The sequence below is a fragment of the Micrococcus sp. HOU01 genome (assembly GCF_035609305.1).
GTDB classification, from domain to species: Bacteria; Actinomycetota; Actinomycetes; order Actinomycetales; family Micrococcaceae; genus Micrococcus; species Micrococcus luteus.
Genome location: NZ_CP141211.1, coordinates 2,326,892 through 2,440,393, shown reverse-complemented (window position 1 = coordinate 2,440,393; position 113,502 = coordinate 2,326,892). Strand labels below are relative to the sequence as shown.

Sequence of the window (113,502 nt, the reverse complement as noted above, 5' to 3'; positions counted from 1 at the left end):
CCCGCCACCCTAGGCGGGGTCGGACAGGGCCCGGCCCCGAGCATCCCGTCTCGCCCCCCGGTGGCCCTGTGACGCGGCCTACACGTGTGGGATACTGACGGCACGCCGCATGCCCCGCGCGGGAGAGCGTCGGCGCGCGTCCTGCCCCGGCCGGCCGCGTGAGCAGGCCGCCGAAGGAGCAAACCCTCCCCGGGAATCTCTCAGGCATCCGTACCGCGTGGGGTCAGGCGCTCTGGAAAGCGTCTCACTCCGCCGCGCCCGCGTCCGGACCGAGACCACCGACGGTGCAAGCCGCCCACCCGGGCGTCGGAAACTCTCAGGTCCATGACAGAGCGGGGAGGAGCAGACCCACGCCGTGACCACGGCAGGATCCCCCGGAGGTACCCCGTGACCAGCCCCCAGACCACCGAGAGCACGACCGCGCTGCCCCACGAGCGCGTCGAGCCCAAGGACACCGCCTCGGCCCCCTTCGTGGCCCGCCACATCGGCCCGCGCCCCGCGGACGTCGAGCACATGCTGCAGACCCTGGGTTACGACTCGCTCGAGGCCCTCGTGGACACCGCCGTCCCCGCCGGCATCCGCCAGCCGAAGCCCCTCGAGCTGCCCGCCCCGCTGACCGAGTCCGCGGTCCTGGAGCAGCTGCGCGAGATCGCCGGCCGCAACGTCATGAAGACCCAGATGATCGGGCAGGGCTTCTCGGACACCGTCACCCCGGGCGTCATCCTCCGCAAGGTGCTGGAGAACCCGGCCTGGTACACGGCCTACACGCCGTACCAGCCGGAGATCTCCCAGGGCCGCCTCGAAGCCCTCCTGAACTACCAGACGATGGTCCAGGACCTCACCGGCCTGGACATCGCCAACGCCTCTCTGCTGGACGAGGCCTCCGCCGCCGCCGAGGCCGTGCTCCTCATGCACCGCGCCAACCGCCGCAGGACCGACGGCGTCACCCTCCTCGACGCGGACCTCTTCCCGCAGACCCTCTCCGTGGTGCGCCTGCGCGCCGAGGCCGTGGGCATCGACGTGCGCGTGGCCGACCTCTCCGCAGGCATCCCGGAGGACGTCCGCGCCGAGGTCGAGGAGAAGGGCCTGTGCGGCGTCGTGCTGCAGCAGCCCGGCGACTCCGGCCGCATCCACGACCACGCCGCCGTCATCGCGCAGGCCAAGGAGGCCGGCGCCCTCGTGACCGTCGCCGCGGACATCCTCTCCCTCGCCCTGATCACCCCGCCCGGGGAGCAGGGCGCGGACATCGCCGTCGGCTCCACGCAGCGCTTCGGCGTGCCCCTGTTCTTCGGCGGCCCCCACGCCGCCTACATGGCCGTGAAGGAGGGCCTGCAGCGCAGCATGCCGGGCCGCCTCGTGGGCGTCTCCCACGACGACGCCGGCAAGCCCGCCTACCGCCTCGCCCTCCAGACGCGCGAACAGCACATCCGGCGCGAGAAGGCCACCTCCAACATCTGCACCGCCCAGGCGCTGCTCGCGATCGTCGCCTCGATGTACGCCGTCTACCACGGCCCCCAGGGCATCGCCCGCATCGCCCGCCACGCCCACGCCCAGGCCGTCCGCCTGGCGGAGGCGCTGCGGGCCGGCGGCGTCGAGGTCGCCGAGGAGCACTTCTTCGACACGATCACCGTCCGCGTGCCCGGCCGGGCCGAGCAGGTCCTGCAGGCCGCCGAGGAGAACGGCGTGAACCTGCGCCTGGTGGACGCGGACACCCTGCGGATCGCAGCCGATGAGACCACCGTCGACGCCGACCTCGTGGCCGTCCTGACGGCGTTCGGCCTGGACGCGGGCTCCCTGCCGGCCTCCGCGCACGAGGGCGCCGTGGCCACCCCGGCCGTGCCGGAGTCGCTGCGCCGCTCCTCCGCGTTCATGACGCACCCGGTGTTCAACACCCACCACTCGGAGACGAAGATGCTGCGCTACCTGCGCCGCCTCTCCGGCTACGACCTGGCGCTGGACCGCACCATGATCCCGCTGGGCTCGTGCACCATGAAGCTCAATGCCACCGCGGAGATGGAGGCCATCTCCTGGCCCGAGTTCTGCTCCATCCACCCGTTCGCGCCCGACCACCAGACCGAGGGCTGGCGGTTCCTGATCGCGGACCTCGAGGCCAAGCTCGCCGAGATCACCGGCTACGCGGGCGTCTCGGTGGCCCCGAACGCCGGCTCGCAGGGCGAGTTCGCGGGCCTGTGGGCCATCCGCCAGTACCACCTGGCCCGCGGTGAGGGTGAGCGGGACATCTGCCTGATCCCGGCCTCCGCCCACGGCACCAACGCGGCCTCGGCCGTGCTGGCGGGGCTGAAGGTCGTCGTCGTCGCCACCGCCGACGACGGCACGATCGACGCCGCCGACCTGGACGCCAAGATCGCGGCGAACGAGGGCCGCATCGCGGCCATCATGATCACCTACCCCTCCACGCACGGCGTCTACGACGCCGACGTCAAGGAGGTCTGCGCCACGGTGCACGCCGCGGGCGGCCAGGTGTACATCGACGGCGCCAACCTCAACGCGCTCGTGGGCCTGGCCCAGCCGGGCGAGTTCGGCGGAGACGTCTCCCACCTGAACCTGCACAAGACGTTCTGCATCCCGCACGGCGGCGGGGGCCCGGGCGTGGGCCCCGTGGCGGTGGGCGAGCACCTCGTGCCGTACCTGCCCTCCCGCGAGGCCCTGATGACCGCGGCCCCGCACGGCTCGGCCGGCGTGCTGCCCATCTCCTGGGCCTACATCCACCTGATGGGCGCCGAGGGCCTGCGCTCCGCCACCGCGCACGCGCTGCTGGGCGCCAACTACATCTCCCGCCGCCTCGCGCCCCTCTACCCGACGCTGTACACGGGCAACGACGGCCTCGTGGCGCACGAGTGCATCCTCGACCTGCGCGAGCTCACGGCCCGCACGGGCGTGACCGCCGAGGACGTGTGCAAGCGCCTCATCGACTACGGGTTCCACGCCCCCACCCTGGCGTTCCCCGTGGCCGGCACGCTCATGGTGGAGCCCACCGAGTCCGAGGACCTCGAGGAGATCGAGCGGTTCATCGAGGCCATGGAGGCCATCCACGCCGAGATCACCGCCGTCACCCCGGAGACCGTGGCGGACTCCGTCCTGCGTCGCGCCCCGCACACCCTCAACGTCCTGATGGCCGACGAGTGGGATCGCCCCTACTCGCGCGCCCAGGCGGGCACGCCGGTGCCGAGCCTGCGTCTGGACAAGTACCTGCCGCCGGTGGGCCGCATCGACGGCGCCTACGGCGATCGCAACCTCGTGTGCTCGTGCCCGCCGCCCGAGGCGTTCGAGGGCGCCGTGGCCGACACCGCCGACGAGGACTGAGAGGATCACCCCCATGAGCGATTCGACGCGCAACTCCCCGCTGCACCCGGTCCACGAGGCCGCGGGCGCCACGTTCACGGACTTCGGCGGCTGGAACATGCCCCTGAAGTACGGCTCCGAGCTGGCCGAGCACAAGGCCGTGCGCACCTCCGCCGGCCTGTTCGACCTCTCCCACATGGGCGAGATCCGGGTCACCGGCCCGGAGGCCGGGGCCATGCTGGACCACGCCCTCTCGAGCGTGCTCTCCACGTTGAAGCCCGGCCGCGCCAAGTACGCCCTGTGCCTGACGGACGCCGGCACCATCCTCGACGACACGATCGTCTACCGGATGGACGACGGCGAGGCCGGCTCCGAGCCCGACTACCTGGTGGTGCCCAACGCTGGCAACATCGCCGCGGTCCACACCGCGCTGAACCAGCGGGCCTCGGGCTGGGACGCCGTCGTCGAGGACGAGTCCTCGACCACCGCCCTCGTGGCCGTGCAGGGCCCGCAGGCCGAGAGGATCCTCGCCCGGGCCATGCCGGAGGCCGCGGCGCAGCTGGCCGAGCTGAAGTACTACGGCCACCTGACCCTGACCGTGCCCACGGACGCCGGTGACGTCATCGCCGTCGTCGCCCGCACCGGCTACACCGGTGAGGACGGCTTCGAGCTGTTCCTGCCCGCCGCCTCCACCGCCGAGGCCGGCGACCGCGGCTCCGCCGTGTGGAACACGATGCTCTCGGCCGCGGACGAGGCGGGCGTGGAGCTGACGCTGTGCGGGCTCGCCTCGCGGGACTCGCTGCGCCTCGAGGCGGGCATGCCGCTCTACGGCAACGAGCTGGACACCGGGCACCAGCCGCACGCCTCTGGCGTCGGCTTCGCGGTGCCCGCGAGCAAGGAGGCCGACTTCGTCGGACGATCCGCGCTGGTCGGCAGGGACGACGTCGAGGAGGTCCTCGTGGGGCTGCAGGGCGCGGGTCGGCGTGCCGCCCGGCACGGTTACGCCGTGCTGGACGAGTCCGGCGAGCGGGTGGGCGAGGTGACCTCGGGCGCCCCCAGCCCGACCCTCGGACACCCCATCGCCCTGGCCCGTGTCCGCCGCGACGTGGCCGCCGAGGGCACGTCCCTGCAGGTGGACCTGCGCGGCCGCGGCGAGCCGTTCACCGTGGTGGCCACGCCGTTCTACCGCCGGGAGCGCTGAGCCCGACGCAGCCGTCCCTCGGCCCGCCGCTCGGCGGTCCCGGGGCCCTTCGCTAGACTCGGGCTCCGGGCCGTCGTCGCGGCCCCCCGTCCCGCCGTCCACCTGCAGGAAGTCCGCATGACTCACGTCGCCGCCCGTGCCCGGGTCCCCCTGAAGGGGCTGCTGGTCTTCCTCGCCGTCGCCGCCGTCCTGCTCCTGCTGGGCATCGTCACCGTCCTCCGCGGCGTGGCCGCCGACGCCGCCCGCGTGGACATCGTCACCGTGCTGGACGGCAACACCGTGGTGGTGAACCAAGGCGGCACCGAGCGGACCGTGGTCCTCGCCGGCGTCACGAGCGCGGGCCGCAACCCCGAGGGCCTCAAGGTCGGCCCCAACCTCTGCATGGGGGAGGAGTCCTACGCCTGGCTGCGTGATCGGCTCCCGCAGGGGGCGACCGCGAGCATGACCACCTCGGACGAGGGCGCGCCCGAGGGGATGGAGAGCGCGGTCATCTCGATCGGCGGCGGCACCGTCAACGTGGCCATGGCGGAGGCCGGCATGGCCGCCCCCACGGAGGTCGCCGTCGGCAAGCGCCTGGCGGAGGAGATCGCCCAGGCCAATCAGGAGGCCGTGGGTCGCGGCGTGGGGCTCTACGACATCGAGGAGCCCTGCACGTACCAGAACCGGCTCTACGAGGCCCAGTTCGCCCTGGAGCAGATCCCGGAGGACGCGGAGGCGTCCCTGACGAAGATCGACGAGCGAGCGGTGGAGTACGCGGCCGGCCTGGACCAGGTGCGCCTGGTGCAGCAGGAGATCCGGGCCCTCGACCCGGAGAACGGCACGTTCGCCGACCTCGCCTACGGGCCGGCCAAGGAGTCGCTCCTGGCCGAGGCGGACCCGGTGGTGGAGCACGGGATGCAAGTCCTGAAGGACCTCAACACGCGGCGCAACGAGATCGCGGCCCGTGGCTGACCCCGCCGCGCTCAGTCCAGGGCGAGGGTGACGAGCCCGAGCTGGGCCGCCCGGATGATCAGCTGGACGCGGTCGCGGACCTCCAGCTTGGCCATGATCCGCGTGAGGTTGGCCTTGACCGTGGACTCGGAGACGAAGAGGTTCGCGGCGATCTCCGGGTTCGACTGACCCCTGGCCAGCAGCCGCAGCACGCCCAGCTCCCGCTCGGTGAGGTCGGAGCCGTCGGGGCTGCCGGGCTGCACCGAGGTGGGGCCCACCGTCGGCCGGTCCCGCTCGATCGAGGCGAGCAGCTTGGTCGCCACGGCGGGGGAGAGCACGGACTCGCCGCGATGGACGGCCTGAATGGCGCCCAGGATGGCCGGCGGCTCCGCGTCCTTGAGGAGGTAGCCGCCCGCTCCGGCGCGCAGGGCCGGCACGAGGTAGTCCTCGGACGTGAACGTGGTGATCGCCAGGACCCGGATCGCGGGGTGGGTGTCCTTGATCCGGCGTGTGGCCTCCACCCCGTCCATCAGGGGCATCTGCATGTCCATCAGGACCACGTCCGGCTCGATGGCGGCGCACGCCTCCACGGCTTCGACGCCGTTGGCGACCACACCCACGCAGGTCATGCCGGGGGCAGAGTCGACGAGCACGCGGAGCGCGCCGCTCATGAGCGGCTGGTCGTCGGCGATCAGGATGCGCAGCTCTTCGGACACGCAGGTCAGCGTAACCGGTGCTGTGGCGCATGCCACCTTGTCGGCGTCGGGGCGAGGCCGGGGTGCCCGCCGGCCGTCATCTGCGCCATGCCGCGGCGCGGCCTGTGCGCGGCGTGCACCATTTGTGACGGGCGTCATACATACTGGGGCCATGAAGACTCGCGCTCTCCTCGCTTCCGCTCTCCTTCTCGCCTCCACCCTCGTCGGCGCTCCGGCCGCCGCCGCCTCGGCGGCCTCGGCCGAGGACGACGTCGTCACGACCCTGGGCCTCGGCAAAGGCACTGCGGAGTGGACGTGCCGCCACTTCGGCATCTGGTGCGACTGACCCCGGGGCGGTCCGCCCCCGATGCCTGATTCGAGCCCATCGACCCCCTCCGTCCGGAGCGGCGCGCCCTCCCGGGCGCGCCGCTCTTCGGCGTGGCGTCAGGCGCGCAGCCTGCGGTGGCGCGCGTTCTGGGCCGCGGCGCCGCTGAGCCGCGTCTATCTCGCCTTCGGGTCGGCGTTCCTGCTCGCCTCGACCGCGTCCGACATCGGTCTGTTCGGCCCGGGCCACGGCGTCATCCCGGTCCTGGACGGGATCGCCATCGCGTCGGTGACCAGCGCCTTCCTCGCCCAGTGGTGGCGCAGCACGGTGGGCTTCGCCCTGCTCCTGCCCGGGGCCGTCGCGACCGTCGTCGGCGGTTCCGAGGTGCTCTTCGCCGTCGTCGCGCCCGTGGTCCTCGGGGCCGTCGCGGCGACCGCCCGTTCCTGGGGGTTCGTCGTCACGGCCGCCGTCCTGGCGCTGACCTGGGGCGTCGCCCAGCCGTTCGCGGTGGGTCAGGCGAACGCGACGTGGTTCATCCTGCTGCTCATGTCCATGGGCCTCGGCGGCGGACTCTTCATCCGCGAGAGCCTGGCCCGGCGGGAGCGGGATCGCCGCCGGGTGTTCGAGGCGGAGGAGCGGGCCCGGCTGGCCGCCGAGGCCGAGCGTCGCTCCCTGGCCCGCGATCTGCACGACGTGGTCGCGCACAACCTCACGATCATCTCGATGCAGGCCCGGACGGCACGCTACCTCGGCACTCCGGAGGCGGCTCAGGGCGTGCTGGACGTGGTGGGCGACTCCGCGAAGGACGCGCTGCGGGACCTGCGGCGCATGCTCTCCATCCTCCAGGAGGACGGGATCGTGGACCCGAGCGGTGAGCCGGGCGCCGCGGGGGGCGCGGACGGGGCGACGTCCGCGGATCCGGTGCTGTCCGTGGCCCAACTGGCCGAGGAGCTGCGCAGTCTCGGAATGACGGTGGAGACGGACGTCCGCTGCGACCAGAACGCGATGCCGATCTCCGTGCGCTCCACCCTGCACCGGGTGCTCCAGGAGGCCACCACGAACGTCGCCAAGCACGCCGGCGAGGGCGCGCGCGTGTGCATCGAACTCCGCGACGCGGGGCCGGACGTGGTGCTCGAGGTGGAGAACACCGTCACCGAGCGGTCCGGCCCGCCGCAGTGGAACTCCTCCGGTGTGGGCCTGAACTCCATGCGGGATCGCGTGGCCACCTTCGGCGGCACGATCGAGGCCGGGCCGGGGGGCTGGGGGTGGCGGGTGCGCGCGGTGCTCCCCAGGTCCGTCTGACGAGGCCGACGCCGTCGCAGCGGCGGACCAGACCCATGTGACCTGCATCACATCAGGGCCCGAAAGTCTGCACCTTCCGCCACTGTCGGGGGCGCCGTCGTCCCTCCTAGAGTGGGTCATGCCCCATTGAGACGGTGCACAGTGCGAATCACGAGCCGGGATACATGCCTGAGGGGATGCGGGCCCCGGACGCGGTTCCGAGAAGGACGATGGCCATCCGGCCATCGTCCTTTTCGTTGTCGGGCGTGCTCAGGCCGGCTCGGCGGGCGACGGCTCCGGGGTGACCGTGCGGACGAGGGGACGGGCCGCCGTCCGGCCCAGGGCCATGAGCACGGCGGCCGGGAAGCCGATCACCGGGATGAGCATCGGCAGGATGCCCGCAGCGCCCTGCGTGAGCACCACCAGGCCGTAGAGCATGCCGATCAGCGCGTACGCCAGCACGTGGACCCACTGGTTGAGCACGTGCCGGAACGCCCAGTTCACGAGCAGGCACAGCGGCAGCCCCACCACCAGCCCGGCGACCCCGACCACCGTCAGCAGCGGTGTCAGGCTGCCGAAGGCCTGCAGCCCCGGGACCACGGCCAGGATCGCCACCACGGCGGCCATCACGAGGTTGGGCAGCAGCCAGGCCACGAGGAACCCGTTCAGTCCCATGCGCAGCTGCGGGCGGGGGCCGGAACGGGCCGCGCGGCGACGGGCACGGGCGGCGGACGCGACCGGGGCGGGGGTGGTCATGGCGGGAACTCTCCGGGAGGGGGATCGACGACGTCGGGCGGGTCCCCACTGTAGTGGGCCGGGCTGGACGGGCCCCGGGAGAGTTCCCGGTCAGGCGCGCCGGTCGCCGTCCACGTGGAAGGTCAGGTCCTCGACGCCGGGGAAGGACTCGATCTCCTGGAACGCGTCCCAGGCGTCGCTGTCCGCCTCGGCGTCCGCGGGCAGGGTCACCGTCAGGGCGCCGATCTCCCCGTCGATCACCTGCAGGCGCAGCTCGAGTTCGTGTCCTCCGGCGGAGCCGGAGGCGAAGCGGCCGCGGACGGGCCAGACGCAGTCGTTCGGCACCGCGCGACGGATGTCATCGTCGGTCTGGACGACGAGCGGCACCCAGTCCGGGACCTCGCCGGCTTCACGGATGGCCTCGGCCACCGAGGTGACGGTGCGCGCGTGCGGCAGCTGGGAGCGCAGCGCCTCAGCCCCGGGCAGGTCCCGGCCCTCGGCCAGCGCCGGGTCGAGCAGGGTCTCGAGCAGCACGCGCACCTCGACCGGCAGCTCGGCGGTGGCCTCCGGCTCGACCTCGTCGACCGGGTCCTCGTCCAGGCCGGCGGGTCCGGTGACGGCGAGTTCGACGGCGTCGCGGCGGGTCCGGCGGGCGTCCTCGTTGGCCAGCAGCATCGCCAGGGAGGCCGCTGCGGCCAGCGCGACGCGCGGGGCGGGGACGCCGACCCGCTGGAGCCCGCGCACCACGGCGCCGTCGATCCGGTCGTTCAGGCCGGTGGCACGCAGCGCGACCGCCGCGACCGCGCCGCCGACGGCCAGTCCGCCGAGCCCGCGCAGGGCACGCGCGGCGGGGGAGGGGGCCACCTCGCCGTCGGCGATCGCGGCGGTGTGGAGGGCGCCGGCGGTCTCGGCCGCGAGGAACGTGCCGCTGACGGCGGCCTCGAGCTCTGCGAGGGCCCGGCGCTCGCGCCCTCGGCGGGCGTGCGGATCCAACAGGGTGAGCCCGCCGACCGCGGCCGCCGCCGCCAGCCCGTAGAGCCGGCCGCCCGGGGCGAGGGCGCGCTGGCGCAGCGCGGGGACGACGGCCTCCGCGTCGTCGACGGGAACGGACGACGCCGAGTGGTGGACCTCGCCGGGGGCGGAAGGGGCGGGGGAGGGGAGCTTCATGCCCCCAGTGTGGCGCACCGCCCGGCTCAGGACGAGTCAGCGGCCCACGTGCGCGCTCAGGCGGAGCGCAGGCCGCCCTGCCACAGGGCGGCGAACGGCGTGCGGCCCTCCACCGCCTGCGCGATGCCGGCTCCCACGAACTCCTTGGCGCGGCGCGCGGCCTCGAGCGTGGTGGCGCCCTTGGCCAGCTCGGCGGTGACGGCCGCGGCGAGCGAGCAGCCCGCACCGGAGACGCCGGACTGGCCGATCTTCGGGGCGGAGAGCACCTCCACGGTGTCCCCGTCCACGAACACGTCCACGGCGTCCGGGCCGGGCAGGTGCATCCCGCCCTTGGCCAGCACGGCCGCGCCGGAGATCTCGTGGATGCGCCGAGCGGCCGCCGTCAGGTCCTCGACCGAGCGCACGGTCATGCCGGAGAGCTGCTCCGTCTCGAAGTGGTTCGGGGTGGTGAACGTGGCCAGCGGCAGCAGCTCGGCCTTGAGCGCCTGGTCCGTGTCCAGGGCGTGGCCCGGCTCCTGGCCCTTGCAGATGAGCACGGGGTCCAGGACCACGTGGTCCCACGCGGCGCGGCGCAGGGCCGCGGCCGAGGTGCGGATGACCTCCGGGGAGCCCTGCATGCCCAGCTTCACGGTGCGCAGCCGCTCCGGGTAGTCACCCTGGATGGCGTCGAGCTGCTGCTGGAGGATCTCGGTGGGCACGGGGAAGAAGCGGTGGTTCCAGTCGTCCTCCGGGTCGAAGGAGACGATGCAGGTCAGCGCCACGATGCCGAAGACGCCGAGTTCCTGGAACGTCTTGAGGTCGGCCTGGGCGCCGGCGCCGCCGGTGGCCTCGGACCCGGCGATGGTCAGGGCGAGCGCGGGGGCGGAGGCGGAGTGCTGGGGGGAGTGAGCGGTCTGGGGCATGCGCCCATGGTAGGACCGACCCCGGACGGGAAGCGCCCGACGGCCGGCGGTGTTCACCGGGGAACGAGGGTCCTCGGACCCGGAGCGTCCGCCCGGGCGCCCCGAGCGACCCGCGAAGGACGGGGACGGACGTGCTCGAGTTCCTCACCGGCACGGGCCTGGCCACCTCGGCCGGCGGCATCGTGTTCGCCTCCGGCGTCGGCGCCGAGGACGTCTCGGCGGCCGGCCTCGTCGCGGCCGCGCTGTTCCTGCCGGTGCTGGTCGCCGTGCTGGTGGTCGCCGTCGTCGTGGGCCTGTGGCTGCTGGCCCGGCGGTTCCGCGCGCGGCGGACGCGAGGCCGTGCCGCGGCCGTGCCGGGTGGACCAGAATGGACGGCATGATCCTCATCAACCTGAAGTTCACCGTCCAGCCCGAGCGTGCCGACGAGTGGATGGACGCCGTCGCGAAGTACACCGCGGACGTGCGCTCCGAGCCCGGCAACCTGTTCTTCGAGTGGTACCGCCCGGTGGAAGGCGGCCCGAACGAGTACTTCCTGCTCGAGGGGTTCACGGACGAGGGTGCGCAGGCCCACGTCGCGTCCCCGCACTTCCAGGAGGGCCTGGACGCGATGCGCCCGCTGCTGGCGAGCACGCCCCAGATCATCTCCGAGCAGGTCGGTGCGGAGGGCTTCGGCCCGATGGGCGAGCTGCAGATCGACTGAGCCCGCCCCCGGCCGGAGGAGGCGACGGCGCCCGCGTCACGAGCGTGACGCAGGGCGCCGTCTCTGTATCCGGGGTCACACCCTGGCTACGGTGAGCGCATGAGCGCCGAGCAGAACAGCACCCAGACCCCCGGCCACCGCACCGCCCACGTCCCTGCCGGCCAGGATCTCGGCCACCGCTGGTCCACCCGCGAGGCCGATCACGACGATCCGGCCGACCGCCGCGCCGTCCGCCAGATCGCCGAGCTCGCCTTCGCGTCCACGGCCGAGGCCGACCTCGTCGAGGCGCTCGCCGGCGGCGCGGAGGGCTGGCTGCCCCAGTACTCCCTCGTGGCCATGACCGCCGCGATCCCCGGCACGGACCTGCAGTCGGACCCGATGGGCTACGGCACCCTGGTCCGGGCCCACATCGACCACGCCGAGGTGATCGCCCTCGCCCCGCACGGCGTCCTGCCCGAGCACCAGGGCGAGGGCGCCGGCACCGCGCTCGTCAACGCCCTGCTCCAGAAGGCCCAGGCCGACGGCGAGGAGGTCGTGGTGGTCTACGGCTGGCCCGAGTACTACGCGAAGTTCGGCTTCCACCGGGCCTCCGAGCACGGCGTGCACGCGGCCTTCGCGCGTCAACCCGAGGCGCTGCAGATCCTCACGCTCCAGGACGGCGCGGAGGTGCCGGCCGGCGAGTTCCGCTACCCGCCCGCGTTCGGGGCGGAGAACGCGCAGGTCGCCGGCCGCTGAGGGCGGGGCGTCAGCCCACGAGTCGGCGCACGGCGGCGAGCGTTCGTTCGGCCTCGGCCGGCTCGGCCGTGAGCCGCGCGATGACCTCCGCGAGGTCCGCGCGCAGGCCGGCCTCGGCGTCGTCGGCCGGGGCGTGGAGCCACGCCCGCAGGGCGCGGTTGTGGACGGCCACCACGGCCGCCGCCAGCCCGACGGCGACCCCGCCGCGCGCGGGCGTGTCCGGCAGGGCCGTGGCGAGCCAGCCGGAGAACAGCTCCGTGTAGCGGTGCGAGGTGAGCAGCTCGCGCGTGCGCAGCGCCTGGGAGCCGCGCAGCAGGCGGGAGCGCGCCCGGGCCCGGTCCGGATCGGCGGTGTGATGCCGGAAGACCTGGAGGACCGCCTCCTCCAGGGCCTCCCGCACGCCGAGGGAGGTGCCGCGCAGGAAGTCGTCCAGGCGGGCGAGCAGCGCCGCGTGGTCGGCGAAGACCACCTCCTCCTTCCCGCCGAGGTGGCGGAAGAAGCTGGCCCGGCTCATGCCGGCCTGGCGGGCGAGCTGGTCGGCCGTGACGGCGTCGTAGCCCTCGCGGTCCAGCAGGTGGATCAGGGCGGTGAGGGTGTCCTCGGCGGGCGTCGTCATGCGGGCCATGGTGCCACGGGCGCGGAGAGGAGGTGAGACTGCGTCTGATTCTGTGAGATGGCGTGTCAGTTGGTGTAGGGTGATGGCGGACACACCCATCTCTCCGACCCCGCCCGGGAGGCCACCATGACCGAGACCCTGCCCACCGTCGAGCCCGAGTACGACGTCGCCACGCCGCTGGACACCGACTTCTACCTCGCGCTCGCGGACGTCTCCGACGCCGAGAAGGATGTGTGGCGTCGGGCCCGCGCCTTCGCGCTCGAGCCGGACGTGCTGCCCCGGATCCGGGAGGCGTGGGACCGCCACGAGTACCCGCTGGACCTCGTGGCCCGCCTGGGGCAGGCCGACCTGCTGCGCGACGGCGTCCCCGTGGACGGGCTGCCCGACGTCTCCCGCGTTGCAGCGGGCCTGGCCATGATGGAGCTCTCGCGCCTGGACGGCTCGATCGCCACGATGACGGGCGTGCAGGGCGGTCTGGCCATGCGCTCGATCCAGCTGTGCGGCAGCGAGGAGCAGCGTGCCGAGCACCTGCCGGCCATGGCGCGCGGCGAGCTCTACGGCGCCTTCGCGCTCACGGAGCCGACCCACGGCTCCGACTCCGTCTCGCTGGAGACCCGCGCCGAGCGCGTCGACGGCGGCTGGCGGCTGCACGGGCACAAGAAGTGGATCGGCAACGGGGCCGCCGGCGGCGTGACCGTGGTGTGGGCGCGCAGCGCCGAGGACGAGAAGGTCCGCGGGTTCATCGTGCGCCAGGAGTCCGAGGGCTACACGGCCGAGGTCATCAAGGGCAAGGTCGCGCTGCGGGCCATCGACCAGGCCCACATCACCCTCGACGGCGTCTTCGTGCCCGACGCCGACGTCCTGCCCGAGGCCCGCTCCTTCAAGGACACCTCCCGCGTCCTCTTCGCCACGCGCGTGGGCGTCGCGTGGTCCGCCCTCGGGAAGGCCGTGGGCTGCTACGAGGCGGCGGTGCAGTACGCGGGGCAGCGCATCCAGTTCGGCCGGCCGCTGGCCGCCGCCCAGAGCGTGCAGACCCGCCTGGCCGAGATGCTCTCCCAGCTCACCCAGGTGCAGCTGCTCGTGCTGCGTGCGACCCGGCTCGAGGACGAGGGCCGGCTCACCGGGCCGATGGCGTCCCTGGCCAAGTACTCGGCGACGCGCGCCGCGCGGTCCATCGCCGCGAACGCGCGCGACCTGCTCGGTGGCAACGGCATCCTCATCCAGAACGAGGTGGCCCGCCACTTCGCGGACATCGAGGCGATCCACACCTACGAGGGCACCGAGACCGTGCAGGGGCTGATCATCGGCCGCGAGATCACGGGGGTCGGTGCGTTCGTGTGAGATGACGCGAGCGGGGGCGGCGGCGTGAGCCAGAGATTTCTGCTGGTACGCACGCCCCCCTGCCGCCGATTCGTCTGGCTCGGCGGCCGATTCGTCTGGCTCACGCAGGCAGAGGGAGCCGCAGGTGGGCGGCGAGGTCGCGCAGCAGGGCGTCGAGGCCGCGCTGGGTGACGACGCTGGCGGTCACGCGCAGCACGATCCACCCCTCGGCCTGCATCCGGCGGTCGCGCTCGATGTCGCGGCGCCACTGCTGCGGGTCCGTTCGGTGATGATCGCCCTCGTACTGCACGCAGACGCGGGCCTCCCGCCACACCAGGTCCGGCCGGACGGTGGACCCGTCGCTCAGCACCAGCAGCGGATTCACCTCCGGCTCCGGCACACCCGCGTCGGTCAGCGCCAGTCGGAGGAGCGTCTCGGCCCTCGAATCCGCGCCGTTCCTGAGCAGCGGCAGGGCCGCTCGCAGGGTCCGCGTCCCTCGCCTCCCGCGCACCCGCAGCACCTCCGCCTCCAGATCACGCACGGTGCACCGCGGATGCTCGCCGGGACGACGCCGGCCCGCCGGGCCGTCAGCCCGTTGCAGCAGGCTGTCCCCGGCGGCGACGACGTCGGCCAACGGCAGACCCAGCTGCGCCAGCGCCGCCCAGGTGGCGGCCGGCGTCGTGAGTCGCACCCGGGCACGCACCAGCACGGGGTCCTGCGGGTGCAGTTCATGCCCGACGACGCCGCTGCGGCGCGGCGCCCCGCCCTCGGCCCGCGTGCGCCCCAGATGGATGGGGCCGCGCTCCCACTGCCGCGGCAGCCACATCTCCCAGAGGCGAGCGGCGGTGGCGTGGGTGGCCGCGGTGCCGGGGTTCGTCCGCTGGAGGGCGCGGACGACGTCGGCCAGTGAGGGCTGACCCCCGGCGGTGTGCCGCAGCCCGTGGTGCGGGGCGTCGAACCGGGGGCCGCGCAGCTGCGAGGCCGTCAGACCGGCCTGCAGCCCCGCGGCGACCGGGAAGACGGGGCTGAGGGCGGCGTCGTGGTGCGGAGGAGGGGCGACCATGCCGCCAGCCTCCCCTTCCACCAGCGGACCCGGCGCCGCGACCGCGAGGGCCGTGGAGGGCGAGCTGCGCCCGCGGCCCTGTGCAGGAGCCGCTGAATCGTCTGGCTCACGTCTTCCACGCGTCCGAGCGGCGCCGAGCCAGACGAATCGGTCGTGACAGCCCCCTCAGAACAGCAGAAACGTCTGGCTCGCGCCCGTCGCAGCGTGCTGGCTCCCCCCCGCAGCGTGCCGGCGCACCCAGCGCCCCTCAGCCCTTCGGGGCGTAGTACCGGCCGAGGGTCTCGGCCTTGAGCTCGGCGAGCGTGCCGTCCTGCATGGCCGCACGGATCCGGTCCACGAGCGAGACCGTGAACCGCTCGTTGTGGATGGAGAGGAGCGTGTGCGCCACCATCTCCTTCGCCTTGAACAGGTGCCGCAGGTACGCGCGGGAGTAGTGGGCGCACGTATAGCAGTCGCACTCGGGGTCCAGCGGGCCGAAGTCGCGGCGGTACTTCGCCCCGGGCAGGTTGTAGCGCCCGTCGCGGGTGTAGAACGCGCCGGTGCGGGCCACACGGGTGGGGGAGACGCAGTCGAAGGTGTCGGCGCCGTTCTCGACGGCGGTGAACAGGTCATCGGGTTCGGAGATGCCCAGCAGGTGGCGCGGCTTGTCCTCGGGCAGCTCCTGCGCGCACCAGCCCACGATGGTCCCGAGGATCTCCTTCTCCAGGGCCCCGCCGACGCCATAGCCGTCGAAGCCGGAGGTCACGCCGTCGAGCTCCCCCGCGGCCGGGAACTCGGCCCGCATCGCCGCGAGGTCGCGGCAGGCCTTGCGGCGCAGGTCCTCGTACTGGGCCCCCTGGATCACGCCGAACAGCGCCTGGTACGGCCGCGCCGCGCGGACCCCGGTGAGGCGGGCGTGCTCGTCGAGGCAGCGCTGGGCCCATCGGCGGGTGCGCTCGAGCGCCTCCTCCTGGTAGCCGCGGGAGTTGTGCAGGGTGGTCAGCTCGTCGAAGGCGAACATGATGTCCGCGCCGAGGTTGTGCTGGATGCCCACGGACACCTCGGGGGTGAACCGGTGTCGGTCCCCGGTGAGGTGGGACTTGAACCAGACGCCGTCGTCGTCGACGTTGGCCAGGCGCTCCTTGCCGGGGGCGACGGCGTCGTCGACGCCCTGCCCCTCGGGCGCGCCGGGGCCCTTCATGTCGATGACCTTCTTGAAGCCCGAGCCGAGGCTCATCACCTGGAAGCCGCCCGAGTCCGTGAAGGTCGGCCCGGGCCAGTTCATGAACGCGCCGAGGCCGCCGGCCTCGTCCAGGAGGTCGTCACCGGGCTGCAGGTACAGGTGATACGCGTTGGCCAGCAGCGCCTGCGCGCCGAGCTCCGCCATGGACTCGGGCAGCACCGCCTTGACCGAGGCCTGCGTCGCGACGGGGATGAACGCCGGCGTCTGGATCCGCCCGTGCGGCGTGGTGATGACGCCCGTGCGGCCCAGCGGGGCGCCGTCGTGCCCGGGGGTCTCCAGGCGGTGGGTCACCTCGAAGCCGAAGTGGTCCGGGTGCGCGGGAACGGCGGGGGGCTGCGGGGTGTCGGGCATGGGATCCAGGGTAGTGGGGGCGTCCAAGCAGGGAGGCGGGGTGGAGCGGCGTGGTCCCGAACGGGATGTCCCTGTCGGGAGTCCTCAGAGGCGAGTACACTGGACATCACGGGACGCGCTTCGGCGTCTTCCGTCCAACCGGACCCCCGCCTTCGAGCGGGGGTTTCGTGTGTCTGCGTTCAAGGGGTCCAGACGTAAGAGTGCTGACGGATCTTGTTCAGCGATCGGCCGATGGCGTTCATTCGGCGAACGGCATCGCGGTGGCGCTCAGTGACATGGCGGCGGCGCTGCTCGAAGTACGTCAGGACGTCCACGGCCTGCAGCAGGCGGCTCTGGTTCGAAGGGCCGAAGTACATCGTGTCCAACAGGTGGTCGAGTGCTCCGTCGGAGAGGCCCTGGACCGAGGCGGCTCGCATGCGTCGGTAGGTCAGACGGCTGTCATCGCGGAGGTGGTGGTCATCGGCGATCACCAGGAGGCCGTCCGCACGCAGGGACGTCCTCCGGTGCACGCGGTTCAAGAGCTGAGCGGACACCACGATGTGCGGTTTGGCGTCTTCCCATCCAGGCCGCTGACGCAGCCTGTCGACGTCGACACCCTGGAAGCCGAACCACGGGGTGTGCGCGGCGATGAGTTCGACGGCGCGTTGGCTGGCCCATGCGCGGACGCCGACGGGGGCGGCAGTCCAGTCGTCCTTGCCGTTAAACACCGCAGGCCATGGAACTCGAGCTGCTCCGGCACCGCCTGCGGGTGGTCGGCTCGGAGCTGTGCATGGAGCTGGTCCAGGTCCCTTGCCTGCCTGTCCCTCAATCAGTCGCTTCAGACTCTTTCCCACTTGTCGCTGAGAGCCGACCCTGGTGGTCGCGGGACCAGCGGTCGCCAGCGGCGTCGGTGAAGGTGAAGGCGGTCACCCGGAACCGTTCGGCGTTGGTCAGCGGCCGGGGGACCACGTCCAGTTCATCCGCCTGGACGCCGTAGCCCCACTCGTTCTTGCTCAGTTCGAAGTAGGTGCGTCCTGGAGGCAGCATGGCGGCGGTGAGATCGGGAACGGGATACTTCGACGCCACCGTGGCCCGTGCCCCGTAGACCGGGACCTGGGAGGAGTTCTCCACGGCGAGGAACCAGCGCCGCGTGGGTGGGGCGCCGAACTCGTCATTGATCCGGGCGGCGACGCACATCCACGCGGCGACCTGGCGTGCCTGTTCCTGCTTTTCGCGCAGGTCCTGCCGCTCGTCGCGGCCCTTCTCGATCTGGCGCAACCGCCACGACTCCACGGCGGACCATGCCGCGGCCAGGAGCGCCAACACGGAGACCACGAGGGCGATGACGTTCGCAGCGTCCATCAGAACATCTCCTCCTGCGCAGTGGAGAAGTCCCGCTTGATCGTCTTGGGAACCTTCCGTTCGGTCGGGGTCGGTTCGGGGAGTTCGTTCGCCGGGATCAGGTCTCCGGCGAGGATCTCGTCCAAGAGGTCTGCCTGGTCGCCGCCCAGTGACACGGTCTCGGTCAGCACTCGGAGCAGATCGAGCAGCTCGTCGTTCCACTCGTCTGCCCACTCGATGGGGCGGATACGGTCCAGCGGGGTGGCTGCCTTGCCGGCGGCGCGGCCGATGCCGGTGGCCGTCCGGGCGCCGAGCCACTTGTCCAGGACGTTCATGCCGGACACGGCGAAGGCCCTGACCTCCGGGCTCACGCCGGTGACGACGCCGTCCCCCACCGTCAGCCGCTGGGTCGCAGGGTTGTAGGACACGGCCCGCGGGGAGGCAGGCAAGGCCGTCACGGGGGCTTCCCAACCCAGGCCAGGAATGCGGGGTACGCGGCCGGCGGGACGGCCTACACCAGTGAACCGCTCCCCGTAGGTCTGCAGCCACAACAGACGTTCACCCAGCTTCACGGCACGGGTGAACAGGTCAGGGTCGGCAGTCAGCGGCACGCGGACGGGGCTGCCCTCCAGGGCTTCGTCGAACCGCTGGACGTAGGCGTCGTGGCCGGCGACGCCCATGACATAGGCGGCCAGGTCCTCCGGTGTGACCTCCTGCCTGTAGCGCTCCCCCAGCAGCGGGAGCAGCCCGCCGGTGACGTTGGGCTGAGTGGCTTCAGCATCCCGGTAGAGCGGGATGACGTCCTTGCCGCCACCGGACCCGAAATAAGAATTCAGATCGGGCACATAAGCAGACGCGTAGACGGCGGGTCCTCCACTGATCCTCGACGAGCGAGGAGACACCATGTACACCTGACGGGTAGACCAGGACTGCCACAGCGAGGGGCTATCGGTCTTAGCGAGCCGCGGGTCGTCGAAAGTCCACTGGCGGTCGAAGGAACGCCATCCCAATCTCACAATGGGCGCATGGGATGCTGAGGGAGCCAGGGCGCTGATGGGGTCCATTCCCTGAACTACGGTATGAATGTTTCTCCCCCATCGGGACGTCACATACTTGTGGGCGCGAACTTCAGCGTCGGTTTCTCGTAGGAGTTCCTGCCAGCGACGACGGAGGGTGTCTGGATCGGGTGCCACAGGCCACGCGCGGCTGAATTGGATCCCCGGCTGCTGCCAGGGGAAGAGGTCTGCCAGGGCGGGCATGGCCGCCCAGTCCTCCCCGCCGCTGGCCGGTGCCAAGGGGTCGCCCGCCCCACCGGGCAGGCGCTCCCATAGGGCGTCGCTGGGATCCAACCGGGCCACCGCGTCCAGGGCCGCGAACTTCTCCGCGCGCGTGCCCCGGAAGCGCCGGTAGTACACGGATGCTTCCCGGGCAGCCTCACCGGTGCGCACCAAGGTCACGATTGCCACCGGGGTCTGGATGTCGAAGACGTTCTCCTCCTGGCGGGCCCCGCGGCCCTCGCCGCCAAGGTCCATCACCCAGATCTCACTGGCCGTCCGACGGGCCAGATCGCGCAGACCCACAAAGGCCGGGCCGGTCAACCACGAGGATGCCGTGATGAAGGAGATGATCGCCTGGTCCCCGGGGTCCTGCTGGAACGCCTTCCAGATGGCCCACCGCCAGAAATACACGTACAGGTTGTACAGCGAGGCCTGGGCGGAGAAGATCACTCCCTGCTCCTGGGCGGGGCCGATCACGTCGTCGAACAGCGCGTCCTCGCCGTCCCCGTGCTCCACCCAGCCGCCGGTGCCGGAGGTCACCCGGTCATAGGGCGGGTTGCCGATGGCCACGGTGATGCGCCGGTCCCGCTTGATCTGGCGGGCCGCCTCGGCGGCCTCGGCGAGGACCCGCGCGTCGCCGAACAGTCCCGCCTCCATGCCCGCCGAGGGGTCCTCCAGGGTGTCCGTCAGGTACACGCCGATCTCCTCCGCCTGGAAGGCGTGACCCTGCGCCTCAGCGAGCCGCTGGCCGATGCGCAGGTGCGCCACCGAGTATGGGCCGGGCAGCAGCTCGAAGGCCAGCAGGTTCTTCGTGAGGTTCTTGGCCACCTGGGCCACCCCCGCCGGGCCGCGTTCCTCCCGGGCCGCTGCCTCCGCGCGGTCGATGACCGCCAGCGGGTAGGTGCCGGAGCCCGTCGCGGGGTCCAGCGTCACCACCGAGGGGGCGCCGAAGCCCAGGGTCTGACCGAAACGTTCCCGCAGCAGCGCGTCCACCACGCGCACCTGGCACTGCACCACACTGATCGGCGTGTAGTAGACACCCGCGCGGTTACGGGCGGCCGGGTTGTAGCGCTGGAGGAAGTCCTCGTAGAACCACAGCCACGGCTCACCACGGGAGTCCGTGGAGCGCTCGATGGCGGCCACGTCCATGCTGGACACCAGCCGCATGATGGCCCCGACCTCCGGGGCGATGTACTCCATGAGCGCCGGGATGCCGATGATCGGTCCGAGGGACGCCGCCAGAACATTGCGGTGGGCCGTCTCCAGGGCGTGCTTGGCCTCCTCAAGCGTCACCACGCCGTCGGCGTTCCGGTCCGCTTGGCCGGAGAGACCGGCGATGGCCATGGAGTAGGCCACCACCTGGGCGACGTCGCCGGCGAACTGGGCGTCCGTGGTTGTGTGGTGCACCGTGTGGTCCCAGGCCGCCTTCGCCTCCCGCACCGAGCGGTAGTTGTTGGACAGGCCTTCCTGGAGGCGCTCTCGAAGGAAGCGGGCCAGCGGGGCCAGGCGGTCCGCGAGCTGGCTCACTCGGGTGATCGGCCGGGGCTGGGCCAGGGTGAACTGTTCCAGGACGGTGCGCAGGCGGTCCGCGTCCCAGCCTGCGACGCCGTCGACGGGCAGGAACGCGGTGTCCACAAGGGAGCCGGAGACATAGAGGGCGATCTCGTCTCCGTTCGAGACGAGCAGCGCGTCCAGCTGGGAGAGCAGGTCCCACTGGCCCTTCTCCCGGCCGCGCCACTTCTCTCCGATGACCGTGTGGCCGGGTGCCTTGAGTTCCACCCATCCGCAGGGGCGACCGTCGATCAGGGCGGCGAAGTCCGGGCGCACGCCGTCGAGCTGGGCCTCTCGCAGCAGGCTGAGGTCCCCAATCCCGGTGACGGAGGAGAACGCGCGCAGGAACTCGGAGACCGGGACCGTCAGCTGCGCCTCCGGCTCGGCGGAGACCCCGCTCGTGGAGGCGAGCCGCACGTCACGGGCGTACGTCTCAGCGAGCTGGGCGAGGGGTGCGTCGATCATGTGTCCTGCCTTGCAGTGAAGAGGGTGGCGCGAGTCACTCTATCCAGACGGGGTGTGCTCGACTGGGCCGACACCGCGGAGGCCGGCCTCACCCCGCTCGTGGCGAGAAATCTGGTCGGGCTCGCCGGCGCCCTCGTCCTCCTCGCCGTCAGTCGCCGGGACACGCCCTCGGTCCGGCAGCCGGACCCGGCCGCCCCGGCTCAGCCCAGCACCACCCGCGCCACCGCGCTCGCCACCACCAGGTCCTGCCAGGGCATGCCGGTGGTGACGAACAGGGCGGGCTCACCCTCCCGCCGACGCGCGGTCCCGGCCACGAGCTCGGCCAGCGTCACCGTGTCCTCGATCCCGGCCAGGGCCCCGGAGGCCACCGCGAGGGTCACGTCCCCGGCCTCGCGGGCGGCCGAGTCCCGCGACTCCACCGCCACGGTCGCGCGGCGGGCCAGGGCGTCGTCGGTCTCGCGGGCGTCCGTGGTGTGCGAGCCCATGGCCACGACCGTCGCGTGCTCCGGCACGAGCGTCCCGTCGAACAGCGGGGCCGTCGCGGCCGTGCACGTCACCACGACGTCCGCCTCCGCCACGGCTTCCGAGTCCGCGGTGCTCGCGGTCACGCCCAGCTCCGCTTCGATGCGCGCGGCCAGGGCGGCGGCCCGGTCGGCGTCGCGGCCCACCACGGACACCCGTTCCAGCCCGAACACGTCCTGGAAGGTGAGCGCGTGCTCCCACGCCTGCACGCCCGTGCCGACCACGACCAGGTGCCGGGGCGAGGCGTCCGCGAGCAGCCGCACCCCGAGCGCGGACACCGCGGAGGTGCGCAGGCCCGTCAGCTCGACGCCGTCCAGCACGGCCCGCGGTGCCTGGCCGGGGGTGCCCGGGGCGCCGAACAGCACGTAGACGCCCTGGATGACCGGCAGTCCGCGCTCCGGGTTGTCCGGCGTGAGGGTGAGCAGCTTGGTGCCGACCTCGCTCCCGCGCGTCGAGGGCATCTGCAGCAGCTGCCCGGCGGCGGTGGACACGCGGGTGCGGGGGGCGTCGGCCTCCGGGTCCAGGCCGGCGGCGAGGGCCGCCTCCAGCGCGTCGACGGCGGCGCGCGGGCTCAGGGCGGCGCGCACGGCGGGGCCGTCGATCCAGGGCAGGGAAGCGGTGGCGCGGTGCGTGTCCATGCGGCCACGCTACGGGGTGGGCCGGGCGGGCTCACCCGAACAGCGTGCGGAAGTTCGCCAGGATCCGGCGCGGGTGCTCGGGATCGACGGCGGCCAGCCCCGCCACCGTGGGCTCGTACTCGCCCGGGGCGAAGTACCCGTGGTCGCGGTAGATCTCGAGGCGCTCGAGGATCCCGGCCTGGTCCAGCTCCGGGTGGAACTGGGTGGCGTACTGGCGGGTGCCGAGCCGGAACATCTGCACGGGACAGTCGGCGCCCGCGGCGAGCAGCACCGCGCCGGGCGGCAGCGCGCTCATCGCCTCCTTGTGGCCCACGTACGCCGCGAACGTGCGCGGCACCCCGGCCAGCACCGGATCCGCGACACCCTCGTCGGTGAGCGTGACCTCGACGGGCGCGGCCGATTCGCCGTACGCGTTGTCCACGACGCCGCCGGCGTGCCGGCCCAGCGTGCCGACGCCGTAGCAGCAGCCGAGGAACGGCAGGTCGCGGCGCCGGACGACGTCGAGCATCCGGCCCAGCTCCGCCTCCACGGCGCGCTGCACGGGGGACTTGGTCTCCTCGGGATCGGAGCCCGTGAACGGGCTGCCGGGCAGGATCACGGCGGCGACGTCCGCGAGCTCCGCCTCCCAGTCCAGGCCGTGCGTGGCCACGTCCGGGCGCTGCACGACGCGGTCCAGGCGCAGCACCCGCAGCCGGCCCTCCGGATAGCCGCCCAGTCGCTGGACGGCCTCGACCTCGGCGGCCGCGGCGTCGTCTTCGGGGCGCGTCTGGACGAGGAGGAACGGCCGCGGATGCGGGCTCGGGATGGCGCCGGTCGGGGTGGTCATCTCGGCAGACTAGCGGGGCATCGGGCCGGGAGGGCGTGACGGCGTCGCGGGGCGTCGTCGGGGGCGGGTCGCGGTCAGCGGTCGGCCCAGGGGCGGGCGTCGGAGGCCCACGGCAGGGGACGGACGCGTTCCTCGGGCAGCGGGTCCGCGGCCAGCCGGCCGTAGAGGTGCACGTCGAGCCGCCGCCCGCCCGTGCGGAGGCGGCCGCGCTGCGTGCCTTCGTGACGGAGCCCAGCGGCCCGGGCGACGGCCCCCGCCGTCGGGCTGTCCGCCCGGTGGGCCAGTTCGATCCGCTCGAGGCCGCCCTCGGCCAGCTCGGCGTCCGTCACGGTGGTCGCCGCACGCGACATGATCGCGTCCCCGCGCCAGCCCTGATGCAGCCAGGCGGTGAGCGCGCCGGTGCCGTGCGCCTCGTCGCGCACGACGGCGACCAGGCCGATCAGCGTGTCCGTCCCGCGCTCCACCACGGCGACGGCGTCCGTCCCCTCCGCCTGGACCAGTCCGTCGACGTAGGCGCGGGCGGAGGCGTCGTCGGTGACCTCTGCGGGGTCGGCCATGCCGACGGTGCCCGCGTGGAAGGCCGCCAGGACGGCGGGCGTGCCCGTGGCGCGGAGGGGGCGGAGCTGGGCGGGTGCGGGGCCGGTCATGCCGGGAGCACAGCCCCGACAGGGGCTGGAGAGTGAGGTGCGCCACACGAGTCGGACCCCGGAGGGCGTGTCACCGGCGCGTGGCGGCCTTCGCCTCGAGCTCGTCGGCGAGGGTGCGCAGCGTGCCGAGCTCACGGGCGATCCGGGAATCCAGGTCCGCGTCCGTGAGCGTCTTCGAGCCGCCGCGGGCGCGCAGGTAGAGCAGCTGGTCGAACCGGGCGCGGCGCCACTGATACTCGGCCTCGGCGTCGCGGGCCTGCAGGGCGCGGGAGATCTCCCGGTCGTAGAGCGGCGGCTCGTTGAGCTGACGCTGGCGCACCTCGAGCACCCGGGCCGCCCGGCCCGGCTCGGAGGGGACCTCGTCCGCCTCGAGCAGGCGCCGACCGAGGTTGGCGGCGGCGATGTGCTCGCCCTCCTCGCGCAGGATCAGCGACGCCAGGGACAGCGCGGCCTGGATGGACTTCCACCGCCCCACGGCCCCGTCCCACGGCAGGTTCGTCAGCAGGCCCAGGGTGGCGAGCGTGCCCTCGGTGTCCTCGTGCAGCAGGTAGAGCCGCTCGGCCATGCCGAACACGTCCTCCAGCTGGGAGCCGGAGCGCAGGTTCAACCCGTGCGAGAGCCGGGCCGCGGTGGCGGTCAGCTCGGTGTCCTCGAGGTGGCGCTTGCCGACGGCGACGATCCGCTCCTCGGGGGACCCCGCGTCCACGGGGGAGAAGGTGGTGTCCGGGACGGCCCTGCGCTCCTCCGGGCGGTCCGTGCGGACCCGGATCACGGAGCCGTGCGCGATCTTGACCTCCCGGCCGCCCTCGAGGGTGGCGATCACGAGCGCGGGGGTGCCGAAGTCGTCCCGCATCACCCGGGTCGAGGCCACGGGCGGGGCGGGCTCGCCGCGGCGGGTCAGGAAGCTGTCCCCGGGCTGCACGTCCTGGGACTTCAGATGGCGGAGGTAGCCGCCGACGACCGGTGCCATGCTCAGCGCCCCCATCCCACGTGGGCGAGGGCCTGGCGCACCAGGTCCCCGCGGCCACCGATGAACTCGGCCTGGATGTCCTCGCCGAGGGCCTCCTCGGGGGTGAGCCACGTCAGCTCGAGCGCGTTCTGGCGCGGCTGGCACTCACCCGTCACCGGCACCACGTAGACCAGGGCCACGGCGTGCTGGCGGTCGTCCGTCAGCCCGGTCTCGGACGGCGCCGGGAAGTACTCGGCGACGGTGCAGGGGACCACCGACGGCGGCAGCTGCGGGAACGCGAGCGGGCCGAGGTCCTTCTCCAGGTGGCGCATCAGCGCGGCGCGGATGGTCTCCCGGTACTGGACGCGGCCGGAGACGAACGTCCGCTGGAACGTGCCGGTCTCGTCCGCCACGTAGAGCAGGCCGATCTCGGTGACGTAGCCGAGGGAGTCCAACCGCACCGGGATGGCCTCCACATACACCATGGGCAGCCGACGCCGGGCCTCGTAGAGGTCCTCGTCGGACAGCCAGCCCGGATTCGGGTCGGGGGTGCGCACGCTCATGGTTCTGTTCTACCGGAGTTCCGCGCCGGGGGCACACCGGGTCCCGCGTGTTCCGCTCACCACTTGGCGCGGAAGTACTGCCGGGCCATCGGCACCTGCTCCGAAGGGACGTCGAGGGCGAGGGCGGCCGCGGTCGGCCAGTTCGGGTTCGCCAGGGCGGCGCGGCCCACGCAGACGGCGTCGGCGCGGTCCTCGTCCACCACGGCCGCGACCTCCTCGGCGCCGGTCAGCGAGCCGACGGCGGACACCACGATCCCCTCGGTGCCCTCCTTCACGGCGGTGGCCAGCGGCACCTGATAGCCCGGGCCCTGAGGGCCCTCGTAGGTGTCCCCGATGCCCGCGGAGGACAGGTCGAACCAGTGCACCTGCCCCTGCAGCTCCTGCGCCAGGCGGACGGTCTCCTCGATGCTCCAGCCGCCCTCGACCCAGTCCGAGCCGGAGATGCGGATGCCGAGGACCTTGTCCGCGGGCCACACCTCGCGCACGGCCGCCACGACCTCCTTGAGGAAGCGGGTGCGGCCCTCGAAGTCCCCGCCGTACTCGTCGGTCCGGGTGTTGGTCAGCGGCGAGAGGAACTGGTGGATGAGGTAGCCGTGGGCGGCGTGCAGCTGCACGGCGCCGAAGCCGGCACGGTCGGCGCGCTCGGCGGCGTCGGCGAAGGCCTGGACGGTCTCCCGGATCTCGTCCACCCGCATCGCGTGGGTGCGGATCTCCATGGAGTTGGTGGCCACGCCGGAGGGGGAGAGGGTCTCCCAGGAGTCGGGGCCCTCGAGGATCGGCTGCCCGGCGGGCGCGCCCGGGTGCATGGGGACGGTCGAGGCCTTGGCGCCGGCGTGACCGAGCTGGATGGCGGGCAGGGCGCCCTGGGAGGCGATGAACTCGGCGATCGGCGCCCACGCGTCCCGCTGCTCGTCGTTCCACAGGCCGGTGTCCCACGCGGAGATGCGTCCCTCGGGGGTGACGGCGGTGGCCTCGGCCACCACGATCCCGAAGCCGCCGGCCGCGCGGGCGCCCAGGTGCTGGAAGTGCCAGCCGTGGGGGACGCCGTCGCGCGCCTCGCACGAGTACTGGCACATCGGCGGCAGGATCAGGCGGTTGCGCACGCGCACGCCGTTGATCTCGATCGGTTCGAAGATCGCGGGCACGGCGGGGGCGTCGGTCTGCGGGGTGGCGGTCTGAGTCATGCACCCCACCCTACGAGCGGGTCCGGACACGGGAGGGCTCGCGTCCGCCGCGGGCGGAAGGGCGGGCCGGCCCGTGCGACGAGAGAAGTCGTCACCGCTGCTGCGTCCACCCCTACCCTGGGCCCATGCCCTCCTACCGCGCCCGCCTGCAGATCGGCGACCTCCTGCCCGGCCACCGGCCCGAAGAGGTCATGGACCTGGCCGAGGCCGCCGTCCAGGCCACGCACGTGCTCGCGGCCAAGGACATCGAGGTCGTCGCGCGCGTCCCGCGGATCGTGCTGCGCTTCACGGTGCCCGGCTCGCACCGGGCCGGCGAGGACGCCGAGGCCGCCGAGGTGGCGCGGCGGATGGCGGAGGCGGTGTCCGGCGTCGCCGTGACGGGCCGGCTGGACGTGCTCCGGCGCGACGGCGGCCGGTGGGTCCCGGTGCCCGCTGGGCTCGGGCGCTGAACGGGGCCGGGCTCAGGCGCCGGCCGGGTGCGGCCGGCGGGCGGCGTCGCGCTCGATCTGGCGGGCCCAGGAGCGGCGCACGGCCGCGGCGGTGACCAGCAGCAGCGCCCCGAAGGCGGCCGCGAGACCCACCCACACGCTCTGCTGCGCCCCGAGCGGGCTGGGCAGCAGGCGGGGCAGGGCGAGGCAGAGCAGGGTCCAGGCCATGCCCAGGGCCACACCCATGCGGCCGCGCCCCCCGAGCACGAGGCGCAGGGCCGCCAGCAGCAGGGCCACCAGCACCAGCAGGGCGAGCAGCTCGGTCGGGAACCAGCCGACGTGCACACCCCAGGCGTGGAGGGCGGCGCCCACCGCGGTGGGTGCGCCGGCGAGGAGGGTGCCCAGCAGCACGCCGAGCGCGCCGTCCTCGGCCACCCGTGCGACGCGGCGGGCCGCCGGGCGTGCGCCGAGCCGCCGGACCACACGGAGCATGAGGACGAGGGCGAGCAGCCACGGGACGACGTCGAGGCCCCCGGGGGCCAGGACGGCCAGGGGGAACCACAGCGCCAGCGCCAGCAGGGCCCCCGCGATCGCGCCCCGGATGCGGCGGTGCCGCGGCGACGCGCCCTGGCCCCGCCCCCACTGCCGCAGCACGTACATGCCGGTCAGCAGCCACAGCACCGGCCAGATCGCCGGGTGCAGCGGGGACAGCCCGAACACGCTCGCGTCGGGGCCGTGTCGGCCGTCGGCGGTGAGCGGGTAGGCGCCGGCGTCGAGCGCGGCGAGCCCCGGGACGCGGCCGGCCAGACCGAGGCCCCACGCACCGGAGAGCACGAACAGCGCCCACACGACGGTCAGCAGCGCCTGGCCGCGTCGGTCCGCAGCGGTCGGTGAGCCGGCCGGCTCCTCGGGCGGCGCGGGGGTGTAGCCGGGGATCAGGGGCAGGGCGCCCGTGACCGGCCCCGCCGAGGAGTGGGCGGTGGCCTCGGCCCGGACGGCCTGCGCCTTCGTGGAGAGCCGCTGCCGCCGCCGCCACTCGGGCAGGGCCACCCGGGCCCGGGCGAAGAGCTCCTCATCGGTGAGCCGCTCCTCCGGGTCGGACAGCAGCGGCCGGTCGGCGGCGGCCGGGAAGACCTCGGGGCCCTCGAGCTCGCGCGCGGCCCGGGCGAGCGCGCGGGACTCCCGCTCCTCGTGCTCGCGACGGCGGCGGGCGGCGTCCTCCGCCGCACGGCGCTCGGCCTCCCGGGCGCGGTCCTCGAGGAGCCGGGCCTGGGCGAGGGCGCGTTCGGCGTGCAGCACGGTGTGGGCGCGGACGCGGGCGGCCTGGCGACGACGTCGCTCGGCCTCGAGGCGGGCGGCCTCCTCCGCCTCGCGACGGCGCCGCTCGGCCTCCTCGGCCCGACGGCGCCGCTCGGCCTCGACGCGTTCGGCCTCGGCCTCCTGCCGACGGCGCTCCGCCTCCGCCTCCGCCTCGAGCCGGAGCCGCTCCCGCTCGGCGAGCGCGGCCTCCTCGCGGGCCCGCCGCTCCGCCTGCACGCGGGCGCGCTCGGCGGCGACCTCCGCCTCCCGGCGGCGCCGTTCCTCCCGCTCCTGTCGGCGGGCCTCCGCCTCGGCGGCGGCACGGGCCTTCTCCTCGGCCGCCACCCGACGGCGCCGCTCGGCGTCACGCCGACGGCGCTGCTTCTCCTCCTCGCGGCGGCGGCGGGCCACCCGCGCGGCCTGGGCCCGGCGGGCCTCCTCGTCGAGGCGGGCCTGGAGGGCTGCGGCGTCGCGGGCCCGGGCGGCGTCGCGGGCCTGGGCCGCGGCGGCGGCCTCGGCGACGGGCCGCTCGTGCTCGGCGGCCCGGCGACGGGCGGCCTCGGCGGCGCGCTCCCGGCCGGCTCGCAGGCGGGCCCGCCGGCGCTCCTCGGCCGCAGTGCGGCGGCGTGCGGCCTCCGCGGCCTTCTCCGGGTCCCGCCCCGGGGCGGGGAGGATGCGCTCGACCGTGCCGACGAGTGGGTCGGTGAAACGGGCGAGGTCCGGGCTGCCGAGGCGGTCCAGGATCTCGCTGAGGTCGCGGCGTGGGCGCTGCTGGGCGGGAGCGCCCGGGGTGCGCAGTCGGTCCATGGCGCGGTGCACGTCCGCGCGGCGGTCCTCGCGCACGCGGCGCTCGGCGGCGGTCTCGGGTCGGCCCGAGCGCAGGGCGCGCTCGTGACGGCGCAGATCGCGGCGGGAGATCTCCCCGGGCGCGGCCAGGGCGCGGCGGGGGCGCTCGGCGGGGGCACGCGTCGCGTCGTCGTCGGGACGGGGCGCCGAGGCGTCCCGGAGGCGCTCGAGCGCGGCACGGGACTCGGAGGACGCGTCCTGCATGCTCACCCCTTCCGGCCCCGGCGACGGTGGGCCATGATTCCCGCGATCATCAACCCTGCAAGGGTACCGAACACCATGCCGACCACCGCGGACGCCCACCACGGCAGGCCGGTGGCCCGGCCGGTGAGCCAGCCGAGCCCCACCATGGACCCGGACCACGCGAGCGAGCCCGCCCCGGACAGCCACAGGAACACGGGCCAGCGGATCCCGCCGATCCCGGCCGCCGCCATCGACGCCGTCCGTCCGCCCGAGACGAACCGCAGCACGGACAGCCCCGCCAGGCTGCCCGCCGGGCCCACCCGCACCAGCAGAGTCCGGATCCCCCGGTGGATCCGCCGCCACCACGCCCAGCGGTCCAGGCGGTCGGCGAGGCCGTGGCGGAACAGCGCGTAGAGGCCGACGTCCCCGGCCCAGCAGCCCAGCCACGCCGCCAGCACCGCGGCCACGGGGGAGACCCGGCCCTCGGCCGCGAGCGCCCCCGAGCCGATGACCACCACCTCCGACGGGACGGGCGGGATCGGGGCGTCCAGGGCCACGAGCAGCGCGGTGAGCGGGTGGAACCACGCTCCGAGCGCGTCCATCAGGGCGGCCGGGTCCCCGCCCGTCACCGCGGTCGCTCCTGCAGCTCGGCGGGGGAGGTGAACTCCCGCTCCTCGCCCGTCACCGGGTCCGTGAAGCGCAGCGACCGGGAGAGCAGCTGCAGGGGCCGTGCGACGTCGTCCGGGGCGAGGTCGAGCAGGTCCGGGTAGAACGGGTCGAACGCGATGCCCAGGCCCAGGGCGGCCAGGTGGATGCGCAGCTGGTGGGTGCGCCCCGTGCGCGGGGTGAGCCGCAGGTGCGCCACCCGCCGGCCGGCCAGCGTCCCGGCGGAGACGCCGACGCCCAGCAGCTCCACGCGGGACTCCGCGTTCGCCCCGGCGTGGGGCCGGTTCGAGCGCCGGGTCCGGACGGGGGCGCCCGCGCGCCGCCCGGAGGCCGCCGCGGGGATCTCCTCCACCACGGAGCGCAGGACCCCCTTGTCCTTGCGGATCCGGCTGCGCACCGTCAGCGGGAACCGCCCCAGGATGGGGTCGGTCGGGGCGCCGGGGCCGCGGGCGCCGTCGTCGGGGGCGTCCGGCAGGAGCGCCACGGCCTCGTAGGTCTTGGCCACGGCACGCCGCTCGAAGAGCAGGTGGTAGGCGCCGCGGGTGGCCGGGTTCGCGGAGAACATCACGACGCCGGCCGTCGCCCGGTCGAGCCGGTGCAGGGGCACGAGGTCATCGAGGCCGAGCTCGTTGCGCAGCCGCACCAGCGCGGTCTCCTGGACGAAGCGGCCGCCCGGGGTGGTGGGCAGGAAGTGCGGCTTGTGGATGACCACGAGGTGCTCGTCGCGGTGCAGGAGCGTGTGCGTCACGGGCAGCGGGGCCTCGTCGGGGACGTCCCGGTAGTACCAGAGGTCGTCGTGCACGCCCAGCGGCGTCGTCGGCGTCAGTGCGGTGCCGTCCGCCGCCACGACCTCGCCGCGGGCGAAGCGCGCGCGGATGCCCTCCGGGTCCACGTGACCGAACCGGTGGAGCACGTAGTCCTGCGCGGTGGGCCAGCCGGAGGTGGGCAGGCGCAGGCGCGTGGCGTTGACGCCGTTGCGCGGGGGGAGGGGAGAGGGGACGGCCACGGGTCCATCCTCCCAGCCCGGCGCGGCTGCGTCCGACCGGCGCCGCTCAGTCCGACCGGCCGGGCCGGCCGGAGCCGGTGGTCTCGTCCTCGGCCGGGCCGCGGTCCTGCGGGGTGAGCACCACGACCTCCTCGGCCGGCGCGGCGCGCCCCGTCACCTCGTGCGCCGGGACCGCCCCGCCGACGTCGACCACCACGGTGTCCAGCACCGCGCCCGCGGGGACCTCGCAGTCGCCGAGCAGGAGGCTGCCGCGCACCGTGGCGCCGGCCGCCACGACCACCCCGGGGCCGACCACGCTGTCCGAGACCTCGCCCTCGATCCGGCAGCCCGGGCTGAGCAGCGAGCCGGAGACGCGGGCGTCCGGGGCCACCCACGCCGGCGGCGCCTGGTGGGGGTTGGTGATCAGCGGCCAGCCCTCGGCGGCGACGTCCAGGCCGGTGCCCTCGAGGATCTCCCGGTGGGCGCGGACGTACGCGTCCAGGGTGCCGATGTCCCGCCAGTACCCGACGAGGCGGTGCTCCCGCACGCGCCCCCGCGCCACGAACGCCGGGATGATGCTCTCCCCGTAGTCGCCGAGGGAGGAGCCCACGGGGTCGCCGTCCTCATCGGTCTCGCCCTCGTCCTTGGTGGCCGCCTCGTCCTCGCCCGCCACGAGGTCGCCGACCACCTCGGAGAGCGCGGCGACGTCGAACACGAACACCTCGGTGGCCACGAGCGTGCCCGCCGGGTCCTCCGGCTTGTAGGCGTAGTCGGTCACGGCGCCGTCGTCGTCCACCCGCACGACGCCGAAGCGTGAGGGGTCCTCGTCCGTCTCGGTGGTGACCACGGTGAGCTCGGCGCCGGAGCGGGCGTGCTCGGCCAGCACGGGGCGCAGGTCCAGCTGGTACAGGTGGTCCGCGGAGAGCACCACGACGGTCTCGGCGCCGAACTGCTCCAGCAGGGGCAGCTGCTGGGCGATCGCGTGGCCGTTGCCGCGGGCGAAGCCCTCCTCGGCGCGGCCCTGCGCGGGAGGCAGGAGCCGCAGGCCGTGGCGGGTGCCGTCGAGATCCCACGGCCGGCCGCCGGCCAGGTGCTGGTTGAGCGTGAAGGGGCGGTACTGCTCCACGACCCACACGTCCCGCAGGCGCGAGTGGGCCAGGTTGGACAGGACGACGTCGATCAGCCGGTACTGGCCCGCCAGCGGCACCATCGGCTTGGCGCGGGCCGCGGTGAGCGGCATGAGGCGACCGCCGGTGCCGCCGGCCAGCACGAGCGCGACGACGGCGCCCTCCGGGTCCTTGGGGAACGGGTCGGCCATGACTCCTCCTCGGGTCGGGGCGGGTTCAGCGTAGGAAACGGGGACGACACGCGGCCACCGTTCGGGCGCGTCCGGGTCAGCGCTGGCAGTGCGGGCACCACCACAGCTGCCGCGCGTCGTCCTCGGGGGAGCCGTAGTCCTCCTGGCGGACGGGGCCGCGGCAGCGCAGGCAGGGGGCGCGGTCGTGCCCGTAGACCCAGGACGACGGCGTCCGGCCGGGTGCCGTGCCGGGTGGCGGGCCGGACGGGACCAGCACCTCGACCCCGAAGGGTCGCCCCGGGTTCGGGCGCACGCCCGTGGTCCGGCGCCGGGCACCCGTGGCGGGGGCGGCGGGCGGGACGTTGGCGCGCAGCAGGTCCCGGGCGAGCAGCACGAGTCCGGCGACGTCGCCGACCTCGCCGATCGGCCGGTGCGGGTCGATGCCGGCCAGCAGGAGGGTCTCGCAGCGGTAGATGTTGCCGATCCCGGAGACGAGCCGCTGGTCGAGCAGGGCCAGGCCGACCGGCCGCTCGGGCCGGGCCGTGAGCCGCCGCACGCCCTCGGCGAGCAGGGCGGCGCCGTCGTCGGGCGTGTCCCAGGCCGGGTCCAGCAGGTCGGGGCCGAGGTAGCCGAGGACGGCGGCCTCGTCGGCGGTGGGCACGAGGGTGAGGAGGCCCAGCTGGGCGCCGAGCACGCGGTGCTCCGCCGTCTCCAGCACCGCCCGCACCTGCCAGGCGGGGGCGTCCCACCGCGCGTCGACGGCCGAGACGAGCCAGCGCCCCTCCATCTTCAGGTGCGAGATCAGGGTGAGCGCACGGGCGCCGGGGCGGGCCGCGGGCGGGGTCAGCCGCATCAGCAGGTACTTGGCGCGCGGCAGGACCTCGGCCACCGTCCAGCCGGTCAGGTCCGCGGTGGCGTGGCGGGGCACGCGCAGATCCGCGTGCGTCAGGACCCGGCCCTCGAGCACGGGGCGGAGCCGGTGCGCGACGCGGACGAGGGAGTCGCCTTCAGGCACGGGCCGTCACCGGCTCAGGCCGCGTTGAGCTGCCAGGTCACGCCGAAGCGGTCCCCGACCCACGCGAAGCGGCGGGAGAAGCCGTAGTCGTCGGGCGGCATGTAGTCACGGCCACCGTCGGCGAGGAGCGCGTCGTGGATCGCGTCCACCGCGGTGGCGTCCGGCAGCTCGACGAACAGACTGATGGCCGGGGTGAACGTGAACCCGTGCGGGGTGAAGGAGTCGAAGAACCGCAGCCGTTGGCCGGCGATCTCGAGCTCGCCGTGCAGGACCTTGCCCGCCCATTCGGCGCCGCGCGGGGAGGAGTCGTCGAAGAGGTCGCGGCGGACCTCGGTGACCGGCAGGTGCTCCACGAACGCGGTGAGGTAGGCGTCCATGGCCGCACCGGCGTCACCCTCGAACAGGAGGAACGGGGTGACGGAGGGGTCCGAGGGGTGCGGCAGGGAGTGCTCGAGGGCCTCGGGGGCGGTGCCCACGTCCTCGGGCGGGGCGGCGTCGATGCTCATGGGCCGAACCTACCCCCGGGCCCCGCCTCCGCGACAGGGCCACCCCGGGCAACGCGGGTTGAGTTGTCGCGGGTGTTCGACGGCGGGACCCGCGACAACTCAACCCGCGTTGCGGACGGACGGAAGGACGGACGGACGTGGGTTCTCAGTTCCGGAACCGGATGCCCGACGGGCTCGAGTAGAACCCCGCGGCCAGCAGCGCCTCGGCCAGCGGCGTGCCGAGCACGGGCCCGCCGTTGACCTTCTCCAGGCTCAGCCGCTCGGTCCGGCCGGTCCGCAGCGCCCACACGAGCGCCTCCGCCGCGGCCCGCAGCTCACCCGGCTCCTCCGTGAACGCGAGCAGCGTGCGCCCGCCACGCTCCATGTAGAGCGCCAGCCGCCCCGCGATCAGCACGACGACGGCGCCCGCCTTCCGACCCGGGCGGTGGCCCGTGGGCACGACGCCGTCCGGCCCGGCCGGCACGGATGGCCAGTCCAGCGCGGCGCCGTAGGGATTCGCCGGATCCGTCGCGGCCAGGGCGAGGGCGAGGGGGGCGGCGTCGACGGCGGCGTCCTCCTCGTCCCGCTGGAACCCGCGCAGCCGATCCACCACCGCGCCGGTGGAGAACTGCGCGCCGCCCAGCCCGTCGACGAAGTGGCCGCGGCGCACCTGGCCCGCATCCTCCATCCGGGTGAGCAGCCGGTACTGCCCCGCGAACCCGCCGGGGACCTCCTCGGCCACCACGGAGCCGCGCGTGATCACGCCGTACCGGTCCAGCAGCAGCTCGGCGGTCGCGTGGGCGCGGATCGTGGGGTCCTGCTCGGCGGCGGGCAGCAGGGACCAGCGGCCGGCCGAGCGGGCCTGCTCCGCGGCCGAGAGCCCGACGGTCCCCGCCGTGAGGCCGGCCGAGCCCCGGGCGCCGCCCTCGGGCGAGGTGAGCCCCGCGTACCGGCCACGCCCGCGCACCCCGGCCAGCCGCCCGCCGAGCCCGCGCCCGGCCGCCGCCCCCGCGGCCCCGCCCGTCCGCGCGGTGCGGGCCCGCGGCGTCTGCCGGCCGGTGCGGTGCGCGGTCTTGCCGAGCGAGAGCAGGCCGCGGACGGGGGCGAACGTGTCGTTGCCGACCCGGCCGTCCCACACCAGGCCCCACAGCGCGCCCAGCACCGCGGGGCCGCGGGCCAGGTCGGCCGGGTCGCGGTGCGGGTCGGGGCCGCCCGCCCCGCCTGCGCCACCCGCGTCGCCGCCCGCCGCCTGCACCGCCCGCACCCGCTCCACGAGCTGGGGGAAGAACCAGGCCCCGCCGCCGGCGAGCACCTCGAGCACGGCCGCGCGCAGGGCGGCGTCGGCCGGCGTCTCCTCCGCGGGCTCGGGCCGGCGCAGCGTGAGGTCCACGGCGTCGGCGGGGTGCAGGGCCACCCAGCCGTCGTTGCCGGTGGCCTCCCCGACGCCCGACCACACGTACTCGCCCGTGGCCAGCAGCTCGTCGAGCAGGGCGGGGGCGTAGTCCCGCACGCGGGCGGGCAGCACGAGGGACTCCCACGCGCTCGCGGGCAGGGGCGTGCCGGCCAGCTGGTCCAGGACGGTGGCCACCCCGTCCACGCCCTCGAGCGTGGCCGGCGGCCGCCAGGCCCCGTCGCGCCCCGCCCGCGGCCGCAGGTGCTGCCAGTCGGCGAGGAACCGGGCGTAGGCGGCCTGGTCCACCGGCTCGACCTCGGCGCGCAGCGCGGCGAGGGAGCGCATGCGGATTCGCCGCAGCACCTCGGCGTCGCACCACTCGGCGTCCAGGCCGGTGGCCCCGGGAGTGCCCTCCGGCCGGAACGCGCCCGTGCTCACGCGGCGCTCGGTGGCCAGGCGCTCCAGCACCGAGAGCACGACGGCGCCCCCCAGCCCCAGCGCGGCCCCCGCCTCGGCGGCCGTGAAGGGGCCGTGGGTGCGGGCGTAGCGGCCCACGAGGTCCCCGAGCGGGTCGTCGACCGGATCGAGGAACGCGGTGGGCACTCCGTGCGGGATCGGCGTGCCGAGCGCGTCCCGCAGGCGGGCGGCGTCCTCGACGGCGGCGAACCGCTCGACCCCGTCCTGGCGCAGGCGGAACGCGCGGCAGGCGCGCTCGAGCTCCGCCAGCATCCCGGCGACGGCGTCCTCGTCCGCGGCCTCCTCCGCCTCCCCCTCGGCCCGTGTGCGCCGCGCGGCCTCCGCCACGGACAGCGGTCCCAGCAGGCGCAGCAGGTCCGCCACGCCCTCGACCCCGCGGGCGCGCCGGTCGGGCGCGAGCCGCTGCAGCTGGGCCTCGACCTCCGCGATGACCCCGGCGTCCAGCAGCTCGCGCAGCTCCTCCGTGCCCAGCAGCTCGGACAGCAGTGCCGGGTCGAGGGAGAGCGCGGCGGCGCGGCGCTCGGCCAGCGGGGAGTCGCCCTCGTAGATGAACTGCGCGATGTAGCCGAACAGGATGGACTGGCTGAACGGCGAGGGCGCCGTCGTCGTGACCTCCACGAGCCGGACGGCCCGCGAGGCCACCCGCCCCGCGAGCTCCTTGAGCGCAGGGAGGTCGTAGACGTCCTGGAGCACCTCGCGCACGGTCTCCAGGATCACGGGGAACCGCGGGTGCTTCCGTGCCACGTCCAGCAGCTGCGCGGACCGCTGCCGCTGCTGCCACAGGGGGGTCCGCCGCCCGGGGTCACGGCGCGGCAGCAGCAGGGACCGGGCCGCGTTCTCCCGGAATCGGGCCGCGAACAGCGCGGACCCGCCGACCTCCGCCGTGACGATCTCGTCCAGCTCCTCGGCCGTGAACTCGAACAGCTCCGCGCCCGGCGGCTCGGCGTCCATCAGCGGGATGCGCAGCACGATCCCGTCGTCGGCCGCCATCGCCGCGCCCGAGCCGGTCTCCAGCCCGTACCGCTGCGCCAGCCGCGCCCCCACCGCGAGCGCCCACGGGGCGTGCACCGCCATGCCGTAGGGGGAGTGCAGCACGACGCGCCAGTCGCCGAGCTCGTCCGTGAACCGCTCCACCACGAGCGTCTGCTCGGTGGGCAGCACCCCGGTGGCCTCGCGCTGGTCGGCGAGGTAGGCCAGCAGGTTGTCCTGCGCCCACGGGTCCAGGCCCGCGGCGGCCAGGCGGGTGCGCCCGGCCTCGGGGTCCGCGTCCAGCTCGCGGCGGAAGCGCCCGACGGCGTCGCCCAGCTCCGCCGGCCGGCCTGCGGCGTCGCCCCGCCAGAACGGGAGCTTGCCGGGCTGCCCGTAGGCGGGCAGCACCAGGACGCGGTCCGCAGTGATGTCCACGATGCGCCAGCTCGTGGCGCCCAGCAGGATGACGTCCCCCACGCGGGACTCGTAGACCATCTCCTCGTCGAGCTCGCCGACCCGGCGCCCGCCGGAGCGGGCCGAGCCCGCGGACGCGGTGCCCGCGGACTCGGCGGTGTCCCCGGCCGCCGCGCCGCCGGGGGTGCCGTCCGCGCCGCCGTCGGAGGCCAGGAACACCCCGAACAGGCCGCGGTCCGGGATGGTGCCGCCCGAGGTGACCGCGAGGCGCTGGGCGCCGGGGCGGGCGGCGAGGGTGCCGTTCTCCCGGTCCCACAGGATGCGCGGGCGCAGCTCGGCGAACTCGTCCGAGGGGTAGCGGCCGGCCAGCAGGTCGAGCACGGACTCGTAGGCGGAGAACGGCAGCGTGGCGAACGGCGCGGACCGGCGCACGAGGTCGAACCACTCCTGTGCGTCCAGGTCCGCGATGGCGACGGCGGCCACGGTGTGCTGGGCGAGGATGTCCAGCGGGTTGGCGGGGATGCGCAGCGACTCGATGCGCCCGGCCGTCATGCGCTCGGCCACGACGGCGGTGTCCACGAGGTCGCCCCGGTGCTTGGGGAAGAACACGCCCCGGGAGACCTCGCCCACCTGGTGCCCGGCGCGGCCCACGCGCTGCAGGCCCGAGGCCACCGAGGGCGGCGACTCCACCTGGATCACCTGGTCCACCGCGCCCATGTCGATGCCCAGCTCGAGCGAGCTCGTGGCCACGACGCAGCGGATCTGGCCGGTCTTCAGCGCCTCCTCGACGATGGCGCGCTGCTCCTTGGACACGGAGCCGTGGTGGGCGCGGGCGAAGTCGGAGACGGTGCCCGATCCGGTGCCGGTCTGCCCGGCCACCTGGGCGGGGCCGTGGAAGCCGGTCGGGTCCGGTGTGCGGAAGCCGGGGACGGCGTCCGGGTGCTCGGCCGCGGCGGCGGCCTCGGCGCGGGCCTCCCAGATCTCGTTGAGCCGGCCGGTGAGGCGCTCGGCCAGGCGGCGGGAGTTGGCGAACACGAGCGTGGAACGCCGCTCGGCCACCAGGTCCACGATCCGCTCCTCGACGTGCGGCCAGATGGACCCGCCCGTCACCGCGCCCTCGTCGCCGAGCCCGCCCGTCGAGGAGCCGGGTCCCAGGTCGTGGGCTGCGGCGGGGGAGGAGAGGTCCGTCAGGTCCGGCACCGGCACCGTGACCGTGAGGTCCCAGCGTTTGGCCGAGGCGGGCCGCACCACCGTCACCGGCTGTGTGCCGCCGAGGAACCGGGCCACCTCGGCGGCCGGCTCGACCGTGGCGGACAGGCCGATCCGCTGCACGGGGGCGTCCAGCAGGGCGTCCAGGCGCTCGAGGGAGACGGCCAGGTGGGCGCCGCGCTTGGTCCCGGCCACGGCGTGCACCTCGTCCACGATCACCGTGCGGACCCCGGCCAGCGCCGCGCGGGCCTGCGAGGTGAGCATGAGGTACAGCGACTCGGGCGTGGTGATGAGGATGTCCGGCGGATCCTGCTGCAGGCGCCGCCGCTCGGCCGCCGGGGTGTCCCCGGAGCGCACACCCACCCGCACGCGCGGCACGGGCCTGCCCTGGTGCGCGGCGGTCTGCGTGATGCCCACGAGCGGGGCCCGGAGGTTCCGCTCCACGTCCACGCCGAGTGCCTTCAGCGGCGAGACGTAGAGGACGCGGGTGGCCGCCGTCCCCTCGGCGGCGGGCTCGCGCACGAACGAGTCGAGCGCCCAGAGGAAGGAGGAGAGGGTCTTGCCCGAGCCGGTCGGCGCGATCACCAGCGCGTGCCGCCCCGAGGAGATCGCGTCCCACGCGCCGAGCTGGGCCGGCGTCGGGGCCTCGAACGCGCCCGTGAACCAGGCGCGCGTGGGCTCGGTGAACCGGCCCAGGACGACGTCGGCTGCGGGCGTGGGCGCGCCCGCTGCGGTCTCCGCGGGCCCGCTCATGCGTGGTGGTACGGTCGGCCGGCGGAGATCTCCTGGGCTCGGTAGACCTGCTCCGCCAGGATCAGCCGCACGAGCTGGTGCGGGAAGACGAGCGGGGACAGGGACCAGACGCGGTCCGCGCGGGCGTGGACCCGGGCGTCCACCCCGTACGCGCCTCCGATGACCATCGTCACCGGGGCGCCGACGTCGAACCGGCCCTGCAGGTGCCGCGCCAGGCCCGGCGAGTCGAACGCCGTCCCCCGCTCGTCCAGCAGGATCAGGTGCTCGTCCGCGCCGACCGCGCCCAGGATCCGGTCCGACTCCTCTGTGCGCGCCGCCTCCTCCTGCCGCGCGGAGTGCGGCAGCAGACGCCACGAGAGGTCGTAGGGCTTCTTGAGACGCCGCTCGTAGCGGTGGATCCCGTCGACGACCCACGCCTCATGCTTCTTGCCGATGGCCAGCACCCGAACAGACATGGCCCCATGATCGCACCGGCCGCGGACACGGTACGGGGGTCGGCCCCCGCCGCTCGGTTACGCTCGCCGGGGCGGGGTGCCTGGCTCCGCACCGGAAGGGGGCCCATGACGTCGACCGCACGGTCCGCGCGGGTGTCCCGCCGCGCCGCGCTCGGCCTCGGGGTCGGCGCCCTCGCGGTGGGCGGGGTGGCCGTCGTCACCGACCTGGCCGGCGCGCCCGCCGGGCCGCTGGGCGCCAACGCGACGGCCCTGTACGGCATGCGCAGCTCCACCGGGCACACGTACGCGGCCCTGCCCGGGCGCGCCGGACGCATCGACGTGTACCGGCCGCCGGGCCAGGGCCCGTTCCCGGTCCTCGTGTGGAACGCGGGCTCCGGCTGGCGCAGCGATCGCGGCTACAGCGACGGTGTCGACGTCGCCCGCGGCCTGGTCCCGCACGGCTACGCCGTCGCCGCGTTCTCGGTGCGCAGCTCCAAGCAGGGCACGTTCCCCGCCCAGGTGGAGGACGCGACGGCGGCGGTCCGCTGGGTGCGGCGCAACGCCCCGGGCCTGCAGCTGGACGCGGGGCGGGTGGCCGTGGCCGGCTCGTCGTCGGGCGGTTGGAACGCCCTCATGGCCGGCCTCACGGGCGGACAGGACCTGGACCGCGAGCAGGTGCCGCTGCCCGGCCGGGAGGTGCCCGACGGCGGCCACGCGATCCCGGAGGAGGACCGCGTCCACGCGATCGTGGACTTCTTCGGCCCCACGGACTTCCTGACGATGAACCGCCAGATGTTCCCGGGCGCGTGTGCGGACTACAACCGCGCGAACCGGCTGGAGCACTGCCACCTCGACGACCGCAGCACCAAGTCGGACATGCTGGGGGTGCCGGTCCTGGCCTCGGGCGGCCTGACCCGGCTGGCCTCCCCGATCGCGCACGTGCGCCCAGACTCGCCGCCCCTGCTGGTCGTCCACGGGCGCAAGGACGTCACGGTCCCGTGGGGGCAGAGCCTCGAGCTGTACCGGGCCGCCGAGGCCGCCGGGCTGCGCACGGTGTTCTACTCGGTGGCCGAGGGCGGCCACGACCTGGGCATGATGACCGCGAAGACCCGCAGCGCGGAGGTGCTCCGCAGCGGTGTGCCGGCCAGCGCCGTGCACGCCACCATCTCGTGGTCCGCGGTGGCCTCGTTCCTGGACGCCGTCCTGCCGCGCTGAGCCGGCGGCCGGACCCGCCCCGGCATGGCGAAAGCCCGGGAGCACGAGGCTCCCGGGCTGCACATCTGGCGGTGACGGTGGGATTTGAACCCACGGTACGGGGTTACCGTACACAGCATTTCGAGTGCTGCACCTTCGGCCGCTCGGACACGTCACCAGACCAGGACACCCTACCCGAGCCGTGGCAGCGCGCCCAAACCGGCCGCCCGCCGTCGTCGGGCGCGGGCGCGTTCAGTCGCGCTGGGCGGCGAAGAACTCCCGCAGCAGCGCCGAGCTCTCCTCGGCGCGGACGCCGGCGCGGACCTGCACCCGGTGGTTGAAGCGGGGGTCGCGGACCACGTCCAGCACCGAGCCGCACGCGCCCGCCTTCGGGTCCCACGCCCCGAACACGACGCGCGGGATGCGGGCCAGCAGCAGCGCGCCGGCGCACATGGGGCAGGGCTCGAGGGTCACCACGAGGGTGCAGTCCGTCAGGCGCCAGCCGTCGCCCGCCCCGGCGGCGGCCCGCAGCTCCGCCCCGCGGCGCAGCGCGAGGACCTCGGCGTGGGCGGTGGGGTCGTGGTGCTGCTCGCGCTCGTTCCCGACGACGGCCAGGACGGTCCCGTCGCCGGCCACGAGGGCGGCGCCGATCGGCACGTCGCCGGCCGCTCCGGCCGCGCGGGCGGCCCGGAGGGCCAGGCCCATCCACGCGTGCTCCTGCTCGGCCGTGGGCGCGGGGGAGGGGACGGGGGCGGACACGCGGCCAGCCTAGCGGCGGTGTCGGCGCCCCCGCGGGCGCGGGGGCGGGCGCAGGGGCGCGCGTGGGCGGTACCGTGGGCGCCATGCGCGTCCACATCGTCGACCACCCGCTCGTGGCCCACAAGCTCAGCGTCCTGCGGGACAAGAAGACCCCGTCCATGATCTTCCGGCAGCTCACGGAGGAGCTCGTGATGCTGCTCGCCTACGAGGCGACGCGCGACGTGGCCATGGAGGAGGTGCGGATCGAGACCCCGGTGACCGAGACCACCGGCTTCCGGCTGGCCCGCCCGCGTCCGCTGGTCGTGCCGATCCTGCGCGCGGGGCTCGGGATGCTGGAGGGGATGACCAAGATGGCGCCGTCCGCCGAGGTCGGGTTCCTCGGCATGGCCCGCAATGAGGAGACGCTGGACATCGTCACCTACGCGGAGCGGCTGCCGGCCGACCTGTCCGGGCGTCACGTGTTCGTCCTGGACCCCATGCTGGCCACGGGAGGCACGCTGATCGAGGCCATCCGCTTCCTCTACCAGCGTGGCGCGGCGCGGGTCACGTGCCTCTGCCTGCTCGGGGCGCCCGAGGGCATCGAGCGGCTGGAGGCCTCGCTGGGCGACGTCGAGGTGGACCTGTACCTGGCCGCCGTCGACGAGCGCCTGGACGAGCGGTCCTACATCGTCCCCGGCCTCGGCGACGCCGGCGACCGGCTCTACGGTCTGGCGGAATGACCTGAACGGACCTCCGCGTCCACCACGAGACGACCACGGCCCCCGCCCCCACCCGGCGGGGGCCGTGGTCGTCTCACGGGAGCGTCTCCGGCGGGGGCGTCAAGCGGGGCCGCGAATGTGTCGTCCATCTAGTGGACGTCACGACCCGCTGTGACCCGTCATCATGGCGTCACATGGAAAACCTGGAAGTCGCCTGCATAAATATTCCGCATACTCATTGGTCCGGCGGCCCGCTCCCGCCTGTTGAACAATGAGAGAGTCGCGCGGGCGAGCCGAGCGGCGGCGCGACGCTATTCCGATCCGCGAATAGTGATGTTGAGCACATTCAGGACTCTTCTTCTCAAATAACGAGACAAAAGCGCGAACGTTACTTGCCAGTCCCTCGGTGAAGTCACATTCTTGTCATGTGACGCCTCGTCCGCCGCACCGACCGAGCGGTGGAGGGGCCATGAGCCGAAAGAGGAGTGGTGGCCATGGGTCAGTCCGCCGGATACGTGCACATCTCCGTCCGCAACGCGCAGCGCCGGGCCGACGGCATGTCCCGCCGAGGCCAGGCCCGCGCAGGCCTGCGCCTGGCCGGTGGCACCGACGCCCCCGACTCCCAGACGGCGCCGACGCCGGTCCTGGCGCCGAACGGCATCCCGGGTCCCCAGGCGGTGGCCCGGGAGAACGAGGCCCGTGGGTTCGTCATCTACGTGGGCATGGACGAGCTGGCCGCCTCGGCCGCCGGCACCTCCCTCACGCGGCTGGCCAACGAGCTGCGCCACTATGTGGAGTCCCTCGTTCCCGGGGCGGAGTCGCACGCCGCCGTCGCCCTGGCCCCCGCCGGGGCCGAGGGCCGCGACCTCGAGGTCGTGCGCCAGGTGCTCGGCGATCCGACCGTGCAGGGCGGTGCCAGTCCCGACCTGGCACAGGCGCCAGCCCCCGTGTCCACGCGTCAGCCCGGTGTGCTGATCGATCTGTCCCGGCGCGAGGTGCAGCTGGACGGCGAGTCCCTGAACCTCACCTTCAAGGAGTTCGAGCTCCTGAACTACCTCGTGGAGAACGGGGAGCGCACCGTCGGTCGCGAGGAGCTGCTCGACGCCCTGTGGCGCAACGCCGACGAGGTGCCCAACGAGCGCACCATCGACGTGCACATCCGCCGACTGCGCGCCAAGCTCGGCCGCCTCGCGAACACCGTGCGCACCGTGCGCGGCCAGGGCTACCGCTTCTACCGCCACCCCGAGGTGGTCGTGTGGGCGGCGCCGGAGTACAGCATCTGACCCGCGCCCGCCCGTGTCCGACGACGGCCCCCGCTCACCCGAGCGGGGGCCGTCGCCGTAGCCTGGCCGCATGAGCACCGCCGACGCGAAGACCCTGATCGTCCTCCGGCACGCCAAGGCCGGTTGGCCCGACGCGGCCGACGACCATGCCCGCCCGCTCGCCGAGCGAGGCCATGCCCAGGCGCCCGCCGCCGGCGACTGGCTCCGCGAGCACGACCTCGTCCCGGACGCCGTCGTGTGCTCCGACGCGCTGCGCACCCGTCAGACGTGCGTGTGGGTGTGCGAGCGCCTGGGCGAGCTGGCACCCACGCCCTACCTGGACCCGCGGCTCTACGGCGCCGACGCGGCGCGGGCCCTGGCCGTCGTCAACGAGACGGAGGAGACCACGCGACGGCTGCTGGTGGTGGGCCACATGCCGTGGGTGCAGGAGCTGGGCATGCGGCTGATGAGCCTGGACTCGGACCAGGACGCGGCGCTGCGCATGAGCGAGCACTACCCGCCGCTCGGGATGCAGGTGTTCCGGGTGGAGAAGCCGTGGGCCGAGCTCGACGGCCGCGACGCAGCCCTGACGCACTTCGTGGTTCCGGGGCGCTGACCTCCGCGGCGGCGCGCGTGGCAGAGGCGCGCCGACATGACGAAGACCCCGCTCCAGCAGGAGCGGGGCCTTCCGGTCGTGCGCCCAAAGGGATTCGAACCCCTGACCTTCTGTTCCGTAGACAGACGCTCTATCCAGCTGAGCTATGGGCGCATCATCCGATCCGCCGGAGCGGCTCGAACTCGTAGAACACTACAGGACCTCTCCGGCGAAGTGCAAATCGACGCTCTGCGTCGGCCTGTGTCGGGGGCGTGGCGGGGGCGCGGCCATGATAGCCGGGCTCGGGTACCATGGCAGGACCGTGCGGCCACAACGATGTGGTGCGCGCTTCGGCGGTGCACGCATCGGAGTGGACGGGACGGAACGGCCCCGGACCCCAATGGGAGGACTCTCCACCATGGCTGACAACGCCACCACCTCGTTCGCGGATCGCGCCCTGGCGGACGCGCCCACGGACTACGCCCAGCTGCGCGAGTGGGTCGCTCAGATCGCAGAGCTGACGCAGCCGGACTCTGTCCAGTGGGTCGACGGCTCCGAGGAGGAGCGCGACCGCCTCGCGGACGAGCTCGTGGCGGCGGGCACCCTGACCCGCCTGGCCGAGGACAAGTTCCCCAACTCCTTCGCCGCGTTCTCCGATCCCGCCGATGTCGCCCGCGTGGAGGACCGCACCTTCATCTGCTCCGAGAAGGAGGAGGACGCCGGCTTCACCAACAACTGGATGGACCCGGCGAAGATGCACGGCATCCTCGACGACGCGTTCACCGGCGCCATGCGCGGCCGCACCATGTACGTGATCCCGTTCGTGATGGGCCACCTCGACGCCGAGGACCCGAAGTACGGCGTGGAGATCACCGACTCCGCCTACGTGGTCCTGTCGATGCGCATCATGGCCCGCATCGGCCAGGACGTGCTGGACAAGATGTCCCGCGAGCAGGCCTTCTACGTGCCGGCCGTGCACTCCGTGGGCGCCCCGCTGGAGCCGGGCGAGCAGGACGTGCCGTGGCCGTGCAACGAGACCAAGTGGATCGTGCACTTCCCCGAGGAGCGCTCCATCTGGTCCTTCGGCTCCGGCTACGGCGGCAACGCCCTGCTCGGCAAGAAGTGCTACGCGCTGCGCATCGCCTCCGTGATGGCCCGGGACGAGGGCTGGCTCGCCGAGCACATGCTGATCCTCAAGCTGACCAACCCCGAGGGCCGGTCCTACCACATCACCGGCGCCTTCCCGTCGGCCTGCGGCAAGACCAACCTCGCCCTCATCGACCCCACCATCGAGGGCTGGAAGGCCGAGACCCTGGGCGACGACATCACCTGGATCCGCGCCGGCAAGGACGGTGAGTTCCGCGTGATCAACCCGGAGACCGGCTACTTCGGCGTCGCCCCCGGCACCGGCTGGTCCACCAACCCGAACGCCATGCGCGCGATCTCCAAGGGCAACTCCATCTTCACCAACGTCGCCCTCACCGACGACGGCGGCGTGTGGTGGGAGGGCATGACGGACGAGGTCCCCGAGCACCTCACCGACTGGCGCGGCAACGACTGGACGCCCGAGTCCGGCCGCCCGGCCGCCCACCCCAACTCCCGGTTCTGCACGCCCATCGAGCAGACGGACATGCTGGCCGACGAGTACCGCGACCCGCGGGGCGTGAAGCTGGACGCCATCCTGTTCGGCGGCCGCCGCAAGACCACCGTGCCGCTGGTGACCGAGGCCTTCGATTGGGAGGACGGCATCCTCAAGGGCGCCACCCTCTCCTCGGAGACCACCGCGGCCGCCGCCGGTGCTGTGGGCGTCGTGCGCCGCGACCCGATGGCCATGCTGCCGTTCCTCGGCTACGATGCCGGCGACTACCTGGCCCACTGGGCCAGGGAGTCCGGCAAGGCCGACCCGGAGAAGCTGCCGCGCATCTACCTGGTCAACTGGTTCCGCCGCAACCGCGACGGCGGTTTCGCCTGGCCCGGCTTCGGCGAGAACTCCCGCGTCCTGAAGTGGGTCGTGGAGCGCCTCGAGGGCAAGGCCGACGCCGTGGAGACCCCGATCGGCTTCATCCCCACCCCCGAGTCCCTCGACCTGACCGGCCTGGACGTGTCCGACGCGGACCTCGAGGACGCCCTCAAGGTGGACCGTGAGGAGTGGGCCGAGGAGAACGAGCTCATCGAGCAGTGGCTCGGCCGGTTCGGCGAGTCCCTGCCCCAGGCCATCCGCGATCGCTTCGAGGCGCAGAAGGCCCGGTTCGCCCAGGCCTGAGCCCCGCCGCACGCGGAACGGCCCGCACCCCATGAGGGGTGCGGGCCGTTCCGCGTTCCGGGGCCGGATCAGGCGGCGAGCCAGATGTCCGGGCCGAAGATCTCGTAGCGGATGGACGTCGCGGGCACGCCGGCGTCGATCAGCGTCGAGCGGGTGGACTGCATGAACGCGAGCGGGCCGCAGAGGATGACCTCGGCGCCGGAGGGGAGCTCGATCTCGGAGGGGTCCATGCGGCCCTCGTGGACGGTGATGCCCTCGGGCGCCTGCTCCGGGGCCACGCCGAGCCACAGGTGGGCCTGGGCGTTCGGCAGCGCGGAGAGCGACTCCGTGAGTTGCCCGAGCAGGGCCACGGACTCCAGGGAGGCATCGGCGTGCAGGACGACGACCTCACGGTCGGACCCCTGTTCGGCCAGCGAGCTCAGGATGGAGGCGGCCGGCGTGATGCCGATGCCCGCGGTGGCGAGCATGAGGGGCGCCGAGTCGTCCTTCGGGGTGATCTCGCCGTAGGGGTTGGACAGCTCGATGACGTCGCCGACCTCCACGTTCTGGATGAGCACGGGCGAGACCTCGCCGGCCTCGTCCAGCTTCACGGTGATCACGCGCTCGGTGGTGGAGGCGGCGTGGTCCGAGAGCGAGTACTGCCGGGCCTGGCGCAGGCCGTCGGCCACCTTGACGCGCACCGAGACGAAGCCGCCGGCCTCGCCGGGGGTCTGCGGGGTGTCGTCGGCCGGCTCGAAGCGGAAGGTCACGGCGGCGTTGCCGGTGGGCTCCTTGGAGACGACCTTCCAGTCGAGCCACATCTTGTCGTTGGCCTGCTTGGCGTAGAGGCCCTTCTCGAGCTTGATCAGGGCGTCGGCCATGAGCCAGTACACCTCGGTCCAGGCCTCGGCGACCTCGGGGGTCACGGCGTCGCCGAGGACGTCGGCGATGGCCCAGAAGAGGTTCTCGTAGACGATCTGGTACTGGTCCTCGGTGATGCCGAGGGCGGTGTGCTTGTGCGCGATCCGCGCGAGCACGGCCTCGGGCAGGGTGCCCGGGTTCTCGAGCAGGTGCACCGCGAACTTCACGATGGAGCCGGCGAGGGCCTGCGCCTGCTCGCCGTTGCGCTGGTTGGCGCGGGAGAAGACGCCGTCGAGGAGCTCGGGGTGGGCCTCGAACATGTGGGCGTAGAACTTCGGCGTGATCTCCGGCATGTGCTCGGCGACGACGGCGGCGGTGGCCTCGATGACGGGGCGGGACTTCTCGGACAGCACGGGGGTCTCCGTCTCTTTGGTGGCGAATCTTGCGCTGATTTTGCCAGATTACACCCGGCCGTCGCCGGCGGGAACTCGCCCCCCGGCCCGTTCCCTCAGTGCGTCACGGGGATCTCCGGCAGGCCCAGCAGCACAGGCCCGCCGACAGGCCCGGCGCTCACCAGATCCCGGATCCGCACGGTGTCGAGCTCGGCGAGGAAGGCCTCGCGTGCGCGGTGCAGGGCGCCGCGCAGGCGGCAGTCGCCGGCGTAGGGGCACGCCACCCCGGAGTCGCGCCCGGCGCAGTCGATCACCTCGTCGCGGCTGCTCAACGTGCGCACGAGCTCGCCCACACGCTGGTCCAGACCGGCCGCGGCGATCATGGCCCCGCCGTGTCGACCGCGCAGCACCTCGATGGTCCCGCGGCGACGCAGCTCGGCGACCGCCTTGATCACGTGGTTGTAGGGCACCTGGATCCGGTCCGCGATCTGCTGGCTGGTGAGCCGTTCCCCCTCGGCCGCCGCGAGCGTCATCAGCACGCGCAGGCAGACGTCGGTGTAGGCGCTCAGCTTCATCCCGCCATCATCCCACCGGTGCACGGCGCCGCCGCGCCTGCGGTGTCCGGGCCGGTTGGCATACTGACGCCATGGACGCCACCTCGCACCCCGACGCCGGCCCCCGCCTCCCCGAGACCTCCGCGCCGGGGGGCGACGCCGCGCTGCACGAGGAGGCCCTGGCCGTGCTGCGTCGGCTCGTGGACCGGCCGGACGCGCGATTCAAGGACGGACAGTTCGAGGCGATCGAGGCGCTCGTGGCCCACCGCCGCCGCGCCCTGGTGGTGCAGCGCACCGGCTGGGGCAAGTCCGCCGTGTACTTCGTGGCCTCCCTCCTGCTGCGCGCCCGCGGCGCGGGGCCCACGCTGATCGTCTCCCCGCTGCTGGCGCTCATGCGGGACCAGGTCGCGGCCGCCGCCCGGGCGGGCGTGCGTGCGGTGTCCGTGAGCTCGGCGAACGCCACGGAGTGGGACGAGGTCCGGGCCCGGCTCGCGGCGGACGAGGTGGACGTGCTGCTGATCTCGCCCGAGCGCCTCACGAACCCCCGGTTCCGGGACGAGCAGCTGCCGGACCTCGTGGCGCGCATGGGTCTGCTCGTGGTGGACGAGGCCCACTGCATCTCCGACTGGGGCCACGACTTCCGGCCGGACTACCGCCGCATCCGGGACCTGATCGGGCTGCTTCCCGCCGAGGGGCCGCGCGCGGTGCCCGTGCTGGCCACCACCGCCACGGCCAACGCCCGTGTGGTGGCGGATGTGGTGGAGCAGCTCGGCGTCGCCTCCGAGCAGGACGTGTTCGTGCTCCGCGGCCCCCTGGCCCGCGCCTCGCTGCGCCTGGGCGTGCTGCGCATGCCCAGCCCGGCCGCGCGCCTGGCCTGGCTCCTCGACCACCTCGCGGACCTGCCGGGCTCCGGGATCGTCTACGCCCTCACCGTCTCCGCCGCCGAGGACACGGCGCGCGCCCTGCGCGAGGCGGGGCACGAGGTGGTCGCCTACACGGGCCGCACGGACCCGGAGCGGCGCGCCGAGATCGAGGAGGACCTCAAGGCCAACCGGGTGAAGGCCGTCGTAGCCACCTCGGCGCTCGGCATGGGCTTCGACAAGCCGGACCTGACGTTCGTGGTGCACTTCGGCGCGCCGGGCTCGCCCGTGGCGTACTACCAGCAGGTCGGCCGCGCCGGCCGCGGGACGGACCACGCGGACGTGCTCCTGCTGCCCGGGCCCGAGGACCGTCGCATCTGGGAGTACTTCGCCACCGCCTCCATGCCGGACGAGGAGCAGGCGCGCGCCGTGCTGGGGGCGCTCGCGGACCACGGCGGGGCCCTCTCCGTGGCGGCGCTCGAGCCGGCCGTGCGGATCAAGCGCACCACCCTGGAGCTGCTGCTCAAGGTCCTCGCCGTGGACGGGGCGGTCGAGCGGGTGGGCGGCGGCTGGCGCGCCACCGGGCGGGAGTGGACGTACGACGCCGAGCGGTACGCCCGCGTGGCCGAGGCGCGCCGGGCCGAGGAGCGGCTCATGCTCGACTACCAGACCACGGACCGGTGCCGCATGGAGTTCCTGGCCCGCACCCTGGACGACCCCACCGCCGCGCCGTGCGGCCGCTGCGACGTCTGTGCCGGCCCCTGGTACCCGACGGGATCGGACGGGGCGGCGCAGGAGCGCGCGGAGGCCGCCCTGCGCCGCACCGGCGTGCCGATCGAGCCCCGTCGCATGTGGCCCTCGGGCATGGACCGGCTGGGCGTGCCCGTGAAGGGGCGCATCGCGCCCGAGTCACAGGCCGAGGAGGGTCGCGCGCTCGCCCGCCTGACGGACCTCGGGTGGGGCACCGTCCTGCGGGACCTGCTGGACCGGGAGGACGCCCCGGTGCCGGAGGAGGTCCTGCGGGGCGCCGTCGACGTCCTGGCCGGCTGGGGGTGGCGAACGCGGCCGATCGCCGTCGTCGCGATGCCCTCGCGCACCCGCCCGCAGCTGGTGGGGTCGTTCGCCGAGGGGATCGCCCGGATCGGCCGGCTGCCGTTCCTCGGCTCGCTCGAGCACGCGCGCGGCGGCCCCACGGCCGGGCCGGGCGGCAACAGCGCCTACCGGCTCGGGTCCGTGTACGGCCGGTTCGCCGTCCCCGAGGCGATGGCGCAGATGCTGCGCACCGCCCCGGACGCCGGCCGCCACGGCCCCGTGCTGCTGGTCGACGACCTCGTCGACTCGCGGTGGTCGCTCGCCGAGGCCGCGCGGGTGCTGCGCGAGGCCGGCGCGCAGGGGGTGCTGCCGCTCGTCCTGGCCCAGACCGGATGAGCCGCCGCGGTCAGCGCTCCGCGCGGACGATCGCCAGCACGGCGTCGCGGAGCGCCTCCATGGTGGCGGCCGTGCGGGCCTCGCCGTTGTAGCGCAGGAACGGCTCCGTGTTGGACGGGCGGAGGTTGAACCACCACGTGCCGTCCTGGGCGGCGATCGTGGTGCCGTCCATGCGGGTCACCGTGGTGGCCACCCCGGCGAAGTCCTCGTGCACGGCCCGGCCCTCGCCGACGCCCTCGCCCACGGCGGGGGCGAACTGCGCCACCACCGCGGCCACGGCGGCGTCCTTGTCCTCGACCTGCGAGTTGATCTCTCCGGAGGCCACGTACGGCTCGTACTCCTCGGCCAGCTCGGACAGCGGCTGCTCCTGGCCGCCCAGGGCCGCCAGCACGTGCATGGCCGCGAGCATGCCGGTGTCCGCGTTGAAGAAGTCGCGGAAGTAGTAGTGCGCGGAGTGCTCGCCGCCGAACACGGCGGACTCGGCGGCCATGACCGCCTTGATGAAGGAGTGGCCCACGCGGGTCTCCACGGCCCGGCCCCCGTCGGCCGCCACGAGCTCGGGGACGGCGCGGGAGGTGATCAGGTTGTGGATGACCACGGGGGTCTGCTCGCCGTCGGCCTTCGCGCGGGCGATCTCGCGGCGGGCCACCAGGGCGGTGATCGCGGAGGGGGAGACCGGGGCGCCCTGCTCGTCGATCACGAAGCAGCGGTCGGCGTCGCCGTCGAAGGCCAGGCCGATGTCCGCGCCGTGCTCCACGACGGCGGCCTGCAGGTCCCGCAGGTTCTCCGGCTCCAGAGGATTGGCCGGGTGGTTCGGGAAGGTGCCGTCCAGTTCGAAGTAGAGCGGCTCGATCTCCAGCGGCAGGGCGGCCAGCTCGGCGTCGCCGAGGACGGCCGGGGTGGTCTTGCCCGCCATGCCGTTGCCCGCGTCCACCACGACCTTCAGGCGGCGCACCCCCGTCAGGTCCACGAGCGAGCGCAGGTACGCGGCGTAGCCGGGGAGGATGTCCTCCTCCGTCACGGTGCCGGTGGTCTCGGCCGCGGGGATCTCACCGGCGTCGAGGTACGCCTGGGCCGCGTCGCGGATCTCGAACAGCCCGGTGTCCGAGGAGACCGGCACGGCGCCGGCCTGGGCCATCTTCATACCGTTGTACTCGGCCGGGTTGTGCGAGGCGGTGAACACCACGCCCGCGGCCTGCTTCACGCCCGCCGCGTAGTAGAGCATGTCCGTGGAGATCAGCCCCAGGGTGACGACGTCGGCGCCGCGGCGCGTGGCGCCCTCGGCGAAGGCCGTCATGAACGCGGGCGAGGAGGGGCGCATGTCCCCGCCGACCAGCACGGTCTGGCCGGCCAGGCCCAGCACGTCCACGAAGGCCGCGCCCACCGCGCGGACGCTCTCCGCCGTGATGGACTCGCCCACGATGCCGCGGACGTCGTACGCCTTGAAGGAATCGTGCAGGTCGAGGGAGGGAGTCGAGGTAGTCACCCGACCGATGGTAGTGGACAGCCTGGATACAGTGATGGCGTGCCCCCGACCACTCCGCCCCCGCCCGCGGGGCCCCCGGCCGTGCCGCCGTCGGGACCCGCGCCGGCCGCGCCCGGGGAGCCCGCGTACCGCAGGCTGCTGATCGGGCTGTTCCTGGCGGGGGTGGCCACGTTCGCCCAGCTCTACTCCCCGCAGGGCCTGCTGCCGCTGGTCAGCAACGACCTGGGCGTCCCCGCGGACCGTGCCGCCCTGCTCGTCTCCGCCGGCACACTCGGCCTCGCTGTGTCGGTGGTGCCGTGGTCCCTGGCCGGGGACCGGTGGGGCCGCCGACGCGCCATGGTGGTCTCGATGGTCTCCGCCAGCGCGTGCGCGCTCACGGGCGTCCTCGCACCCACGTTCGAGGCCATGCTGGGCCTGCGCCTGCTCGAGGGCATGGCGCATGGGGGCGTCGCGGGACTCGCCGTGGCGCTGCTGGCGGAGGAGGTGGTCCCGCACGCGGTCGCGGCGGCCGCCGGCACCTACATCGCCGGCACCACCCTCGGCGGGCTCTCCGGCCGGCTCCTCGCCCTGCCCGTCGCGGAGGCGTCCTCGTGGCGCGGCGGGATGCTGGCCGTCACCGTGGTCGGGGTGCTGTGCACGGTCGGCTTCCTGGCGATCACGCCGCGTGCCCGGCGTTTCACGCCGTCGCCCACCTCCGCGGCGACGCTCGTGCGCATCGTGCGCGGCCATCTGCGCTCGCCGGAGCTCGTCGCCGTCTACCTGCAGGGGGCGCTGCTGATGGGCGGGTTCGTGGCGCTGTACAACTTCGTGGGGTACCGCCTGCTCGACCCGCCGTTCTCCTGGACGCCGACGGCGGCCGGCCTCGTCTTCCTCGCCTATCTCGCGGGCACGTGGTCGTCGCCGCGCGCGGGTCGGCTGGCCGCGCGGGTGGGCCGGCTGCCCGTCCTGGCCGGCGCGACGGCGGCCATGGCGGCGGGCGTCGCCCTCACGTCGGTCCCGCATCCGGCGGTGCTGGTGCCCGCCCTGGTGCTCGTGACGGGCGCGTTCTTCGCCGCCCACGCCGTGGCCTCCGCGTGGTCCGGGACGGACGCCCCCACGGGCCGCGCCCAGTCGACCTCCCTGTACAACTTCGCGTACTACGCCGGCTCGAGCCTCTTCGGCTGGCTGGGCGGCGTGTTCCACGAGTCCCACGGGTGGCCGGGGACGGTGCTGATGGTCCTGGCCCTGGTGCTGACCGCCCTGGCGAGCGCCGTCGTCGTGCTGCGCGGACGCGGGACGGCCCCGGCGCGCTGAGCCGGGGCCGTCGTCGGGGCGGGTGTCAGTGGGTCGACCCGCCGGTCACCAGCCGAGAGCCCAGGCATCCGTGCCGGTGGCGGACCGGGCCTGGTCGCGCCAGGCGGCGAGGACCTCCGGGTCCTGCAGCTCGAGCCACGCGATCATCTGCTGGTAGGTCACGCAGTAGGTGTCCTCCTCGACGCAGACCTCCCGCATGACCTTCTCCACCGCCGGGTTGAACGCGTTGAGACCCCAGTCGTTGAAGTGGTTGCCGAAGACCAGCGGGGCGCGGTTGCCCGCGAACGCCGAATCGTACATGTAGCGGTAGGTGCGGTACTGGAAGTCGGTGAGTCGGGCGACGTCCTCCGGGATGTCCTTGCCGCCGTTGCCGGAGATCCAGAAGTTGTAGTCCATCGCCATCACGAACGGGCTGGCCGCGCCCTTCTCGGCGAGCACGGGGGACCAGGTCATCGGCATCTCGAACTCCCAGATCCCGTCCTCCTGGTAGGGCCAGGCGACGCCGGAGGCGGCCGCGGCACGCGACGTGTCGTACTCGAGTCCGTTGTCCTTCCACATCGGGACGAGCTGGTCCCACTCCCCGTCGAGGCAGGGCAGACGTCCGCCCTTGACGTCCTCGGGGGTGACCTCCAGCGCCGGCAGGGAGCTGCCCGGCTTGTAGGCGCCGAGGTCGGAGAGGATGTCCGTGAACGAGCCGTACTCCTGCTTCCATTCGGCCGTGGACCACTGGTCTGCGCCGTACCTCGTGGGCGCGCACAGGTGACCCGCGTAGTGGGTGCCGATCTCGTGGCCGGCGGCGTGGGCCGTGTTGATGTTCTCGATGCGCTGCGCCACCTCGGCCTCGTCGCCGCCGAACTCCGTGCCCACGTAGCCGGGCTCGTTGCCGGGCGCCGTGTAGTTCTCCCTGTTGGCGGTCTCGATGAGGTTGATCGCGGACTGGAACACCGTGAACTTCGCGTCGGAGTCCGCGGCCGCGTCCAGGAAGGTCTTCCAGCGCGCGTCCTGACGGCCGCCGTCAAAGGAGAAGAGGACGAACTGCGGCGGGCGCTCCTCCGCCGTGAAGGCCCGCATCGGCACGCCCTCGTGGGAGCGGGCGGCCAGGGGGAGCGCGGGGTCCGGGGGGTCTGCGGCGGCCGACGGCGAGCCCTCGCTCGACGACGCGGCCTCCGAGGAGGCCGCATCCGAGGACCGTCCCTGGGACGACGAGGCCTCTGATCCGTCCGCAGATGCGGGCGACGAGGCGGCAGCGTCCGTGGAGCCCGAGGACCCGGCCGCCGTCCCCTCGTCCCCCTGCGGGGCGGCACAGCCGGCCAGCACGAGGGCGAGCGCCACCGACGTCCCCCACCAGCGGCGTCGCCGGGGCGAGGGGGTGTCGACGGTGCGGGCGGACGGGCGGGGGAAGGACATGCCGTCTTCTGGCTCGGTCGAGTGGCGGGCGGAGTGTCTCCTCCATGGCCGCCGTGTCCAGACACGGAGGACTCCGCATTCCACCGTAGGGGAGGCCCCCCGGTGGCTCTGGAGCCCTGGCAGAACTGTGACCAGGTTGTGATGTGGCGCCGCGGCCGCCGGCATGGCCCTCGCGGGCCACACCTAGACTGGAGGCATGGAATATCTCGTCCCTGTCCTCGCGGTGGTCGTCATCGGCGCCCTCGCGTTCGCCGCCGCCCGGTGGATGTCGGCCGGTCGAGCGCGTCAGGCGGCGGACCAGCGCACGCCGTCCGGTCGCGGGCTGGACATCGGACCGGAGCGGGCGCGTCTGGCAGCGGGGCTGCTGGACGAGGACGCCCATCGGCGCGTGTACGGGCACATCGCCCAGAGCCGCGTGATGGAGGCCGTGCGCGACTACCGCGCCCACACGGGACGCGGCCTGAAGGACGCCGTCATGGACGTGCAGTCCCTCGCCGTGCATCCGCAGGTCTACTCCGAGCCGGTGCAGGAACCGGACGCCACGTCCGCCGGAGTCGCGGGGCCCGTTCCCGGCGGCCATGGGGAGCCCCATCGGGACGACGCGGCCCCGGCCGACACCCCCGGGCCGAAGCGGCCCGGACAGGATTCGAGCGGGCGGGGGGAGCCGGACGCCCAGACGCCCGATCGCGAGACCTCTGACGCCGTGGCCGAGGACGACGCCCGGCAGGACACCGACCACGCCTCGGCCGCGCCGCGTCCGACGGCGCCGTCCGCCGACGAGTTGACGACCCTGACCGTCCCGGCCGAGTGGACCGCCGCCCCCGCCGAGGAGGAGCTCCCCTTCGAGGTCGAGGTGATGCGGGGGACGGAGTCCGTCCGGCTCTCCTCGCAGGACCTGCCGCCGTGGCTGCGCGACCAGCTCGCCGCCATGGTGCGGGACGGCAACCTCGAGTCCGCCGCCGTCCAGCTGTCCAGCCACTCGGAGCTCTCCGTGCCGGAGGCGTACGAGCTGCTGCGCCGCATGCGGGAGCGCCGCGGGGAGGGCTAGTCACCGGCCGGTCGGCATGTCAGGTCGCCGCGCGCAGACGCGAAGAGGGCCGGAATCGCGTGGATTCCGGCCCTCTCTCGCGGAGACGGGGGGATTTGAACCCCCGGCCCAACTTTCGTCGAGCCCTTCATTAGCAGTGAAGTCCATTCGGCCGCTCTGGCACGTCTCCTCCGTCCGGCGCGCCTCGCACGGGGCGACGCGCGGTCAGACCGGTTCAGCTTAGCGCGCCAGGCCAGGGCAGGGCAAAGGAGCGGCGTGCTCACGGACGGATCACCACCGCGCACGAGCGGGGCCCCGGATCCATGGATCCGGGGCCCCGAGTGATCTGTCAGCCGTCCGGCCTGAGCCCGACGCGTCCGTTCAGATCAGATGCGATCCTTGCGGCCGTTGCGGCCGTCGAGGTCGCGATCGGTGGCGTCGCCGTCGACCTTGACGTCCTCGTGGCGGACCTCCTCGGTCACCGTCTCGGTGTCCTGCACCTGGCGCTTGCCCAGGGAGACCTTCTCGGCCTCCACGGTCTTGTTGACGACCGGGGTGTCCTCGTAGGTGGTCACCTCGACGTCGCCGTCGCGGTCGGCGGTGCGGGCCTCGGCGGAGTTCGGGTCGACGGACTCGCGCTCCACCACGACCTCCTCGCGGGTGACGGGCACCTCGACGGTCTCGGTGGTGGTGTAGGCCTGCTTGCGCAGACGGACGCGGCCGGTGGCGCGGCGCTCGGTGCCGACGTTCAGGTGCTCGTCCTTGACGACGACGGAGTCGGCGTCGGTCACGTCGCGGCGATCGGGGTCGGTCACGTCGCGGCGATCGGGGTCGGTCACGTCGCGGCGGTCGCCGTCCACGACGGCCTCGTCGCGGCGGTCGGCCACGCCGGCCACACCCGCGGTGCGGGCCACGCGGGCGGCGCCGGCGTCGGTGCGCACGTCGTCACGACGCACGTCGCCGTCGTGATCCGCGGCGGAGTACTCCATGGAGTAGTATTCGTAGATGCGCTGCTCCTCCTCGGGGGTCAGCGAGCCGTCCGCGTCCACGTTCGGGGCGTCCTTCACGAAGGACTTCTCGAAGGGCACCGTGATGCCGTCGGCGGTGGTCTGCGCCTGCTGCAGCGGCACGAAGGTCTCGCGGGCGCCGAACAGGCCGGTCTTCACCGTGACGAAGGTGGGCTCGTTGGTGACGTCGTCGAGGTAGACCTGACCGACGGAGCCGATCTTGTCGCCGTCGGTGGCGAAGACGGTGGAGTTCTGCAGCTGGTCGAGAGCGTTGCGGTCCATGAGGAATTCTCCTTCTGAATTGGTGTTCTGTTGCCTTACGCTCATTCACAATTCCCCATCGGCCCGAGTGGCGTCAACCATCGGCCCCCCGGATTCCCAATTCCCAGACTTCTCCCAGAATCTCGACGTGATCCGCATGATTACGCGGATCCTCCGTCCGTGCCTGCTGTGGATCCTGGGGGATCGGTGGGAGTGTGGCGCATGCGGTCCGCGACCCTTGACGGCCACCGATATTGTGTGGAATACGCGCGCCGCAGGCGTGAAAACGATCCCGAGGAGAGTGGAGGCCCCATGTCCGAGCCCCTGGTGGCCGAGCGCCGCCTCGCAGTGGTGGGAGCCGGCCCCCGCGGCGTCATGCTGCTGGAGCGGATCCTCGCCCGGCTCGAGGGCGCGGCCCCGGACGCACACCCCCGGCGGCTGCGCATCGACGTCGTGGACCCCTACCCGCCCGGGCCAGGGCGGGTGTGGCGCACGGACCAGTCCGAGCTGTACCTCATGAACACCCCCGCGTTCTTCCCGACCGCGTGCGCCGCCGACAACCCCGGTCTGCGCCCCTCCACCGCCGCCCAGACCTTCGACCAGTGGCGTCGCGTGCACCCGGAGGCCAGCCTCGGCGTACGCCGCCACCAGTACCCGGCCCGAGCGGTCTACGGGCGCTACCTCCGGCACCTGTACAAGGACGTCGTCGCGGGGCTGCGCGCCCGCCCCGAGGTCGTCGAGGTCGTCGAGCACCGCGCGGAGGCCACCGCCCTGCACCCCCGGCCCGACGGCGGCGCCCGCCTCGAGCTGCGCGACGCCGACGGCGCGGTCTCCGGGCTCGACGCGGACGCCGTCGTGCTCTGCCTGGGCCATCAGCCGGCGGAGCTCAGCCCCGGCCAGAACCGGATGGCCGCCGCCGCGCGGGGCCGGGACGAGCTGCACTACCAGGGCCCGCAGATCCCCTCCGACGTGGACTGGGAGACCGTGGAGGCCGGGGCGGACGTCCTCGTGCGGGGCATGGGCCTGAACGCGTTCGACCTGCTGGCCCAGCTCACCCAGGGCCGGGGCGGGGTGTACCGCCGCACCGGCGACGGACCCGGCCGGGCCCTGCGGTACGAGCCGTCGGGGGACGAGCCGCGCCTGCACCTGATGTCCCGCCGCGGCATCCCGTACCTGCCCAAGGCCGAGGTGGACGCCTTCGTGCCCCGCGGCGTCACCCTCAGCTACCTCTCCGACGCCGCCGTGGACGACCTCGCCGCCCGGCACGGGGCCCTGGACCTCGCCGAGCACCTCTGGCCGCTGCTGCACCGCGACGTGGTCCGGCACTACTACGCCACGCTCGTCCGGGCCCAGCCCGAGATCCTCGGCGGCCCCGTCGAGGCGCGCCGATTCCTCGGGGAGCTCGTCGGCCAGCTCGAGGAGGCCGGCCGCGGCGCCCCCGTGACCTCCGCGCACGCCGAGGAGCTCCTCCAGCGGTACGCCCCCGGCCGCCGCTTCCTGGACATCCTGGCCTATGGATCCCCGTTCGAGGACGCCGTGTTCGCCTCCCATGAGGACTATCAGCGGGCCGTCGCGGACCTCATGGAGCAGGCCTGCGTGGAGGCCGCCCTCGGGGAGGAGTCCCCGTTCATGATGGCCGTCGGCGCGCTCCATGCCGGCCGACTGCGGATCAAGGCGTGGATCGCCGAGGGTCGGATCGCCGAGGCCTCCCGCATCCGGGACGTCCAGGGCTGGTTCGAGCCGCTGGTCGAGGGCCTCGCCTCCGGCCCGCCCCTGTGGCGCGTCGAGCAGATGCTGGCGGTGCACCGGGCCGGCCTGCTCACCTGGGCCGGCCCCGCGCCCGTGGTCGAGGCCGAGGACCACGGGTTCACCGCCCACAGCCCCCAGGTGGGAGCGCAGGACTCGCTGGGGCCCGCCGTCGTCGAGGGGGCCTGGCTGGTGGAGGCGATGATGCCGCCCAACCGCGTGCAGGCCGCCGCCTCCCCGCTGGTCCGTCAGATGCTGGCGGACGGCGTCGCCGCGGCCGGGACGTGGGAGGACGAGGAGGGCGTGCGCGTGCCCGCCACCGGCTTCGACGTCACGGCCCGCCCGTACCGGCTGCGGGCCGCGGACGGCACGGCCCACGCGGACGTGTTCGTGCTGGGCCTGCAGCTCTCGGGCGTGCAGTGGGGCACCGCGATCGCGGCCGAGGCCGGGGCCGATCCGGCCGGACGAGCCCTCTTCCTCGCCGACGCCGACGCCGCCGCGGCGGCCGTGCTCGCCGGCTGAGCCCCCACGACGACGGCGGGGCCGCCCGGGTGGATCCCGGACGGCCCCGCCGTCGTCATGCCGGGTGCGGCGCCCCGCGTCCCGTCAGGGACGGACCGGCCCGCGGCCCTTGCCGGGGTGCTCCGGGCCGTGGCCCTTGCCCGGGTGGTCGCCGCCGTGACCCGGGGTCGCGCCGACGCAGCGCAGCCACTCGCGCACGGAGTTCGCGGGCTTGCCCGGCACGCCGCGCGGATCGGTCACGCCGTCGCAGGTCTCGCCCGGGGAGGGCTCCGGCTCCGGGGTCGGCTCGGTCACGGGCGCGTCGAGCTGGAGGCCCACCAGGATCGGGTTGTGGTCCGAGGACCGCCACTGGTCCGCGGAGTACAGGTCCTCGGCCACGTAGTTGTGGCGCGAGTACTCCAGTGCCACGGATTCGTTCGCGTTGATCATCCAGATGTCCTGGCCGGTGATCGCCGTCGCCGCCGACGGCGAGGCGTAGATCCCGTCCAGGCTGCCGACGGCGCCGCCGAACGCGTACGAGTACTCGCCCGTGAGCGCGCCCTGCGAGAGGTACCCGGCCGCCTCGAGCACGCGGATCGGGTCCTCCTTCTCGTAGGCGTTGAAGTCGCCCATCAGCAGGACGCGGTCGGTGCCGGTCTCGGCCTTCATGCGCTCGGCGAAGGCCACGAGGGCCTCGGCCTGGCCCACGCGGTCCGCGTTGTACGCGCCCTGGCCGTCGCCCGCGTCCACGTTGTCCCCGGTCGCACCCGAGCCGCCCTTGGACTTGAAGTGGTTGGTGATCGCCACGAAGTCGGTGCCGGCCGCCCCCTCGGACGTGCCGTCGGCGGCGCGGAACAGCTGGGCCATCGGCTCGCGGGCGTTGTCGAAGTTCGTCTGGTCGTCCAGGATCACCGACTCGCCCACCGGGGTGACCTCGGCCGGCTGGTAGATGAACGCGGAGCGGATGACGTCCTCGTCCGCGAGCGCGGGACGGGTGGCCGGGGAGGCCACGTAGGCCCAGCGCTGCTCGCCGGCCTGCGCGTTGAGGGCCTCCACGAGGTGGGCCAGCGCGTGGTCCCGGTCGAGGCCGAACTTCTCGGAGTTCTCGATCTCCTCGAGCGCGACCACCGAGGTGCCGAGGCCGTTGATCGCGGCCGCGATCTTCTCCTGCTGGCGGGCGAACGCCTCGGAGGTGTAGGCGCCGCGCGGCAGGCAGCCGTTCGTGGTGACGGGGGTGCCGGCGCGGTCGCGGTAGGCGCTGCAGCCGGCCACGTCCTGACCCAGGGTCGTGAAGTAGTTGAGCACGTTGAAGCTGCCGACGGTGACGTTGCCGCCGACCGCCTCGGGGGCGGCCTCGGCCGGGCGGGTGTCCTCGATCGTCACGGGCTGGACGGCGGCCGCCGTGGCGTCGGTGAGGTGGCCCAGCGGCTGGAAGGACCACGCGTCGAAGCGCCAGTCGAGGATGACTCCGGTGGTGAACTCCAGGCCCGCGCCCACGCGCACCGGCTGGTCTGCGTCCAGGTACGGCAACGGGTTCTGGTTGCCCGGCGAGCGCATGAAGTTCGTGGTGGCCCCGTCGTCGAGCACGATCAGCTGCTGCGCGTTGGCGGCCGCGACGGCCTGGGCCTCGGCGCCGGGCCGAGCCACGGACGTCGGGTTGTCCAGCGGCGTGGTGCCGGGGACGATGCCGAGGGAGCCGTACTGGTTGAGGGAGTAGTTGTCCGTGACCGTCCAGTCGCCCTGCGGGGCGAGGACCATGCCCTCGAGCGCCTCACGGTCGGCCTCCTCCAGCGGGAACTCCACCGGCGTGGGGGCCACGGCGCCGGGCTCGGCGACCGGCAGCACGCCGCCGGCGGCGACCTTGATCTGCGTGAGGCCGTAGTGCTCGGCCGCTTCGCCCGTGACCTGGACGTGGTCGCCGAGCGTCACGGAGCCGACCGTGTCCGGCGAGTACACGAACACGCCGTCGGAGGCGCCCGGGGTGGCGTCGGGGGTGTCGCCGCCGGTGCCGGCGGTCTGGATGTAGTAGCCGTCGTAGCCGCCCGTGGAGTACACGGCGGTGACGACGCCGGTGGTGGTCACCTGGCGCCCGGCGTACGGGGTGGCCGTGCCGGTGCCCTGGAGCTGGGCGATGGTGATCCGCTCGGCCGGGGTCGGCTGCGGCTCGGGCTCCGGGGTCGGCTCGCCGCCGGTGGCGGCGGCGTTGGTCGGGGTGACCTGGTCGGTGACGGTGAAGTCGGCGCTGTTGTCGTCCGTGTCCACGCCGTTCGTGCGGGTGAGGGACTTCGGGTCCGAGTTGGCCGAGGGGGCGCCGGCAGCCGCTGTTTCGAAGGTGTTCGTGGCTCCGTAGCCGAGCACGTCCGCGACGCCCGGCACCTGGCCGGTCACCACGGAGCCGACCGGCAGGTCCGTCACGGTGCCCGCCTGGCGCGCGAGCACGATCGTGCCCTTGGTGCCCGCGGGGTTGAACGCCCCGCCGGCCACGAGGTCTGCCTGCGGCAGGGCCGCGCCCGCGGTGCCGTTGGAGCCGCCGGAGACCAGGAAGTGGCCCTTCGCGGGCACCGTGCCGGACAGCGCGACCGTGCCCTGGGTCGCGGCCGTGCCGGCGGCGGAGCGGTACTGCAGGGACCAGCCGTCGAGGTTGATCGGCTGGTCGGTGGGGTTGTAGAGCTCCACGAACTTGTGGGTGTACACGGCGTTCGCGGAGCCGCCGTTGGTGTATGCCTCGTTGATGACGAGGGAGTCGCCGGCCGGGCTGGCCTGGGAGGGCAGGGCCACGGCGGGGGCGAGCAGGGCCAGGGCGGCGGTGGTCACCGCGGTGCGCGCGGCGAAGCGGGGCAGGGGGGTCATGTCGTCCTCGGTCTCGTTCTCGATGGGTCAGCGCGGCAGGCCCGCGGCGGTCAGCCAGGCATGGGCGGAGAAGACGGGGTGCGTGGCGGCGCCGCGCTGCACGCCGCGGCCCTTGCCCGGGTGGTCCTCGCCCTTCACGCGGCCCTTGCCCGGGTGGTCGGCGCCCTTGTCATGGCCCTTGCCATGACCCTTGCCCGGGTGGGTCGGGGCGGGCTGCTCCGGCTCGGTGGGGGACGGGGCCGCGGTGACCTCGAGGGCATGGCGCACCACGGTCGTGCTGCCGTCGGCGTAGCGCACGGTCATCACGAGCTCGCCCGTGCCCGCCGCGGCGGGGGCGGTGATCCCGGAGAGCGTGACGGTCTCGGAGCCCGCGGGGACGGCCACGGTGCCCAGGGCGGTCTCGGTGCCGTCGGCCGTGCGGAAGGCGACGTCGACCGCGGTCGCCGCGGGGGCGCCGTCGGAGTCCACCACGAGGTCCCCGAGGGTCAGGCCGACGGCCTGCCCGGCCTCGACCGAGGCGGGGGCGTCGGTGACCGGCACGCCGTTCTTGCCGAAGTCCGGGGCGACGGCGCCGTGGGCCGCGTCCTGGGCGCGGGCGTAGTCCGTGATCGCCTGGGAGTCCAACAGGCCCATGTTCACGAAGTTCTGGCGGCCGGTCGCGAAGGCGGTGTAGCCGTCGGGGGCCTTGGTCGGGTCCCCGAGCGTCGTCCAGGTGTCGTCGGCCAGGAACGACTGGCTGGCCACCGTGTACATGCGGTCCGCCTGGAGCGGCTCGCCGTCGATCCACACGCCGGTCACCTTGTCCCCCTGCGGGCGGGACTCGTCGTAGGTCCAGGTCAGCTCCTCGGACCAGCCGAGGGTGAACTTGCGCACGTCGTTCCGCCAGTTCTCCTCGAGGGCCAGCTTGATGGAGGAGCCCGGGATGTCGAAGTAGGTGATGGTGTTGCCGAACGGCGCCATGTCGAGCAGCTCGCCCAGGGTGAGGCGACCGACGAGGTCGGCCGGCTTGGCCGGGAACGCGCCGCCGTCGGTGAAGCGGTCCGTCAGCAGCTCGGAGCGCAGGCCGCCGGGGTTGGTCACGCCGAGGTCCACCTCGGGGTTCGCCTGCTCGGCGGCGTGCTTGACGGCGTCGCCCACCCAGGTGCCCAGGGTGGTCTCGGCGGCGCGCGTGCCGCCGGCCTTCCAGGAGCCGCCGGCGTCGATGAGCTTCTGGTAGTCGGTGGTGATGGAGGCGGACAGGTCGGCCACGACCTCGCCCTGCAGGTCCTCGAAGACCGCGACGGCCTCCTGCTCGATCGCGTACACCTGGGCGGTGACGGGGGATTCCGCGGCGGCCTCGGCGGGGGCCTGCGTGGACCGGGCCAGCAGGCGCGGGGTGAGCCCGGTGACCTCGCCGTCGGCGCCCACGGTCAGCTCGACGGCGGCCAGGTGGCTGCCGGAGGCGCCCGCCTGGATCACGGGGCGGTGGGCGCCGCCGGCCGTGGTGTCGTACTGGTAGAGCTGGTGGGTGTGGGCGTTGAAGATGACGTCCACGGCGGAGGAGGTCTCGCCGACGATGCGGTCGAACTCGGCCCGGGCCGCCCGCTCGGCGGCCAGCTCGCCCGCCCCGGCGGCGCCGTCGTGGTACGAGGCCACGATCACGTCGGCGGCGTCCTGGGCCTCCAGCTCGTCCGCGACCGCGTTCACGGCGGCGACCTCGTCGAGGACCTCGTTGCCCTTCAGGCCCGCGCCGGTGGTGGTCGCGTACAGCTCGTTGGGGGAGGCGCCGATGACCGCGACGCGCACGCCGTCGACGTCGAAGACGGCGTGCGAGGTGAGGACGGGCTCCTTGCTCGTCGGGTCCACCAGGTTGGCGGAGAGCACCGGGAACTGGGCCCGGGACTCCACACGGCCCTGCAGGTCGTCCAGGCCCTTGTCGAACTCGTGGTTGCCGGCGGTCAGCGAGGCCAGGCCGAGCGCGTTCATCACGTCGATCGTCGGGTTGTCCTGCTGCACGTTGGACACGGACTTCGAGCCACCGATCAGGTCGCCGGCGCTGGTCAGCAGCGTGGAGCCGGCGCCGTGCTCGGCCTCGAACGCGGTGCGGTAGTCCTCCACGGTGTCCGCGAACTGCGTGCCGATGTAGTCCGCGGACAGCGCGCCGTGGAAGTCGTTGAAGGACAGGATCGAGATGGTGGTCTCGTCCGCGGCGGCCGTCTCGACGGCCAGGGCGGGCGCCGCGCTCGCGGGCGCGAGGACGAGGACGGTGCAGGCGGCCGTGGTGACGGCACGGCGGCGGAACAGGCTGGGCATGGCTCTCCCCGGGATGCGTGATGACAGAGGTGCGCCGCCGGTGGACGGCGGGGTGACGCGGGGAGTCCATCACATCCAGGTGGCCTCCAGGTGAACGAGAGGCGGCGGGCCGTCCGGCCCGCCGCCTCTCGTCGTGTGCACGCGGATGGTGAGGGATTCGAACCCTCGGCACGGGGTCACCGCGCACCGGTTTTCAAGACCGGCTCCTTCGGCCGCTCGGACAACCATCCCGGGCCTGACCGCGACGGTGTGGGCCGCCGCGTCGAGGACCCACTCTAGCCCGTGGCCCGGCGGGCGGCCGGTGGCGAGTCCGGCCCCCGCGCGCGAGGATGGACCCTCGACCCCCGACCAGAGGAGGAGACCCCCATGGACGTCCCCGCACAGATGCGCGCCGTGCGATTCACCGGTGCCGGCGACAACGGCGTCGTCCGCGTGGGCCACGAGCCCGTGCCGGACCCCGGCCCGGGCGAGGTGCTGGTGCACGTGGCCGCCGCGGGTCTCAACCGCGCGGACATCGCGCAGCGCGAGGGCCGCTATCCGCCGCCGCGCGGCGCCTCCGAGATCCCCGGGCTCGAGGTCTCCGGCACCGTGGCGGCGCTGGGACCCGAGGCCGGGATGCCGGGGGAGGGGCGCTTCGCCGTCGGTGACCGGGTGTGCGCTCTCCTGGCCGGCGGGGGCTTCGCCGAGTACGTCGCCGTGCCGACGGGCCAGCTCATGGCCGTCCCCGACGGCGTCGGCCTCGTCGAGGCGGCGGCCCTGCCGGAGGTCGCCTGCACGGTGCACTCGGCGCTCGTGGGCCGTGCGGGCGTGCAGGCCGGGGACCGGGTGCTCGTGCACGGCGCCACCGGCGGCATCGGCTCCTTCGCCGTCCAGTTCCTCGCCGCGCTCGGTGCACGGGTGCTGGGCACCGCCGGCGGCCCGGAGAAGGTGGCGCTCGGTCGGCGGCTGGGCGCCGAGCACATGTTCGACCACCGCGCCGCCGAGTCCGGTGCCTTCGCCCCGTGGGTCAAGGAGGTCACGGACGGCCACGGCGCGGACGTCATCCTCGACGTCGTCGGCGCCCCGTACCTGGCGCCCAACGTGTCCGCGCTCGCCCCCGAGGGACGCATCGTGACGCTCGCGGTCCAGGGCGGCGCCGTCCCGGAGGACTTCAACATCATGAAGCTGGTGGTCAAGCGCGGCTGGCTCACGGGGGCGACGCTCCGCTCCCGCTCGGTCGTGGACAAGGCCGGGATCGTGGCCGCGGCCGAACGTGCCGTGTGGCCCCTGGTGGCGGCGGGCCGCATCGACGCGAGCGTCGGGGCGTGCTTCCCGCTCGCCGAGGCCGCCGAGGCGTTCGACTGGTTCGACTCCGCCACCCGCACGGGCAAGGTCGTGCTCGTCACCGACCCCGCCGACGCGCGCCGGCCGTCCGGCGACCGCGCATGAGGGGGCCCTTCGCACGCTTCCGTCAGGAGCGTGCCGACGACCGCGAGCTCGGCACGGGGCTGTGGCGCCGTGCCCACGACCGACTCAGCCGGGCCCTGGACCGCTACTGGCAGGTGCTGGAGGGCCAGCGGGGCACGGACGTGCTGAGCCCCGAGGAGCGCAACGGCGTGGTCCACGCCGGCAACGTCCTCACGGAACGGCTCCCCGCGGTCCGTGCCCTGTGCGTCCGCCTGCACCGGGACCACGAGGGCGACGGCGAGCACATCCCGGCCGAGGCCGCCGACGTCCACCGTGAGCTCTCCCGCGCCGCGCACGAGCTGGCCGCCACCGCCCAGGCCCTCGCCCTGTACCGGCTCGGTCAGGGTTCGGCGGAGTCGGTCGGCCGGCACGCCGAACGCACCCTCGGCCACCTGGACCGGGCGGAGGAGCTGGGAGCCGGGCTCTGACGGCGGCGCGCCCCGGACGGCCGGCCCGAAGACGAGAGGACCCCGCCGCGTGATCACGCGGCGGGGTCCGGGGGAGCCCCCTGCCGGATTCGAACCGGCGACCTGCTCTTTACGAGGGAGCTGCTCTGGCCAGCTGAGCTAAGGAGGCACGTGACCGTGAACGGCCACGGCTGACGAGCATACCGGTTTCGCGGCCCCGATTCCACCGCGCGGCCGGGCGCGCGGGCCACCGACTGTGGCCCGCGCCTTCCGCAGGCGTTCACCCCCAGGCCACGCCGCGGCCAGACGGGGACGGTTCCCTGGTGGGCACACACCGTCGACGGGAGACGCATGAGCCTGCCCCACGCCCCTCGCACCCCGGCACCCCCCGCCGCGGCCTCGTCAGCCGCGCCCCTCCGCCTGGCCGTGGTGGACATGTCCGGCACGTCCATCGTGGAGCACGGGCTCCAGGACACGGCGTTCGCCCGCACGTTGGACCAGCACGGCGTCCCGGCGGGCACGCCGGAGCACGACGACGCCGCTCGGCGGTTCCGCGCGCTCCGGCCCACCTCGCGCACGGCCGTGTTCCCCCGCGTGTTCGCCGACCGGGCGGTGGCCGCGGCGGCGACCCGCACGTTCGAGGCGGCCTTCGACGCGCTGCTGGCCGAGCACGGCGTCCAGGCCGTCCCGGGCGCGGAGGAGGCGCTCGTCCGCCTGCGCGCCCTCGGCCTCCACGTGTGCCTCTGCACCGGCTACGCCCGCCACACCCAGAACATGATCCTCGAGTCGCTGGGGTGGATGGGCCTGGCGGATCTGAGCCTCTCCCCGGACGACGCCGGCCGCGGCGTCCCCTACCCGGACATGATCCTCACCGCCCTGCTCGGTCTCGACCTCGACGACGTCCGCAGCGTCCTGGTGGTCGGGGACACCGCGGAGGACATGACGGCCGGGCGCCGCGCGGGGGCCGGACTCGTGGTCGGCGTGCGCACGGGTCGCGACGCGGACGACGTCCTGCTGGCGGCGGGCGCGGACCGGGTGGTGCCGGGCCTGGCCGACGTGCCGGACCTGGTGGTCCGCACCCGCTGAGCCGGCGCCGGCCCGCCCCGCGCGGCCGCTCAGCGACGTCGCGGGGTGCGCACCCGGCGGGGCAGCAGCGCCAGCATCATGGCTTCGAGGGCCAGCTGCTCCGGCACGTTGGCGGCGATGCGCTCCCGGGCCGTGGTGACGGCGTCGATCCGGGCGAGCACCTCGGCCGAGTCGCCGGCGGTGCCGCGGGCGTACGCCTCGATCTCGTCCCGACGGTGCTCGTTGATGAGCTCGCCCTCGGCCCCCAGCTGCACGCGCAGCACGTCCCGGAACAGGCCCATGACGTCGATCATGGCCCGGTCCAGCGAGTCCCGGACGGCGCGGCGCCGCCGGCGGGTCTGGTCCTCCTCGAGCCGTTTGACGTGGTGGCGGAGCTTGGGCGGGACGGGCTCGCCGGGCTCGAGGCCCAGGGAGCGGCGCAGTGCCTCGAGCTCCTCGGCGTCCCGGGCTTCGGCGGCGGACTCGGCCTCGGCCTTGGACACCTCGGCCAACGTGGCGGCCAGGGCCATCGCGTCGGAGACGGCGGTGGCCTGGAGCGGCAGGGAGAGGATGCGCTCGCGGCGTTCGAGGGCCTCCGGGTCCCGCGCGAGGCGGCGGGCCATGCCCACGTGCGACTGGGAGATCCGGGCGGTGGTGAGCGCCGTCTCGCGGTCCAGCCCGTCGCGGCGGTGCAGCAGCTCCGCCACCTGCTCCACGGCGGGGATGCTCAGCGTGATCAGCCGGCAGCGGGAGCGGACGGTGGGGAGCACGTCCGCGGGGGACGGGGCGCACAGCATCCAGATCGTGCGGGCCGGCGGCTCCTCGATGGCCTTGAGCAGCACGTTCGTGGCGCGCTCCGTCATGCGGTCCGCGTCCTCCATGAGGAAGATCCGCCAGCGCCCGGTGGCGGGGGTGGACTGGCCGGCCTCCACGAGGGCGCGGACGTCCTCGATCCGATAGCTCACCGCCTCGGTGGCCAGCACGGTCACGTCCGGGTGGGTGCCGCCGAGGACGGTGCGGCACGCGTGGCACTCGCCGCAGCCGCGCGCCGCCGGGTCCGCGACCTCGCACTGCAGGGCCGCGGCGAACGCACGCGCCGCCGTCGACCGGCCGGAGCCGGGCGGGCCCGTGAACATCCAGGCGTGGGTGGGACGGTCCTCGGCCGCGGCGCGGCGCAGCTGGGCCACCGCGGCCTCCTGGCCCGCGAGGTCCGCGAACACGGCGGGGGCGGGGGCCGTCATCGGTCGGCCGCCTGGGCGGTGACGCGGGCCAGCGCGCGGGCGGTGAGCTCCTGCGGCGGCAGCGCGCCGTCGAGCACGAGGTACCGCTCGGGCGCGGCCGCCGCGCGCGCGAGGAAGGCGGCGCGCAGGGCCTCGTGCCGGTCCGCCGTCTCCCGCTCCATGCGGTCGGGGGCGCCCTCGCCCCCCGCCGCGCGCCGGTCACGCCGGTCCGCGGCGGTGGCCGCGTCCACGTCGATCAGCACCGTCAGATCGGGGACGAGGCCGTCCGTGGCCCACTCGTTCAGGGCGGCGATCCGCGCCTCGCCCAGCCCGCGCGCCGCGCCCTGGTAGGCCACGGACGAGTCCACATACCGGTCCGTGACGACGACGGCGCCCCGGGCCAGCGCGGGACGCAGCGTGCGGACGGCGTGGGCGGACCGGGCCGCGGCGAACAGCAGCGCCTCGGTGCGGGGGTCCACGGGGGCGTGCCCGGGGTCCAGCAGCAGCTCCCGCAGCGTCTCGCCCAGGTCCGAGCCGCCGGGCTCGCGCGTGAGCACCACCTCGCGGCCCGCGGCGCGCAGGGCCTCGGTCAGGGCGCGGGCCTGGGTGGACTTGCCGGATCCGTCCGGTCCCTCGACGGCGACGAACAGGCCGCGATGCTCGGTCTGGGTGCTCACGCCTCGAGCCTAGACGCCGCCCCGGACGGGGAAGGAACCCGGCCGGGCCGACCGCCTAGACTGACCGGCATGAGCGCCCCCATGCACGTCGCCCTCCTCGTCGACCACTGGCTGTTCCGCGTCCTGGCGATCGCCGCGCTCGTGCTCGAGGTCTGGGCGCTGGTGGATGTCGTCCGGCGCCGCCCCGACGACTTCGCCCGCATCGGGGGCCGGGACAGGAGCTTCTGGCTGATCCTGACCGGCGTCGCCGCCGTCGTCGGGCTCCTCGGCGTGCTCGCGGGCGGCGGGATGGGCATGTTCGGCCTCGTGGCCGCGTGCGTGGCGTGCGTCTACCTCGCTGGCCCCCGCCAGGACATGGGCCCGGCCCTGCGCCGCTGAGGGCCCCGCGCCGTCGGCGGCGCCCTCATGACGACGGCGCCACCGCCGCCCAGCGCACGCTCAGCTCCCCGCGCCGCCACTGGTGCGGGCCGCCCAGCACGGGCCAGCCCGCCGAGCGCAGCGTGCCGACCGTCGCCAGCCACCGCTGCCGCGTCCCGTAGGCCGCGAGCGGGGCATGCGCGGCCCACGCGGCGTCGGCCTCAGCCAGGAGCCGATGGACGGGCTCCCCGGGCACGTGCCGGTGGATGAGGACCTTCGGCAGGCGCGCCGCCACGTCCGAGGGGCGGGCGAAAGACCCCAGCCGGAGGGCCACGGTCAGGCTCGCGGGCCCGTCCCGACGCAGGTCCACCCAGGCCGCCCGCCGGCCGTCCTCGGAGCAGGTGCCCTCCACGAGGACGCCGTCGTCGGCGAGCCCCGCGCACAGCAGGGACCAGATCGCGGGCACGTCCTCCTCCCGGTACTGGCGCAGCACGTTGAATGCGCGCACCACGGTGGGCGGCCGCGGCACGGGCAGCTCGAAGCCGCCGACCGCCCAGGTGACCCCCGGCAGGCCGCCGGCCCGCTCCCGGGCCCGGGCCACCCGAGCGGGGTCGATCTCGAGGCCCACCAGCTCGAGGGCCGGGTTCTGCACGCGCAGCCGCTGGGCCATCTCGACGGCGGTCACCGGCTCCGCGCCGAAGCCCAGGTCCACGGCCAGCGGGCGGGGCGTGCGCCGCAGCAGGGGGCCGTGCACGTCCGTGAGCCAGCGGTCCACCCGGCGCATCCGCTGCGCCGCCGTCGTGCCGCGGGTGATGTGGCCCTGCGGGCCCCGTGCCGGGCCGGGGCCAGGCGTCGTGCGCGCGCGCAGCCGCCGGGCCTTCTCCACCATGGGTTCCAGCGTAGGGGAGCGGCGGGACGGGTCCGCCTAGGTGTTGTGGGTCATGAGGTTCTTGACACGAGGCACGGGCTGAGATGAGACGAGCGGGCTCCGCCCCGCAGGATGGGAATTGCGACATCCACTCATCCGCGGAAGGAAGCCCGCTCGTGACTCACGCTAACGCACCTCTGACCCCCACCGGCCGGCTGCGCATGGTCCACCGCCACCTGAACGACGGGATCCCGCAGTCCCACGTGGCCGCGGAGTTCCGCGTCAGTCGGCCCACGGTGGCCACCTGGGTCGCCCGCTACCGTGCCGAAGGCGAGGCAGGACTGCAAGACCGGTCGAGCCGGCCCCATCGCTCACCTGCCCGGCTCGACCCCGCGATCGTGGCCGAGCTGGAGGCCCTGCGCCGGGCCGAGAAGTGGTCCGCCCGGCGCATCCATCACCATCTGGTCGGCGAGGGCCACCAGGTGTGTCTTCGCACCGTGGGGCGGTGGCTGCACCGGGCCGGGATCTCCCGCCTACGGGACCTGACCCCAGCCGGAGAAGACCTCCGCCGGCAGCCGGCCCGGAGGATCACCGCGAGGGGGCCAGGGCACATGGTGCACCTGGACGTGAAGAAGATCGGACGCATCCCTGAAGGGGGAGGCTGGCGCGCCCACGGAAGAGACAGTGAGGCAGGGCGTGCTTCCAAGCGGGGGTCTGGCCAGCGGGTCGGCTACACCTACCTGCACTCGGCGATCGACGGGTTCACCCGCCTGGCGTACACGGAGGCGCTGGAGGATGAGCGGGCGGTGACCACGATCGGGTTCTACTGCCGGGCCCGCGCGTTCTTCGCCGCTCACGGCATCACCGCGGACCGGGTGGTCACGGACAACGGGAACAACTACCGGGCCGTGGACTTCACCGCGAAGGTGGTCTCTCTCGGGGGCCGGCATCACCGGATCCGCCCCTACACGCCAAAGCACAACGGGAAGGTCGAGCGGTACAACCGGCTGATGGTCGATGAGGTCCTCTACGCCCGCCCCTACACCTCAGAGCGGGCTCGGCGTGAGGCCCTTCAGGTGTGGGTGAATCACTACAACTACCATCGGCCGCATACGTCCTGCGGAGATGCTCCACCGGCCTCGTTGGCCCCGGTGCGTGTCAACAACGTCATGCCCTCCTACACCTAGGATGGTGACATGGCGAACACCACGTACACGCTGGTCCTGCTGCGGCACGGTCAGAGCGAATGGAACGAGAAGAACCTGTTCACCGGCTGGGTGGACGTCCCGCTGACCGAGAAGGGGCGCGCCGAGGCCGCCCGCGGCGGTGAGCTGCTGGAAGCGGAGGGCATCCGCCCGGACGTGGTCCACACGTCCCTGCTCAAGCGCGCCATCACCACGGCCAACCTGGCCCTCGAGGCCGCGGACCGCCAGTGGATCCCGGTCAAGCGCAGCTGGCGCCTGAACGAGCGCCACTACGGCGCCCTCCAGGGCAAGGACAAGGCCCAGGTGAAGGAGGAGTTCGGCGAGGAGCAGTTCATGGTCTGGCGCCGGTCCTTCGACACCCCGCCGCCCGCCCTGGACGACGACTCCGAGTTCTCCCAGGTCGGCGACGAGCGCTACGCGGATCTGGGCAAGGACGCCCCCCGCACCGAGGCCCTCAAGCAGGTCATCGACCGCCTGCTGCCCTACTGGGAGGAGCAGGTCCTGCCCGACCTCAAGGCCGGCAAGACCGTGCTGATCGCCGCGCACGGCAACTCGCTGCGTGCGCTGGTCAAGCACCTGGACGGCATCTCGGACGAGGACATCGCGGGCCTGAACATCCCGACGGGCATCCCGCTGGTCTACGAGCTGGACCAGAACTTCAAGCCGATCACCGCGAACGGCCGCTACCTCGACCCGGAGGCCGCCGCGGCCGGCGCGGCCGCCGTGGCCGCCCAGGGCTCCGCGCACTGACGCGCCCGACGACGACGGGCCGGGACCCCCGTCGGGGGCCCGGCCCGTGGCGTCGGGGACGGTCAGGAGCCGGTGGCGTCCGGACGGTGGGTCGCCCACTCGCCCGTGACGAGGTAGCGCACCTTGGCGGCCACGGACAGGCCGTGGTCCGTGAACCGCTCGAGGTAGCGCGAGGCCAGCGTGACGTCCGTGGTGGTGGCCGGCGTCGCGCTCCAGTCCGGGGCGGCGATCGCGCGGAAGACGGACAGGTGCAACGCGTTGACGTCCTCGTTGAGGGCGTCGATCCGGTCCCCGTGCGCCAGGTCCTGGGTCTCGAGCAGCAGGACGACCTCCTCGGCCACCTCCACGGCGGCGTCGCACATCGCGGTGATCACGGTCCGGACCTGTTCCGGGATGACGTGCTCGGGGTAGCGCAGCCGGGTCAGCTGGGCCACGTGGCGGGCGAGGTCGCCCATGCGCTCGAGCGAGGAGCTCATCCGCAGCGTGGCGACGACGGTGCGCAGGTCCGTGGCCACGGGCGCCTGCAGCGCCAGGATGCGCACGGCCTGCTCGTCGAGGGACTCCTGCAGCTGGTCGATCCGCGCGTCCTCCGAGATGACCCGTTCGGCGCCGTGCACGTCGGCCGTCTCGAGGGCGGCCTGCGCGTCCATCATGGCGCGGTGCACGAGGCGGGCAATCTCGGTCAGGTCGCGGCCCAGCCGTTCGAGGTCGGCTCGGTAGAGCTCGCGCATGGTCTCCTCTCCCCGGCGACGCCCGTGCGCCGCCGACCCCGACTCCCCGGGGCAACGGTCCACCCTGGCAGGGCAAGATGAACGGCCCATGAACGCCGATCGTCCGGCGTCTGGCGACGCCGGGCCAGCCCGTCTCCGGGCCGCCAGAGGCTAGTCTGGTGCCGTGGATCCCGTCATCATCGGCCTGCTGTGCGGAGCGGTCGGACTGTTCACCGGAGTGGCCTCCATGCTGGCCTTCCGGGCGTCCGAGCGCTCGCGGACAGTGGACCTGACGGTCGGCGAACCCACCCTCGCCCCGGGCGCCGCCGAGGTCCTCTCCGTGGTCGGCCGCGCGTACGCGGTGGTGGACGACGTCGACGGCGTGGTGCGCGCGAACCCCGCGGCCTACGCCCTGGGCCTCGTGCGGGGGCACTCGCTCGTCCAGGACCAGCTGCGGGAGCTCACGCGGACCGTGCGGGCCGACGGCGTCATCGTCGAGCGCCGCATGGAGCTGCCCCGAGGACCCCTCGGGCAGTCGAGCCTCGTCGTCGAGCTGCGCGTGGCCCCGCTGGACGAGGAGTACATCCTGATCCTCGCCGACGACCGCACGGACGTGACCCGCACCGAGGCCATGCGCCACGACTTCGTCGTCAACGTCTCGCACGAGCTCAAGACGCCGGTGGGCGCCATCTCCCTGCTCTCCGAGGCCATCGGCGACGCCGCGGAGGACGAGGAGGCGGTGCGTCGCTTCGCCGCACGCCTGGGCGTCGAGTCCCGCCGGCTCTCGGCCCTCGTGCAGGACATCATCGAGTTCTCCCGGCTGCAGGCCAAGGACGTGGTCCAGGACGGGGGGCCCGTGGACCTCAACGCCGTCGTCGCCGACGCCGTGGACCGCCTGCGCCTGACCGCCGAGGACCGCGGCATCGCGCTGCGCGTGGGCGGCCGCGTGGACGCGGTGGTGCACGGGGACCAGGACCAGCTGATGACCGCGGTGCGCAACCTGGTGGACAACGCGGTGCGCTACTCCCCGGAGGGCACCACGGTGGGCATCGGCCTGAGCTCCGTGGACGGGCTCGCGCAGGTCACCGTCACGGACCAGGGCATCGGCATCAGCCCGGAGGAGCAGGAGCGGGTCTTCGAACGCTTCTACCGCGTGGACGCGGCGCGGTCGCGTCAGACGGGCGGCACGGGCCTGGGGCTGAGCATCGTCAAGCACGTCGTCATCAACCACGGAGGGGAGGTCACCCTCTGGTCCCAGCCGGGCCGCGGGTCGACCTTCACCATCCGCCTGCCCGAGTGGGGGGACGGTGTCGCCGTCGACGGCGCGCCGGGCGCCGCCCACGTCACCGAGCGGCGCGGTCACCGGGTGACCGCCTCGGCCGCACCCCCGACCCGGAAGGAGACGAGCGCATGAGCCGCATTCTGATCGTGGAGGACGAGGAGTCGTTCAGCGACCCCCTGTCCTACCTCCTGGAGAAGGAGGGGTTCGAGGTCACCGTCGCCGCCGACGGCAACGAGGCCCTGAGCGTCTTCGAGCGCGACAGCGCGGACCTGATCCTCCTGGACCTGATGCTCCCGGGGATGTCCGGCACCGAGGTGTGCCGTCAGGTGCGCCAGCGCTCCAACGTCCCCGTGATCATGCTGACCGCGAAGGACTCGGAGATCGACAAGGTCGTCGGCCTCGAGCTCGGGGCGGACGACTACGTGACCAAGCCGTACTCCTCGCGTGAGCTGGTGGCCCGCGTCCGCGCCGTGCTGCGCCGTCAGGGGGAGCAGGAGGAGCCGATGTCGGCAACCATCAGCGCCGGCCCCGTGCGCATGGACGTCGAGCGGCACGTCGTCTCCGTGGACGGCGAGCAGGTGTCCCTGCCGCTCAAGGAGTTCGAGCTGCTGGAGATGCTGCTGCGCAACGCCGGGCGCGTGCTCACCCGCGGCCAGCTGATCGACCGCGTGTGGGGCTCCGACTACGTGGGGGACACCAAGACCCTCGACGTGCACGTGAAGCGCCTGCGCTCCAAGATCGAGCCCGATCCCTCGAGCCCCCGCTACCTCGTCACGGTGCGCGGCCTGGGCTACAAGTTCGAGGCCTGACCGGGGCGCTCCGCCCGCGACGACGACGGCCCCGGCTCCACCTCACGGTGGGGCCGGGGCCGTGGCGTGCCGGGCGCAGGCCCGGCGGAGGTCAGTGCTCCTCGCCGTAGTGGTGGGTCTCCTCGTGGAGGTGCCCGACGAGATCCTCCTCCGAGGGCTCGACTCCCTCGGGGAGCAGGTCACGGTACTGCTCCTGGGTGGCGCTCAGCAGCGGGACGGCCAGGTCGGCGGTGCCGCCGTTGCCGGAGACGGTCACGGGCAGGTTCTCGCCGACCCACACGCCCTCGCGCTCCAGGACGGTCGTGTTCGCCTCGTCCTCGAGCTTGCGGCTCTCGCCGGCGGGGACCTTCAGGGTCGCGGAGCCGCCGCCCTCGGCCTGGAAGGTGTAGGTCTGATCCTGGCCGGAGGTGTTCTCCACGGTGCCGATCAGGCGGGCGGGGCCCGACTCGCCGTCGCCGACGAGGGCGAGGTTGCGGTAGCTCAGGAAGTCCTGCTCCTGGCCGTTGATGCCGTCCGAGGGGGAGTACTGGATGGCGGTGGCGATCGGGCTCACGGCGGAGCAGCCGGTGGCGCCCAGCAGGGCGACCGCGGCCAGCGCACCTGCGGCGAGGTGGCGCCGGGCGGGCCGGGATGCGTTCTTCACAGAGGTCTCCTCAGGTGCGATGACGTGCTCAGGAGCCCCGAGGCAGGGGCCCTGCCAGGTCAGGCTACCGCATCCAGGGACGCCGGCAGGCCTGTGCTGCGGGGTCGTCCACTATCACATCCGGAGGCCGAAGATGTGACGGCACGCGCGGCATGACGAGGCCGCATGATAGAATGAGACGACTGAAAGGGGCACAACAACATGGTTTTTGAGGTCGGAGAGACCGTCGTCTACCCCCACCACGGTGCTGCGCGGATCGAGGAGATCAAGATGCGCACCATCAAGGGGGAGGAGAAGATGTACCTCAAGCTCAAGGTGGCGCAGGGAGACCTGACCATCGAGGTCCCTGCGGAGAACGTCGACCTCGTCGGCGTGCGTGACGTCGTGGATGCGGAGGGGCTCGAGCACGTCATGGAGGTCCTGCGCGCCGAGCACGTGGAGGAGCCGACCAACTGGTCCCGCCGCTACAAGGCCAACCTGGAGAAGCTCGCCAGCGGCGACGTCAACAAGGTGGCCGAGGTCGTCCGCGACCTGTGGCGCCGCGACCAGGACCGCGGCCTGTCCGCCGGCGAGAAGCGCATGCTCTCGAAGGCCCGCCAGGTGCTCGTGTCCGAGCTGGCACTGGCCAAGAAGGTCACCGAGGAGGAGGCCGAGGGCCGCCTGGACAAGGTGCTCGAGGGCTGACGAGCAGCACACGGCAGGGGAGGGGCCCGCGTCCACGACGCGGGCCCCTCCCCTGTCTCGTCCCCGGCCACGGCCGTCGCCGCCGGGGGGGTCCCGGGCCGCGGACACCGGCGCGCTCCCTAGGATGAGGCCATGCCCACCGCCCTCGTGATCGCCGCCGCCGGCGCCGGCACCCGCCTCGGCGCCGGGCTGCCCAAGGCCCTCGCCCCCCTCGCGGACGGCCGCACCCTCCTGCACCACTGCCTGGCGTCCGTCGCCGCCGCACGCGCCGCCGGGCTCGCCCTCGACGCCGTCGTGGTGCTCACCCCGCCGGCGGGGGCCGACGCCGGCCGCGTGGCCGCCGAGGTCGACGCCGGTCCGCGACTGGACGTGCCCGTGCACTGCGTGCCCGGCGGCGCCGAGCGCGCGGACTCGGTCCGCGCCGGGCTCGCCGCGGCCGCCCGCGCTCTGGCCGACCTCGCCCCGGCGGGGGCGCCCCGCCGCGTCCTCGTCCACGACGCGGCCCGCGCGCTGACCCCGCCGAGCGTGTTCGGGGCCGTGACGGCGGCGCTCGAGACCGGCGCGGTCGCCGCGGTCCCGGGCCTGCCGCTGACGGACACCGTCAAGCAGGTCACTCCCGGCCGGGGCGGCGTCGACGTCGTCGCGGCCACGCCGGCCCGCGCCGGCCTGCGCGCGATCCAGACGCCGCAGGGCTTCGATCTGGGCACCCTGCTGGCGGCCCACGAGGCCGTGCGCGCGGACCCCACGCTCGACGCCGCGGCGCTCACCGACGACGCGATGGTCATGGAGGCTGCGGGGCATGAGGTGGTGGTGGTGCCCGGCGACCCGGCGGCGTTCAAGGTCACCGCCCCCGCCGACCTCGACCTCGCCCGCCTCGAGCTCGCCCGCCGCGCCCCCCAGGAGGAGGCTCCCATGGACCAGCCCGCCCGCCCCGCCGCGGCCGCCCCCCTGCCGCGCGTGGGGATCGGCACCGACGTGCACGCGTGGGCACCCGAGGACGCCCCCCGGCCCCTGTGGCTCGGCGGCATCCACTGGCCCGGCGAGCGGGGCGTGGCCGCGACCTCGGACGGGGATGTGGCCGCCCACGCGGCGTGCAACGCCCTGCTCTCCGCCGCCGGCCTCGGCGACCTCGGCGCCGTGTTCGGCGTCGACCGGCCCGAGATGGCGGACGCCTCCGGCGCGGACATGCTCCGCGAGGTGCTGCGCCTGCTGACGGAGGCGGGCGTCGCCGTCGGGAACGTGGCGGTCCAGGTGGTCGCACCCCGGCCCAAGGTGGGCACGCGCCGCGCGGAGATGGAGGCCGCCCTGTCCGCCGCCCTCGGCGGGGCCCCCGTGTCCGTCTCCGCCGCCACGACGGACCGGCTGGGCTTCATCGGGCGCAGGGAGGGGCTGGTGGGGATCGCGACCGCGCTCGTCGTCCCCGCGGCCTGAGCCCGCGTCGGCGCACCGACTAGGCTGGCAGAGCCCCGTCAGGACCCCGCCCCTCCGGAAGGACCGCGCCCCATGGCCCAGCGCTTCTACGACACCCGCACCGCGCAGATCCGGGACTTCGAGCCCCTCGTGCCCGGCGAGGCGTCGGTGTACTACTGCGGGGCCACGGTGCAGGGCATGCCGCACGTGGGCCACGTGCGCAGCGCGATCGTGTTCGACATCCTCATCCGCTGGCTCGAGGCCACCGGGCTGCGCGTCACCTCGGTGCGGAACGTGACGGACATCGACGACAAGATCCTCGACCGCTCGGCCGCCTCCCACGAGGCCGGCTTCGAGGCCTCGGACCTCTACCCGGCCCGCGAGCCGTGGTGGGCCCTGGCCTACCGGTTCGAGAAGGCGTTCGACGCCGCCTACCTCGCCCTCGGCGTCCGCCGTCCCACCTATGAGCCGCGCGCCACCGGCCACGTGCCCGAGATGTTCGCGCTCATCGAGCGCCTGATGGAGCGCGGCCACGCCTACCCCGCGCAGGACGGCTCGGGCGACGTCTACTTCGACGTCCGGTCCTGGGAGCGCTACGGCGAGCTCACCCGCCAGCGCGTCGAGGACATGCAGGACGCCCCCGACGCCGACCCGCGCGGCAAGCGCGACCCCCGCGACTTCGCCCTGTGGAAGGGCGCCAAGCCCGGCGAGCCCGCCACCGCCGTGTGGGAGTCGCCCTGGGGCGCCGGCCGCCCCGGATGGCACCTGGAGTGCTCGGCCATGTCCACGAAGTACCTCGGCGCCGAGTTCGACATCCACGGCGGCGGCCTGGACCTGCGGTTCCCGCACCACGAGAACGAGCTGGCCCAGTCGGCGGCCGCCGGTGACGGCTTCGCCCGCTTCTGGCTGCACAACGGGCTCGTCACCTACGGCGGCGAGAAGATGTCCAAGTCCGTGGGCAACACGATCTCCCCCGAGGAGATGCTCGGCATGGCCCGCCCGACGGCGGTGCGCTATTTCCTGGGGCAGGCCCACTACCGCTCCCAGCTCGACTACCGGCCCGGCGCCCTCGACGAGGCCGAGGCCGCCGTCGAGCGCATCGAGGGCTTCACGGCCCGCGCCCGCGCTGCCGGCGCCGTCCCGCCCGCCCCCGACGGGGCGCTCGCGGACCGCGTGCCCGCCGCCTTCCGCACCGCCATGGAGGACGACCTCAACGTGCCCCAGGCGCTCGCGGCCCTGCACGAGGCCGTGCGCGCCGGCAACTCGGCGCTGGCCGGGCAGGACCTCGACGCCGCGGCCGCCCGCCTGGCCGAGGTGGAGGCCATGACCGCGGTGCTGGGCCTGGACGACGTGCCCGAGGGCGACGACGCCGCGGCCGGCCCGGTGTCGGACGCCCTCGACTCGCTCGTCCGGTCGCAGATCGAGGCGCGGGCACAGGCCCGCGCGGACAAGGACTGGGCCACCGCGGACCGCATCCGCGATGCGCTGGCCGCGGCCGGCGTCGTGGTGGAGGACGGCGCCGACGGCGCCACATGGCGCCTGGCGGACTGACACCTAGACTGGAGGGCGATCCGGCGGCGCCCCGCGTGCCGCCGCCCCCGTCCCCGGCCCGCAGGAGTCCCGCCATGTCCACCGCCCCCCGCTCCGGCGGATCCCGCAAGCCCAAGGGCAAGAAGGGCCCCATGAAGGGCACCGGCGGCCACGGCCGCAAGGCGCTCGAGGGCCGCGGACCCACCCCCAAGGCCGAGGACCGGGTCTACCACAAGGCGCACCGCGCCAAGCAGCTGGCCGAGCGCTCGGCCGCCAAGCGCGGCCCCGTGAAGGACCAGGTCCGCGGCCGCGTGAAGCTCACGGACGAGACGGTCTCCGGTCGCAACCCCGTGCTCGAGGCGCTACGCGCGGGCATCCCGGCCAAGGCGCTGCACGTGGCCGTGCGCATCGAGATGGACGACCGCGTCAAGGAGGCCCTGCGCCTCTGCCTCGAACAGGGCGTGCCGGTCCTGGAGAACACCAAGCCGGAGCTGGACCGCCTCTCCGGCGAGGCCGTGCACCAGGGCATCGTGCTGCAGATCCCGCCCTATGAGTACGCGGACGCCACGGCCCTGGCCCTCGACGCGCTCGCGAAGCACGAGAAGGGGCACCTGCGGACCCCGCCGCTGCTGATCGCGCTCGACGGCATCACCGACCCCCGCAACCTCGGCGCCATCATCCGGGCCGGCTCCGCGTTCGACGCGGACGGCGTGATCGTGCCCGAGCGCCGCTCCGTCGGCGTGACCGCCACCGCCTGGCGCACCTCGGCCGGCGCGGCCGCGCGGGTGCCCGTGGCCCAGGCCGGCAACCTGAACACCACCCTCGTCGACCTGCACAAGGCCGGCTACTTCGTGCTGGGCCTCGACGGCGGCGGGGACGTCTCCCTGCCCGGGCTCGCCCTGGCCACGGAGCCGCTCGTGCTCGTGGTGGGGGCCGAGGGCAAGGGTCTGTCCCGCATGGTGCGGGAGCACTGCCAGCAGATCGTGTCCATCCCGATCGACTCGACGATGGAGTCCCTCAACGCCTCGATGGCGGTGGGCATCTCCCTGTACAAGATCTCGGTGCAGCGCGCCGGCGGGCGCTGACCTCCACGGCGTCCCGCCCGGGATGACGGCCGGGCGGGGACGCGGGGGTCGCACACGAAGCCCAGCGGGGCAGAGTGTCCACCGTGATGCCCATCACATGGCAGGATGTCGCGTGGACACGCCCACGTCTTGCCCGTGACGCGCGTCACCGCGCACAGTGTCTGCACTGTGTCCGACGGGCCCCCGTCGGCGAGCGCATCCCGCACCGCACCATCAGAACGAGGTCCGTCTCATGAAGCACCGCTCCCTCCCCCTCACCGCCGCCCTCGCCGTCGTCGCCCTCGGGCTCACGGCGTGCGGCGACTCCGGCTCCGGCGGCTCCGGCTCGTCCTCCGCCGCCGGCGGCGAGGGCTCCTACACCGTGGGCATCAACCAGCTCGTCTCCCACCCGGCGCTCGACGGCGCGGCCGAGGGCTTCAAGGAGGCGTTCGAGGACGCCGGCCTGGACGTGACGTTCGAGGAGCAGAACGCCCAGGGCGAGCAGGCCACCGTCACCTCCATCGCCTCCACCTTCGCCAACGACGCGGACGTCGACCTCGTGGCCGCGATCGCGACCCCCGCCGCGCAGGGCACCGCCTCGGCCGTGAAGGACAAGCCGGTCGTGTTCATGGCGGTCACCGATCCGAAGGGCGCTGAGCTCGTGGCCTCGGACGAGGCCCCGGGCGGCAACGTCACCGGCGTCTCGGACCGCAACCCGGTCAAGGAGCAGCTGCAGCTGCTCAAGGACGTGAAGCCGGACGCCACGACCGTCGGCATCGTCTACAACTCCGGCGAGGCCAACTCCAAGGTCCAGGTGGACCAGGCCAAGGAGGCCGGCAAGGAGCTGGGCCTCGAGGTCAAGGAGGCCACCATCACCAACTCGTCCGAGGTCCAGCAGGGCGTGCAGTCCCTGTCCGGCGTGGACGGCATCTACGTGCCCACGGACAACGCCGTCGTCTCGGCGCTGGAGACCGTGGTGGGCTACGGCGAGGAGCAGCGCATCCCCGTCATCTCGGCGGACATCGACTCCGTGGAGCGCGGTGCCCTGGGCACGTACGGCATCGACTACGAGGCGCACGGCAAGCAGGCCGGCGAGATGGCCGTGAAGATCCTCAAGGACGGCGCGAAGCCGGCCGAGCTGCCCGTGGGCTACGCCGACCCGGCCAACCTGCAGCTCGTGCTGAACCCGAAGGCCGCCGAGGCCTACGGCGTCGAGATCCCCGCCGAGCTCACGGACAGGGCCGACCAGCTCGTCGAGGGCTGATCCCGCGCCTGACCCGCCTCCGCGGCGGCCCGGACCACAGGGTCCGGGCCGCCGCGGAGCACGTCGACGGCCGGCCCACCCCGCCCGCCGTCGTCCGTCCCCCTCGCACCGCCCGAAAGGCACCCACCCCATGCTGACCGCAGTGGAACTGGGTCTGATCTACGCCGTCGTCGCGCTCGGCGTGTACCTGACCTTCCGCATCCTCGACTTCCCCGACCTCACGGTGGACGGCTCGTTCACCACCGGCGCCGCCACGGCCGCCGTGCTCATCACGGGCGGCACGCCGGTGCCACTGGCCATGCTCGCCGCGTTCGTGGCGGGCGCGCTCGCGGGCCTCGTCACCGGCCTGCTGCACACCAAGGGCCGGATCGACGGCCTGCTCGCCGGCATCCTCACGATGATCGCGCTCTACTCGATCAACCTGCGGATCATGGGCAAGGCCAACATCCCCCTGCTCGGCCAGGACACCCTGTTCACGTGGCTCGACAACCTGGGCCTGGCCCGGAACTGGGGCTCGATCCTCGTGCTCTTCCTCGGCGTGTTCGTGGTGAAGCTGATCCTCGACTGGTTCCTGCACACGGACCTGGGCCTCGCCCTGCAGGCGACCGGTGACAACGAGGAGATGATCCGCTCGTACGGCGTCTCCACGGACCGGATGAAGATCCTCGGCCTGATGATCTCCAACGGCCTCGTGGCCCTCGGCGGCTCCCTGCTGGCCATGTACCAGGGCTTCGCGGACATCTCCATGGGCATCGGCCTCATCCTCGTGGGCCTGGCGTCCGTGATCGTGGGCCAGGCCGTGTTCGGCCAGCGCACGGTCTTCTGGGCGACGCTCGCCGTGATCGTCGGCGCCGTGCTCTACCGCCTGATCATCCAGTTCGCCCTCAACGCGGGCCTGAGCCCGAACGACATGAAGCTGATCTCCGCGGCTCTCGTCGTCGTGGCCCTGCTGCTGCCGCGCTTCGGCTTCGCCAAGCGCCTGAGCCTGCGCACTCGGGGCACGGCCGCGACCCCGGGGCCTGCCGCCGCCGCACCGGCCACCGCCGGCATGCCCCTGACCGGCGAGCCGGGCGGCGCCGCCCCCGCCGCATCCGTCCCCGAGGAGGCCCCCCGTGCTTGAGATCTCGCAGGTCTCCAAGACCTTCTTCCCGAACACCGTCAACGAGCGGCGCGCCCTGCAGGGCATCGACCTGCACCTGGCCGAGGGCGACTTCGTCACCGTGATCGGCTCCAACGGCGCCGGCAAGTCCACGATCCTGAACACGATCGCCGGCAAGCTGCTCCCGGACACCGGCACCGTGGCCGTAAGCGGCAAGGACGTCACCCGCATGCCGGACCACCGCCGCGCGGCCTCGATCGGCCGGGTGTTCCAGGACCCGACGGCGGGCACGGCACCGAACCTCACGATCGAGGAGAACATGGCCCTGGCCTGGCGACGCGGGCACGCCCGCGGGCTCTCGCGGGGCGTCTCCCGCGCCCGGCGCGCGATGTTCCGCGACGAGCTCACGAAGCTCGAACTCGGCCTGGAGAACCGCCTCACCGCCAAGGTCGGGCTGCTCTCCGGTGGCCAGCGTCAGGCGCTCAGCCTGCTCATGGCCACGTTCTCCGGACCGAAGATCCTGCTGCTGGACGAGCACACCGCCGCCCTGGACCCGTCCCGGGCGGAGCTGGTGACCCGCCTGACCCGGCAGGTGGTGGCCGAGCACCGGCTCACCACGCTGATGGTCACGCACAACATGTCCCAGGCCCTCGAGGTCGGCAACCGGCTGATCATGATGCACGACGGCCGGATCATCCTCGAGCTGGACGAGCAGGAGAAGGCCGGGCGCACCCCGGCGGACCTGCTGGCCGAGTTCGGCAAGATCAAGGGCGCCGTCGTGGACGACAAGACCATGCTGTCCTGAGCGTCCCGTCCGGCGCCCCGTCCCCGGCCCGCCCCTCCGCCCCCCACGGCGGGCGGGCGGGCCGGCCGTTCTCACCGGCGCGGCCGCGGGGTAGCGTCGTGGCGTGAGCACCGTGAAGCCCGACACCCAGAGCGCCACCGCAGCCGATGTCCGCCTCCAGACCGTCACGGGGCGTATCCCGGTGACGGACGTGCAGCCCGTGGTGCTGGACGGCCGGTTCCCGGCGAAGGCCGTGGTCGGCGAGGACATCCCCGTCCGCGCGACCGTGTTCCGCGAGGGCCACGACTCCGTGCGCGCCACCGTCCGCCTGTTCGACCCGGCCGGCGCCGAGGTGCAGCGCGTGCAGATGCGTCCGGGCCGGCCCGGCCTGGACGAGGTCGTGGCCACGCTGCGGCCCGCCGAGCCGGGCCTGCACCAGTTCGTGGTCGAGGGCTGGGACGATCCGGTGGGCACGTGGAAGCACGCGGCCACCGTCAAGATCGCCGCCGGCGTCGACGTGGAGCTGATGCTCGCCGAGGGCGCCGCCCTGTTCCGCCGGGCCGCCGAGGACGCGGAGCGCTCGGCCGAGGACCGCGCCGTGTTCGAGGAGGTCGTTCGCGGCCTCGAGGACGAGTCGCTCATCCCGGCCCAGCGCCTGGCCTCCGCCGAGTCGGCGGAGGTGTCCGCCGTCCTCCACGCCCGCCCCGTGCGGGAGCACCTCACGAGCTCCGAGCTCTACCCGCTGGACGTGCAGCGCGAGCTCGCCGGCCGCGGCGCCTGGTACGAGTTCTTCCCCCGCTCCGAGGGCGCCCGCTTCGACGAGGCCTCCGGCACGTGGTCCTCCGGCACCTTCGCGACGGCGGCCGACCGGCTCCCGGCGGTCGCCCGGATGGGCTTCCAGGTGGCCTACCTGCCGCCGATCCACCCGATCGGCACCACGCACCGCAAGGGTCCGAACAACACGCTGACTGCCGGGCCGCAGGACCCGGGCTCGCCGTGGGCGATCGGCGGGCCCGAGGGCGGGCACGACGCCGTGCACCCGGACCTGGGCACCGTCGAGGACTTCGAGGCGTTCGTGGCCGCGGCCGCGGACGAGGGCCTCGAAGTGGCCCTGGACCTGGCCCTGCAGTGCTCCCCGGACCACCCGTGGGTCACCGCGCACCCGGAGTGGTTCACCACCCGCGTGGACGGCACCATCGCGTACGCGGAGAACCCGCCGAAGAAGTACCAGGACATCTACCCGCTGAACTTCGACAACGACCCGGACGGCCTCGCCCAGGCGGTGCTGGACGTGGTGCGGGGCTGGGTGGCCCGCGGCGTGCACATCTTCCGCGTGGACAACCCGCACACCAAGCCCCTGTGGTTCTGGGAGTGGCTGATCGCGAAGGTCCGTGCCGAGGAGCCGCGCGTCGTGTTCCTCGCCGAGGCCTTCACCCGTCCCGCGATGATGCACGCCCTGGGCAGGGTCGGGTTCCAGCAGTCCTACGGGTACTTCACCTGGCGGAACACCGCCGAGGAGCTCGCGGAGTACCTCCAGGAGATCTCGCACGAGACGCCGGCGTTCTACCGCCCCAACCTCTTCGTCAACACGCCGGACATCCTCACGGAGTACCTGCAGCACGGCGGCCCGGGCGCGTTCCGGATCCGCGCCGTCGTCGCGGCCACGGCCAGCCCGCTGTGGGGCGTCTACGCCGGGTTCGAGCTGTTCGAGCACGTGGCCCGGCCCGGCGCGGAGGAGTACATCGACAACGAGAAGTACGAGTACCGTCCCCGGGACTGGGAGGGCGCGGAGGCCGCGGGCGCCTCGCTCGCCCCGTACCTCACCCGGCTCAATGAGATCCGCGCGGCGCACCCGGCGCTGGGCGACCTGCAGAACCTGACCCTGCACTCCTCGACGCACCCGGACCTGCTCGTGTTCTCGAAGACGCGCTCGGCCCGGCCCGAGGGCGCGCACCGGGACGCCGAGGCGGTCACCGACGCCGGTCCCGCGGAGGACACCCTGATCGTCGTCGTCACCACGAACCCGCACGACGTCGTCGAGGCGACCCTGGACCTGGACCTCGAGGCGCTGCGTCTGCGCCCCGAGGACCGCGACGCGTCCGGGGCCGTCGAGGTGGAGGACCTGCTCACCGGCCAGCGCTGGCAGTGGGGCCGCACCCCGTACGTCCGCCTGGACCCCAACGTCGAGCCCGCCCACGTCCTGCGGATCGTCCGGAACGGCTGAGCCGCTCCCGACGCCCGCCGTCCCCAGAACAGGAACCGCCATGACCCCGTCCGCCGCCCCCCGCCCCGCCGTCGCCCCGCTCGCCGTGGACCCGGAGGTGCTGGCCGCCGTCGCGCAGGGCCGGCACCACGATCCGCACACCGTGCTGGGCGCCCACCCGCATCCCGACGGCGCCGCGGTCACCTACCGCGTGCTGCGCCCGCTGGCGCGCACGGTCACGGTGGTCCGCGCCGGCGACGGGCAGCGCGTGGAGCTGACGCACGAGCACGACGGCGTGTTCGCGGGCGTGGCCCCGACGCCCCGTGTGGCCGGGGCCGCCGCGGGCGACTACCGCGTCGAGGTGGCATACGAGACCGAGGACGGCACGACCGGCCCCGTCCAGGAGCAGGACGACGCGTACCGGCACCTGCCCACGCTCGGCGAGCTGGACCTGCACCTGATCGGGGAGGGCCGGCACGAACGGCTGTGGGAGGTGCTCGGCGCCCGCGTGGTCCGCACCTCCGCCGACGAGGCCGTCGGCACGGCCTTCGCGGTCTGGGCGCCGAATGCGCGGGCGGTGCGCGTGGTGGGCGACCACAACGGCTGGGACGGCCGGACCCACGCCATGCGGTCCCTCGGCTCCTCCGGCGTGTGGGAGCTGCTGGCGCCCGGCGTCGGTCACGGCGACCGCTACAAGTTCGAGATCCTCGGTCGGGACGGGCTCTGGCGGCAGAAGGCGGACCCGATGGCCCGCTGGACGGAGGTCCCGCCGGCCACGGCCTCGCGGGTGCTGGAGTCCGACTACGACTTCGGGGACAGCGTCTGGATGGAGCGCCGCCGCGTCACGGACCCGCATGAGCGCCCGCTGAGCATCTACGAGGTGCACCTGGGCTCGTGGCGGCCCGGGCTCGACTACCGGGAGCTGGCCGAGCAGCTCGTGGAGTACGTGCAGTGGCTGGGGTTCACGCACGTGGAGTTCCTGCCGGTCGCGGAGCATCCGTTCGGCGGGTCCTGGGGCTACCAGGTGACCGGCTACTACGCCCCCACCTCCCGGTTCGGCTCCCCGGACGAGTTCAAGCACCTGGTGGATGCGCTCCACCGGGCGGGGATCGGCGTCATCGTGGACTGGGTGCCCGCGCACTTCCCCAAGGACGAGTGGGCGCTCGCGCGCTTCGACGGGACCGCCCTGTACGAGCACCCGGACCCGCGGCGGGGCGAACATCCCGACTGGGGCACCCTCGTGTTCGACTTCGGCCGCACCGAGGTCCGCAACTTCCTCGTGGCCAACGCGCTCTACTGGCTCGGCGAGTTCCACATCGACGGGCTGCGCGTGGACGCCGTCGCCTCGATGCTCTACCTGGACTACTCGCGCGAGGACGGGCAGTGGGAGCCCAACGTGCACGGCGGCAACCACAACCTCGAGGCCATCGACTTCCTGCGCGAGGTCAACGCGACCGTGTACCGCCTGCACCCCGGCGTCCACATGATCGCGGAGGAGTCCACGGCCTTCTCCGGGGTGAGCGCTCCCGTGGACGCGGGCGGTCTCGGCTTCGGCAAGAAGTGGAACATGGGCTGGATGCACGACACCCTGGCCTACCTGTCCCAGGACCCGGTCAACCGCCGGTGGCACCACGGGCAGTGGACGTTCTCCATGGTGTACGCCTACTCGGAGAACTACGTGCTGCCGCTGTCCCACGACGAGGTCGTCCACGGCAAGGGCTCCCTGCTGGGCCGCATCCCGGGCGACCGTCGGCAGCAGCTGGCCACCCTGCGTGCCTACTACGGCTACATGTGGGCCCACCCCGGCAAGCAGCTGCTGTTCATGGGCGGGGAGTACGCGCAGCCGAGCGAGTGGTCCGAGGGCGAGGGCCTGGACTGGCCCGTCTCGTGGGACGAGGCGCACCGCGGGGTCCAGTTGACGATCCGGGAGCTCAACGCGCTCTACCGCAGCAAGCCGGCGCTGTGGTCGCTGGACCACAGCCCGGAGGGATTCGCGTGGGTGGACGGCGGCGACGCCGACGGCAACACGCTCGTGTTCCTCCGCCTGCCCGCTGCGCGGGTGGTGCCGGAGACGCGGATCGACGACGACGGCGCCGCGGTCCCGGCCGCCGAGCCGGGCGGTGCCCCGCTGCTGTGCATCACGAACCTCTCGGGGTCGCCGCGCCAGGGGTTGCGCGCGGGGGTGCCGTCCGCGGGGGAGTGGACGGTGGTGCTGGACACCGACGCGACCGACTTCCACGGTGACGGCTGGCGGGAGCAGACCGGCCAGTCCGAGGTGGTCACTGCCCATGAGGGCCAGTGGCAGGGCCAGCCGGCCCACGTCACGGTGAACGTGCCGGCGCTGACCACCCTGTGGCTGCAGCCGAACCCGGACACGACGGGCACGCCCTGAGGCGTGGTGCACGTCACGGTCGGCGGTCTCGGCGCGGAAGCGTCGAACGGGGCCGGCCAGGCCGAAGAAATCCGCGAGAACAGGCGGAAGCCGACCGTCCACCCGTGCCCGGACGCGGGGTGTCACCCCTGTTTTTGTGTTCGGTGGGATTCGGGTGTAGACTTCCATCTCGTGCTCAAGACGCCGACCGGGTGACCGGGGGGCGGGGTGAAGAACACAGAATCCGCGGATTCATGCCGAGAATGGCAGGTCCAGGGCGGGTGGTGCTCACCGGGTGCGCGGCCGGCAGTGATGCGGGTCGGGATTCCTGAAGACGATGATCTGGTTTGACAGCCGGGGATCGTGTGGTAAGGTTTTTGAGGCCTTCCACGTGGATGGTCCGGTGAGTGTCCGGCCCCGCGGTGAGCGGAGTTAACATGGTCGGATCGCGTGGTAAGGTTTTCTAGCCCGGCCACGTGAACGGACGGTGAAGGCTTCGGACACGGAGTTGACACGGTCGAATCGGATGGTCTAGGATGGAGAAGTTGCTCCAGAGCGAAACGGCCCGCGGAGTGGGTCGCTGAAGCTGGAAGCGCCTGTTGTTTGAGAACTCAATAGTGTGCCAAGTTTGTTGATGCCAATTGTTTTAACACATATTGGTTGATCATCGCCTGCCACCCCCGTAGTGTGGTGATGGTCTGCCAGGTATTGAATGGATGTCGTGGTGGTTATTTCCGGCTGCCACGGTGTTGTTCTGTAATTTTTTTACGGAGAGTTTGATCCTGGCTCAGGATGAACGCTGGCGGCGTGCTTAACACATGCAAGTCGAACGATGAAGCCCAGCTTGCTGGGTGGATTAGTGGCGAACGGGTGAGTAACACGTGAGTAACCTGCCCTTAACTCTGGGATAAGCCTGGGAAACTGGGTCTAATACCGGATAGGAGCGTCCACCGCATGGTGGGTGTTGGAAAGATTTATCGGTTTTGGATGGACTCGCGGCCTATCAGCTTGTTGGTGAGGTAATGGCTCACCAAGGCGACGACGGGTAGCCGGCCTGAGAGGGTGACCGGCCACACTGGGACTGAGACACGGCCCAGACTCCTACGGGAGGCAGCAGTGGGGAATATTGCACAATGGGCGCAAGCCTGATGCAGCGACGCCGCGTGAGGGATGACGGCCTTCGGGTTGTAAACCTCTTTCAGTAGGGAAGAAGCGAAAGTGACGGTACCTGCAGAAGAAGCACCGGCTAACTACGTGCCAGCAGCCGCGGTAATACGTAGGGTGCGAGCGTTATCCGGAATTATTGGGCGTAAAGAGCTCGTAGGCGGTTTGTCGCGTCTGTCGTGAAAGTCCGGGGCTTAACCCCGGATCTGCGGTGGGTACGGGCAGACTAGAGTGCAGTAGGGGAGACTGGAATTCCTGGTGTAGCGGTGGAATGCGCAGATATCAGGAGGAACACCGATGGCGAAGGCAGGTCTCTGGGCTGTAACTGACGCTGAGGAGCGAAAGCATGGGGAGCGAACAGGATTAGATACCCTGGTAGTCCATGCCGTAAACGTTGGGCACTAGGTGTGGGGACCATTCCACGGTTTCCGCGCCGCAGCTAACGCATTAAGTGCCCCGCCTGGGGAGTACGGCCGCAAGGCTAAAACTCAAAGGAATTGACGGGGGCCCGCACAAGCGGCGGAGCATGCGGATTAATTCGATGCAACGCGAAGAACCTTACCAAGGCTTGACATGTTCTCGATCGCCGTAGAGATACGGTTTCCCCTTTGGGGCGGGTTCACAGGTGGTGCATGGTTGTCGTCAGCTCGTGTCGTGAGATGTTGGGTTAAGTCCCGCAACGAGCGCAACCCTCGTTCCATGTTGCCAGCACGTAATGGTGGGGACTCATGGGAGACTGCCGGGGTCAACTCGGAGGAAGGTGAGGACGACGTCAAATCATCATGCCCCTTATGTCTTGGGCTTCACGCATGCTACAATGGCCGGTACAATGGGTTGCGATACTGTGAGGTGGAGCTAATCCCAAAAAGCCGGTCTCAGTTCGGATTGGGGTCTGCAACTCGACCCCATGAAGTCGGAGTCGCTAGTAATCGCAGATCAGCAACGCTGCGGTGAATACGTTCCCGGGCCTTGTACACACCGCCCGTCAAGTCACGAAAGTTGGTAACACCCGAAGCCGGTGGCCTAACCCTTGTGGGGGGAGCCGTCGAAGGTGGGACCAGCGATTGGGACTAAGTCGTAACAAGGTAGCCGTACCGGAAGGTGCGGCTGGATCACCTCCTTTCTAAGGAGCATTAGTGCCCGTTGCATCACCGCGTGTGTGATGGCGGGTTGCTCATGGGTGGAACATCAATGAATGGTGCCAGTGGTGGTGCCGGCAGTGCTCGAGTACGTCATGCCTGTGAGGGTGTGGTTGGAATGGGTGGTGTTGGTGGCTGCGAGCTGGTGTTGGCACACTGTTGGGTCCTGGAACAGCAGGCACCCTGACCTGTGAGGGTTGGGGTTGTTGTTTCTGGTGTCCGTGCCTTGTGAAGCTGGCCTGTGTGGTTGGTGGATGGGGTGTGGGTTGTTGTTTGAGAACTGCATAGTGGACGCGAGCATCTTATTTTTTGTTGCTGCATCGTTGATCGCACTGTTCCCCCCTGGGGTGGTGTGTGAGGTGTGGTGATGCCGAGAATGACATCTTAGTTAGATATTGCTCATTTGAGGACTTTCATTGTGTGTGAAAGTTTCCAAGGGCGCATGGTGGATGCCTTGGCAACAGGAGCCGAAGAAGGACGTGGGAATCTGCGATAAGCCTGGTGGAGTCGATAACCGGACGTTGAGACCAGGATTTCCGAATGGGGAAACCCCGCACGACGTGTCGTGTGACCCCCGGTTGAACACATAGACCGGGTGGAGGGAACGTGGGGAAGTGAAACATCTCAGTACCCACAGGAAGAGAAAACAAAAGTGATTCCGTTAGTAGTGGCGAGCGAACGCGGATGGGGCTAAACCGTATGTGTGTGATACCCGGCAGGGGTTGCATGTGCGGTGTTGTGGGCCCCTCCTTGTCATGTCTGCCGGCATGGCGCAGTGAGGTGCGGGCATATAGACGAACCAGTGTGGATGCTGGACCGTAGAGGGTGAGAGTCCCGTAGTCGAAATGTGTTCCGCCGCTGTTGGAGGGTTGCCCGAGTAGCACGGGGCCCGAGGAATCCCGTGTGAATCTGCCAGGACCACCTGGTAAGCCTGAATACTACCTGTTGACCGATAGCGGATCAGTACCGTGAGGGAATGGTGAAAAGTACCCCGGGAGGGGAGTGAAATAGTACCTGAAACCATGTGCCTACAAACCGTTGGAGCCTCCTTGTGGGGTGACAGCGTGCCTTTTGAAGAATGAGCCTGCGAGTTAGTGATACGTGGCGAGGTTAACCCGTGTGGGGAAGCCGTAGCGAAAGCGAGTCTGAATAGGGCGATTGAGTCGCGTGTCCTAGACCCGAAGCGGAGTGATCTACCCATGGCCAGGTTGAAGCGCGTGTAAGAGCGCGTGGAGGACCGAACCCACTTCAGTTGAAAATGGAGGGGATGAGCTGTGGGTAGGGGTGAAAGGCCAATCAAACTCCGTGATAGCTGGTTCTCCCCGAAATGCATTTAGGTGCAGCGTCACGTGTTTCTTCCCGGAGGTAGAGCTACTGGATGGACGATGGGCCCTACAAGGTTACTGACTTCAGCCAAACTCCGAATGCCGGGAAGTGAGAGCGTGGCAGTGAGACTGTGGGGGATAAGCTTCATAGTCGAGAGGGAAACAGCCCAGACCACCGGTTAAGGCCCCTAAGCGTGTGCTAAGTGGGAAAGGATGTGGAGTTGCTGAGACAACCAGGAGGTTGGCTTAGAAGCAGCCACCCTTGAAAGAGTGCGTAATAGCTCACTGGTCAAGTGATTCCGCGCCGACAATGTAGCGGGGCTCAAGTACACCGCCGAAACCGTGGCATTCAGTTTTGCTGGATGGGTAGGGGAGCGTCGTTCACGAGGTGAAGCCAGCGGGTAACTTCTGGTGGATTGTGGACGAGTGAGAATGCAGGCATGAGTAGCGAAAGACGGGTGAGAAACCCGTCCGCCGGATGACTAAGGGTTCCAGGGTCAAGCTAATCTGCCCTGGGTAAGTCGGGACCTAAGGCGAGGCCGACAGGCGTAGTCGATGGACAACGGGTTGATATTCCCGTACCAGTGAAGAACCGCCCATGCTGAGCCGGTGATACTAACCGCCCGAACCATCCCGAACCCCGTCTTTGACGGGGTCGGTGATGGGGAGCGCGGGACCTGAACCGGGGAGGCAAGCGCATTAACAGGTGTGACGCAGGAAGGTAGCCGGGCCGGGCAATGGAAATGACTTGGTCTAAGGGTGTAGGGCTGCCGGTAGGTAAATCCGCCGGCTGTATGCCTGAGACCTGATGGGCGCCCACGTGGTGGGTGATCCGGTGATCCTATGCTGCCTAGAAAAGCATCGGCGCGAGGTTCAAACTGCCCGTACCCTAAACCGACACAGGTGGTCAGGTAGAGAATACTAAGGCGATCGAGAGAATCATGGTTAAGGAACTCGGCAAAATGCCCCCGTAACTTCGGGAGAAGGGGGGCCCCAACCTTGAGCACCACGTGCTGGTGTGAGGGGATCGGGGCCGCAGAGACCAGGGGGAAGCGACTGTTTATCAAAAACACAGGTCCATGCGAAGTCGTAAGACGATGTATATGGACTGACTCCTGCCCGGTGCTGGAAGGTTAAGGGGACCCGTTAGCTTCGGCGAAGCGGAGAACTTAAGCCCCAGTAAACGGCGGTGGTAACTATAACCATCCTAAGGTAGCGAAATTCCTTGTCGGGTAAGTTCCGACCTGCACGAATGGAGTAACAACTTCCCCGCTGTCTCAACCATGAACTCGGCGAAATTGCATTACGAGTAAAGATGCTCGTTACGCGCAGAAGGACGGAAAGACCCCGTGACCTTTACTATAGTTTGGTATTGGTATTCGGTGTGACTTGTGTAGGATAGGTGGGAGACTGTGAAGCGGGCACGCCAGTGTTCGTGGAGTCGCCGTTGAAATACCACTCTGGTCACTCTGGATATCTAACTTCGGCCCGTGATCCGGGTCAGGGACAGTGCCTGATGGGTAGTTTAACTGGGGCGGTTGCCTCCCAAAATGTAACGGAGGCGCCCAAAGGTTCCCTCAGCCTGGTTGGCAATCAGGTGTCGAGTGCAAGTGCACAAGGGAGCTTGACTGTGAGAGTGGCAGCTCGAGCAGGGACGAAAGTCGGGACTAGTGATCCGGCGGCTCGTTGTGGAACGGCCGTCGCTCAACGGATAAAAGGTACCTCGGGGATAACAGGCTGATCTTGCCCAAGAGTCCATATCGACGGCATGGTTTGGCACCTCGATGTCGGCTCGTCGCATCCTGGGGCTGGAGTAGGTCCCAAGGGTTGGGCTGTTCGCCCATTAAAGCGGTACGCGAGCTGGGTTCAGAACGTCGTGAGACAGTTCGGTCCCTATCCTCTGCGCGCGTTGGAAATTTGAGAAGGTCTGTCCTTAGTACGAGAGGACCGGGACGGACGAACCTCTGGTATGTCAGTTGTACCGCCAGGTGCATGGCTGATTAGCTACGTTCGGGATGGATAACCGCTGAAAGCATCTAAGCGGGAAGCCGGCTTCGAGATGAGATTTCCTTGCCCCTTTGAGGGTGTGAGGCCCCCAGCTAGAACACTGGGTTGATAGGCTGGATGTGGAAGCGAGGACTGAAGACTCGTGAAGCTGACCAGTACTAATAGGCCGATGACTTACACACACTCTTATCCTATTGCTTGCTTCAAGGTGATGGGTTGGTGTTCGCGTCCACTGTGCGGTTGTCTGATTGCAACCGGCTGTCTGCTTGTTGGTGGATGGTTGGGGTGTTTTGAGTTGAATAGTGTCACTGTTGTGTGACCCGTAGGTTTCCCTGCTGTTGCCCGTGTTGAGGGTGGTGGTGTGGGGTTAGGGTTACGGCGGTCATAGCGTGGGGGAAACGCCCGGTTCCATTCCGAACCCGGAAGCTAAGGCCCACAGCGCCGATGGTACTGCAGCCGGGAGGTTGTGGGAGAGTAGGTCGCCGCCGGACATTCTTTGAGGGAAGGGCCTCGCACTGTTGGTGCGAGGCCCTTCCCGCATTCCGGGGAGGATTCACCGGGCGGCCCCGTGCGATCTGCACGGGGCTTTCTGCGTTCCCGGGTGCATTCCCCGCGGCGCTCAGAACTCCTCGCCGGCCCGCAGCCGCGCCGTGAGCGCGCGGGTGAGTCGGCGGCGCAGCCGGCCGTGCTCCGTGCTCTGCTCCAGAAGGCGCGCGTGCACGGCGTCGGCATGGGCCGGCTTCTCCGAGTCGGGGAGCGCGAGGAAGTCGCGCAGCAGCGGCTCCAAGCGCCCGGTGAGGGCGAGCACGAGCTCCTGGGCCTCCACGGGCCGTGTGCGCTGCAGGCGAGTCCAGGCCGGGGCGTACTCGGCGGCGTGCTCGACCATCTCCCACGCGAGGGCCCAGCTGTCCGGGCGCAGCCGGTGCCGCTCCGCGCGCAACAGCTGTCGCAGGGCGGCCACGGCCTCCTCGAGCTCGGCAGCGGCCGGGGCGCCGTCGTCGTCGGGGGAGGGGCTCGCGGAGGGACGCAGGAACGGCCACCAGCTCATCCCGGCCTCTCTCGGATTCGTCGGGTGCGCAGAGGTCTCATGCGTGCGATTCTGCCCCGCATCTCGGTTTGGCGGCACCCGGTGTGGCTGGTATAGTCGCACTCTGTTGGATTCAGGTCTGAGACCTCCAACGGGGTGTGGCGCAGCTTGGTAGCGCGCGTCGTTCGGGACGACGAGGCCGCAGGTTCAAATCCTGTCACCCCGACCAGAAAGAGCCCCCGCCGATCCGGCGGGGGCTCTTCTCGTCTGTGGGTGCAGTCGGGTGCGGGGCGTCAGTCCTGGCGGGACTCCAGGAACCGCAGATGCTCGGGGCGCGCCGGGTCCACTTCGCCGGCCACGTCGTCGTGTTCGTCCACCCAGTCCTTCACGTACGGGCACACGGGGACGATCCGGCGGCCCGCGGCCACGGTGTCCTCCAGCGCCTCGCGCACGAGGATCGAGGCCAAGCCCCGGCCCTCGTACTCGTGGTCGACCTTGGTGTGCGGGAAGATCCGCTGGGCCGGGCCGTCGGCGGTGTCGTCGTCGATCGCCACCGTGAAGCCGGCCACCGTGCCCGCGTCATCGACGACGATCTCGTACCCCTCCGCGTTCTTGCGGACCTGCGGGTGCTCCAGGCTCGGGGTCTGCTCGGTCATGGTCGATCCTCTCGTTCCTCGGTGGACCCCGCCGCCGGGCCGGCGACGGGGAAGGGGTCAGCCGTCCCGGCGCCGCACGGGGTGATGGGACAGGATCGAGATGCGGTTCGTCAGGTTCATCACGATCGCGACCCACTGCACGGCCGCGTACTGGGCGTCCGTGAGCACGGCGGCCGTGGAGGCCTGCACGTAGTTCAGCTGCTCCTGCTCGGGGAGGTCCGTGACCGCCTCGGCGAGCTCGAGCGCGGCGCGCTCCTGCTCCGAGTACACGGCCCCGGCCTCACGCCACGCCGGCAGCAGCCCCAGGCGCTGCACGCTCAGGCCGGCGTCGGCGCCCTGGCGGGTGTGCCGGTCCAGGCAGAACACGCAGCCGTTGAGTTGGGAGACCCGGAGGTTCACGAGCTCCACGAGCTGCCGGTCCAGCCCGGCCTGCTCGGCGGCATCGCGCGCGGCCGAGGCCAGCGGCCCGACCGCGTGCCACGCCTCGGGCACGGCCTTGTCGAGGAAGAACGCGAGGGGGTCCTGACGGGGTGCGGGGGTGTCAGCGGCGGTCATGGTCCTTCACTGTCTCGCAGAACGGGGCGGTGGGCCAGGGACCGGGTGCCCGGCCCGGACGAGCTTCCGGCTCAGATCCGGCCCCGATCGCCTCAGAATCGGCCGGACGAGCCCGCCCCGGAGAACGAGCCGCCCGAGGATCCGTAGCCGGTCCCGGAGGAGCTGGACTGCGCCTGGCGGTGGTCCTGGACGGACCGCTCGCCGGCCTGGTGGCCCGTGGTGAAGGCCACCACCGTCCAGTAGGCATCCGCCGGCAACGCGGAGTCCAGGATCGAGCCGCGCGCGGACCGGGCCGGGCCACGGTGCGAGCGCAGCTCGTCGCGCAGCAGCTCACGCTCGGCCTCGTCCTTGCCGAAGGCCGCCACCTCGGCGTCGGCGAGGGCGGAGACCAGCCCGGTCAGGCGACGCCGCAGCGCGTCCAGCTCGTCCAGCGCCGCGGCCGGGGTCAGGCGCTCCTCCTGCAGGTCCGCGCCCAGCGCCTCGAGCCGGTCCTGCGCCTCGGCGCGGAAGGACTCCAGCGCGGCGACCGCGGACCGGACGGGTCCGGCGGAGCCGACGGAGGAGGCCAGCGTGCCGACGGCGTCCAGGTCGGCCCGCAGCGGGGCGGTCTGCTGGTCCCACGCCGCCGGCCACCCCGGGTGGCGGTTGAGGAAGGTGTTCGCCGCGGCCACGGCGTCGTCGAGGCGGTCGAGCTCACGGGCGCGGTCCCGGACGTCCTCCGCGGCCCGGGCATGCTCCGTGCGATGCAGGCTGCGCTCCGGCAGGGCCTCGAGGCGGTCCAGTTCCGCCGACGCGTCGAGCGCCTGGCGCCGGAAGCCGCGGAAGCGCTCCATCAGCGCGGCCGCGTGGGGCGAGTCCTCAGGCACCGTGGACGCGTTCACCTCGGTGGCGTCCATCTCCAGGGTGACGGAGGTCAGGTGGGTGCGGGCCTCGGCCAGCAGGTCGGCCGTCCGGCGGCGGCGACGCCGTCGGCTCGCGAGCACCGCGGCCGCGGCGCCGCCGCCCGCCACACCGACGATCCCCGCGCCGAACCACAGCTCGGGAGCCTGCCACCAGGGGCGCCCGATCAGCTCTGCGGCGGCGCCCGTCACCTCCACGACCGTGTCCGTCCATCGGGCCGCACGGGCCGCCTCGTGGCCGGCCTCGCGCACCTCCCGCAGCTGGTCCGTGCTGAGCATCCGGTCCTCGCCCACGTACACCCCGATCACCCGGTTGTCCGGGTCGAGCGCCACGATCACGAGGCCGTCGGCCCACTTCTGGCCGTCCGCGCTGAGCCAGTCCGGGTGCTCGGCGCGAGCCCGTTCGAGCACCCGCCCGTTGAACGCCTGGGACGCGCGGTCGTCGTCCAGCGCGGAGAGGTCCGGGCCGCGCTCGGTGACCACGGCGACGCGGGTCGGCTCCCGGAACTCGATCCCCGCCAGGTCACGGCGCAGCTGGGCGGGGTCGATCACGCCCGCGTCATCCACGAGCTCCACCCGGTCCCAGGCCACGGCGTGGGCCTGCGGCGCGGCGGCCACGACGGCGCCCGTCACCCCCGCCGCGACCGGCAGGGCGACGACGGTGGCGGCCGCCGCCGGTCCGGTGAGGGCGGCGGCGGACAGGGCGACCGCGGCGAGCGTGCGGCGGGCGGTGCGGTGCGTCGGACGGGTCACGGGGGCCTCCTGGAGGGGTCGGCGGTCCCGCCCAGCGTAGGCACCGCAGGGCCGGTGTCGCCTCAGCCGGTGGACGCGTCGGCGAGCAGCACGGCGAGCAGGCCGGCGTCGTGCGCAGTGCCGAACCCCGCCGCCCCCGGCTCGAGGGCCCCGGCCCGGTCGAGGCCCGTGTAGGGGACCGCGTCGAAGCCCATCGCGGTGACGAGGGCGACCACCGTGTCGCGCGCAGCGGCGACCGCGGCCGGGTCGGCCGCCGCATCGGCCGGCTCGGTGCCCACCGCGAGGGCGCGACGCGGGGCCGTGGCGCGCCCGGCGTCCTCCAGGTCGTGATGCGAGATCTCCGAGAACGCACGCACGACGGGCACGCGCAGCCCCGCGGCGGCCCAGCGCTCGGCGATCCGGGTTGTGCCCGGCGCGCCGTCGTCGTCGAGCCACGCCGGGACGGGCTCGCCCCGCCACGTGTTGGTCAGGTCCACCACGGCGCGCGTGGCCGGCCCGGCGAGGGCGAGCGGGTCGACGTCGTCGAGCGCCTCGCGCGGCACGGCCACGACGACGAGCTCCGCCTCCGCCGCCAAGTCCTCGGCCGACACGGCGACGGCCTCGGGCGCGTAGATCGTCAGGTGGCGCTGGACCGCCGCGGGGCGCCGCGTGCCCGCGACCATCACCCGCGGGGCGGCCGTGCCCGGGGAGAGGCGGGGGATGCGCGCGATCGCCCGTGCCAGCGCGGTGCCCGCCCGCCCCGCACCGAGGATGCCGACGACGCGGGGCAGGGCGTCCGCCGGCGCCGCCGCCTCAGACGAGCTCATTGCGCTGGCGTCCCAGCCCGGTGATCTCCACCTCGACGACGTCGTCGGGACGCAGCCACGGGCGGCGGCCTTCGGCGTCCGGGCGGGCCAGGGCGACCCCCGCGGGCGTGCCGGTCAGGATCAGGTCGCCCGGGTTCAGGGTGATCAGCTGCGAGGCGTAGGAGACCAGCTCGGCGGGGGAGAAGACGACGTCGGCGACCCTGTCCTCCTGACGCAGCTCGCCGTTGACGTGCGTGAGGACGCGCGCGTCCGCCGGGAACTCGTCCGGGGTGACCAGCCACGGACCCACGGGCGTCGAGGCCTCCCACACCTTGCCCTGCAGCCACTCGGAGGTGCGACCCTGGAAGCCGCGCATGGAGATGTCGTTGGCCACCGCGTAGCCCGCGATGTGCTCCGGGGCGTCCTCGACGGCGATGCGTCGGCCCGGCTCCCCGACCACGATGCACAGCTCGCCCTCGTAGTCGACCCGGTGGTCCTCCTCGGGGACCTCGATCGGGTCCAGGGCACCCGTGAGGGACTGCGGGAACTTCGCGAACAGCGTCGGATGCTCAGGGCGCTCCAGGCCCGTCTCGTCGATGTGGTTCGTGTAGTTCAGGCCCACGCAGAACACCTTGGTGGGGAAGGGGACGAGCGTGTCGTAGACGAGGCCGGAGGTGTCCAGCAGGAGGGACCGGTCGGCCTGCGCCGCGCGGAGGGCGCCCTCCACCGTCTCCCGCTGCTCCTCCGGCGTGGCGGTGAGGTACTCGCCGACGTCGCGACAGTCCGGCAGGGCGACGGCGCGCACGGCGACCTCGGGGTCCTCGGGGTGCACGGAGGTGATGACCGCGGCGAACGTGGCGCCGGGGTAGGCGGCGTCGGAGTCGGGCTGGCGGAACGTGGCGAGCTTCATGGACCCATCCCATCACAGGGCGGCGGGTCCAGACCCGGGGCGGGCGGACGTGAGACGGTGAGGCCATGAGCACAGCCCCCACGCATCCGCCGCTCGACCTCGACCCGACCCCGGCCACCCCGATCGTGCTCGGGACCATGGCCTGGGGGTCCGTTCCCCCGCCGCCCCCGGACGCCGATCCGGGGGCGGGGCCGGAGGGGCCCGCGGGCGCAGCCCAGGCCGAGGCGGCCGTGGAGCGTGCCCGCCGCGCCCTGCGCGCCGGGATCGAGGCCGGCGTCGACCTGCTGGACACCGCGGACATCTACGGGGCCGGCCGCTCCGAGGAGACCGTCGGCCGGCTGCTGCACGAGCTGCCCTACGAGGAGCGCTCCGCCCTGAAGGTGCAGACCAAGTGCGGGATCGTCCTGCACGAGACGGACCCGGCCGGGCGGCGCCTGACCCGCTACGACTCCTCGCCTGAGCACGTGCGCGCCTCGCTGGAGAGCTCGCTGTCCCGCCTCGGCGAGCAGCGCGTGGACACCCTGATCATCCACCGGCCCGACGTCCTCACGCCCGTGGCCGACACCGTGCGTGCCTTCCTCGACGCGCGGGAGGCGGGCCTGGTCGGCAAGCTGGGCGTCTCCAACCTCGGCGTGGGCCGCGTCCTCGAGTTCCAGCGCGAGCTCGAGAGCCAAGCGGCGGACGGGACCGGGCTGGCATGCGTCCAGGTCGAGCTCGGCCTGCACCACCGCACCCTCGTGGAGGCGGTCGTGCTCGCCAACCACCCGGACGCCCCCGCGGACGCCGACGCCGGGCGCCTCGGCCCGGTGTGCGCCGCCGAGGGGATCGAGCTGCAGGCCTGGGGGCCGCTGGGCCAGGGCCGGTTCAGCTCCGGCGACGACGGCGCGGCCGGCGTCGTCGGCGAGGTCGCAGCGGAGCTGGGCGTCAGCCGGGAGGCCGTGGTGCTCGCCTGGCTGCTGCGCCTGCCGTGGGGCGTGCGGCCCGTGATCGGCACCCAGGACCCCGAGCGCGTCGCCGCGTGCGCCGAGGCGGCCGCCGCGGCCGAGGCGATGGACTCCGCGCAGTGGCACCGTCTGTGGACCGCGGCGCGGGGCCGGCCGCTGCCCTGAGCGACCCGTGGGCGTGAGGGATGTCACACTGGGGGCATGACCTTCGAGCCCGTCAACCTCTTCACCCCCTGGCTCGCCTACTGGGCGGCCGCCCTCGCGCTCGTCGTCGGCGGCATCCTGCTGGCCGCCGGGATCTGGCGTGAGCGCCGGCACCGCCGGCACGCTGACGAGCACGGACGCAACACCGAGGTGGACGTCCTGGACAACACCCGGCTGCAGCGCCGGGTGGGGGCCGTGGTGCTGGCGGCCGCGGCCGTACTGGCCGGCGTGGGTGTGTGGACGCACCTGGCGGGGCTGGACACGCTGCGTCAGAACCTGACGGCCAAGTACGGCTACACCTCGATCGAGCGCATCCGCCAGTCCGGCACGGGGTTCATCATCGACCTCACCCAGCCGGACGGAACCGTCCTGCGGGACGAGATGGTCCTGGTCGACCCCTCGGGCGAGCCCTTCGTCGGCGAGGACATCTTCCACAACCCGCCGGAGAAGTACGAGGACCTGCCGCTGCGTCCGGCCCCGTGACCGCGCCCGCCGTCGTCCGTCGGGCCTGATGCCGCGTCGGCGGCCTCTGTTAGCGTCGCCGCGTGAGCACCTCGACCGTCCGTTCCGCCCCCACGTCCACCTACCGGCTCCAGGTCAGCCCGGATCTGCCGCTGGAGTCCGTGGCCGGGCTCGTGCCCTATCTGCGGCGCCTGGGCGTGGACTGGCTCTACCTCTCGCCGCTGCTCGAGGCCGAGCCCGGCTCCGACCACGGGTACGACGTCGTGGACCCCACGCGGCTGGACGCCGCCCGCGGCGGGGCCGAGGGACTGGACATGGTCGCGCGCGCCGCGCACGAGGCGGGCATGGGCGTGCTCGTGGACATCGTGCCGAACCACGTGGGCGTGGCCACGCCCCAGGCCAATCCGGCGTGGTGGGACGTGCTCGCCCACGGTCCCGAGGCGGCGCATGCGGCGTGGTTCGACGTGGACTGGGCGGCCGGCGGCGGGTCCCTGCTCATCCCCGTGCTGGGGGACGGTCCTGACGGGGACGCGGACGCGGAACTGGACCGTCTCGTCGTCGACGCCGAGGGCGGCCGTCTGCGCTACTGGGACAACGTCTACCCCCTCGCCCCCGGATCGCTCGAGGCGGCCGAGGCGGAGACCGGTCTGCGCGCCGCGGAGGTCTTCGCGGCGGCGGACCCGGCGAAGGAGCCGACCGCGGAGCAGACCCGCCTGGCCCGCGCCGTGCACGACCGCCAGCACTACCGGCTGGTCGGCTGGCGCCGCGGCGACGCCGAGCTGAACTACCGCCGCTTTTTCACCGTCACCACGCTTGCGGGTGTCCGGGTGGAGGAGCCCGAGGTCTTCGACGTCGTCCATGCCGAACCTGCCCGCTGGGTCCGCGAAGGGCTCGTGGACGGGCTGCGCGTGGACCACCCGGACGGCCTGGCGGACCCGGCCGGCTACGCGCGGCGCCTGCGCTCCCACGTCCTGCCGGAGGGCTACCTCGTGGTGGAGAAGATCCTCGAGCCCGGTGAGGCGCTGCCCGCGGACTGGCCCGTGGACGGGACCACCGGCTACGACGCGCTCGGCGAGGTCGAACGCGTCTTCATGCATCCCGAGGCCGCGGGCGATGCGGCCGAGGACGCGCGCCGTCGTCGGGAGTGGGACGAGGCCGTGGTGCGGGCCAAGCACGACGTGGCCACCGGCTCCCTCGCGGCCGAGACCGCCCGGCTGGTCCGCGCCGTGCACGCCCTCGGCGCCCACCCGGACGAGGACGTGGCCGCCGCGTTCGCCGCCGTGCTCGCCCGCCTGCCCGTGTACCGCACCTACCTGCCCGTGGGCCTGGCCGTGCTCGAGGGCGCGCTGGAGGACGCGGCCGCGGCGGAGCCGGGCCTCGCCGACGTGCTCGGCGACCTGCGGCCCGAGCTGACCGACCCGGACTCGCCCGTGGCCCGCCGGTTCCAGCAGACCTCCGGCATGGTGATGGCCAAGGGCGTCGAGGACCGGTCCTTCTACCGGTACTCGCGGTGGGCCAATCTGAACGAGGTCGGCGGAGACCCCTCCCACGTCGCCCTGTCCCTGGCCGACTTCCACGCCGCCCAGCAGGCGCGCCAGGCCGCCTGGCCGACGGCCATGACCACCCTGAGCACCCACGACACCAAGCGCGGCGAGGACGTGCGCGCCCGCATCGCCGTGCTCGCCGAGGAGCCCGACCGCTGGGCCGCCGAGCTCGCGGAGCTGAGGCGCCTCCACCCGCTCGGCCACCCCGACGCGGAGCGGCTGCTCTGGGAGTCCATCGTGGGTGTCTGGCCCACGGACGGCACCGCGCCGGAGGAGGAGCGGATCCTCGGCTTCCTGCAGAAGGCCTCCCGCGAGGCGGCCCTGGCCACCACCTGGACGGACCAGGACCCCGAGTTCGAGGCCCGGCTCGCCGCGCTCGCCGCCGCCGTCACCTCCCCCGAGGGGCCTGCGCGGGGCGTGCTGCAGGCCGTCGCGGACCGCATCGCCGAGCCCGGCCTGGTGGTCCAGCTCGGCCACAAGCTCGTCCAGCTCGCCGCCCCCGGCGTCCCCGACGTCTACCAGGGCACGGAGGTGCCCTTCCCCACCCTCGTGGACCCGGACAACCGCCGCCCCGTGGACTTCGCGGCCCGGGCCGACCTGCTGGACCGCCTCGACGCCGGCCACACGCCCGGCCTCGACAACCCCGCCGCCGCCAAGCTGGCCGTCGTGGCCGGCGTGCTGCGCACCCGCCGCGACCGGCCCGAGCTGTTCACCGGCCACCGCCCCCTCGACGTCTCCGGCCCCGCCGCCGAGCACGCGATCGCGTTCGACCGGGGCGGGGCGCTCGCCGTGGCCACCCGCTGGCCCGTCCGCCTGGCGGCCGCGGGCGGCTGGGGCGAGACCGTCGTGACCGTGCCGGCCGGCCGGTGGGAGGACGCCGTCACCGGCCACCCCGTCCACCCTGACGCGCGCGGCGCCGTGCGCCTCGACGAACTGCTCAGCACCCTGCCCGTCGCGCTGCTCGTCCCGGCGCACGCCCCGTCCGACCGCCGAGAGAGGACCGCCCCGTGACCGAGCCCCGTCCGGCCGACGCCCCCGCCCCGGGCCTGCACCCGATCGGCTCCGACCCCCTGGACCCCGCCGCGGCCGAGCGGGCCGCCGTCGACGCCGCGCGCGTCGTCCCCTACGCAGTGTGGGCGCCGCACGCAGAGAGCGTCGACCTCGTCCTCGTCGACACCGAGCCCGGCGCCCTGCACGACGCCGAGGACCGCTGGCCCGTCGCCGCCGTCGTGGCCATGGACCCCGCCGCCGGAGGCTGGTGGACGCCCACGGAGGACCCGCTGGCCACCCTCGGCCTCGACGCCGCCCAGCCGCCGGCCGACCCCGGCTACGGCTACCGCGTGGACGGGGCGGACCCCGTGCCGGACCCCCGCTCCCGCCGCCAGCCCGACACGGTCCACGGGCCCTCCCGCCGCGACGTCGCCGGCCGCGCCTTCGCGTGGCCGGACGAGGGCTGGACCGGGCCGCCCGGGGTGGAGTCCGATCCGGCCGCACCCCAGGGCGGGGGCCTGCGCGGCGCCGTCCTCTACGAGCTGCACGTGGGGACCTTCACGGCCGAGGGGACCCTCGACGCCGCCATCGCCCGCCTGCCGCACCTGACGGACCTCGGGGTCACCCACGTCGAGCTGCTGCCGGTGAACTCCTTCCCCGGGCCGCGGAACTGGGGCTACGACGGGGTGGCGTGGTTCGCCGTCGACGAGTCCTACGGCGGCCCCGCCGCCTACCGCCGCTTCGTGGCCGCCGCCCACGCCGCCGGCCTCGGCGTGGTCCAGGACGTCGTGCACAACCACCTGGGCCCCTCCGGCAACTACCTGCAGGTGTTCGGGCCGTATCTGGGTCAGGGCGGCACCGGCTGGGGCGACGGCCTGAACCTGGACGGCGCCGACTCGGACGAGGTGCGCCGGCTCGTCCTGGACAACGTCCGCTTCTGGCTCGAGGAGATGCGCGTGGACGGGCTGCGCCTGGACGCGGTGCACGCCCTGCGGGACGCCCGCGCCGTGCACCTGCTCGAGGAGATGGCCGCGCTCGCGGACGGGATCGCGGCCCGTGCCGGCCGACCCGTGCCCCTCCTGGCCGAGTCCGACCTCAACGACCCGCGTCTGGTGCTGCCCCGCCACGCCGGCGGGCTCGGCCTCGCCGCGGCCTGGAACGACGACGTCCACCACGCCCTGCACGTGGCCGCGACGGGGGAGACCCACGGCTACTACGCGGACTTCGCCCCGCTGGAGGCGGTGGCCAAGGTCATGGAGCGCACCTACTTCCACGACGGCACCCGCTCCACCTTCCGCGGCCGTGACCACGGGCGCCCCGTGCCGGAGGCTGTCCCCAACCACGCGTGGGTGGCCAGCATCCAGAACCACGACCAGGTGGGCAACCGTGCCGGCGGCGACCGCACCGCTGCCGCCCTGTCCGAGGGTGCGCTCGCGGCCGAGGCCGCCCTGCTGCTGACCGGCCCGCACGTGCCGATGCTCTTCATGGGGGAGGAGTTCGCGGCCTCGACGCCGTGGCCGTTCTTCACCTCGTTCCGCGAGCCCGAGCTCGGGGACGCCGTCCGGCAGGGACGACGCCGCGAGTTCGCCGCCCACGGCTGGGACCCGGCCGACGTCCCCGACCCGCAGGACCCCGCGACGCGGGACGCGGCGGTGCTGGACTGGGCGGAGGCCGCGGGCGGCACGGACGGCCAGGGCCGCGGGGTGCGCGTGCTCGCCGCCTACCGCACCCTGATCGGCCTGCGCCGCACGCTGCCCCAGCTCACCGACCCTCGCCGCGACCGCGTCCGGGCCGAGGTGGACGCGGCCCGGCGCCACGTGCGCCTCACCCGCGCCGGCGAGGACGCCGACGTCGTCCTGCTCGTCGCCCTCGGCGCGGAGCCGCTTCCCGTGCCCGCGGACCTGACGCGGGCGGAGCTGCTCGCCGGCCACGGCGACCACGGCCCGCTCGGCCCCGGCACGGTGCCGGCGGCGGTCCCGGCCCCCGGCTTCCTGCTCCTGCGCCGCTGAGCCGTGTCCGGCGTCAGTCCGCGTCCGCAGGCGGGACGGCGCGCAGCATGGTGGTCGTGGGGTGCAGTGCCACCGCGTCCTCGTCGCGGCGGGCCCGCAGCACCGTGTCCACGTAGGAGTCCACCGCCTCCTGCAGGGGCACGGCCCGGCCGCGGGCCTCGGAGAGGTACCAGCGGTGCTCGAGGAGCTGGTGCATCACCTCGGCGGGCTCGAGCTTGGCTCGCAGCTCAAGGGGCACCGAGCGGACCACGGGGTCGAACACCTCCACCACCCAGCGGTGCGCCGCAGCCTCGATGTCCATGTACGGGTCCCACTCCCGGCGGGCGGCCTCGATGTCCACGAGCAGCCGGCGGGCCTGGTTCTCCTGGACCTCGAGTCCCGTGAGGCGGGTCAGCCGACGGCGGTGGTAGCCCGCGTGGATCTCGACGGGCCGGGCGATCATCATCCCGGGGGCGTCGGCGGCGCGCAGTGAGTACTCGGCCAGCTCGAACCCGAGCTCCTGCAGGCGGCGGACGCGGCGGTCCAGGCGCCACGGCTCGGCGCGGGGGAACAGCAGAGGCTCGGTCAGCTCGTCCCACAGCCGGCGGTAGGAGGCCACGAGCAGGTCCGGCGTGGTGACGGGGTCCACCTCCGGGTCCAGCAGCCCGCTGGCCTGCAGGTCCAGCAGCTCGCCGCCCACGTTCACGGCGGCCACGTCCAGGTCGTGCTCGCGCTGGCCGTTGGACAGCCGCTCCCGCAGCTCGCCGGTCTCGGCGTCCACCAGGTGAGCGGCGAACCCGCCCGCGTCCCGCCGGAACAGGACGTTGGACAGGGAGACGTCACCCCAGATGAACCCCTCGAGGTGCAGTTCCACGAGCAGCGTCGCCAGCGCGTCCATGAGCCGCACGAGGGTGCGGCGCTCGAGGCGCTCCGAGAACACGGCGCGGTACGGCAGGGAGAAGCGCAGGTGCCGGGTCACGAGGGCGGCGGGCAGGGGCGTGCCGTCGTCCTCCGTGCGTCCGGTGACCACGGCCACCGGCACCACCGACGGCGCCGGGCTCCGCTCGAGCCGGCGCAGCAGCCGGTACTCGCGGAACGCGAGTTCTTCGGTGGTCTCCTTCACCGCCACGATGCCCCCGCCCATCCGGGCGAAGCGCACCACGTGACGGGAGATGCCCCGCGGCAGGGCCGCCAGCACCTCACGCGGCCACATGTCGAGGGGGAGCACCCAGGGCAGGGCGAGCAGAGACGTCGCCGGGTCCTCGGTCGCGTCCCCCGACGGGGCGCCCGTGATGGTCAGTCGATCGACGGGGGAGGGGGTCTCGGCGGTGTCCATGGTCACGATCCTTCCAGACAGGGCCGCTATGCTCGCCTGGCGCGGCGCGCCCGCTGCCCGCCGGCTCCGGTGCTCGACCCGGACCGACTGCCCCACGAGGAGGACCCTTGGCCCGGAACATGTCAGGCTCGCACACCTCGGCGACGGACGCTCGTGCGCGTGCCCGCCAGATCCAGGAGGAGCAGCGCAGGAAGGACAGTCGCCGCCGCACCGGCGTCATCTGGGGCTCGGTCCTCGCGGTGGTGCTCGTGATCGGCCTCGTCGTCGCGTTCGTGCTCAACCGCAACGGCGACGACGCCGCCACCGCCGGCCCCATCCCCGCCGTGGCGAACGAGCAGGGCGGCATCGAGTTGGCCTCGGCCACGGCCCTGGCGGAGGGCGCGGGAGAACGCGAGGTCGACCCCTCGAAGATCGAGGTGCCGAAGCAGTCCGCGAGCTCCCAGCCCGAGACCCTGCCGAACACCGAGGCCCGGGCGGACGGCGAGCCGACGCGGATCGTGCTCTACGCGGACTTCAACTGCGTGCACTGCGCGGACTTCGAGTCCACCAACGCGGACCAGATCGAGCAGTGGCTCGAGCAGGGTGAGGCCACGGTCGAGTACCGGATGGTGGACTACCTGAGCGCCCCGAATAACCAGAACTACTCGGCCCGCGCCGCCAACGCCGCGTACTGCGTGGCGGACCAGAAGCCCGAGGCCTACAACGGCTTCGTGGCCGCCCTGTTCGCCGCCTACGACGAGCACCAGGGCAAGGGCCTGGACAACGCGGCGATCACGCAGCTCGCGCAGGAGCACGGCGCGGACATCGCCTCCTGCGTCGAGGACGGCACGTTCCGCTCCGCGGTCGAGCACACCACCCGCCAGGCGCGCGTCGCCGGCGTGGCCGGCACCCCCACCGTGTTCGTGGACGGGAAGAACTGGGCCCTCGACGGCGAGGACAAGACCTTCGCCGACTGGGCGGGCGCCAAGATCGCCGGCTGACCCGGCTGACCCGTCGCCGAGGTCCGCGGGGCGTCCCCACGCAGGGGGCGCCCCGTGCCGTCCGCCCGGGCCTTGTACGCTGGGAGGGTCGGCCGCGGCGCCCCCGGGCGCCGGCCGCCGGCCTCCTTAGCTCAGCTGGCCAGAGCAGCTGCCTTGTAAACAGCAGGTCGCCGGTTCGAATCCGGCAGGGGGCTCCACCCCACCGCGGGCCCGACGGCGCCGCGCACCTCCGCCGGGAGGGCGCGGCGCCGTCGTCGTGTCCGGCGCGGGCCGACGCTGGGGTGCCGCTGTGCGCGCCCCGACCATCCGCCCGGCCCGGCTGGCGGAACCGCGAGAGATGCCTCGACCATCCGCCAGACTTCGGCCCGCGGCCTCGCCGTGACGGAATCGTGACCCTACCGTGAGCTCAGTCACCCTGGCCCGAGCCCCTCGGGCGCCCGCATCCGGTGACCCAGAACTCCGAGGAGATCCCGTGCAGTCCTCCACACCCCGCAGCACCCGCCGCCGCATCGGCGCCCTCGTGGCCGGCGCCGTCCTCGCCGGCGGGACCCTGACCTCGTCCCCCGCGCTCGCGGCCCCCTCCGGCGGCGCCCCCGCCGCACCGGCAGCGAGCCCGACCGCCGCCTCACCCCTGGCGGCGGCGCAGGTCGAGGACCCGAGCGCCGACGGCTACGACTCCTTCATCGTCACCTACAAGGAGACCGCCGCCAACGCCCACGCGAAGGGCCGCGCCAACGCCTGGGGCAAGGCCGCGAAGGAGGCCGGCGTCTCCGTGAAGGAGCTGCGTGAGACCGCGCTCGGCTCCCGCGTGGTCAAGGCGGACCGCAAGCTGGATCAGGCCGAGTCCGCGAAGTTCATGGCCGACCTGAAGGCCTCCGGGGCGGTCGAGGCCGTGGAGCCGGACGCGCTCCTCACCGCCACCGGCCTGAGTCCCGTGGACGCCCTCTACTCGCAGCAGTGGGGCTTCACCGGCAGCCACGGCATGCGGGTCCCCGGGGCGTGGGATCGCACGACGGGCTCCGGTGCGACCGTGGCCGTCATCGACACCGGCATCACCTCCCACCCGGACCTCGACCGCAACGTCGTGCCCGGCTACGACTTCATCTCCGACGGCAGGGCGGCGCGCGACGGCGGTGGCCGCGACTCCAATCCGCGTGACGAGGGCGACTGGTACGCCGCCGGCGAGTGCGGCACCGCCGGTGCCTCCGACTCCTCGTGGCACGGCTCCCACGTGGCGGGCACCGTCGCGGCCGTGGCCGACTCCCAGGGCGTCGTCGGTGTGGCGCCGAACGCGAAGATCCAGCCGATCCGCGTGCTCGGCAGGTGCGGCGGCTCGCTGTCCGACATCGCCGACGCGGTCGTGTGGGCTGCCGGCGGCACGGTGGCGGGCGTGCCGGCCAACCCGAACCCGGCGGACGTCATCAACATGTCCCTCGGTGGCTCCGGCATGTGCGGCACCACCTACCAGAACGCGATCAACGCGGCCGTCTCCCGCGGCGTGCCCGTCGTCGTGGCCGCGGGCAACGAGAACCAGCCCGCCGCCAATGTGCGCCCGGCCAACTGCCAGAACACCGTCGTGGTGGCCGCCTCCACCTCGCAGGGCGCCCGCGCCTCGTTCTCGAACTACGGCTCCGCCGTGGACGTGACCGCTCCGGGGGCGAACATCATCTCGACCGTGAACAACGGCGCCACCACCCCGACGACGGCCGGCCACGCCGCCTACAACGGCACCTCGATGGCCACCCCGCACGTCGCGGGCCTGGCCGCCCTGCTGCTGGCCGCGCAGCCGAGCCTCACCCCGGCCCAGGTCGAGTCCACCCTCACGTCCACGGCCCGGTCCATGCCGGTGACCTGCTACGCAGGCTGCGGCGCCGGTCTGGCGGACGCCACCAGGGCGGTCTCCTCCCTCGGCGGCAGCTCCTGACCGGGGCCCGCCCCGGGCGCCGGGGCCTCGTTGGTCGCCCAGGGCGGTTTCGAGCCCGGCGCCACGCTGACCGACGCCTGACGTGCTCGTCGGCTCTCGACGGCCGCTCCGCCGTGCGCGGGGCGGCCGTCGCCCGGGTGGACAGGCGACGCCGCCTGAGGTATCGTTCTTCGAGTTGTCACCCCCATGGGGCGACGCCCGGATCTTTAGCTCAGTTGGTTAGAGCGTTCGCTTCACACGCGAGAGGTCGCTGGTTCGAGTCCAGTAAGATCCACCGCAGCAGGGCCCTCCTCCGGGAGGGCCCTTTCGCATCCCCGGGCCGCGGTGCCGAAGGCCCCGGCGGGGGAGGTGTCGGCGTGGTTGGATGGACGCGTCGGCGGGGCTCGGCCCACCGCCGTCTCGCGTCCAGCGCCCGCATACGGAAGGAGAGGGTGAGCCGCATGGAGCAGGAGGGCACCCAGGAGCCGGCGCGGTTCGACCCCCGCATCGCGGAGCCCCCGGCCGTCCCCACGCTCATCCCCGTGCTGCGCCCGGCCGGCGCCGAGGACGCCGCCGCTGTCGGCGACCTCGCGATCGACCCGGAGGACCCCGGCCTGCTCGACCTCGACCCGGCGGAGTCGGCCCACCCGGCCGCGGCCGCGGTCGCCGTCGAGCCGACCGAACCGCTGCCGCCCGTGGTCCGCCCCGCCGCCGCCGATCCGGTCCCGGCGCCGGCGCCGGAGCCGGAGGAATCGGCCGAGCCGGAGGAGACGCTGCCGGAGCCGGCCGCGGACGCGCCCCTGACCGAGCCGCCGCTGTCCGAGCAGGTGCCCACCTCCGTCCTGGCCCCCGCGGAGGCCGACGGCGCCCTGCCCGCCCCGGACGTGATCCCCGCGCCGGACATCACCGTCCCGGACCCGGTGGTCCCCGTGGGCCCGCCCGAGAAGCGCGGGCGTCGGCGCGGCCGGCGCTCCCGCGAGGTCTTCGTCGAGAACCTGCCGACGCAGGCGCTCGTGCTGGCCGACCGCCTGCACTCCTCGCCGTACGGGCGCCGCATGCACTCCACGCTGCAGCAGCGCCGCGCGGAGGCGCAGGCCCTTGAGGCCCGCACGACCCTGGACTTCGCGCTCAAGCTGGGCGAGACGATGTTCAGCTTCGGCGCGGCCTCGCTGGACGTGGAGACCTCGATCATCGTGGCCACGCAGGCCTACGGGATCCTCGAGACCGAGGTGGACCTGACCAACCAGTCCATCTCCCTGAACTACGCGCCCGACTCCTCACGCGGCGAGGCCCCGTTCACCCTCCAGCGGGTGGTCCGCTCGTCCTCGGTGAACTTCGAGGGGCTCGTGGCCGTCCACCGGCTCGTCGAGGAGATCGCCGCGGGCGAGGTGGACCGGGCCGAGGCCCAGCGCCGGCTCGTGGAGATCCGGCATCAGCCCAAGCCGTTCCCCGCCGTCTTCGAGGTCCTCTTCTCCGGCGTGTTCGTGGCCTGCTTCGTGCCGTTCATCGGCGGGACCTGGACGGGCGCGGCCCTGGGCATGGTCTCCACCTGGCTGGTCTTCTGGCTCAAGGTCCAGGCGGACAAGGCGCGCTTCCCGGAGATCTTCTCCACGATGTTCGGGGCGATCACGGCCACGGTGATCGCGCTGATGGCCCACGCCCTCGACCTGCCGGTCAACCCGGCGCTGGTGATCGCCGGCGGCATCATGATGCTCCTGCCCACGGCGAGGTTCGTCACCGCGGTGCAGGACGCCATCCACGGCTTCCCGGTGACCGCCGCGGGCCGCTTCCTCTCCGCGCTGCTCGTGTTCGCCGGCGTGATGGCCGGGATCATGATCGCCGTGGGCATCGGGGATCTCGTGGGATTCGAACAGCTGGACCTGGCCGAGGCGGGGACGCTGAGCTATCCGCCGCTGCTGCTGCTGGGCCTCGTGATGGCCGCGGGCATGGCGGACGCGGTGGTGGAGCAGTCGCGGTGGCCGCAGATCCTGGCCTGCGGTCTCGTGTCCGGGGCCGGCTTCGGCGCGTACCTGGCCGCACAGCAGATCGGGGTCAGCGACCGGCTGGTGCCCGCGGTCGCCGCGGCGGCGGTCGGGTTCCTCGGCCGCCTGGTGGCCCAGCGGCTCGCAGCCCCGGCGCTCGTGATCGTCCTGCCGTCCATGCTGTTCCTGCTTCCCGGACTCACCATGTTCCGGTCCGTCTACGGGTTCACCGTGGAGACCGGGGCCACGCTGCTGGGCGTCGAGGGACTGTTCAACGCCGCGGTCATCGTCGTGGCGATCGCGGCCGGCGTCGCCTTCGGCAACACCCTGGCCAAGCCGATCACCGACCGGATGGGCACGCTGCTGCCCACCGAGCTCGTGATGCACCAGCGCGGCTGACCGGCGGCCCGGCTCAGTCGGGCAGGCGCCAGTCCACCGGGGCCGCGCCGGCCGCCTCGAGGAGCCGGTTCACCCGGCTGAACGGCCGGGAGCCGAAGAACCCGCGGTGGGCGCTCAGGGGCGAGGGATGCGGGGACTCCACGACGCCGGCCCCCGCCGCCGTCAGCAGCGGCGCCATGCGCCGCGCGTCGGCTCCCCACAGCAGCCCCACGAGCGGGGTGCCGCGCGCGCAGAGGGCCCGCACCGCGGCCTCCGTGATCTGCTCCCAGCCGAGGCCGCGGTGGCTGCCGGGTGCGCCGGCCCGCACGCTGAGGGCGCGGTTCAGCAGCAGCACGCCCTGGTCCGTCCACGCGGAGAGGTCCCCGTGGGCGGGCGGGGTGATGCCGAGGTTGTCGTGCAGCTCCCGGTGGATGTTGGCCAGGGAGCGGGGCAGCGGCCGCACGTGGCGGTCCACCGCGAAGCTCAGGCCGATCGGATGGCCCGGCGTCGGGTAGGGGTCCTGGCCCAGCACGAGGACGCGGACGTCCGCGAACGGCTGACGGAACGCCCGCAGGATGTGCTCCGGCGCCGGCAGCACCTGCTCTCCGGCCGCCCGGCGGGCCCGCAGGGCCTCGCCGACCTGCTCGAACGCGGCGGCCTGCGGGGCGAGGGCCGCCTCCCAGCCCGGATCCAGGGGCGCGATGAACTCCATGCCCCGAGGGTAGACCGGGTGGGTACAGTGGCCGCCATGTCCCACCCCACGCCCGTCTCGCCCGATCCGGCCCCGGACGAGGGTGCCCGCGCGCGGGCGCGACGGGACGAGCTGACGGACCTGGAGCGTGCGGTCCTGGACCTGGAGGCCGCCACCTGGCGGTACGGCGGGGCCAAGGACCACGCCGTCCGAGAGCGTCTGGGGCTGTCTCCGACCGCCTATTATCAGGTGTTGAACGGATTGCTGGACCGTGAGGCCGCCCTGGCCTACCGACCCCTGCTGGTCACGCGGCTGCTGCGCAAGCGCGGCACCCGCAGCCGGGCCCGGAGGGGACCCGCGGATCCGGCGCCGTCCACGCCCGCTTCCCGCCAGGAGAACTGACCCATGGCCTACCAGCCCGACCGCTTCGACGAGGTCCCCGAGTACACGGACCAGCGCGGCGCGCACCGCGAGTCCTTCGCCGCCGCCGGCGCGACCGCCGCGGGCGGGGGTCGCCGCCTGAGCCCGCTGCTCTGGGTGGCCGGCCTCGTCCTGCTCGCCGGCCTGTTCGTGGGCGTCGTCCTGCCGTGGCTCACCGGCGACCGCTCCGAGCCCGTCGCCGCCGAGAGCTCGACGACGGCCCCGGCGGTCGAGCCGTCGACGTCGACGTCGGCGTCGTCCGAGTCCTCCTCGGCGTCCTCCGCGTCGGTGTCGACTGCATCCGCGACCGAGTCCGCCACCCCGTCCGAGGACACGGCGGAGGCGTCCCGTTCCGCGGCTGCGGCCGCGGCTGAGTCCTCGCGGGTGGCGCAGGAGGCGGCCGCCGCAGAGGCCGCCGAGTCGTCCCGGGCCGCCGAGTCGTCCCGTGCCGCCGCGGAGGCCGCTGAGTCGTCCCGTGCCGCCGCCGAGGCACAGGCGGCGGAGGCCTCGCGTTCCGAGGCCGCCGCGCAGTCCGCAGAGGCGTCCCGGTCGGCGG

90 protein-coding genes, 8 tRNA genes, 3 rRNA genes and 1 riboswitch (1 of these 102 running past the window's edge) are annotated in these 113,502 nt (G+C 73.2%); of the genes, 51 read left to right on the top strand and 50 right to left on the bottom strand.

Annotation, left to right across the window (positions count from 1 at the left end):
- The first annotated feature begins 109 nt into the window (after positions 1–109).
- Positions 110–226, top strand: a riboswitch (glycine riboswitch).
- A gap of 161 nt (positions 227–387) precedes the next feature.
- The 3 genes from gcvP (at position 388) to SOY78_RS11185 (ending at position 5,455) form a co-directional block, all read left to right on the top strand.
- Positions 388–3,324 (top strand): aminomethyl-transferring glycine dehydrogenase, encoded by a 2,937-nt coding sequence (gene gcvP, locus SOY78_RS11195; protein WP_036316118.1) that lies wholly within the window; start codon positions 388–390, stop codon positions 3,322–3,324.
- A 13-nt stretch (positions 3,325–3,337) separates the two neighbouring features.
- Positions 3,338–4,504, top strand: coding sequence for a glycine cleavage system aminomethyltransferase GcvT (gcvT, locus tag SOY78_RS11190; RefSeq protein WP_044659070.1), 1,167 nt, complete (start codon positions 3,338–3,340; stop codon positions 4,502–4,504).
- Positions 4,505–4,621: 117 nt separating this feature from the next.
- Complete coding sequence (locus SOY78_RS11185; RefSeq protein WP_002856692.1) at positions 4,622–5,455, top strand: thermonuclease family protein; 834 nt, start codon at positions 4,622–4,624, stop codon at positions 5,453–5,455.
- A gap of 11 nt (positions 5,456–5,466) precedes the next feature.
- Here the strand turns inward: SOY78_RS11185 and SOY78_RS11180 are convergent, their stop codons facing one another.
- Positions 5,467–6,150: a response regulator gene (locus tag SOY78_RS11180; RefSeq protein WP_002856693.1), complete on the bottom strand. Its 684-nt coding sequence runs from the start codon at positions 6,148–6,150 to the stop codon at positions 5,467–5,469.
- Positions 6,151–6,301: 151 nt separating this feature from the next.
- On the opposite strand from SOY78_RS11180, the gene SOY78_RS11175 reads away from it, so the two are divergent.
- Together SOY78_RS11175 and SOY78_RS11170 are read left to right on the top strand one after the other, a co-directional pair.
- The gene (locus tag SOY78_RS11175) at positions 6,302–6,475 is read left to right on the top strand and encodes a hypothetical protein (protein ID WP_002856694.1); all 174 of its coding nucleotides are present in this window, start codon (positions 6,302–6,304) and stop codon (positions 6,473–6,475) included.
- A 21-nt stretch (positions 6,476–6,496) separates the two neighbouring features.
- On the top strand, positions 6,497–7,756 hold the full coding sequence (locus SOY78_RS11170; protein WP_216880300.1) for a sensor histidine kinase: 1,260 nt from the start codon (positions 6,497–6,499) through the stop codon (positions 7,754–7,756).
- Positions 7,757–8,005: 249 nt separating this feature from the next.
- Here the strand turns inward: SOY78_RS11170 and SOY78_RS11165 are convergent, their stop codons facing one another.
- The 3 genes from SOY78_RS11165 to SOY78_RS11155 form a co-directional block, all read right to left on the bottom strand.
- Positions 8,006–8,491 (bottom strand): hypothetical protein, encoded by a 486-nt coding sequence (locus SOY78_RS11165; RefSeq protein WP_020624818.1) that lies wholly within the window; start codon positions 8,489–8,491, stop codon positions 8,006–8,008.
- Between the two features lie 90 nt (positions 8,492–8,581).
- On the bottom strand, positions 8,582–9,637 hold the full coding sequence (locus SOY78_RS11160; protein WP_216880299.1) for a hypothetical protein: 1,056 nt from the start codon (positions 9,635–9,637) through the stop codon (positions 8,582–8,584).
- Positions 9,638–9,693: 56 nt separating this feature from the next.
- Positions 9,694–10,539 (bottom strand): hydroxymethylpyrimidine/phosphomethylpyrimidine kinase, encoded by an 846-nt coding sequence (locus SOY78_RS11155; RefSeq protein WP_216880298.1) that lies wholly within the window; start codon positions 10,537–10,539, stop codon positions 9,694–9,696.
- A gap of 131 nt (positions 10,540–10,670) precedes the next feature.
- Between SOY78_RS11155 and SOY78_RS11150 the strand changes: the two genes are divergently transcribed.
- The 3 genes from SOY78_RS11150 (at position 10,671) to SOY78_RS11140 (ending at position 11,974) form a co-directional block, all read left to right on the top strand.
- Complete coding sequence (locus tag SOY78_RS11150; RefSeq protein ID WP_324701583.1) at positions 10,671–10,919, top strand: DUF4126 domain-containing protein; 249 nt, start codon at positions 10,671–10,673, stop codon at positions 10,917–10,919.
- Positions 10,916–11,239 (top strand): putative quinol monooxygenase, encoded by a 324-nt coding sequence (locus SOY78_RS11145; RefSeq protein ID WP_010079505.1) that lies wholly within the window; start codon positions 10,916–10,918, stop codon positions 11,237–11,239. The genes SOY78_RS11150 and SOY78_RS11145 overlap by 4 nt, the downstream gene beginning before the upstream one ends.
- Positions 11,240–11,338: 99 nt before the next feature.
- Complete coding sequence (locus SOY78_RS11140) at positions 11,339–11,974, top strand: GNAT family N-acetyltransferase (protein ID WP_002856702.1); 636 nt, start codon at positions 11,339–11,341, stop codon at positions 11,972–11,974.
- Positions 11,975–11,984: 10 nt separating this feature from the next.
- On the opposite strand, the gene SOY78_RS11135 is transcribed toward SOY78_RS11140, so the two are convergent.
- A complete protein-coding gene (locus SOY78_RS11135) occupies positions 11,985–12,590 on the bottom strand; it encodes a TetR/AcrR family transcriptional regulator (RefSeq protein ID WP_036341145.1) in 606 nt (201 codons plus the stop codon).
- Positions 12,591–12,716: 126 nt separating this feature from the next.
- Between SOY78_RS11135 and SOY78_RS11130 the strand changes: the two genes are divergently transcribed.
- Positions 12,717–13,931, top strand: coding sequence for an acyl-CoA dehydrogenase family protein (locus SOY78_RS11130; protein ID WP_100057905.1), 1,215 nt, complete (start codon positions 12,717–12,719; stop codon positions 13,929–13,931).
- A 100-nt stretch (positions 13,932–14,031) separates the two neighbouring features.
- Here the strand turns inward: SOY78_RS11130 and SOY78_RS11125 are convergent, their stop codons facing one another.
- From SOY78_RS11125 to SOY78_RS11075, 11 genes are all read right to left on the bottom strand, one after another.
- Positions 14,032–14,973 (bottom strand): endonuclease domain-containing protein, encoded by a 942-nt coding sequence (locus SOY78_RS11125; RefSeq protein WP_324701582.1) that lies wholly within the window; start codon positions 14,971–14,973, stop codon positions 14,032–14,034.
- Between the two features lie 247 nt (positions 14,974–15,220).
- The gene (gene tgt, locus SOY78_RS11120) at positions 15,221–16,546 is read right to left on the bottom strand and encodes a tRNA guanosine(34) transglycosylase Tgt (RefSeq protein WP_216880295.1); all 1,326 of its coding nucleotides are present in this window, start codon (positions 16,544–16,546) and stop codon (positions 15,221–15,223) included.
- Between the two features lie 179 nt (positions 16,547–16,725).
- Positions 16,726–17,253 (bottom strand): DUF3800 domain-containing protein, encoded by a 528-nt coding sequence (locus SOY78_RS11115; RefSeq protein ID WP_012750724.1) that lies wholly within the window; start codon positions 17,251–17,253, stop codon positions 16,726–16,728.
- Between the two features lie 97 nt (positions 17,254–17,350).
- Positions 17,351–17,887: a hypothetical protein gene (locus SOY78_RS11110; protein WP_036316098.1), complete on the bottom strand. Its 537-nt coding sequence runs from the start codon at positions 17,885–17,887 to the stop codon at positions 17,351–17,353.
- Positions 17,887–21,159: a type ISP restriction/modification enzyme gene (locus SOY78_RS11105; RefSeq protein ID WP_324701581.1), complete on the bottom strand. Its 3,273-nt coding sequence runs from the start codon at positions 21,157–21,159 to the stop codon at positions 17,887–17,889. Before SOY78_RS11105 ends, SOY78_RS11110 begins: the two co-directional genes overlap by 1 nt.
- Positions 21,160–21,359: 200 nt before the next feature.
- A complete protein-coding gene (locus SOY78_RS11100; protein WP_216880294.1) occupies positions 21,360–22,319 on the bottom strand; it encodes an ornithine cyclodeaminase family protein in 960 nt (319 codons plus the stop codon).
- Positions 22,320–22,350: 31 nt separating this feature from the next.
- Entirely contained in the window at positions 22,351–23,145 is a 795-nt protein-coding gene (locus SOY78_RS11095) for a glutamine amidotransferase (RefSeq protein ID WP_095347334.1), read from the bottom strand.
- A gap of 74 nt (positions 23,146–23,219) precedes the next feature.
- The gene (locus tag SOY78_RS11090) at positions 23,220–23,792 is read right to left on the bottom strand and encodes a GNAT family N-acetyltransferase (RefSeq protein ID WP_095347335.1); all 573 of its coding nucleotides are present in this window, start codon (positions 23,790–23,792) and stop codon (positions 23,220–23,222) included.
- Between the two features lie 70 nt (positions 23,793–23,862).
- Entirely contained in the window at positions 23,863–24,762 is a 900-nt protein-coding gene (locus SOY78_RS11085) for a DUF6707 family protein (protein ID WP_231119456.1), read from the bottom strand.
- Positions 24,763–24,764: 2 nt separating this feature from the next.
- The gene (locus tag SOY78_RS11080) at positions 24,765–25,304 is read right to left on the bottom strand and encodes an NUDIX hydrolase family protein (RefSeq protein WP_036316089.1); all 540 of its coding nucleotides are present in this window, start codon (positions 25,302–25,304) and stop codon (positions 24,765–24,767) included.
- A gap of 56 nt (positions 25,305–25,360) precedes the next feature.
- Positions 25,361–26,488 (bottom strand): NADH:flavin oxidoreductase/NADH oxidase, encoded by a 1,128-nt coding sequence (locus tag SOY78_RS11075; RefSeq protein WP_036339859.1) that lies wholly within the window; start codon positions 26,486–26,488, stop codon positions 25,361–25,363.
- A 125-nt stretch (positions 26,489–26,613) separates the two neighbouring features.
- Here SOY78_RS11075 and SOY78_RS11070 point away from each other — a divergent pair, with 125 nt between their 5' ends.
- Positions 26,614–26,937: a hypothetical protein gene (locus tag SOY78_RS11070; protein WP_036339857.1), complete on the top strand. Its 324-nt coding sequence runs from the start codon at positions 26,614–26,616 to the stop codon at positions 26,935–26,937.
- Between the two features lie 12 nt (positions 26,938–26,949).
- Here the strand turns inward: SOY78_RS11070 and SOY78_RS11065 are convergent, their stop codons facing one another.
- From SOY78_RS11065 to SOY78_RS11030, 8 genes are all read right to left on the bottom strand, one after another.
- Positions 26,950–29,265 carry a hypothetical protein gene (locus SOY78_RS11065; protein WP_324701580.1) on the bottom strand — a complete coding sequence of 772 codons (2,316 nt, stop codon included), beginning with the start codon at positions 29,263–29,265 and terminating at the stop codon, positions 26,950–26,952.
- A gap of 2 nt (positions 29,266–29,267) precedes the next feature.
- Positions 29,268–29,873: a DedA family protein gene (locus SOY78_RS11060; protein ID WP_036316081.1), complete on the bottom strand. Its 606-nt coding sequence runs from the start codon at positions 29,871–29,873 to the stop codon at positions 29,268–29,270.
- Entirely contained in the window at positions 29,870–30,916 is a 1,047-nt protein-coding gene (locus SOY78_RS11055) for a pseudouridine synthase (RefSeq protein ID WP_036383698.1), read from the bottom strand. Before SOY78_RS11055 ends, SOY78_RS11060 begins: the two co-directional genes overlap by 4 nt.
- Positions 30,917–30,962: 46 nt before the next feature.
- Positions 30,963–32,213, bottom strand: coding sequence for a glucose-1-phosphate adenylyltransferase family protein (locus tag SOY78_RS11050; RefSeq protein ID WP_036383696.1), 1,251 nt, complete (start codon positions 32,211–32,213; stop codon positions 30,963–30,965).
- Between the two features lie 76 nt (positions 32,214–32,289).
- Positions 32,290–33,207, bottom strand: coding sequence for a DNA-formamidopyrimidine glycosylase family protein (locus SOY78_RS11045; protein WP_036383693.1), 918 nt, complete (start codon positions 33,205–33,207; stop codon positions 32,290–32,292).
- A gap of 14 nt (positions 33,208–33,221) precedes the next feature.
- Positions 33,222–33,713, bottom strand: coding sequence for a VOC family protein (locus tag SOY78_RS11040; RefSeq protein ID WP_052007061.1), 492 nt, complete (start codon positions 33,711–33,713; stop codon positions 33,222–33,224).
- 145 nt (positions 33,714–33,858) lie between these two features.
- A complete protein-coding gene (locus SOY78_RS11035; RefSeq protein WP_324701579.1) occupies positions 33,859–38,907 on the bottom strand; it encodes an ATP-dependent helicase in 5,049 nt (1,682 codons plus the stop codon).
- The gene (locus SOY78_RS11030) at positions 38,904–39,362 is read right to left on the bottom strand and encodes a 23S rRNA (pseudouridine(1915)-N(3))-methyltransferase RlmH (RefSeq protein WP_182488723.1); all 459 of its coding nucleotides are present in this window, start codon (positions 39,360–39,362) and stop codon (positions 38,904–38,906) included. Before SOY78_RS11030 ends, SOY78_RS11035 begins: the two co-directional genes overlap by 4 nt.
- A 105-nt stretch (positions 39,363–39,467) precedes the next feature.
- Here SOY78_RS11030 and SOY78_RS11025 point away from each other — a divergent pair, with 105 nt between their 5' ends.
- Positions 39,468–40,556, top strand: coding sequence for an alpha/beta hydrolase (locus tag SOY78_RS11025; RefSeq protein ID WP_182488724.1), 1,089 nt, complete (start codon positions 39,468–39,470; stop codon positions 40,554–40,556).
- 66 nt (positions 40,557–40,622) lie between these two features.
- On the opposite strand, the gene SOY78_RS11020 is transcribed toward SOY78_RS11025, so the two are convergent.
- Both SOY78_RS11020 and tadA read right to left on the bottom strand, forming a co-directional pair.
- Positions 40,623–40,713, bottom strand: a tRNA-Ser gene (locus SOY78_RS11020).
- Positions 40,714–40,787: 74 nt separating this feature from the next.
- Entirely contained in the window at positions 40,788–41,294 is a 507-nt protein-coding gene (gene tadA, locus SOY78_RS11015) for a tRNA adenosine(34) deaminase TadA (RefSeq protein WP_182488725.1), read from the bottom strand.
- An 83-nt stretch (positions 41,295–41,377) separates the two neighbouring features.
- Here tadA and upp point away from each other — a divergent pair, with 83 nt between their 5' ends.
- From upp to SOY78_RS11000, 3 genes are all read left to right on the top strand, one after another.
- Positions 41,378–42,013 (top strand): uracil phosphoribosyltransferase, encoded by a 636-nt coding sequence (upp, locus tag SOY78_RS11010; protein ID WP_010079486.1) that lies wholly within the window; start codon positions 41,378–41,380, stop codon positions 42,011–42,013.
- A 473-nt stretch (positions 42,014–42,486) separates the two neighbouring features.
- Positions 42,487–43,275, top strand: coding sequence for a winged helix-turn-helix domain-containing protein (locus tag SOY78_RS11005; RefSeq protein WP_119217543.1), 789 nt, complete (start codon positions 42,487–42,489; stop codon positions 43,273–43,275).
- A gap of 70 nt (positions 43,276–43,345) precedes the next feature.
- A complete protein-coding gene (locus SOY78_RS11000) occupies positions 43,346–43,870 on the top strand; it encodes a SixA phosphatase family protein (RefSeq protein WP_182488726.1) in 525 nt (174 codons plus the stop codon).
- Between the two features lie 79 nt (positions 43,871–43,949).
- Here SOY78_RS11000 and SOY78_RS10995 read toward each other — a convergent pair.
- Positions 43,950–44,023: transfer RNA gene (locus tag SOY78_RS10995), tRNA-Arg, on the bottom strand.
- Between the two features lie 244 nt (positions 44,024–44,267).
- Here SOY78_RS10995 and SOY78_RS10990 point away from each other — a divergent pair.
- Positions 44,268–46,112 (top strand): phosphoenolpyruvate carboxykinase (GTP), encoded by a 1,845-nt coding sequence (locus SOY78_RS10990; RefSeq protein ID WP_324701578.1) that lies wholly within the window; start codon positions 44,268–44,270, stop codon positions 46,110–46,112.
- A gap of 68 nt (positions 46,113–46,180) precedes the next feature.
- On the opposite strand, the gene SOY78_RS10985 is transcribed toward SOY78_RS10990, so the two are convergent.
- Entirely contained in the window at positions 46,181–47,365 is a 1,185-nt protein-coding gene (locus tag SOY78_RS10985) for a globin domain-containing protein (RefSeq protein WP_012750734.1), read from the bottom strand.
- 95 nt (positions 47,366–47,460) lie between these two features.
- On the bottom strand, positions 47,461–47,919 hold the full coding sequence (locus SOY78_RS10980) for an RrF2 family transcriptional regulator (RefSeq protein WP_036383714.1): 459 nt from the start codon (positions 47,917–47,919) through the stop codon (positions 47,461–47,463).
- A gap of 71 nt (positions 47,920–47,990) precedes the next feature.
- Here SOY78_RS10980 and SOY78_RS10975 point away from each other — a divergent pair, with 71 nt between their 5' ends.
- Positions 47,991–50,186 (top strand): RecQ family ATP-dependent DNA helicase, encoded by a 2,196-nt coding sequence (locus SOY78_RS10975; RefSeq protein WP_182488727.1) that lies wholly within the window; start codon positions 47,991–47,993, stop codon positions 50,184–50,186.
- Between the two features lie 10 nt (positions 50,187–50,196).
- Here the strand turns inward: SOY78_RS10975 and SOY78_RS10970 are convergent, their stop codons facing one another.
- On the bottom strand, positions 50,197–51,672 hold the full coding sequence (locus SOY78_RS10970; RefSeq protein ID WP_182488728.1) for a phosphomannomutase/phosphoglucomutase: 1,476 nt from the start codon (positions 51,670–51,672) through the stop codon (positions 50,197–50,199).
- 162 nt (positions 51,673–51,834) lie between these two features.
- Here SOY78_RS10970 and SOY78_RS10965 point away from each other — a divergent pair, with 162 nt between their 5' ends.
- Entirely contained in the window at positions 51,835–52,965 is a 1,131-nt protein-coding gene (locus tag SOY78_RS10965) for an MFS transporter (protein ID WP_182488733.1), read from the top strand.
- Between the two features lie 45 nt (positions 52,966–53,010).
- Here SOY78_RS10965 and SOY78_RS10960 read toward each other — a convergent pair whose 3' ends face one another.
- Positions 53,011–54,372: a hypothetical protein gene (locus tag SOY78_RS10960; protein ID WP_324701577.1), complete on the bottom strand. Its 1,362-nt coding sequence runs from the start codon at positions 54,370–54,372 to the stop codon at positions 53,011–53,013.
- Positions 54,373–54,568: 196 nt separating this feature from the next.
- Between SOY78_RS10960 and SOY78_RS10955 the strand changes: the two genes are divergently transcribed.
- The gene (locus SOY78_RS10955; RefSeq protein WP_182488730.1) at positions 54,569–55,420 is read left to right on the top strand and encodes a hypothetical protein; all 852 of its coding nucleotides are present in this window, start codon (positions 54,569–54,571) and stop codon (positions 55,418–55,420) included.
- Between the two features lie 80 nt (positions 55,421–55,500).
- Here SOY78_RS10955 and SOY78_RS10950 read toward each other — a convergent pair.
- A tRNA-Ser gene (locus tag SOY78_RS10950) sits at positions 55,501–55,589 on the bottom strand.
- A gap of 196 nt (positions 55,590–55,785) precedes the next feature.
- Positions 55,786–56,688 (bottom strand): PRC and DUF2382 domain-containing protein, encoded by a 903-nt coding sequence (locus SOY78_RS10945; protein ID WP_324701576.1) that lies wholly within the window; start codon positions 56,686–56,688, stop codon positions 55,786–55,788.
- A gap of 291 nt (positions 56,689–56,979) precedes the next feature.
- Here SOY78_RS10945 and SOY78_RS10940 point away from each other — a divergent pair, with 291 nt between their 5' ends.
- Positions 56,980–58,935 (top strand): FAD/NAD(P)-binding protein, encoded by a 1,956-nt coding sequence (locus SOY78_RS10940; RefSeq protein WP_324701575.1) that lies wholly within the window; start codon positions 56,980–56,982, stop codon positions 58,933–58,935.
- An 84-nt stretch (positions 58,936–59,019) separates the two neighbouring features.
- Here SOY78_RS10940 and SOY78_RS10935 read toward each other — a convergent pair whose 3' ends face one another.
- The 3 genes from SOY78_RS10935 to SOY78_RS10925 form a co-directional block, all read right to left on the bottom strand.
- The gene (locus SOY78_RS10935; RefSeq protein ID WP_186303361.1) at positions 59,020–61,764 is read right to left on the bottom strand and encodes an ExeM/NucH family extracellular endonuclease; all 2,745 of its coding nucleotides are present in this window, start codon (positions 61,762–61,764) and stop codon (positions 59,020–59,022) included.
- 27 nt (positions 61,765–61,791) lie between these two features.
- A complete protein-coding gene (locus tag SOY78_RS10930) occupies positions 61,792–64,056 on the bottom strand; it encodes a bifunctional metallophosphatase/5'-nucleotidase (protein ID WP_122053856.1) in 2,265 nt (754 codons plus the stop codon).
- 142 nt (positions 64,057–64,198) lie between these two features.
- Positions 64,199–64,286 (bottom strand) — tRNA-Ser (locus SOY78_RS10925).
- A 136-nt stretch (positions 64,287–64,422) separates the two neighbouring features.
- Here SOY78_RS10925 and SOY78_RS10920 point away from each other — a divergent pair.
- Positions 64,423–65,484, top strand: coding sequence for an NAD(P)H-quinone oxidoreductase (locus tag SOY78_RS10920; RefSeq protein WP_129867362.1), 1,062 nt, complete (start codon positions 64,423–64,425; stop codon positions 65,482–65,484).
- A complete protein-coding gene (locus SOY78_RS10915) occupies positions 65,481–65,930 on the top strand; it encodes a hypothetical protein (RefSeq protein ID WP_063189344.1) in 450 nt (149 codons plus the stop codon). Before SOY78_RS10920 ends, SOY78_RS10915 begins: the two co-directional genes overlap by 4 nt.
- 74 nt (positions 65,931–66,004) lie before the next feature.
- On the opposite strand, the gene SOY78_RS10910 is transcribed toward SOY78_RS10915, so the two are convergent.
- Positions 66,005–66,078: transfer RNA gene (locus SOY78_RS10910), tRNA-Thr, on the bottom strand.
- A gap of 182 nt (positions 66,079–66,260) precedes the next feature.
- Here SOY78_RS10910 and SOY78_RS10905 point away from each other — a divergent pair.
- On the top strand, positions 66,261–66,995 hold the full coding sequence (locus tag SOY78_RS10905; RefSeq protein ID WP_041104709.1) for an HAD family hydrolase: 735 nt from the start codon (positions 66,261–66,263) through the stop codon (positions 66,993–66,995).
- 29 nt (positions 66,996–67,024) lie between these two features.
- On the opposite strand, the gene SOY78_RS10900 is transcribed toward SOY78_RS10905, so the two are convergent.
- Together SOY78_RS10900 and tmk are read right to left on the bottom strand one after the other, a co-directional pair.
- On the bottom strand, positions 67,025–68,215 hold the full coding sequence (locus SOY78_RS10900) for a DNA polymerase III subunit delta' (RefSeq protein ID WP_324701574.1): 1,191 nt from the start codon (positions 68,213–68,215) through the stop codon (positions 67,025–67,027).
- On the bottom strand, positions 68,212–68,871 hold the full coding sequence (tmk, locus tag SOY78_RS10895) for a dTMP kinase (RefSeq protein ID WP_324701573.1): 660 nt from the start codon (positions 68,869–68,871) through the stop codon (positions 68,212–68,214). Before tmk ends, SOY78_RS10900 begins: the two co-directional genes overlap by 4 nt.
- Before the next feature lie 81 nt (positions 68,872–68,952).
- Between tmk and SOY78_RS10890 the strand changes: the two genes are divergently transcribed.
- Entirely contained in the window at positions 68,953–69,249 is a 297-nt protein-coding gene (locus tag SOY78_RS10890; RefSeq protein ID WP_141844209.1) for a DUF2516 family protein, read from the top strand.
- A 25-nt stretch (positions 69,250–69,274) separates the two neighbouring features.
- Here the strand turns inward: SOY78_RS10890 and SOY78_RS10885 are convergent, their stop codons facing one another.
- A complete protein-coding gene (locus tag SOY78_RS10885) occupies positions 69,275–70,117 on the bottom strand; it encodes a class I SAM-dependent methyltransferase (RefSeq protein WP_324701572.1) in 843 nt (280 codons plus the stop codon).
- A gap of 155 nt (positions 70,118–70,272) precedes the next feature.
- Between SOY78_RS10885 and SOY78_RS10880 the strand changes: the two genes are divergently transcribed.
- Positions 70,273–71,283 (top strand): IS481 family transposase, encoded by a 1,011-nt coding sequence (locus SOY78_RS10880; RefSeq protein ID WP_324701571.1) that lies wholly within the window; start codon positions 70,273–70,275, stop codon positions 71,281–71,283.
- Positions 71,284–71,292: 9 nt separating this feature from the next.
- On the top strand, positions 71,293–72,051 hold the full coding sequence (locus SOY78_RS10875) for a phosphoglyceromutase (RefSeq protein WP_041104716.1): 759 nt from the start codon (positions 71,293–71,295) through the stop codon (positions 72,049–72,051).
- Between the two features lie 62 nt (positions 72,052–72,113).
- Here the strand turns inward: SOY78_RS10875 and phoU are convergent, their stop codons facing one another.
- Complete coding sequence (gene phoU, locus SOY78_RS10870) at positions 72,114–72,782, bottom strand: phosphate signaling complex protein PhoU (protein WP_200969876.1); 669 nt, start codon at positions 72,780–72,782, stop codon at positions 72,114–72,116.
- Positions 72,783–72,945: 163 nt separating this feature from the next.
- Here phoU and SOY78_RS10865 point away from each other — a divergent pair, with 163 nt between their 5' ends.
- Together SOY78_RS10865 and SOY78_RS10860 are read left to right on the top strand one after the other, a co-directional pair.
- Positions 72,946–74,175, top strand: coding sequence for a sensor histidine kinase (locus SOY78_RS10865; protein WP_036384686.1), 1,230 nt, complete (start codon positions 72,946–72,948; stop codon positions 74,173–74,175).
- On the top strand, positions 74,172–74,852 hold the full coding sequence (locus SOY78_RS10860; RefSeq protein ID WP_002858071.1) for a response regulator transcription factor: 681 nt from the start codon (positions 74,172–74,174) through the stop codon (positions 74,850–74,852). The genes SOY78_RS10865 and SOY78_RS10860 overlap by 4 nt, the downstream gene beginning before the upstream one ends.
- A gap of 91 nt (positions 74,853–74,943) precedes the next feature.
- Here SOY78_RS10860 and SOY78_RS10855 read toward each other — a convergent pair whose 3' ends face one another.
- Positions 74,944–75,495, bottom strand: a complete 552-nt coding sequence (locus tag SOY78_RS10855) for a hypothetical protein (RefSeq protein ID WP_036384688.1) — start codon at positions 75,493–75,495, stop codon at positions 74,944–74,946.
- Between the two features lie 201 nt (positions 75,496–75,696).
- On the opposite strand from SOY78_RS10855, the gene SOY78_RS10850 reads away from it, so the two are divergent.
- From SOY78_RS10850 to rrf, 12 genes are all read left to right on the top strand, one after another.
- The gene (locus tag SOY78_RS10850) at positions 75,697–76,179 is read left to right on the top strand and encodes a CarD family transcriptional regulator (RefSeq protein WP_002858073.1); all 483 of its coding nucleotides are present in this window, start codon (positions 75,697–75,699) and stop codon (positions 76,177–76,179) included.
- A 132-nt stretch (positions 76,180–76,311) separates the two neighbouring features.
- Positions 76,312–77,610, top strand: a complete 1,299-nt coding sequence (gene ispF / locus SOY78_RS10845) for a 2-C-methyl-D-erythritol 2,4-cyclodiphosphate synthase (RefSeq protein WP_324701570.1) — start codon at positions 76,312–76,314, stop codon at positions 77,608–77,610.
- 72 nt (positions 77,611–77,682) lie between these two features.
- Entirely contained in the window at positions 77,683–79,140 is a 1,458-nt protein-coding gene (cysS, locus tag SOY78_RS10840; protein WP_041104726.1) for a cysteine--tRNA ligase, read from the top strand.
- Between the two features lie 74 nt (positions 79,141–79,214).
- A complete protein-coding gene (rlmB, locus tag SOY78_RS10835; protein WP_324701569.1) occupies positions 79,215–80,204 on the top strand; it encodes a 23S rRNA (guanosine(2251)-2'-O)-methyltransferase RlmB in 990 nt (329 codons plus the stop codon).
- Positions 80,205–80,436: 232 nt separating this feature from the next.
- Complete coding sequence (locus SOY78_RS10830) at positions 80,437–81,447, top strand: ABC transporter substrate-binding protein (RefSeq protein WP_044658572.1); 1,011 nt, start codon at positions 80,437–80,439, stop codon at positions 81,445–81,447.
- A gap of 130 nt (positions 81,448–81,577) precedes the next feature.
- On the top strand, positions 81,578–82,567 hold the full coding sequence (locus SOY78_RS10825; RefSeq protein WP_324701568.1) for an ABC transporter permease: 990 nt from the start codon (positions 81,578–81,580) through the stop codon (positions 82,565–82,567).
- A complete protein-coding gene (locus SOY78_RS10820) occupies positions 82,560–83,351 on the top strand; it encodes an ABC transporter ATP-binding protein (protein WP_061866981.1) in 792 nt (263 codons plus the stop codon). The genes SOY78_RS10825 and SOY78_RS10820 overlap by 8 nt, the downstream gene beginning before the upstream one ends.
- Positions 83,352–83,454: 103 nt before the next feature.
- Complete coding sequence (locus SOY78_RS10815) at positions 83,455–85,554, top strand: alpha-1,4-glucan--maltose-1-phosphate maltosyltransferase (RefSeq protein WP_061866980.1); 2,100 nt, start codon at positions 83,455–83,457, stop codon at positions 85,552–85,554.
- Between the two features lie 40 nt (positions 85,555–85,594).
- Positions 85,595–87,925, top strand: coding sequence for a 1,4-alpha-glucan branching protein GlgB (gene glgB, locus SOY78_RS10810; RefSeq protein WP_061873265.1), 2,331 nt, complete (start codon positions 85,595–85,597; stop codon positions 87,923–87,925).
- 743 nt (positions 87,926–88,668) lie between these two features.
- Positions 88,669–90,191 (top strand): 16S ribosomal RNA (locus SOY78_RS10805).
- A gap of 438 nt (positions 90,192–90,629) precedes the next feature.
- Positions 90,630–93,721 (top strand): 23S ribosomal RNA (locus SOY78_RS10800).
- A 192-nt stretch (positions 93,722–93,913) separates the two neighbouring features.
- Positions 93,914–94,030 (top strand): 5S ribosomal RNA (gene rrf, locus SOY78_RS10795).
- Together the 16S, 23S and 5S rRNA genes form the textbook arrangement of a ribosomal RNA operon.
- Before the next feature lie 128 nt (positions 94,031–94,158).
- On the opposite strand, the gene SOY78_RS10790 is transcribed toward rrf, so the two are convergent.
- On the bottom strand, positions 94,159–94,587 hold the full coding sequence (locus SOY78_RS10790; RefSeq protein ID WP_061867201.1) for a hypothetical protein: 429 nt from the start codon (positions 94,585–94,587) through the stop codon (positions 94,159–94,161).
- 131 nt (positions 94,588–94,718) lie between these two features.
- Here SOY78_RS10790 and SOY78_RS10785 point away from each other — a divergent pair.
- A tRNA-Pro gene (locus SOY78_RS10785) sits at positions 94,719–94,795 on the top strand.
- Positions 94,796–94,859: 64 nt separating this feature from the next.
- Here the strand turns inward: SOY78_RS10785 and SOY78_RS10780 are convergent.
- The 5 genes from SOY78_RS10780 to SOY78_RS10760 form a co-directional block, all read right to left on the bottom strand.
- On the bottom strand, positions 94,860–95,222 hold the full coding sequence (locus tag SOY78_RS10780) for a GNAT family N-acetyltransferase (RefSeq protein ID WP_061867200.1): 363 nt from the start codon (positions 95,220–95,222) through the stop codon (positions 94,860–94,862).
- 57 nt (positions 95,223–95,279) lie between these two features.
- A complete protein-coding gene (locus tag SOY78_RS10775) occupies positions 95,280–95,777 on the bottom strand; it encodes a carboxymuconolactone decarboxylase family protein (RefSeq protein WP_061867199.1) in 498 nt (165 codons plus the stop codon).
- Positions 95,778–95,869: 92 nt separating this feature from the next.
- Positions 95,870–97,429, bottom strand: coding sequence for a DUF5129 domain-containing protein (locus SOY78_RS10770; protein ID WP_061867198.1), 1,560 nt, complete (start codon positions 97,427–97,429; stop codon positions 95,870–95,872).
- Positions 97,430–97,491: 62 nt separating this feature from the next.
- Positions 97,492–98,235 carry an NADPH-dependent F420 reductase gene (locus tag SOY78_RS10765; RefSeq protein ID WP_324701567.1) on the bottom strand — a complete coding sequence of 248 codons (744 nt, stop codon included), beginning with the start codon at positions 98,233–98,235 and terminating at the stop codon, positions 97,492–97,494.
- Positions 98,222–99,124 carry a fumarylacetoacetate hydrolase family protein gene (locus SOY78_RS10760; protein ID WP_324701566.1) on the bottom strand — a complete coding sequence of 301 codons (903 nt, stop codon included), beginning with the start codon at positions 99,122–99,124 and terminating at the stop codon, positions 98,222–98,224. Before SOY78_RS10760 ends, SOY78_RS10765 begins: the two co-directional genes overlap by 14 nt.
- Positions 99,125–99,189: 65 nt before the next feature.
- On the opposite strand from SOY78_RS10760, the gene SOY78_RS10755 reads away from it, so the two are divergent.
- The 4 genes from SOY78_RS10755 (at position 99,190) to treZ (ending at position 105,277) form a co-directional block, all read left to right on the top strand.
- Positions 99,190–100,233 (top strand): aldo/keto reductase, encoded by a 1,044-nt coding sequence (locus SOY78_RS10755; protein ID WP_182488658.1) that lies wholly within the window; start codon positions 99,190–99,192, stop codon positions 100,231–100,233.
- Between the two features lie 36 nt (positions 100,234–100,269).
- A complete protein-coding gene (locus SOY78_RS10750) occupies positions 100,270–100,755 on the top strand; it encodes a hypothetical protein (protein WP_182488657.1) in 486 nt (161 codons plus the stop codon).
- Between the two features lie 62 nt (positions 100,756–100,817).
- Positions 100,818–103,289, top strand: a complete 2,472-nt coding sequence (gene treY, locus SOY78_RS10745; protein WP_324701565.1) for a malto-oligosyltrehalose synthase — start codon at positions 100,818–100,820, stop codon at positions 103,287–103,289.
- Complete coding sequence (gene treZ, locus SOY78_RS10740) at positions 103,286–105,277, top strand: malto-oligosyltrehalose trehalohydrolase (protein WP_182488656.1); 1,992 nt, start codon at positions 103,286–103,288, stop codon at positions 105,275–105,277. Before treY ends, treZ begins: the two co-directional genes overlap by 4 nt.
- Before the next feature lie 13 nt (positions 105,278–105,290).
- On the opposite strand, the gene SOY78_RS10735 is transcribed toward treZ, so the two are convergent.
- Positions 105,291–106,592 carry a DUF4032 domain-containing protein gene (locus tag SOY78_RS10735; protein ID WP_061867192.1) on the bottom strand — a complete coding sequence of 434 codons (1,302 nt, stop codon included), beginning with the start codon at positions 106,590–106,592 and terminating at the stop codon, positions 105,291–105,293.
- A gap of 119 nt (positions 106,593–106,711) precedes the next feature.
- On the opposite strand from SOY78_RS10735, the gene SOY78_RS10730 reads away from it, so the two are divergent.
- The 5 genes from SOY78_RS10730 (at position 106,712) to SOY78_RS10710 (ending at position 111,856) form a co-directional block, all read left to right on the top strand.
- Positions 106,712–107,572, top strand: a complete 861-nt coding sequence (locus SOY78_RS10730; RefSeq protein ID WP_231862071.1) for a DsbA family protein — start codon at positions 106,712–106,714, stop codon at positions 107,570–107,572.
- A 120-nt stretch (positions 107,573–107,692) separates the two neighbouring features.
- Positions 107,693–107,769, top strand: a tRNA-Thr gene (locus SOY78_RS10725).
- Between the two features lie 275 nt (positions 107,770–108,044).
- On the top strand, positions 108,045–109,496 hold the full coding sequence (locus SOY78_RS10720) for a S8 family peptidase (protein ID WP_231862070.1): 1,452 nt from the start codon (positions 108,045–108,047) through the stop codon (positions 109,494–109,496).
- Between the two features lie 200 nt (positions 109,497–109,696).
- Positions 109,697–109,770 (top strand) — tRNA-Val (locus SOY78_RS10715).
- A gap of 166 nt (positions 109,771–109,936) precedes the next feature.
- The gene (locus SOY78_RS10710) at positions 109,937–111,856 is read left to right on the top strand and encodes a threonine/serine ThrE exporter family protein (RefSeq protein ID WP_036382481.1); all 1,920 of its coding nucleotides are present in this window, start codon (positions 109,937–109,939) and stop codon (positions 111,854–111,856) included.
- A 13-nt stretch (positions 111,857–111,869) separates the two neighbouring features.
- Here SOY78_RS10710 and SOY78_RS10705 read toward each other — a convergent pair whose 3' ends face one another.
- Positions 111,870–112,547 carry a uracil-DNA glycosylase gene (locus SOY78_RS10705; RefSeq protein ID WP_324701564.1) on the bottom strand — a complete coding sequence of 226 codons (678 nt, stop codon included), beginning with the start codon at positions 112,545–112,547 and terminating at the stop codon, positions 111,870–111,872.
- 36 nt (positions 112,548–112,583) lie between these two features.
- On the opposite strand from SOY78_RS10705, the gene SOY78_RS10700 reads away from it, so the two are divergent.
- Both SOY78_RS10700 and SOY78_RS10695 read left to right on the top strand, forming a co-directional pair.
- Positions 112,584–112,928, top strand: a complete 345-nt coding sequence (locus tag SOY78_RS10700; protein ID WP_205805498.1) for a DUF3263 domain-containing protein — start codon at positions 112,584–112,586, stop codon at positions 112,926–112,928.
- A 3-nt stretch (positions 112,929–112,931) separates the two neighbouring features.
- Positions 112,932–113,502 carry the 5' portion of a LytR C-terminal domain-containing protein gene (locus SOY78_RS10695; RefSeq protein ID WP_182488655.1) on the top strand. Its footprint extends 494 nt past the window's final position, so 571 of the gene's 1,065 nt are visible here — the first part of the coding sequence; the start codon lies at positions 112,932–112,934; its stop codon lies off the right edge, out of view.

What these genes read in the sequence shown, in the direction of transcription:
- gcvT (WP_044659070.1), top strand. Translation starts at nt 3,338, where the DNA reads ATGAGCGATTCGACGCGCAACTCCCCGCTGCACCCGGTCCACGAGGCC.
- SOY78_RS11185 (WP_002856692.1), top strand. Translation starts at nt 4,622, where the DNA reads ATGACTCACGTCGCCGCCCGTGCCCGGGTCCCCCTGAAGGGGCTGCTG.
- SOY78_RS11175 (WP_002856694.1), top strand. Translation starts at nt 6,302, where the DNA reads ATGAAGACTCGCGCTCTCCTCGCTTCCGCTCTCCTTCTCGCCTCCACC.
- SOY78_RS11170 (WP_216880300.1), top strand. Translation starts at nt 6,497, where the DNA reads ATGCCTGATTCGAGCCCATCGACCCCCTCCGTCCGGAGCGGCGCGCCC.
- SOY78_RS11165 (WP_020624818.1), bottom strand. Translation starts at nt 8,491, where the DNA reads ATGACCACCCCCGCCCCGGTCGCGTCCGCCGCCCGTGCCCGTCGCCGC.
- SOY78_RS11160 (WP_216880299.1), bottom strand. Translation starts at nt 9,637, where the DNA reads ATGAAGCTCCCCTCCCCCGCCCCTTCCGCCCCCGGCGAGGTCCACCAC.
- SOY78_RS11155 (WP_216880298.1), bottom strand. Translation starts at nt 10,539, where the DNA reads ATGCCCCAGACCGCTCACTCCCCCCAGCACTCCGCCTCCGCCCCCGCG.
- SOY78_RS11145 (WP_010079505.1), top strand. Translation starts at nt 10,916, where the DNA reads ATGATCCTCATCAACCTGAAGTTCACCGTCCAGCCCGAGCGTGCCGAC.
- SOY78_RS11140 (WP_002856702.1), top strand. Translation starts at nt 11,339, where the DNA reads ATGAGCGCCGAGCAGAACAGCACCCAGACCCCCGGCCACCGCACCGCC.
- SOY78_RS11135 (WP_036341145.1), bottom strand. Translation starts at nt 12,590, where the DNA reads ATGACGACGCCCGCCGAGGACACCCTCACCGCCCTGATCCACCTGCTG.
- SOY78_RS11130 (WP_100057905.1), top strand. Translation starts at nt 12,717, where the DNA reads ATGACCGAGACCCTGCCCACCGTCGAGCCCGAGTACGACGTCGCCACG.
- SOY78_RS11125 (WP_324701582.1), bottom strand. Translation starts at nt 14,973, where the DNA reads ATGGTCGCCCCTCCTCCGCACCACGACGCCGCCCTCAGCCCCGTCTTC.
- tgt (WP_216880295.1), bottom strand. Translation starts at nt 16,546, where the DNA reads ATGCCCGACACCCCGCAGCCCCCCGCCGTTCCCGCGCACCCGGACCAC.
- SOY78_RS11110 (WP_036316098.1), bottom strand. Translation starts at nt 17,887, where the DNA reads ATGGACGCTGCGAACGTCATCGCCCTCGTGGTCTCCGTGTTGGCGCTC.
- SOY78_RS11105 (WP_324701581.1), bottom strand. Translation starts at nt 21,159, where the DNA reads ATGATCGACGCACCCCTCGCCCAGCTCGCTGAGACGTACGCCCGTGAC.
- SOY78_RS11100 (WP_216880294.1), bottom strand. Translation starts at nt 22,319, where the DNA reads ATGGACACGCACCGCGCCACCGCTTCCCTGCCCTGGATCGACGGCCCC.
- SOY78_RS11095 (WP_095347334.1), bottom strand. Translation starts at nt 23,145, where the DNA reads ATGACCACCCCGACCGGCGCCATCCCGAGCCCGCATCCGCGGCCGTTC.
- SOY78_RS11090 (WP_095347335.1), bottom strand. Translation starts at nt 23,792, where the DNA reads ATGACCGGCCCCGCACCCGCCCAGCTCCGCCCCCTCCGCGCCACGGGC.
- SOY78_RS11085 (WP_231119456.1), bottom strand. Translation starts at nt 24,762, where the DNA reads ATGGCACCGGTCGTCGGCGGCTACCTCCGCCATCTGAAGTCCCAGGAC.
- SOY78_RS11080 (WP_036316089.1), bottom strand. Translation starts at nt 25,304, where the DNA reads ATGAGCGTGCGCACCCCCGACCCGAATCCGGGCTGGCTGTCCGACGAG.
- SOY78_RS11075 (WP_036339859.1), bottom strand. Translation starts at nt 26,488, where the DNA reads ATGACTCAGACCGCCACCCCGCAGACCGACGCCCCCGCCGTGCCCGCG.
- SOY78_RS11070 (WP_036339857.1), top strand. Translation starts at nt 26,614, where the DNA reads ATGCCCTCCTACCGCGCCCGCCTGCAGATCGGCGACCTCCTGCCCGGC.
- SOY78_RS11065 (WP_324701580.1), bottom strand. Translation starts at nt 29,265, where the DNA reads ATGCAGGACGCGTCCTCCGAGTCCCGTGCCGCGCTCGAGCGCCTCCGG.
- SOY78_RS11050 (WP_036383696.1), bottom strand. Translation starts at nt 32,213, where the DNA reads ATGGCCGACCCGTTCCCCAAGGACCCGGAGGGCGCCGTCGTCGCGCTC.
- SOY78_RS11040 (WP_052007061.1), bottom strand. Translation starts at nt 33,713, where the DNA reads ATGAGCATCGACGCCGCCCCGCCCGAGGACGTGGGCACCGCCCCCGAG.
- SOY78_RS11035 (WP_324701579.1), bottom strand. Translation starts at nt 38,907, where the DNA reads ATGAGCGGGCCCGCGGAGACCGCAGCGGGCGCGCCCACGCCCGCAGCC.
- SOY78_RS11030 (WP_182488723.1), bottom strand. Translation starts at nt 39,362, where the DNA reads ATGTCTGTTCGGGTGCTGGCCATCGGCAAGAAGCATGAGGCGTGGGTC.
- SOY78_RS11025 (WP_182488724.1), top strand. Translation starts at nt 39,468, where the DNA reads ATGACGTCGACCGCACGGTCCGCGCGGGTGTCCCGCCGCGCCGCGCTC.
- upp (WP_010079486.1), top strand. Translation starts at nt 41,378, where the DNA reads ATGCGCGTCCACATCGTCGACCACCCGCTCGTGGCCCACAAGCTCAGC.
- SOY78_RS11005 (WP_119217543.1), top strand. Translation starts at nt 42,487, where the DNA reads ATGGGTCAGTCCGCCGGATACGTGCACATCTCCGTCCGCAACGCGCAG.
- SOY78_RS11000 (WP_182488726.1), top strand. Translation starts at nt 43,346, where the DNA reads ATGAGCACCGCCGACGCGAAGACCCTGATCGTCCTCCGGCACGCCAAG.
- SOY78_RS10990 (WP_324701578.1), top strand. Translation starts at nt 44,268, where the DNA reads ATGGCTGACAACGCCACCACCTCGTTCGCGGATCGCGCCCTGGCGGAC.
- SOY78_RS10980 (WP_036383714.1), bottom strand. Translation starts at nt 47,919, where the DNA reads ATGAAGCTGAGCGCCTACACCGACGTCTGCCTGCGCGTGCTGATGACG.
- SOY78_RS10975 (WP_182488727.1), top strand. Translation starts at nt 47,991, where the DNA reads ATGGACGCCACCTCGCACCCCGACGCCGGCCCCCGCCTCCCCGAGACC.
- SOY78_RS10960 (WP_324701577.1), bottom strand. Translation starts at nt 54,372, where the DNA reads ATGTCCTTCCCCCGCCCGTCCGCCCGCACCGTCGACACCCCCTCGCCC.
- SOY78_RS10955 (WP_182488730.1), top strand. Translation starts at nt 54,569, where the DNA reads ATGGAATATCTCGTCCCTGTCCTCGCGGTGGTCGTCATCGGCGCCCTC.
- SOY78_RS10945 (WP_324701576.1), bottom strand. Translation starts at nt 56,688, where the DNA reads ATGGACCGCAACGCTCTCGACCAGCTGCAGAACTCCACCGTCTTCGCC.
- SOY78_RS10940 (WP_324701575.1), top strand. Translation starts at nt 56,980, where the DNA reads ATGTCCGAGCCCCTGGTGGCCGAGCGCCGCCTCGCAGTGGTGGGAGCC.
- SOY78_RS10935 (WP_186303361.1), bottom strand. Translation starts at nt 61,764, where the DNA reads ATGACCCCCCTGCCCCGCTTCGCCGCGCGCACCGCGGTGACCACCGCC.
- SOY78_RS10930 (WP_122053856.1), bottom strand. Translation starts at nt 64,056, where the DNA reads ATGCCCAGCCTGTTCCGCCGCCGTGCCGTCACCACGGCCGCCTGCACC.
- SOY78_RS10920 (WP_129867362.1), top strand. Translation starts at nt 64,423, where the DNA reads ATGGACGTCCCCGCACAGATGCGCGCCGTGCGATTCACCGGTGCCGGC.
- SOY78_RS10915 (WP_063189344.1), top strand. Translation starts at nt 65,481, where the DNA reads ATGAGGGGGCCCTTCGCACGCTTCCGTCAGGAGCGTGCCGACGACCGC.
- SOY78_RS10905 (WP_041104709.1), top strand. Translation starts at nt 66,261, where the DNA reads ATGAGCCTGCCCCACGCCCCTCGCACCCCGGCACCCCCCGCCGCGGCC.
- SOY78_RS10900 (WP_324701574.1), bottom strand. Translation starts at nt 68,215, where the DNA reads ATGACGGCCCCCGCCCCCGCCGTGTTCGCGGACCTCGCGGGCCAGGAG.
- SOY78_RS10890 (WP_141844209.1), top strand. Translation starts at nt 68,953, where the DNA reads ATGCACGTCGCCCTCCTCGTCGACCACTGGCTGTTCCGCGTCCTGGCG.
- SOY78_RS10885 (WP_324701572.1), bottom strand. Translation starts at nt 70,117, where the DNA reads ATGGTGGAGAAGGCCCGGCGGCTGCGCGCGCGCACGACGCCTGGCCCC.
- SOY78_RS10875 (WP_041104716.1), top strand. Translation starts at nt 71,293, where the DNA reads ATGGCGAACACCACGTACACGCTGGTCCTGCTGCGGCACGGTCAGAGC.
- phoU (WP_200969876.1), bottom strand. Translation starts at nt 72,782, where the DNA reads ATGCGCGAGCTCTACCGAGCCGACCTCGAACGGCTGGGCCGCGACCTG.
- SOY78_RS10860 (WP_002858071.1), top strand. Translation starts at nt 74,172, where the DNA reads ATGAGCCGCATTCTGATCGTGGAGGACGAGGAGTCGTTCAGCGACCCC.
- SOY78_RS10850 (WP_002858073.1), top strand. Translation starts at nt 75,697, where the DNA reads ATGGTTTTTGAGGTCGGAGAGACCGTCGTCTACCCCCACCACGGTGCT.
- ispF (WP_324701570.1), top strand. Translation starts at nt 76,312, where the DNA reads ATGCCCACCGCCCTCGTGATCGCCGCCGCCGGCGCCGGCACCCGCCTC.
- cysS (WP_041104726.1), top strand. Translation starts at nt 77,683, where the DNA reads ATGGCCCAGCGCTTCTACGACACCCGCACCGCGCAGATCCGGGACTTC.
- rlmB (WP_324701569.1), top strand. Translation starts at nt 79,215, where the DNA reads ATGTCCACCGCCCCCCGCTCCGGCGGATCCCGCAAGCCCAAGGGCAAG.
- SOY78_RS10830 (WP_044658572.1), top strand. Translation starts at nt 80,437, where the DNA reads ATGAAGCACCGCTCCCTCCCCCTCACCGCCGCCCTCGCCGTCGTCGCC.
- SOY78_RS10825 (WP_324701568.1), top strand. Translation starts at nt 81,578, where the DNA reads ATGCTGACCGCAGTGGAACTGGGTCTGATCTACGCCGTCGTCGCGCTC.
- glgB (WP_061873265.1), top strand. Translation starts at nt 85,595, where the DNA reads ATGACCCCGTCCGCCGCCCCCCGCCCCGCCGTCGCCCCGCTCGCCGTG.
- SOY78_RS10790 (WP_061867201.1), bottom strand. Translation starts at nt 94,587, where the DNA reads ATGAGCTGGTGGCCGTTCCTGCGTCCCTCCGCGAGCCCCTCCCCCGAC.
- SOY78_RS10780 (WP_061867200.1), bottom strand. Translation starts at nt 95,222, where the DNA reads ATGACCGAGCAGACCCCGAGCCTGGAGCACCCGCAGGTCCGCAAGAAC.
- SOY78_RS10775 (WP_061867199.1), bottom strand. Translation starts at nt 95,777, where the DNA reads ATGACCGCCGCTGACACCCCCGCACCCCGTCAGGACCCCCTCGCGTTC.
- SOY78_RS10765 (WP_324701567.1), bottom strand. Translation starts at nt 98,235, where the DNA reads ATGAGCTCGTCTGAGGCGGCGGCGCCGGCGGACGCCCTGCCCCGCGTC.
- SOY78_RS10760 (WP_324701566.1), bottom strand. Translation starts at nt 99,124, where the DNA reads ATGAAGCTCGCCACGTTCCGCCAGCCCGACTCCGACGCCGCCTACCCC.
- SOY78_RS10755 (WP_182488658.1), top strand. Translation starts at nt 99,190, where the DNA reads ATGAGCACAGCCCCCACGCATCCGCCGCTCGACCTCGACCCGACCCCG.
- SOY78_RS10750 (WP_182488657.1), top strand. Translation starts at nt 100,270, where the DNA reads ATGACCTTCGAGCCCGTCAACCTCTTCACCCCCTGGCTCGCCTACTGG.
- SOY78_RS10735 (WP_061867192.1), bottom strand. Translation starts at nt 106,592, where the DNA reads ATGGACACCGCCGAGACCCCCTCCCCCGTCGATCGACTGACCATCACG.
- SOY78_RS10730 (WP_231862071.1), top strand. Translation starts at nt 106,712, where the DNA reads ATGTCAGGCTCGCACACCTCGGCGACGGACGCTCGTGCGCGTGCCCGC.
- SOY78_RS10710 (WP_036382481.1), top strand. Translation starts at nt 109,937, where the DNA reads ATGGAGCAGGAGGGCACCCAGGAGCCGGCGCGGTTCGACCCCCGCATC.
- SOY78_RS10705 (WP_324701564.1), bottom strand. Translation starts at nt 112,547, where the DNA reads ATGGAGTTCATCGCGCCCCTGGATCCGGGCTGGGAGGCGGCCCTCGCC.
- SOY78_RS10700 (WP_205805498.1), top strand. Translation starts at nt 112,584, where the DNA reads ATGTCCCACCCCACGCCCGTCTCGCCCGATCCGGCCCCGGACGAGGGT.